At 59.7% G+C, this 115343-nt stretch carries 100 protein-coding genes, 1 CRISPR repeat array and 1 riboswitch (1 of these 102 only partly in view); of the genes, 30 read left to right on the forward strand and 70 right to left on the reverse strand.

What is annotated here, in order from left to right; translation table 11 throughout:
- A protein-coding gene (locus tag ACWJJK_RS02175; RefSeq protein ID WP_454128614.1) for a TolB family protein crosses the window boundary here: on the reverse strand, nt 1-813 show its 5' portion. Its footprint begins 480 nt before the window's first position; only the first 813 of its 1293 coding nucleotides appear in the window; it begins with the start codon at nt 811-813; its stop codon lies beyond the left edge, outside the window.
- A 293-nt stretch (nt 814-1106) separates the two neighbouring features.
- On the opposite strand from ACWJJK_RS02175, the gene ACWJJK_RS02180 reads away from it, so the two are divergent.
- Entirely contained in the window at nt 1107-1631 is a 525-nt protein-coding gene (locus tag ACWJJK_RS02180; RefSeq protein WP_434110308.1) for an REP-associated tyrosine transposase, read from the forward strand.
- A gap of 46 nt (nt 1632-1677) precedes the next feature.
- On the opposite strand, the gene ACWJJK_RS02185 is transcribed toward ACWJJK_RS02180, so the two are convergent.
- Nucleotides 1678-2442: a trypsin-like peptidase domain-containing protein gene (locus ACWJJK_RS02185; RefSeq protein WP_133717850.1), complete on the reverse strand. Its 765-nt coding sequence runs from the start codon at nt 2440-2442 to the stop codon at nt 1678-1680.
- 65 nt (nt 2443-2507) lie between these two features.
- Nucleotides 2508-6200, reverse strand: a complete 3693-nt coding sequence (locus ACWJJK_RS02190) for a hypothetical protein (protein ID WP_454128615.1) — start codon at nt 6198-6200, stop codon at nt 2508-2510.
- Nucleotides 6201-6355: 155 nt separating this feature from the next.
- On the opposite strand from ACWJJK_RS02190, the gene ACWJJK_RS02195 reads away from it, so the two are divergent.
- Together ACWJJK_RS02195 and ACWJJK_RS02200 are read left to right on the forward strand one after the other, a co-directional pair.
- A complete protein-coding gene (locus ACWJJK_RS02195) occupies nt 6356-7828 on the forward strand; it encodes a sensor histidine kinase (RefSeq protein ID WP_240506846.1) in 1473 nt (490 codons plus the stop codon).
- Nucleotides 7829-8440, forward strand: a complete 612-nt coding sequence (locus tag ACWJJK_RS02200; RefSeq protein ID WP_240506844.1) for a hypothetical protein — start codon at nt 7829-7831, stop codon at nt 8438-8440. It abuts the gene before it with no gap.
- 244 nt (nt 8441-8684) lie between these two features.
- On the opposite strand, the gene ACWJJK_RS02205 is transcribed toward ACWJJK_RS02200, so the two are convergent.
- Together ACWJJK_RS02205 and ACWJJK_RS02210 are read right to left on the reverse strand one after the other, a co-directional pair.
- Entirely contained in the window at nt 8685-9134 is a 450-nt protein-coding gene (locus ACWJJK_RS02205) for a VanZ family protein (RefSeq protein ID WP_077731714.1), read from the reverse strand.
- A gap of 186 nt (nt 9135-9320) precedes the next feature.
- Complete coding sequence (locus ACWJJK_RS02210; RefSeq protein ID WP_077731712.1) at nt 9321-10052, reverse strand: TetR/AcrR family transcriptional regulator; 732 nt, start codon at nt 10050-10052, stop codon at nt 9321-9323.
- Nucleotides 10053-10075: 23 nt separating this feature from the next.
- On the opposite strand from ACWJJK_RS02210, the gene ACWJJK_RS02215 reads away from it, so the two are divergent.
- Nucleotides 10076-10756: a DUF3280 domain-containing protein gene (locus ACWJJK_RS02215; RefSeq protein WP_454128616.1), complete on the forward strand. Its 681-nt coding sequence runs from the start codon at nt 10076-10078 to the stop codon at nt 10754-10756.
- 148 nt (nt 10757-10904) lie between these two features.
- Nucleotides 10905-11414 (forward strand): DUF2380 domain-containing protein, encoded by a 510-nt coding sequence (locus tag ACWJJK_RS02220; protein WP_133717856.1) that lies wholly within the window; start codon nt 10905-10907, stop codon nt 11412-11414.
- Nucleotides 11415-11460: 46 nt separating this feature from the next.
- Here ACWJJK_RS02220 and ACWJJK_RS02225 read toward each other — a convergent pair whose 3' ends face one another.
- The 5 genes from ACWJJK_RS02225 to ACWJJK_RS02245 form a co-directional block, all read right to left on the reverse strand.
- A complete protein-coding gene (locus tag ACWJJK_RS02225; protein ID WP_347257849.1) occupies nt 11461-12957 on the reverse strand; it encodes an ABC transporter permease/substrate-binding protein in 1497 nt (498 codons plus the stop codon).
- Nucleotides 12954-13838, reverse strand: a complete 885-nt coding sequence (locus ACWJJK_RS02230) for an ATP-binding cassette domain-containing protein (protein ID WP_347257850.1) — start codon at nt 13836-13838, stop codon at nt 12954-12956. The genes ACWJJK_RS02225 and ACWJJK_RS02230 overlap by 4 nt, the downstream gene beginning before the upstream one ends.
- Nucleotides 13835-14098, reverse strand: coding sequence for a hypothetical protein (locus tag ACWJJK_RS02235; protein WP_077731707.1), 264 nt, complete (start codon nt 14096-14098; stop codon nt 13835-13837). Before ACWJJK_RS02235 ends, ACWJJK_RS02230 begins: the two co-directional genes overlap by 4 nt.
- Nucleotides 14099-14206: 108 nt before the next feature.
- Entirely contained in the window at nt 14207-14476 is a 270-nt protein-coding gene (locus ACWJJK_RS02240) for a hypothetical protein (protein WP_156880796.1), read from the reverse strand.
- A gap of 947 nt (nt 14477-15423) precedes the next feature.
- Nucleotides 15424-16389: an AraC-like ligand-binding domain-containing protein gene (locus ACWJJK_RS02245; RefSeq protein ID WP_156880797.1), complete on the reverse strand. Its 966-nt coding sequence runs from the start codon at nt 16387-16389 to the stop codon at nt 15424-15426.
- A gap of 178 nt (nt 16390-16567) precedes the next feature.
- Here ACWJJK_RS02245 and ACWJJK_RS02250 point away from each other — a divergent pair, with 178 nt between their 5' ends.
- The gene (locus tag ACWJJK_RS02250) at nt 16568-17014 is read left to right on the forward strand and encodes a hypothetical protein (RefSeq protein ID WP_077731761.1); all 447 of its coding nucleotides are present in this window, start codon (nt 16568-16570) and stop codon (nt 17012-17014) included.
- 25 nt (nt 17015-17039) lie between these two features.
- Here ACWJJK_RS02250 and ACWJJK_RS02255 read toward each other — a convergent pair whose 3' ends face one another.
- The 7 genes from ACWJJK_RS02255 to ACWJJK_RS02285 form a co-directional block, all read right to left on the reverse strand.
- Entirely contained in the window at nt 17040-17564 is a 525-nt protein-coding gene (locus tag ACWJJK_RS02255; protein WP_077731704.1) for a DinB family protein, read from the reverse strand.
- A gap of 67 nt (nt 17565-17631) precedes the next feature.
- Nucleotides 17632-18552: an EamA family transporter gene (locus tag ACWJJK_RS02260; protein ID WP_086133635.1), complete on the reverse strand. Its 921-nt coding sequence runs from the start codon at nt 18550-18552 to the stop codon at nt 17632-17634.
- Entirely contained in the window at nt 18549-19199 is a 651-nt protein-coding gene (locus tag ACWJJK_RS02265) for a glutathione S-transferase family protein (protein WP_454128617.1), read from the reverse strand. The genes ACWJJK_RS02260 and ACWJJK_RS02265 overlap by 4 nt, the downstream gene beginning before the upstream one ends.
- A 30-nt stretch (nt 19200-19229) precedes the next feature.
- Nucleotides 19230-20429 (reverse strand): aminotransferase-like domain-containing protein, encoded by a 1200-nt coding sequence (locus tag ACWJJK_RS02270; protein WP_077731700.1) that lies wholly within the window; start codon nt 20427-20429, stop codon nt 19230-19232.
- On the reverse strand, nt 20426-21235 hold the full coding sequence (locus ACWJJK_RS02275) for a PhzF family phenazine biosynthesis isomerase (protein ID WP_434110289.1): 810 nt from the start codon (nt 21233-21235) through the stop codon (nt 20426-20428). The genes ACWJJK_RS02270 and ACWJJK_RS02275 overlap by 4 nt, the downstream gene beginning before the upstream one ends.
- Nucleotides 21236-21515: 280 nt before the next feature.
- The gene (locus tag ACWJJK_RS02280) at nt 21516-22109 is read right to left on the reverse strand and encodes a glutathione S-transferase N-terminal domain-containing protein (protein WP_434110287.1); all 594 of its coding nucleotides are present in this window, start codon (nt 22107-22109) and stop codon (nt 21516-21518) included.
- Nucleotides 22096-23076 (reverse strand): DMT family transporter, encoded by a 981-nt coding sequence (locus tag ACWJJK_RS02285; RefSeq protein ID WP_454128618.1) that lies wholly within the window; start codon nt 23074-23076, stop codon nt 22096-22098. Before ACWJJK_RS02285 ends, ACWJJK_RS02280 begins: the two co-directional genes overlap by 14 nt.
- 128 nt (nt 23077-23204) lie before the next feature.
- On the opposite strand from ACWJJK_RS02285, the gene ACWJJK_RS02290 reads away from it, so the two are divergent.
- Entirely contained in the window at nt 23205-24635 is a 1431-nt protein-coding gene (locus ACWJJK_RS02290) for an aminotransferase-like domain-containing protein (RefSeq protein WP_133717865.1), read from the forward strand.
- Nucleotides 24636-24897: 262 nt separating this feature from the next.
- Here ACWJJK_RS02290 and ACWJJK_RS02295 read toward each other — a convergent pair whose 3' ends face one another.
- Nucleotides 24898-25701 carry a helix-turn-helix domain-containing protein gene (locus ACWJJK_RS02295; RefSeq protein WP_168175555.1) on the reverse strand — a complete coding sequence of 268 codons (804 nt, stop codon included), beginning with the start codon at nt 25699-25701 and terminating at the stop codon, nt 24898-24900.
- A 143-nt stretch (nt 25702-25844) separates the two neighbouring features.
- Between ACWJJK_RS02295 and ACWJJK_RS02300 the strand changes: the two genes are divergently transcribed.
- From ACWJJK_RS02300 to ACWJJK_RS02310, 3 genes are all read left to right on the forward strand, one after another.
- The gene (locus tag ACWJJK_RS02300; RefSeq protein ID WP_156880803.1) at nt 25845-26939 is read left to right on the forward strand and encodes a DUF3047 domain-containing protein; all 1095 of its coding nucleotides are present in this window, start codon (nt 25845-25847) and stop codon (nt 26937-26939) included.
- A 57-nt stretch (nt 26940-26996) separates the two neighbouring features.
- Entirely contained in the window at nt 26997-27887 is an 891-nt protein-coding gene (locus tag ACWJJK_RS02305) for a LysR substrate-binding domain-containing protein (protein ID WP_434110284.1), read from the forward strand.
- A gap of 489 nt (nt 27888-28376) precedes the next feature.
- Entirely contained in the window at nt 28377-29162 is a 786-nt protein-coding gene (locus tag ACWJJK_RS02310; protein ID WP_347258852.1) for a methyltransferase domain-containing protein, read from the forward strand.
- Between the two features lie 460 nt (nt 29163-29622).
- Here ACWJJK_RS02310 and ACWJJK_RS02315 read toward each other — a convergent pair whose 3' ends face one another.
- From ACWJJK_RS02315 to ACWJJK_RS02325, 3 genes are all read right to left on the reverse strand, one after another.
- Nucleotides 29623-30054, reverse strand: coding sequence for a hypothetical protein (locus ACWJJK_RS02315; protein ID WP_454128619.1), 432 nt, complete (start codon nt 30052-30054; stop codon nt 29623-29625).
- A gap of 32 nt (nt 30055-30086) precedes the next feature.
- Nucleotides 30087-30614 carry a GNAT family N-acetyltransferase gene (locus ACWJJK_RS02320; protein WP_347258853.1) on the reverse strand — a complete coding sequence of 176 codons (528 nt, stop codon included), beginning with the start codon at nt 30612-30614 and terminating at the stop codon, nt 30087-30089.
- A gap of 77 nt (nt 30615-30691) precedes the next feature.
- Nucleotides 30692-31660: a LysR family transcriptional regulator gene (locus ACWJJK_RS02325; RefSeq protein WP_086133623.1), complete on the reverse strand. Its 969-nt coding sequence runs from the start codon at nt 31658-31660 to the stop codon at nt 30692-30694.
- A gap of 119 nt (nt 31661-31779) precedes the next feature.
- On the opposite strand from ACWJJK_RS02325, the gene ACWJJK_RS02330 reads away from it, so the two are divergent.
- The gene (locus ACWJJK_RS02330) at nt 31780-32583 is read left to right on the forward strand and encodes an SDR family oxidoreductase (protein ID WP_210023723.1); all 804 of its coding nucleotides are present in this window, start codon (nt 31780-31782) and stop codon (nt 32581-32583) included.
- Nucleotides 32584-33141: 558 nt separating this feature from the next.
- Here the strand turns inward: ACWJJK_RS02330 and ACWJJK_RS02335 are convergent.
- The 6 genes from ACWJJK_RS02335 to ACWJJK_RS02360 all read right to left on the reverse strand — a co-directional run bounded on the left by ACWJJK_RS02335 (nt 33142) and on the right by ACWJJK_RS02360 (nt 40714).
- Entirely contained in the window at nt 33142-33732 is a 591-nt protein-coding gene (locus tag ACWJJK_RS02335) for a hypothetical protein (protein ID WP_086133621.1), read from the reverse strand.
- A gap of 167 nt (nt 33733-33899) precedes the next feature.
- On the reverse strand, nt 33900-35573 hold the full coding sequence (locus ACWJJK_RS02340; protein ID WP_454128620.1) for a hypothetical protein: 1674 nt from the start codon (nt 35571-35573) through the stop codon (nt 33900-33902).
- Nucleotides 35570-36373, reverse strand: coding sequence for a VPLPA-CTERM sorting domain-containing protein (locus tag ACWJJK_RS02345; RefSeq protein WP_139841029.1), 804 nt, complete (start codon nt 36371-36373; stop codon nt 35570-35572). The genes ACWJJK_RS02340 and ACWJJK_RS02345 overlap by 4 nt, the downstream gene beginning before the upstream one ends.
- Before the next feature lie 120 nt (nt 36374-36493).
- Nucleotides 36494-37330 (reverse strand): hypothetical protein, encoded by an 837-nt coding sequence (locus ACWJJK_RS02350; RefSeq protein ID WP_077732765.1) that lies wholly within the window; start codon nt 37328-37330, stop codon nt 36494-36496.
- Nucleotides 37331-37412: 82 nt separating this feature from the next.
- Nucleotides 37413-37491: riboswitch (cyclic di-GMP riboswitch) on the reverse strand.
- A gap of 706 nt (nt 37492-38197) precedes the next feature.
- Complete coding sequence (locus ACWJJK_RS02355; RefSeq protein ID WP_086133618.1) at nt 38198-38953, reverse strand: class I SAM-dependent methyltransferase; 756 nt, start codon at nt 38951-38953, stop codon at nt 38198-38200.
- 48 nt (nt 38954-39001) lie between these two features.
- Entirely contained in the window at nt 39002-40714 is a 1713-nt protein-coding gene (locus tag ACWJJK_RS02360) for a tetratricopeptide repeat protein (RefSeq protein ID WP_086133617.1), read from the reverse strand.
- Nucleotides 40715-41180: 466 nt separating this feature from the next.
- Here ACWJJK_RS02360 and ilvB point away from each other — a divergent pair, with 466 nt between their 5' ends.
- The 3 genes from ilvB to ACWJJK_RS02375 all read left to right on the forward strand — a co-directional run bounded on the left by ilvB (nt 41181) and on the right by ACWJJK_RS02375 (nt 43979).
- Entirely contained in the window at nt 41181-42848 is a 1668-nt protein-coding gene (gene ilvB, locus ACWJJK_RS02365; RefSeq protein ID WP_086133615.1) for an acetolactate synthase large subunit, read from the forward strand.
- A gap of 3 nt (nt 42849-42851) precedes the next feature.
- A complete protein-coding gene (ilvN, locus tag ACWJJK_RS02370) occupies nt 42852-43160 on the forward strand; it encodes an acetolactate synthase small subunit (RefSeq protein WP_077732769.1) in 309 nt (102 codons plus the stop codon).
- 366 nt (nt 43161-43526) lie between these two features.
- The gene (locus tag ACWJJK_RS02375) at nt 43527-43979 is read left to right on the forward strand and encodes a beta/gamma crystallin domain-containing protein (protein ID WP_077732770.1); all 453 of its coding nucleotides are present in this window, start codon (nt 43527-43529) and stop codon (nt 43977-43979) included.
- Nucleotides 43980-44271: 292 nt separating this feature from the next.
- Here the strand turns inward: ACWJJK_RS02375 and ccmI are convergent, their stop codons facing one another.
- The 7 genes from ccmI to ACWJJK_RS02410 all read right to left on the reverse strand — a co-directional run bounded on the left by ccmI (nt 44272) and on the right by ACWJJK_RS02410 (nt 50740).
- Nucleotides 44272-45465, reverse strand: coding sequence for a c-type cytochrome biogenesis protein CcmI (gene ccmI, locus ACWJJK_RS02380; RefSeq protein ID WP_086133614.1), 1194 nt, complete (start codon nt 45463-45465; stop codon nt 44272-44274).
- A 6-nt stretch (nt 45466-45471) separates the two neighbouring features.
- Nucleotides 45472-45924, reverse strand: coding sequence for a cytochrome c-type biogenesis protein (locus tag ACWJJK_RS02385; protein ID WP_086133613.1), 453 nt, complete (start codon nt 45922-45924; stop codon nt 45472-45474).
- Nucleotides 45921-46451, reverse strand: coding sequence for a DsbE family thiol:disulfide interchange protein (locus ACWJJK_RS02390; RefSeq protein WP_210023732.1), 531 nt, complete (start codon nt 46449-46451; stop codon nt 45921-45923). Before ACWJJK_RS02390 ends, ACWJJK_RS02385 begins: the two co-directional genes overlap by 4 nt.
- 325 nt (nt 46452-46776) lie before the next feature.
- Nucleotides 46777-48753 (reverse strand): heme lyase CcmF/NrfE family subunit, encoded by a 1977-nt coding sequence (locus ACWJJK_RS02395; RefSeq protein WP_086133612.1) that lies wholly within the window; start codon nt 48751-48753, stop codon nt 46777-46779.
- Nucleotides 48750-49205, reverse strand: coding sequence for a cytochrome c maturation protein CcmE (gene ccmE, locus ACWJJK_RS02400; RefSeq protein WP_086133611.1), 456 nt, complete (start codon nt 49203-49205; stop codon nt 48750-48752). Before ccmE ends, ACWJJK_RS02395 begins: the two co-directional genes overlap by 4 nt.
- Complete coding sequence (gene ccmD / locus ACWJJK_RS02405) at nt 49202-49372, reverse strand: heme exporter protein CcmD (RefSeq protein WP_077732806.1); 171 nt, start codon at nt 49370-49372, stop codon at nt 49202-49204. The genes ccmE and ccmD overlap by 4 nt, the downstream gene beginning before the upstream one ends.
- 528 nt (nt 49373-49900) lie before the next feature.
- A complete protein-coding gene (locus tag ACWJJK_RS02410) occupies nt 49901-50740 on the reverse strand; it encodes a class I SAM-dependent methyltransferase (RefSeq protein WP_086133610.1) in 840 nt (279 codons plus the stop codon).
- Between the two features lie 221 nt (nt 50741-50961).
- Between ACWJJK_RS02410 and ACWJJK_RS02415 the strand changes: the two genes are divergently transcribed.
- Nucleotides 50962-51978 (forward strand): class I SAM-dependent methyltransferase, encoded by a 1017-nt coding sequence (locus ACWJJK_RS02415; RefSeq protein ID WP_086133609.1) that lies wholly within the window; start codon nt 50962-50964, stop codon nt 51976-51978.
- Here ACWJJK_RS02415 and ACWJJK_RS02420 read toward each other — a convergent pair.
- The 17 genes from ACWJJK_RS02420 to cyoE form a co-directional block, all read right to left on the reverse strand.
- Complete coding sequence (locus ACWJJK_RS02420) at nt 51959-54658, reverse strand: PAS domain-containing protein (protein WP_156880816.1); 2700 nt, start codon at nt 54656-54658, stop codon at nt 51959-51961. The genes ACWJJK_RS02415 and ACWJJK_RS02420 overlap by 20 nt on opposite strands.
- Before the next feature lie 832 nt (nt 54659-55490).
- Nucleotides 55491-60530: direct repeats of the CRISPR family, unit length 29 nt; unit sequence CGGTTCATCCCCACGTACGTGGGGAACAG.
- A gap of 91 nt (nt 60531-60621) precedes the next feature.
- Nucleotides 60622-60933, reverse strand: a complete 312-nt coding sequence (gene cas2e, locus ACWJJK_RS02425) for a type I-E CRISPR-associated endoribonuclease Cas2e (RefSeq protein WP_077732530.1) — start codon at nt 60931-60933, stop codon at nt 60622-60624.
- Nucleotides 60914-61834 carry a type I-E CRISPR-associated endonuclease Cas1e gene (gene cas1e, locus ACWJJK_RS02430; protein WP_077732529.1) on the reverse strand — a complete coding sequence of 307 codons (921 nt, stop codon included), beginning with the start codon at nt 61832-61834 and terminating at the stop codon, nt 60914-60916. Before cas1e ends, cas2e begins: the two co-directional genes overlap by 20 nt.
- Before the next feature lie 12 nt (nt 61835-61846).
- Nucleotides 61847-62335: a DUF3368 domain-containing protein gene (locus ACWJJK_RS02435; RefSeq protein ID WP_156880817.1), complete on the reverse strand. Its 489-nt coding sequence runs from the start codon at nt 62333-62335 to the stop codon at nt 61847-61849.
- The gene (locus tag ACWJJK_RS02440) at nt 62316-62654 is read right to left on the reverse strand and encodes a type II toxin-antitoxin system prevent-host-death family antitoxin (protein ID WP_086135105.1); all 339 of its coding nucleotides are present in this window, start codon (nt 62652-62654) and stop codon (nt 62316-62318) included. Before ACWJJK_RS02440 ends, ACWJJK_RS02435 begins: the two co-directional genes overlap by 20 nt.
- Before the next feature lie 39 nt (nt 62655-62693).
- Nucleotides 62694-63377 (reverse strand): type I-E CRISPR-associated protein Cas6/Cse3/CasE, encoded by a 684-nt coding sequence (gene cas6e, locus ACWJJK_RS02445; RefSeq protein ID WP_156880818.1) that lies wholly within the window; start codon nt 63375-63377, stop codon nt 62694-62696.
- Nucleotides 63374-64108 (reverse strand): type I-E CRISPR-associated protein Cas5/CasD, encoded by a 735-nt coding sequence (gene cas5e, locus ACWJJK_RS02450; RefSeq protein WP_347259221.1) that lies wholly within the window; start codon nt 64106-64108, stop codon nt 63374-63376. Before cas5e ends, cas6e begins: the two co-directional genes overlap by 4 nt.
- 3 nt (nt 64109-64111) lie before the next feature.
- Nucleotides 64112-65230, reverse strand: a complete 1119-nt coding sequence (cas7e, locus tag ACWJJK_RS02455) for a type I-E CRISPR-associated protein Cas7/Cse4/CasC (RefSeq protein WP_156880820.1) — start codon at nt 65228-65230, stop codon at nt 64112-64114.
- 41 nt (nt 65231-65271) lie between these two features.
- The gene (gene casB / locus ACWJJK_RS02460; protein ID WP_156880821.1) at nt 65272-65808 is read right to left on the reverse strand and encodes a type I-E CRISPR-associated protein Cse2/CasB; all 537 of its coding nucleotides are present in this window, start codon (nt 65806-65808) and stop codon (nt 65272-65274) included.
- A 12-nt stretch (nt 65809-65820) separates the two neighbouring features.
- Complete coding sequence (gene casA / locus ACWJJK_RS02465) at nt 65821-67407, reverse strand: type I-E CRISPR-associated protein Cse1/CasA (protein ID WP_156880822.1); 1587 nt, start codon at nt 67405-67407, stop codon at nt 65821-65823.
- Nucleotides 67408-67813: 406 nt separating this feature from the next.
- Nucleotides 67814-70549 (reverse strand): CRISPR-associated helicase Cas3', encoded by a 2736-nt coding sequence (cas3, locus tag ACWJJK_RS02470; protein ID WP_156880823.1) that lies wholly within the window; start codon nt 70547-70549, stop codon nt 67814-67816.
- A gap of 50 nt (nt 70550-70599) precedes the next feature.
- Entirely contained in the window at nt 70600-70833 is a 234-nt protein-coding gene (locus ACWJJK_RS02475) for a type II toxin-antitoxin system RelE/ParE family toxin (protein ID WP_347257991.1), read from the reverse strand.
- Between the two features lie 97 nt (nt 70834-70930).
- Nucleotides 70931-71203, reverse strand: coding sequence for a type II toxin-antitoxin system Phd/YefM family antitoxin (locus tag ACWJJK_RS02480; protein WP_086135112.1), 273 nt, complete (start codon nt 71201-71203; stop codon nt 70931-70933).
- 794 nt (nt 71204-71997) lie between these two features.
- Nucleotides 71998-74361, reverse strand: coding sequence for an endopeptidase La (gene lon / locus ACWJJK_RS02485; RefSeq protein WP_156880824.1), 2364 nt, complete (start codon nt 74359-74361; stop codon nt 71998-72000).
- 8 nt (nt 74362-74369) lie between these two features.
- On the reverse strand, nt 74370-74774 hold the full coding sequence (locus ACWJJK_RS02490; protein WP_086135113.1) for an Hsp20/alpha crystallin family protein: 405 nt from the start codon (nt 74772-74774) through the stop codon (nt 74370-74372).
- A 293-nt stretch (nt 74775-75067) separates the two neighbouring features.
- Nucleotides 75068-76810, reverse strand: coding sequence for a single-stranded-DNA-specific exonuclease RecJ (recJ, locus tag ACWJJK_RS02495; protein WP_156880825.1), 1743 nt, complete (start codon nt 76808-76810; stop codon nt 75068-75070).
- 90 nt (nt 76811-76900) lie between these two features.
- Complete coding sequence (gene cyoE / locus ACWJJK_RS02500; protein ID WP_077732518.1) at nt 76901-77815, reverse strand: heme o synthase; 915 nt, start codon at nt 77813-77815, stop codon at nt 76901-76903.
- A gap of 83 nt (nt 77816-77898) precedes the next feature.
- Here cyoE and ACWJJK_RS02505 point away from each other — a divergent pair, with 83 nt between their 5' ends.
- The 5 genes from ACWJJK_RS02505 to ACWJJK_RS02525 all read left to right on the forward strand — a co-directional run bounded on the left by ACWJJK_RS02505 (nt 77899) and on the right by ACWJJK_RS02525 (nt 82136).
- A complete protein-coding gene (locus ACWJJK_RS02505; RefSeq protein ID WP_086135115.1) occupies nt 77899-79281 on the forward strand; it encodes an insulinase family protein in 1383 nt (460 codons plus the stop codon).
- Nucleotides 79271-80584, forward strand: coding sequence for an insulinase family protein (locus ACWJJK_RS02510; RefSeq protein WP_156880826.1), 1314 nt, complete (start codon nt 79271-79273; stop codon nt 80582-80584). Before ACWJJK_RS02505 ends, ACWJJK_RS02510 begins: the two co-directional genes overlap by 11 nt.
- Nucleotides 80581-81150, forward strand: a complete 570-nt coding sequence (gene rsmD, locus ACWJJK_RS02515) for a 16S rRNA (guanine(966)-N(2))-methyltransferase RsmD (protein WP_077732515.1) — start codon at nt 80581-80583, stop codon at nt 81148-81150. The genes ACWJJK_RS02510 and rsmD overlap by 4 nt, the downstream gene beginning before the upstream one ends.
- The gene (gene coaD / locus ACWJJK_RS02520) at nt 81147-81644 is read left to right on the forward strand and encodes a pantetheine-phosphate adenylyltransferase (RefSeq protein ID WP_077732514.1); all 498 of its coding nucleotides are present in this window, start codon (nt 81147-81149) and stop codon (nt 81642-81644) included. The genes rsmD and coaD overlap by 4 nt, the downstream gene beginning before the upstream one ends.
- A gap of 243 nt (nt 81645-81887) precedes the next feature.
- Complete coding sequence (locus ACWJJK_RS02525) at nt 81888-82136, forward strand: YfhL family 4Fe-4S dicluster ferredoxin (protein WP_077732513.1); 249 nt, start codon at nt 81888-81890, stop codon at nt 82134-82136.
- 278 nt (nt 82137-82414) lie between these two features.
- Here the strand turns inward: ACWJJK_RS02525 and ACWJJK_RS02530 are convergent, their stop codons facing one another.
- Entirely contained in the window at nt 82415-84769 is a 2355-nt protein-coding gene (locus ACWJJK_RS02530; protein WP_240502652.1) for a Lon protease family protein, read from the reverse strand.
- 41 nt (nt 84770-84810) lie between these two features.
- Complete coding sequence (locus ACWJJK_RS02535) at nt 84811-85221, reverse strand: hypothetical protein (protein WP_077732511.1); 411 nt, start codon at nt 85219-85221, stop codon at nt 84811-84813.
- A 305-nt stretch (nt 85222-85526) separates the two neighbouring features.
- Between ACWJJK_RS02535 and gap the strand changes: the two genes are divergently transcribed.
- Genes gap through ACWJJK_RS02550 form a run of 3 tightly spaced genes read left to right on the forward strand, consistent with a single transcriptional unit; the run spans nt 85527 to nt 89053 of the window.
- Nucleotides 85527-86540 carry a type I glyceraldehyde-3-phosphate dehydrogenase gene (gene gap, locus ACWJJK_RS02540; RefSeq protein WP_086135118.1) on the forward strand — a complete coding sequence of 338 codons (1014 nt, stop codon included), beginning with the start codon at nt 85527-85529 and terminating at the stop codon, nt 86538-86540.
- 18 nt (nt 86541-86558) lie between these two features.
- The gene (gene pyk / locus ACWJJK_RS02545) at nt 86559-87995 is read left to right on the forward strand and encodes a pyruvate kinase (protein ID WP_156880827.1); all 1437 of its coding nucleotides are present in this window, start codon (nt 86559-86561) and stop codon (nt 87993-87995) included.
- A gap of 59 nt (nt 87996-88054) precedes the next feature.
- Nucleotides 88055-89053 (forward strand): class 1 fructose-bisphosphatase, encoded by a 999-nt coding sequence (locus tag ACWJJK_RS02550; RefSeq protein ID WP_156880828.1) that lies wholly within the window; start codon nt 88055-88057, stop codon nt 89051-89053.
- Nucleotides 89054-89330: 277 nt separating this feature from the next.
- Here ACWJJK_RS02550 and ACWJJK_RS02555 read toward each other — a convergent pair whose 3' ends face one another.
- Complete coding sequence (locus tag ACWJJK_RS02555; protein WP_077732507.1) at nt 89331-89579, reverse strand: twin transmembrane helix small protein; 249 nt, start codon at nt 89577-89579, stop codon at nt 89331-89333.
- Between the two features lie 63 nt (nt 89580-89642).
- Between ACWJJK_RS02555 and ACWJJK_RS02560 the strand changes: the two genes are divergently transcribed.
- The 3 genes from ACWJJK_RS02560 to ftsY all read left to right on the forward strand — a co-directional run bounded on the left by ACWJJK_RS02560 (nt 89643) and on the right by ftsY (nt 93221).
- Complete coding sequence (locus tag ACWJJK_RS02560) at nt 89643-90368, forward strand: SURF1 family protein (protein ID WP_240507096.1); 726 nt, start codon at nt 89643-89645, stop codon at nt 90366-90368.
- 28 nt (nt 90369-90396) lie between these two features.
- Nucleotides 90397-90999: a hypothetical protein gene (locus ACWJJK_RS02565; protein ID WP_077732506.1), complete on the forward strand. Its 603-nt coding sequence runs from the start codon at nt 90397-90399 to the stop codon at nt 90997-90999.
- Nucleotides 91000-91208: 209 nt separating this feature from the next.
- Nucleotides 91209-93221 carry a signal recognition particle-docking protein FtsY gene (gene ftsY, locus ACWJJK_RS02570; protein WP_454128621.1) on the forward strand — a complete coding sequence of 671 codons (2013 nt, stop codon included), beginning with the start codon at nt 91209-91211 and terminating at the stop codon, nt 93219-93221.
- 46 nt (nt 93222-93267) lie between these two features.
- On the opposite strand, the gene gspD is transcribed toward ftsY, so the two are convergent.
- The 11 genes from gspD to gspE all read right to left on the reverse strand — a co-directional run bounded on the left by gspD (nt 93268) and on the right by gspE (nt 104436).
- On the reverse strand, nt 93268-95589 hold the full coding sequence (gene gspD, locus ACWJJK_RS02575; protein WP_454128622.1) for a type II secretion system secretin GspD: 2322 nt from the start codon (nt 95587-95589) through the stop codon (nt 93268-93270).
- 425 nt (nt 95590-96014) lie between these two features.
- The gene (locus ACWJJK_RS02580) at nt 96015-96695 is read right to left on the reverse strand and encodes a hypothetical protein (protein WP_077732503.1); all 681 of its coding nucleotides are present in this window, start codon (nt 96693-96695) and stop codon (nt 96015-96017) included.
- Nucleotides 96696-96698: 3 nt separating this feature from the next.
- A complete protein-coding gene (gene gspM, locus ACWJJK_RS02585; RefSeq protein ID WP_077732532.1) occupies nt 96699-97331 on the reverse strand; it encodes a type II secretion system protein GspM in 633 nt (210 codons plus the stop codon).
- Nucleotides 97255-98361 (reverse strand): PilN domain-containing protein, encoded by a 1107-nt coding sequence (locus ACWJJK_RS02590; protein ID WP_077732502.1) that lies wholly within the window; start codon nt 98359-98361, stop codon nt 97255-97257. Before ACWJJK_RS02590 ends, gspM begins: the two co-directional genes overlap by 77 nt.
- A gap of 16 nt (nt 98362-98377) precedes the next feature.
- Complete coding sequence (locus tag ACWJJK_RS02595; protein WP_166642577.1) at nt 98378-99292, reverse strand: type II secretion system minor pseudopilin; 915 nt, start codon at nt 99290-99292, stop codon at nt 98378-98380.
- 5 nt (nt 99293-99297) lie between these two features.
- Nucleotides 99298-99942 carry a prepilin-type N-terminal cleavage/methylation domain-containing protein gene (locus ACWJJK_RS02600; RefSeq protein ID WP_077732500.1) on the reverse strand — a complete coding sequence of 215 codons (645 nt, stop codon included), beginning with the start codon at nt 99940-99942 and terminating at the stop codon, nt 99298-99300.
- On the reverse strand, nt 99942-100358 hold the full coding sequence (locus tag ACWJJK_RS02605) for a type IV pilus modification PilV family protein (RefSeq protein ID WP_077732499.1): 417 nt from the start codon (nt 100356-100358) through the stop codon (nt 99942-99944). The genes ACWJJK_RS02600 and ACWJJK_RS02605 overlap by 1 nt, the downstream gene beginning before the upstream one ends.
- Nucleotides 100348-100947, reverse strand: coding sequence for a GspH/FimT family protein (locus ACWJJK_RS02610; RefSeq protein WP_276205421.1), 600 nt, complete (start codon nt 100945-100947; stop codon nt 100348-100350). Before ACWJJK_RS02610 ends, ACWJJK_RS02605 begins: the two co-directional genes overlap by 11 nt.
- 6 nt (nt 100948-100953) lie before the next feature.
- Nucleotides 100954-101391, reverse strand: coding sequence for a type II secretion system major pseudopilin GspG (gspG, locus tag ACWJJK_RS02615; RefSeq protein WP_077732498.1), 438 nt, complete (start codon nt 101389-101391; stop codon nt 100954-100956).
- A gap of 61 nt (nt 101392-101452) precedes the next feature.
- Nucleotides 101453-102670 (reverse strand): type II secretion system F family protein, encoded by a 1218-nt coding sequence (locus ACWJJK_RS02620; RefSeq protein WP_454128623.1) that lies wholly within the window; start codon nt 102668-102670, stop codon nt 101453-101455.
- A gap of 5 nt (nt 102671-102675) precedes the next feature.
- Nucleotides 102676-104436 (reverse strand): type II secretion system ATPase GspE, encoded by a 1761-nt coding sequence (gspE, locus tag ACWJJK_RS02625; RefSeq protein ID WP_077732496.1) that lies wholly within the window; start codon nt 104434-104436, stop codon nt 102676-102678.
- A 657-nt stretch (nt 104437-105093) separates the two neighbouring features.
- On the opposite strand from gspE, the gene lpxD reads away from it, so the two are divergent.
- Together lpxD and xth are read left to right on the forward strand one after the other, a co-directional pair.
- Complete coding sequence (lpxD, locus tag ACWJJK_RS02630; protein ID WP_077732733.1) at nt 105094-106155, forward strand: UDP-3-O-(3-hydroxymyristoyl)glucosamine N-acyltransferase; 1062 nt, start codon at nt 105094-105096, stop codon at nt 106153-106155.
- 1 nt (nt 106156) lies between these two features.
- Nucleotides 106157-106924 (forward strand): exodeoxyribonuclease III, encoded by a 768-nt coding sequence (gene xth, locus ACWJJK_RS02635; protein WP_156880831.1) that lies wholly within the window; start codon nt 106157-106159, stop codon nt 106922-106924.
- 41 nt (nt 106925-106965) lie between these two features.
- Here the strand turns inward: xth and ACWJJK_RS02640 are convergent, their stop codons facing one another.
- The 4 genes from ACWJJK_RS02640 to ACWJJK_RS02655 are packed head-to-tail and all read right to left on the reverse strand — an operon-like array spanning nt 106966 to nt 112785.
- Entirely contained in the window at nt 106966-107286 is a 321-nt protein-coding gene (locus ACWJJK_RS02640; protein WP_077732735.1) for a P-II family nitrogen regulator, read from the reverse strand.
- A gap of 13 nt (nt 107287-107299) precedes the next feature.
- Nucleotides 107300-110401 carry an efflux RND transporter permease subunit gene (locus ACWJJK_RS02645; RefSeq protein ID WP_454128624.1) on the reverse strand — a complete coding sequence of 1034 codons (3102 nt, stop codon included), beginning with the start codon at nt 110399-110401 and terminating at the stop codon, nt 107300-107302.
- A 3-nt stretch (nt 110402-110404) separates the two neighbouring features.
- Nucleotides 110405-111535, reverse strand: coding sequence for an efflux RND transporter periplasmic adaptor subunit (locus ACWJJK_RS02650; protein ID WP_077732737.1), 1131 nt, complete (start codon nt 111533-111535; stop codon nt 110405-110407).
- A complete protein-coding gene (locus ACWJJK_RS02655; RefSeq protein ID WP_454128625.1) occupies nt 111532-112785 on the reverse strand; it encodes a TolC family protein in 1254 nt (417 codons plus the stop codon). Before ACWJJK_RS02655 ends, ACWJJK_RS02650 begins: the two co-directional genes overlap by 4 nt.
- 252 nt (nt 112786-113037) lie before the next feature.
- Between ACWJJK_RS02655 and ACWJJK_RS02660 the strand changes: the two genes are divergently transcribed.
- Nucleotides 113038-113217: a hypothetical protein gene (locus tag ACWJJK_RS02660; RefSeq protein ID WP_139841141.1), complete on the forward strand. Its 180-nt coding sequence runs from the start codon at nt 113038-113040 to the stop codon at nt 113215-113217.
- A gap of 329 nt (nt 113218-113546) precedes the next feature.
- Here the strand turns inward: ACWJJK_RS02660 and ACWJJK_RS02665 are convergent, their stop codons facing one another.
- The gene (locus tag ACWJJK_RS02665) at nt 113547-114239 is read right to left on the reverse strand and encodes a ComF family protein (protein WP_210023751.1); all 693 of its coding nucleotides are present in this window, start codon (nt 114237-114239) and stop codon (nt 113547-113549) included.
- A 74-nt stretch (nt 114240-114313) separates the two neighbouring features.
- Between ACWJJK_RS02665 and bioB the strand changes: the two genes are divergently transcribed.
- On the forward strand, nt 114314-115330 hold the full coding sequence (gene bioB / locus ACWJJK_RS02670; protein ID WP_210023752.1) for a biotin synthase BioB: 1017 nt from the start codon (nt 114314-114316) through the stop codon (nt 115328-115330).
- Nucleotides 115331-115343: the final 13 nt, after the last annotated feature.

A 115343-nucleotide genomic window follows, 5' to 3' on the forward strand; every position in this document is an offset into this window, starting at 1 on the left:
GGAGTGGAAGGCAATGCGGGTACCGTCGGCATTGATGGATGGAGCGAAGTTGCCGATTCCGGCCGCGCTTGCGATGGAGTTGGTGAGCTGCGTCGTGGCGTTGGTCGCCGTATCGAACAGGAATATCTCCCGGTTGAAGTCGGGATTCCCGCCGGTCAGGTCCTCATCGGATTCGAAGGCGATGCGGGTGCCGTTTGCGCTGATCGACGCATTGAAGCTGCCGGCCCTGGCGGGGGAGTTGGTGATCTGAGTGGTGCTATTGGCCGCCGTGTCGACCAGGTCTATTTCGAAGTTGCCGTTGGGGTTCTGACCGGTTGGATTCGCATTGGATTCGAAGGCGATACGGGTGCCGTCGGCGTTGATCGATGGCAGGTAGGCCTGGCCGACCCCGGCGTTTTCGGTGAGCTGCGTGAAGGCGCCCGCCGTGGCGTCGAACACAAAGATCTCTCTGTTCAGCTCCGGGTTCTGCCCGGTCAAATCCGCGGTCGACTCGAAGGCGATGCGGGTACCGTCCGCGTTCAGAGAGGGAGCATGGTTGGCCGGCGCTGATCCGCTCGTCGTATTGGTAATCTGGGTGATGGTGTTCGTATTCGTATCGAACAGGAAGAGCTCGAAATTGCGGTCAGCATTGCCTCCCGTCAGGTCCGCGTCGAGATGAAAGGCGATGCGGCTGCCGTCGGCGCTGATGGATGCATTGTTTTGTTGGATGATGGCTCCGAATGTGTTCCCGTCGGTGAGCTGCGTGATGCCGCAGGTCAATTGGGCGAGCGCCGTCTGCGACCAGATCCCCATCAACGGCAGGGCGACCGACAAGCCTGCACGGAGATGTTTCTTCGCTCTGCCCGTTCCCTGCTCGTTATTCCTTAACGCCTTCATGATTCCCTCCTTCCTCAAAGGTGAATCCTTTCAATTCGAGAACAATTTATTTACGGTAGTTCCTCATTTTTGTGACAAGTTTGGGGCTGGGGTAAGCAAAAGGCGGTTGTCGCTCTCATTGACACGCGGGGACATCCGGCGAGATCGCGTAGGATGGGTAGAGCGTAGCGAAACCCATCATTCCAGAGTTGTGATACACCATAGACGATTCTAAAGACTCCGAGTAAACCATGACCGACTATCGCCGTTTCCGTGTCGAGGGAGGTACATATTTCTTTACGGTTAACCTCGCAGAGCGGCATCGCAAGCTGTTGACGGACCATATTGGTGCCTTGCGCGAAGCTTTTCGTGTGGTCAAAGGAGCGCATCCATTCACGATCGACGCGGTAGTGATTTTGCCGGACCACCTCCATACGATTTGGACCCTGCCAAAGAGCGAACAGGATTTCAGCCTACGCTGGCGGCAACTTAAATCAGCCCTTTCCAGAGAGATTGAAAAGGGAGAACGCATTTCCAAAAGTCGTTCCCGTAAGGGTGAACGCGGAGTATGGCAACGCCGATTTTGGGAACACGTCATCCGCGACGAAGAAGATTTCGCGTGGCACGTCGATTACATTCACCATAATCCCGTGAAACACGGATATGTAAAGGCAGTGTCAAACTGGCCGTATTCTTCATTTCATCGGTATGTCCGATTGGGTATTTACTCGAAGGATTGGGCGGGTCCGGAAATGGGGGATCTGGATTTCGAATAGGCTCTGGGATGATGGGTTTCGCTTCGCTCTACCCATCCTACGAGGGCTATGGGCTACAAGTTGTATTCGCGTAATCAATTAGCTCGGCAATTACGTAGGACTTCCAAACAATGCCAAGATCGGACTCTGGATTTATACGGCCACTATAGATGCCTAACAGCTGACAAACCGGACTGATGACACTGGTAGAGTTCTCGTGGGTAATAATCCCGCCGCCATTCCGATAAAGAATGACAGGAGAACCAGATTGGCCTTTCCGAGTTCGGCAGTCAATTAGAAAGACCGGTAAACCGTTATGATTGATTTCTGGCTCTGATGCGACAAAGCCCGTAGCCCATACTGCGAATGAAGGTCCTGTCCGCATGCCAAAGGGAAAACCTACAACACTGACCATTTGTGCTGGCTCAATATCTAAGTGAGTCTCATAACGCGTTTTATACGGATACAACGCTACGCCGTCTGATTCGGATACCGGAAGGGCAACGACGTCAGCTTTAGCGCCTAGAGTTGGATGTTCGATCCAACGCGGAGTATCGCCATTGTAGAGCGGTTCTTTTACCTTTACGAATTCGCCCAAGCCGGATTTGGAATTGTGTGAGATGACGAGAGTATCAGGTATAGCACCTGTGGTTGAAAGAAGTTCTCCGGAATCTTGGTTTCGGCCTGTGACGTTGTGACGATTCGTAATGAGGAATGGCACTCCAGCAGCACCTATGACTACGAAGCTGCTACCCGATGCAATGGTATTGCCAAGTACCTGCATTTCAATATACAGCGACTGAAACGATGGCTGTGAAATACGGAAAGGCATACTGCATCTTATTTCAAGTTAAGCCCATGTAGGATGGGTAGAGCGAAGCGAAACCCATCAACCAGCTACCGCCCCCGCATCAACCTTTCATAATCCCCCTTGCTCAAAACATACAACGGACTCGCCGACACCCTGACAGCCGCCTTGCCGTCCTTATCGACCGCAAGATTTTCAGCATGTCCCACCACGTCTACCACAACCCAAGCCTTGCCCGGATCGAGCTTTAGCGGCCAATCGCTCGCCTGCTCGTCCGTCCGCCAGATCATGAAGGTTTCGCCGAAATAGGCGGCCTGGATGTTGGCGTCTTGGGTGTCCACGGCCTTGTAGGGCAAGCCGTCGATCAGGGCGCCGGCGGTGTAGAGAGCCGCCTCGGCGGGTTTGTGACCCATGGAGTAGTCCCAGAGGCGGCCGTAGCCCCAGTCGTATTCGTGGCCGAGGCAGAAGGCCAGCCCCAAGTAGTCGCTGCGGCTGTTGGCCCAGGCGATCATCTTCGCGGCCTGTTCCGCCTGCCAGCGGCGGCCGGTGAAACCATGGGCGGTCTTGGCGCCGGCTTCGCCCAGCCAGAACGGCAGGGTGTTCTTGCGTCCGAGACTTTCGTAAGCCGAGAGAACGCCGCGTTCGTCTTCGGTGGAGCCGTTGCCGATAGGATGGCCGAAGCGGGGCGGGCGTTGCGGATAGGCGTGGACGTCCCAGGCGTCCTGGTACTTGTCGAGGCCGAGCTTGAGCACTTCGGCGAACCACTTTCCCGAACTCAAGCCCCCGGCATAGCCTCCGTCATCCGTCGTATCGCCGGGGCGCACCAGGCTGCCGCCGACGTAATGGCCGTCCTTCCGGGGCCCGTGTACCGCTTCGTACTCCCACTTAGCCCGCTCGACCCAATGGGCGGGGGCGCGCAGTTTTTGCCATTCCCCTTCGCGGCGGATGTCGATTTCGTTGGTCGCTTTGAAGAAGCGGGTATAGGCCGAGGCCTTTTCGATGAAGGCGCGCCCGTCTTCCGGTTTGTCGTTGAGCCAGTGGCTGTCGCCCGAGGTGTCGCCGAAGAAGACCAGTCCGCGCGACTTGGCGCGCTCCCACTTCGCCTGGTGTTCCGGCGGGAATCCGGGATAGGAGCCGTAGCTCTTGTAGATGCCCGTGCGCTCCAGCCAGGCGAAGTATCCGCCCTCCTGGCGGAAGCCTTTGTCGCCGTCGAAGAAGGCGTAATAGTCGTTGTTCCAGAGCTTTTTCTTGTCCAGCCGTTCCTTTTGGGCGGCGTTTCCGCGAACCACGGTGAAGCCGTCGGCGGGATAGGCCATGATGAGCCTGCCGTCGGGCGTGTGCAGGGAGGGGTAGACGGCGTAATAACCCGTTTTGGGCGTTTTTCCGAAATCGAGCGTGGCCTCGCCGGGGAAGAGACCATCGATCTCTTTCACGGCGACCTCGTTGCCCCGGTAATCCGTCATCCTGAGGCGCAGCTTGGCGCGGAAGCGGGGCAGGGGGGCCGATAGATCACTTTCCTCCAGAATCGGATGCCAGCGGATATCGGCGCGCAGCTTGAGCGGTTCGCCCGGGCGGGGCAGATTGGCAGGCGCGTCGGCGTAGACGAGCGGCCTGAGTTTCGCGGCTATCGTATTGAGCGCCAAATCGGCGTTCGGATCGGCGAGCTGCGTCTTGATCGAATCGAGCGGACTTCCGGACTCATCGGTAAATCGAGCGGCAAAGAAGAAGCTTTCGCCTTTATCGTGCTGCATCGCCAGCTTGACCAACAGACGATGCCACCCCGGCGCAAGCGCCAAGGGCGCGGCCTGTGAAGGCTCGGCGCGTTCCGGCAGGGCAGTGACCGCAAGACCCTCGGTGGTGAATCCCTGTAGCGCATTCTTGGCGGGTTCGCCCGGAACCGGGAAGTCGGCCGGCGGGTTCGGATCGTCGGCGAAGGAGAGGGGCTGCCCGTCCAGCCATCCGGCGGTTCTGATCCCGGACTGGCGCAATTTCAGCAGCGCCTGGGTCGGCTGGTCGACGTGAAGATAGAGCTGAGCGTAGCCGGTTCCGCGCGACCAGCCGTAGGAGTGATCGGTGGCGGGCTCGATGACGGTGACGCCATTGGCTGCGGCCGGAGCCTTTTGCCAGGTCTTTATCTTGCCGCCCATCATGGCGGTGCTGAGGTAGGGCTGGCCGGGATTCGGACGCAGCACGGTTTCGCTATCGAGGCCGTAAATCGAAACGCCCGCAAGGCCATCCTGCAATCCGCCCACCAGCCAGGCTTCGGGCACGCCGTTATGGAGCGTGGTAGGCGCGTCTGATGTGACGGCCGGGATTGTGAGCATCGTGCCCGCGTGTTCCGGATCGGCGAGAAATTTCGCCACGGCCGCTTCGTTTTTCGGCGAGGCGAGGGCGCTGAGCACGGTGTAGTTGTTGTCGGTTACGAGCGCGGCGGGCAGCGCGGGCAGATTGAGGCGCCGTGCCATGTCCTCGGCTTCGGGCCCGATCGAATAGTTCACCCGGAGCTTTTGAACCCGCTGGCGTGCGGCATCGGCCGCCAATCCCCGGAACAAAATTTCGCCATGATCGCCCTTGCCGTCGAGCACGTAGAGCTGTCCGCTAGGATCGGACACACTCTTCGTCCGCGCCAGAAAGCGGTTTCGGGCTTCCGCCGCCGAGGCGCTCATCCAGTCGCCGAGCGGCGTTTCCATCTTGAGGAGAAAGGCATCGAAAACCTTCGCGCCGTCGGCTTTACCCGCGTTTTCTATTTGCAGCACCTTGTCGCCCGGCAAGATGGCCACGGTGGCAGCGCCTTTCACCCACTGGTATTCCCAGGGCGAGGTGTTGGTCACTACGAATTCGCCGCGAGCGGCCAGTGCATTCGGATCGGCGCCGGCTTTTACGGTGAAGGTCTGGGCGACCTGCGACACTTCGCCGCCGCTCTTGTACCTTGCGAAGAAGCGATAGAGGCCGGGCGGAACGGCGGGATCGAGGCTGAACCTAAAGCTCGCGCCCCAAGCGCCGAAGCCTTGATGAAAAACCTGGACTTCGTCTTTTTCGGTCAGGATCGAGCCCGCGCCTTCGAGTCCCGCAGCGGTTCCGGGATGGACCCGAATCGCGGGATCTTTGCCCGCCGACATCCAAAGCGGCGTTTTGCCCAATTCCAGAAGAACCGCCGGAAGTTCGTTAGTGCCTTGTTCCGGAAGCGCCGTCGGCGACTCTGGGCCGCCGAGCAGAAAAGCGTCGAAAATCTTGGCGTCGTGGCCGGCTCCGCTGTCGCGGATTTCGATTACGGTATCGTCGGCCTTGAGCGTCAGCGGGGTTTCCGCGCCGATCCAGGCGTATTCCCAGCCCTTGGGTTTCAGCTTCACGACCGCGCGTTGTTCGAGCTTCGAGGCATCGGGTCCCGCCCAAATCTCGAAGGTCTGCACGCAAACCTCCGGTTCGCCGCCTTGCCGCCAGCGCGCCCAAAAGGTGTAGGGGCTCGCGTTCGCCCGGGGTTCCAGTTTGAATCGGAAAGCGACACTCCACGAGCCGAATCCCGGATGCAGCGAACTGATATCATCCGGACCGGTTTGAATCGAGGCGTCTCCTTCGTGCGCACTGACATCGCCCTTATAAACACGCGTCGCATTGTCCTGGGCTGCGGCCGACGGCGGCTGGCTGCCGAGTTCGAGCAGCAGAGCAGGATTCTCGGCGCTGCCCGGAACCGGCAATCCCGAGAGTTCGGCGCCGGTAGCCAAAGTCAGCCAGGTTGCCGCCGCAATGGCAAATCCGCCCTTCGAAAAAAAATGCTTTGTCATTCGATTCACCTTGCAGAATACGCCGCTGCGCAGGAAGTCGCTCGTGGGGCGAACACGCCATTCAACACGACCGGACGATAAATCCCTATCATAAGGGAGGTCACAAGAGTGTTACGGCATCGTCGAGGTCGGTTTGCGAACCCAACGATGCGGCAATGATTGATTTGAAGCGGATGAGATTCGAAAAGTTATTCTCGCTGAAATACCTGATCCCCATAGGGTTCGTGGTCGTTCTGGTTCCCTTGCTGTTTGCCGTGATGTATGCGGCCTTCGCCATGCGCGACATCGCGCGGCTGGAGCAAAGAACCTTTTATCAGATCGTCGAGCAGGTGAAAACCGCCCGCTCGGCGCTACAAATGGTTTCCGATATCGAGCGAAAAGCCAAGCTCTTCGTCATTTTGGCGCATCCGGCCTTGCGCCAGCCCTATGAGCGGCAGTCTTACGAAACCGTTCGGAACTCCCTGAGGGAGGCCTTGGGCGAACTGCTGAAAATGGGCGTGGACGAAAAAGTCGCGCTTTCGATCAACCGGTTGTCGGAGCAAGAGCGCTTGGTTTACGAGCAAATCATCAGCTCCGACACCGGCGATCGCGTCGCCCTGCCCGACGACCAGGCATTTCAAGGTTTGCATGCGGCGGCTAATGCTTTGTGGCAGGAAATCTCGGAACAGGTCGACCGGGAGGCGAAACAGCTCTACGCACAGTCGAGATCGGTTCAGCAGGATCTGGTGATCAAGGCAGGATTTCTCTTGCCTACTTCGGTTGCCGTCATCCTGTTCTTGCTGACCTTGCTCAGCCGCTCGGTCCGGCAGTTGGACGAAGCGATCCGAAGGCTGACGGCGCGGGATTTCGGAAAGCCTATCAGCGTGGCGGGGCCGCAAGATCTTCGGTATCTCGGCGATCAATTGGAATTGTTGCGGACGCGCCTGCGCTCGCTCGAAGAGTCGAAACGGCAGTTGATGGATAATGTGTCGATCGAGATCGAGACGCCGCTGGCCCGGATCGTCGAAAGCGCGGAACAGCTCGAGATGATGAGTGACGAAGCCGGTCCTGAACAGCGCGAAATCGGCCGGACGCTGACCACGAACATTCAAAAGCTGCAAGAGTTGTTGGCGGAGCTGACCCGCTACAACCGGCTTCACGAGGAACCGGAACAGAATGTCGCCGAAAGCGTTAAGATGCAGGATCTGTTAAGGTCCGTCATCGCGGATCACCGGCCTCGCCTGCAAGCGAAGTCCTTGACGGTCAAGGAATTGGTCCAGCCGGTCGAGGTGTCCGGCGATCGGGACCAGCTACAAACCATTATTGACAACCTGATTTCCAATGCCGTGAGCTACTCGCCCGTAGGCGGCGAAATTCGAATCATTCTCCGCGCCGTGGGGGGCAACATGGAGCTGGAGGTCGAAGACGACGGGCCCGGTATCGACGAAGAGGAAAGCAAGCATGTATTCGAACCGTTTTACCGGGGCAAGGCCGCGTCCAGCCTCGCCACCGAAGGTACCGGAATGGGATTGGCCATCGCCAGCGAGTGCGTCGCCAATCAGCGCGGAAAGATCGAGGTTCTCGAACCGCGGCAGGACAAACAAGGCGCTCGCATCCGGGTTCAATTACCGCTGGTCGAGGCTGCCTGAATGAACATGCTTGTCCGCAGTACAGTTTTAATGGGGCTCTCGGTGTTGGCCGGCTGCGCGGAATTCTACCCGGACCGCTACCGGGCTTCGTATTACACACCTTCCCACGATGCCTATTCGCGATCGGATATCGACGAACTGCTGGGCTTCGGCGCCGCGTTCGCCAATAAAACCGCCGCATCTCGCGCCGAGGAATGCCGGCGGATGCTCAAGCATTACCGGCAAAATCCGGACGTCGGCGTGCGCTTGCACCTTCTGATTGCGCGAACGCTTTCCGAAGCCTGCGGCGACACGACCAAGATCTTGGCGTCCGTGGGGGCCATACCCCCCGAGCGGATGCCGGACGGAAGGGTACAGAACCTGGTTGCCATTCAAATGGAGACTCTGAAGCGGGCCGGGAGTCTGTCGAGAAAAGCGGTAGCCGCGGAACGAAAACCGGACCGCAAACAGGCGACGGTTTGTGCCCCGGACTCGAAGACGGTCGATAAGACCAATCCCCCGACCGACGAGGCGAAAATTCTTCGGGAGAAACTGGAAGCCATCAGGGCCATCGAGAAGAGCATGGACGCGCCGACGATCGACACCGAGGGTGGCGAGGGGGGAGGGAAGTAGCCAGGGGCTTTGCCGTACCCCTCGGGCACTGCGCTGTTCGCCGGCTCCCTGCTGGCCGGTGCAGCGCCTTGACACCCTTGCGACAAAGGCGTGCGAGAAATGTGGGCTAATAGTAGGTCGGCAACCCCTTGCCGACGAAGCCGTTTTTCCGACGGTTGCGTCGGGAAAGGATTCCCGACCTACTCTCCCTTGGACCGCTAAACCGGACCGGAAAGTATTGTAAGGCCGTAACCCGCCGAGCGGCCTAGCCTTTGCCGCCGACAAGCGCATCGATCTTCGCAAGCAGCCTTCCGAGCGGGGTGCGGCTGAGCGCCAGGCCGAGGCAAACGCCGATGCCGTTGGCGACCATGTCGACCGGATCGAATGTACGCACGTTGCTGAGTCCTTGAAGAAATTCCAGTCCGATCCCCAGGAAAAGGAGAAACAGCGGCCAGCGCCAACGGGGCAGGAAGGCCTGTCGAAACCAGTACGTCAGCGAGGCATACGCCAAGGCATGTTGCGCCTTGTCCCAAGCGAGCAACGGCGTGGGCGGCTGAGGCGGTTCCGGCGTCAGGCTCAGCCAGACCACGACGGCGACCATCAGCCAGCCGATGCCTTGCCAGAGGCGGGGAAGGTGTAAGGGGCGGCGTGCTTCGCCGCTGGCCGGAGGTCTATGTTTGCGACGCCCGACCGTTTTCCGAAGTCCTGTTCCCATGCAGATGAATGCTTTCCTGGAGTTAAACGGCGGATTCTAGCAATTCTGCGGACGCGGAACTTGCTGGACATTTCGAATAGGGACGTCTCCGTCGGCTGGTTGCACAGGCTGAGGTGGAGGCACCGGAGGCGGCGATCGAAGCGCCACCTAGCGAAGCCGCTGCTCTTTCAGAACGATAAAACGATCTCAGCGTGCCGCGATCGCCGCCGCTTCCTCGGGAAAGATTTCGCGCATGATGCGCTCCGCCGAAGCGGTGTAGTCGTGCCGGGTCGAGACCGGTTCCCAGGGAAGCCCGTCCAGCAGGGTCCGCAAAACCAGCCGGACGTTGTTCTCCAGGTCGCCGATCCCCATGTTCCGGTAAGGGAAGTTGAAGGTTTCGAACATGAGTTCGCCGTAATGCAATGCCCAGAAACCGTAGACCAGGTCCTGCGGCGCCATGGTCCCCGGCAGCTTCAAGTCGCCGTTTTCGATGGCTTCGTCGATGACGATGACGACCCGGTCGATCACGTCCTTCATGAGCTCGTTTTGAGCCGCGTGGCTCTCCGGCGAGATTTTTTCCCGGACGCCGGCGGACTTGACCGTGTAAATGCTTTCGTATTCCACCGGGTACAGCTTGGCGTAGAAGTGGTGGGCCAGGTGTATGGCCAGCAGCCGTTCGCGGCTGTTGCCGCGGAGCTTCAGCGCGCGATCGAAAAAGTCGCGCCAGGTTCGGAGTCCGCGTATGCAAAGGTGCATCAGCACCTCCTCCTTGCACTGGAAGTGCTGGTAAATGGTGCCCTTGGAATACTCGGTCAACTCCGCTATCCGGTCCATCCCGAAGTTGCTGAAGCCCTGTTCGGCGATCAGCTTCGCCGATATGTCCAAAATCAATTCCTTCCGGGCGATGATTTCACGTTGCTTTCGGGTTAATTTCGTCATGATTTTGACGGCATGGATAGATTTTGACGAAACGTCAATTGTTATGCTGTAATCTGAGCCGTTGCTTGGGCGAAGAACTCGCTGTGACCCAAGCAGCGTACCCGGTAAGAAGGCTGGATTTCAATGAGGCGATTCCGATGCATCGTTCCCCGTTCGTTCGGCTGATCTCGATTTTTGCAGTTCTGGTGCTAGTCCATTCCCCCGTCTGGTCTCAGAACAGTCCTCCGGCCGAGCGGGCGTCGACGGGTGAAAGTCCTGATCTTAAGACGCTCGCAGTGCTGGACTTGGAACTCACCGGCGATCTCGGCGACAGCACGCGGGAGGCCGAGTGGAGCAGGCGGCTCGCTGTCATGACCGAGGTTTTGCGGGACGATCTGAGCCGCAGCGGGTTGTACCGGGTGGTGGATCATGGGCCGGCTCCCGAACTCGTCGCCGAGCTGAAGTCGGCCCGCTATCTGCATGCCTGCAACGGCTGCGAGCTGGACATCGCCCGGCGGCTCGGCGCCGAGCGGGTTCTCGTCGGATGGGTGTTCCGAATGAGCAATCTGGTCCTCAGCCTGCACATCCAAATCCGCGACGTCGCCACGGGGCAAACCCTGATCAACCGCGCCTTCGATTTCCGGGGTGACAAGGACGAATCCTGGCGCCGGGCCATAGCCTATTTCGTCCAAGACCTGCGGGAAAGGCCGCCAAGAAGGCAATAGCTGTCCGCCTTGGGCTTTCCGGTCCAACTTCCGGAGAAAGCAAGCATGCTCGAAAAGCTGAATGTGACGAAAGCGATCGATGTGCCCGGCCACGAAGTTTGAACGGCGATCAGCGGCATCGAGCAGGATTTACGATAGGAGCATAGTCATGTCTGTCTTAAGCAAGATCATTTCAGTCCTTACTCTCGCGATCCTCGTTTCCCTTCCGGTACGCGCGAATTCCAGTATTGGGGTTCTGGATTTCGAGTTGAACGATGTCACCTCGAATCCGGGCGTTGCCGAAGAAGTGGAAAGAACGGCCTCGCTGAAACGGTTACTGGAGGAACATTTGAGTGGCAAGGGCTATCGCATCGATGCGACCGACCCGGCCGCTCAAGCCGCCGCCACCAAGGGGTTCGGATACCTCTGGGATCATTCGGACGAAGCGGCGGAGCTCGGGAAAAATAGCGGGAGCGAGTTCGTCGTGGTCGGACGGTTGCACAAGCCGAGTTTCCTGTTCGTCTATCTCATGGCGCATTTGATCGATACCAAGACCGGCAATGTCGTCGGCGACTTCATCGTCGAGGTCAAGGGCCAACAGCAGAACTTCACCGCCAAGGGCATCGAGAACCTGGCTCGGCAGATCGATACGAGACTCAAGACGGTTAGCGGGTCGTAAGCCCCGGCGGGCTGCGAAAGGTTGTGCAACGCCGGGAGGTTTCCGGTCACCCGCGCAACCCCTTTGGTACCAGCCGGCGTTCGGCGAGCTCGAAGACGCCCTCGATCAATAGCGCAAGCAGGGCGGCGGGGACAGCCCCTTGGAGGATCAATCCCGTATCGTCCAGGCGAATGCCCGTGAGAATCGGCTGCCCATATCCTCCCGCACCGATCAGCGCGCCAAGAGTCGCCATGCCGACGTTGATCACGGCAGCCGTCCTGACTCCGGAGATGATGGTGCGCAAGGCCAGGGGCAACTCCACCAGTCGCAGCCGGGCGAAGCGGGGGAGGCCGAGCGCATCGGCCGATTCGAGAAGCGGACCGGGAATGTTCTGAAGCCCGGTATAGGTATTGCGCACGATGGGCAGGAGGCTGTACAGGAACAGAGCGGTGACGGCCGGCCAGGCTCCGATTCCGAGCAGCGGGATCATGAACACGAGGAGCGCCAGCGACGGTATCGTTTGAAGAATCCCGGTGGCCCCGAGTACCAGCCTTCCCAGGCGCGGTCTACGCGCGCATAGAATACCCAGCGGAATGGCCACGAGGATGGCGGCGGCCAGCGAGATTGCGACCAGAGAGAGATGTTCGAGCGTGTGACGCCACAGGCTGGCAGCCAGGCCCTCGACCTCGGCTTCGGACGCGATGGCTAGCCGTTTCCGCAGGAAGTCGGCGGCCACCTTGCGCTCCGACACCTTGCCGAGCTTGGCCGCCGCGTTCATGGCGGTCATCTCTTTCTCCGAAATCCGGCCTTCCAGTTGTCGGAGTACCGGAAGGACGGCCGGCAGGCGTTCGGCGAGGTCGGCCCGGTAAAGAAACACGGCGCGATAGTCGGGGAAATAGCCTCGGTCATCCTCGAGCACCCGGAGCGAGTAGTATTGAATCTCCGCATCGGTGGTATAGAGGTCGGTCACATCCAGGCGGCCGCCGGCAAGGCCGCGATAGGCGAGCCCATGATCCAGACCCACGACCGCTTGCTGGGGTAAGCGGTAGGCTCGTTTGAGCCCGGGCCATCCATCCGCCCTAGCCATGAATTCGTTGCTGAAACCGAACTTGAGCTCCGGGTGGTCGCGCAGCTCGGAGATGGTGGTGATTCCCAAGCGGTCCGCGCGAGCGGTCATCATCCCGAGGGCATAGGTGTTGTTGAATCCGAGCGGCTCGGTCATCGACACGCCCTGTTCCGCCAGGACCCTGCGCAGCGTCGCCAGGTCCCGCTTCCCTTGTAGCCGACCGCCCAGAACCTCCTCGATCAGAGTCCCGGTATATTCGGGATAGAGGTCGATCTCGCCATCGATCAAAGCCTGCCAAAGGAACCGGGTCCCGCCGAGCTGCTTTCGGTGTTGCACGTCGATCCTCGCGCTTTCGAGGATCTGGGTCGCGATCTCGCCGAGGATCACCGATTCCGTGAACTCCTTGGAACCCACGGCCACACCCGTCGTCTCCCCGGCTTCAGGAGCCGAGCCGTAACCGATCCACAAGCTCAAGAGCAGGATCAGCCGGTAGATCATGTCGCCCGTTGCACAAGTCCGTCGACCAGGCTGCGCTGCGCCCGCACGAAGCGCGCGACGTACTCGGTGGCCGGCGAATCGATCAAAGCCGTCATCGGCCCTTGCTGTTCGATGGAGCCCTCGCGCAGCAGCACGATCTCGTCGGCAAAATGGCCGGCCTCGCTCAGATCGTGCGTCACCATTAGAACGGTTTTCCCGAGAGCGGTGAACAGCGTCTTGAGATCGGTCTGGAGTTCGTAGCGGATCAGCGGGTCCAGTGCGCCGAGCGGTTCGTCCAGCAGCAGGATCTCGGGGTCCAGCATCAGCGCCCGCATCAGGGCCACTCGTTGCCGTTCGCCTCCGGAGAGTTGGGACGGGTAGCGGTCGAGCGCTCCCGTAGGCAGGCGGACCAGTTCTGCGAGTTCGATCATCCGCGCCTCTGTTCGCGCGGATGACCAGCCGAGCCGGCCCGGCATCAAGGCCACGTTGCCGCGGGCGGTCAAGTGCGGAAACAGTCCGCCCTCCTGGATGACATAGCCCATTCGGCGGCGCAGTGCCAGAGCCGTCGAGGCGGTGACCGGCGTGCCCATCAACTCGACGGTGCCTCGGTCCGGGAGGACCAGGCCGTTCGCCAGCCGGAGCAGAGTGGATTTGCCGCAGCCGCTCGCGCCGATGATCACCGCCACCTGCCCCTCGGGAATCGAGAGATCGATGTCGCGAAGCACGGCAACGCCGTCATAGCTTTTGGTGACCCGTGACAGTTTGAGCATGCGGCGATAATACCGGTTAATAGCCTGAATTTCGTGGACCCGCCCTCTAAATTTGTTCCGCGACAGGACAGGGTCGATTGTCGCCGGCTTCCGATGCGCGACTCGAAACGGTTCGCGGGTCGTGTAGCTCATTTTGGCACTGCGAGTTTGCGCAACGCCTCGCGAGTTCGTTCATCGGCCACGGATAAGCGCAGTTTCCGTTCAGTCGCCGCGGCAAACCGCGGAGAGGCCGCCCCCGAAGCGATAATGTGGAGCGCGGTTCGCAGCTCATCGATCAAAGACCAGTCGGCATCGGTCATGCCGGATGAATCGGGATGTCGCGAGCCCCGAATCCAGCCATCGATGTCGCCGTCGAATCGTTGGTATATCTCGAGCTTTTCAAGGGTAATCATGATCTATGAGAATGCGTTTTGAACTCAGCACCAAAAGTAATATCGCAAATAGATTGATACCAAGCCCTCTCGGGTTTGCGACATCTTGTATGGAACCTTCCAGCATATTCAAAGGTATGGCGAATCCGGGATCCAATTTGAAAACGAAGTTTTCACCATAAATGAAAACCACCTGTAATGAATAAAAACCATTACGAGCTGTCTTCCGATGGAAAGGCGAACCGCGGTTAAAATCCCGCCGGAAAATCCGATAATCCCGAATATAAGACATGGGATATTGAGATGTTGATGATCGCGGATGGAAATAAAGCTGCCGGATAATGCGGATGCGGAAAGCAGGAGCGTGATTGCCGAAAGTGCAAGTTGTTTCTTTTTCATGGATCTCTCTGCAAGGCAGGACGACGCAATAGCGAACTCAATTCCACTTCTCCATTCACCCGATGCCGAATTTTTTCGATGGAACGATCAATCGTGCCGAATCTGCGCGCAGGCATTTAGAGCGTTTTCATCTCGCTCGTACGGCAAAACAGGCCTGGCAGGAGTCGTTGGCGCCTTCAGCCAGGGTAGATCGACTCAAGCTTTCGGAGGTCGGCAATCCTTTCCCAATCGCAAACGGTCGCTTTAGTCGCGACCCTTCCGACGAAGACGCTCGGCCGGGACGTGGCGTCGGGAAAGGATTCCCGATCTACGGGGATGCACGGTCGTAGGTCGGCAATCCCTTGCCGACGAAGACGCTCGGCCGGAGCATGGCGTCGGGAAGGGCGGCTTCGGCGCTCCAATCGCAAACGGTCATCCCAGGAGCGCTGGGATGACCCTTCCAATCGCAAACGGCCTGGCCGGGAGCGCCGGCCACGCCCTTCCCGAAGACGCCGTTTGCGATTGGAAGGGGGACTTTGGTGCTCCCAAAGTTCCCGTTTGCGATTGGAAGGGTCGCGACTAAAGCGACCGTTTGCGATTGGAAGGAATTCCCGACCTACTCGCCAGTGCCCGTACAGTAGGTATGAAAATGCTCTATTAACCCGGCCTATAAATGTAGGTCGGGTTAATCCGGGGCAGGGATGCCCCGGCGCGGCGACAAGCCGCGTGAGCCCAGGCCGGGCGTGTCCCGGCCTGGGCGGCGGCCCGAAATACCAGGAGGGTATTTACGGGCCTGATTAATAAGTACATTCAGGGAAGTCTTGCGGCATAGGCAACCTGCAGGACAACCCCGCCAGTCAAGCCAATCTGTCGAGATCCCGCAAATATTTGCGGAATGTACTTAGGCCTATTCCTGTAGGTCCCAAAAACCCTTCGACTCGGGGCGAACGGTCTACCGAGATAGGCTCTTAGAGTTCCCGCTGTCGATATTCCCGCGGCGAGCAGCCGAAGCGCTGCTTGAAAGCCCGGCTGAAATGCGACAGATCGTTAAACCCCCAGCGGAACGCGATTTCGGACAAGCTGTGGCCTACATGCGCCGAGTCGAGCAGGTTTTTCGCGCAATTTTCCAGCCGGCGCCGCCAGACATGGCGCATCAGGGAGGTCTCCTCGTCCTTGAAAAGATCGTTGATATAGCGGGCCGACAAGCCCACGCCGCTCGCGACCGATTCGACATTCAGGCCGGGGTCGGAAAGGTGCCGCTCGACGAACGCCTTGACCCGGTAGAGGGAGAGCGAACGGCTGCGGGAGAGATGAAAGTTCGCGGGGCGCACCGAATTTATGGCAAGGGTCAGCAGGCCGAGCGACTGTTCGGCAAGGGCGGAGAACTCGTGCGGATTCAAGCGGCCCGCCTGGCTGGCGGACCCGCGAAGGAACATGGACGCCACGGCGCCGATGCCGTCTTTTCCGGGAATCCGGAGCGCCGTGCAGTGCTCGATTCCGGCAATTCTGTCTCTCAGCATCGTGCGTGGAATAGAGACGATCAGTTTCGAAAAAGTCCGCGGGCAGTAGATGCGGTGGGGCCGGGTGGCATCGTAGAGGGTGATGTCGCCGGGTCTTAGAAAAACCTCCCGTCCCTGCTGTTCCAGGGAGTATTGGCCCGAGAGCAACACGACCGCGAAATAGGCGTCCTGATCGGACCGATACGGCTCGCCCGGCAGCCGTTCGATGCCGATGCCGTTGGACCGGATAGCGGAGAGGCGCAGGTCTTCCCACGGATATATCGTCATCTCGTTGAACAATGCGCCGTCGGCGGGTGGGCTGATTTCCACCTTGACGTACTCCCGGCCAATGACTTCCCGCAGCCAGCCCTGCCTCTCGCTTCTGGGCACATCGGCTGTGGATAGCGTTAAGGCCTTGGTATTCGTTGTGTGCATGGATCAGGTTCGCGTTTTTCTCGATGGCTCCGGATAGTAGGCGTGCGGCAAACGGCTGTAAACGGCAAAACCGCCGTTTCAGTCAAGTTTTCTTTCCGTCCCGATCCAGCGGACAAAGGCGGAAATATTCATACTGCGCGGCACCGATTTGTAACCGGAATTCACGATGAGATTGACGATGCAGCAAGATTCAGGACTCGCGGGAAACATGATATTGCTCAGAGGCGCCGCGCTGTGGCTGTTGATGGCTCTGGTTCTGGCCTGGTGCATGGTCGGCCTGGGATTCGGTCTGCCCGTGCTGCCGGCCATTTTTCCGGGCAAGTTCACCCGCCTCTTGCAGGCGCATCTGGATTTCCTGCTCATGAGCGCCCTGATTTTCGGATTCTATGCCGCCAGAGTGCCGCTGCCCTGGCATGTGCGCTGGGCCATGGTGGTCGGTGCCTTCACCAATTCCAGCCTGTTTTTGATGCAGGCGATGTTTCCGGTGCTGGATACTCCCACGCCCTCGGACGGTTTGTTTCCGGCGGCGTTTCGGCTGTTTTTGCTGGCTAGTATCGTCCTCACCAGCTACGGTTTCGGCAAGGGGGCGGTCATCGTATTGCGATCGACATTCAGGAACGATTGAAGCTCGACGGACGCCCTCCGGCGCATCACCCTGACTCGGCCGGATCGAGTTCGCAGAGGCTGGGCAGCCAGGGGAGGTCAGTGACGCCGTAGTCGAGCCCCAGTTGGCTCAGCAAGGTCGTCAGTTGTCCTCGGTGGTGGGTCTGATGGTTGAAGAGATGTGCGACCAGCAGCCAGAAGGGCCGGGTGCGCGTTTTACGGTCCGAAAGGCTGGTATAGGTGAAGGGCTGAGCGAGACGTTCGGGAGAGAGTGTCCGGGTCCAGTCGAGAATCTTCCGGTCCATCGTCTCGCGCTCCCGCCGCAAGTCGTCGAACGCGGAATAAAGTTCCTGGCCCAGGGCTGCCGTTGTCAACGGCAGCCCAGCCAAGCGTCCCATCCAGATGAGGTCGGCATGGAGCAGGTGATTGAGCGTGCCGTGAATCGAGCCGAAAAAAGCGCCGAGATCCTTTTTCCGGAGTTCGTCGGGAATTTCGGCGCACACCCGGTAGAGCTTCTCGTTCATCCAGGCGTTGTATTCGGCCATGGTTTCGTAATAGCTGAGCTCGTACATGAGACTATTGCTCCAATCTGCGTTTTCGTAGCCCGTATGCAGCGCAGCGGAATACGGGGAAAGAGGATTATTCGTTCACCGCGACCACCGCTTCCTTGCGGGCTCTCGACCGGCCGGTGCTATTGATGAACACCACCGATCCGATGATGATCGCCGATGCCGACAGGATGCGCGGGGTCAGCGGTTCCTGCGCGAACCAGTTGCCGAGGAACACCGCCACCAGCGGATTGACGTAGGCATAGGTCGCCACCAGCGGAATCGGCGCGTTTTGCAAGAGCCAGGCGTACGCGACGAAACCGATCATAGACCCGAAGGCGATGAGATACGCCAATGCCAGCCACGAGTCGGTGGAAACCTCCGAAAAGCTGAATCCCTTCAATTCGCCGTTCATGGCGCTCGCGGCCATTAGGGCGCAACCGCCGGCCAGCATTTCCGCGCCCGTCGTCATCAAGGCGGACTTCGGCAGATTCAGGGTTTTGCCGCAGATCGAGCCGAGTGCCCATAGAAATCCGGCGATCAGGAGCGCCGCCACGCCGAGAGCGTCCAAATGCAGGTCGTCCGAGAATTCCGACGGGCCGACCAGCAGGTAAATCCCGGTGAAGCCGATGGCCAGCCCGGCGATCACTCGGGCCGTCGGTCTGACGCCGTTCGGCCTGAGCGCGTCGGCGATCACCATGAACATCGGCACCGCGCCGATAATCAGCGCTGCAATGCCCGATGGAACGGTCTGCTCGGCCCATGAGACCAGCCCGTTGCCGCCGAGGAGGAGCAAGGTGCCGACGATGGCTGCCGATCGCCATTGGCGAAGGGTCGGCATGGCATCTCCGGCCGCGCGTCGCCAGATCAGCAAGATCACGCCTGAAACGAGGAAGCGGAGCCCGCCCGACAGAAACGGCGGAAGCGTTTCCACCGCGAAGCGGATCACCAGATAGGTCGAGCCCCAAACGAAATAAACCGCCAGCAACGCTAGCCAAATCCTCGTTTTCATTCCTCGAACGCCTGGATGACCTCGGTTTCCGATTTGCCGGCCTCGATCCATTCAACCATGGCAGGATGGCCGAGCACCGTATTCACGTAGTCCTGCGCCACGGGACCTGCATCGAGCCGATAGGTCCAAAAACGCAAGGCCACCGGTGCGTACATGGCATCGAGGACGGTGAAGCGGCCGAACAGCCAAGGACCGTCATTCGCGTGCCGCTCCCGGCAGTCCTGCCAGATTTGCCCGATTCGGGCGACGTCCTTTTGAGCGTCCTCGGGCAATTCCTTGGCAACCGGTTGTCGCCGGCAGTTCATGCTGCAATGTATGCGCAAGGCCTGAAAGCCCGCGTGCATTTCCGCCGCGAGCGAGCGGGCCTTTGCCCGGTCGGAAAGAGCTTCAGGCCATCCGCCGGTCTTCGGGAATCTTTCGGCCAGATATTCGAGTATGGCCAGGGAATCCCAGACAGTAACCCCATCGTTCACCAGTACGGGCACTTTTCCGGACGGCGAATAGGCGGCGATGCGGCTTGCCGTGTCTTCTCGATAGAGGGGAATCCGGACCTCTTCGAAGGGAATGCCGTGGTGTTTCAGAAACAGCCAGGGGCGCAGCGACCAGGAGGAATAATTCTTGTTGCCGATGACCAGGGTCAGATTCATGAAAGACAACTCCTTTTCGATGAAAAAAGTTCAGACGGACAAGGACGGGCTGTTCGTGCGGTTTCCACCGCGGTCGGTGATTTCCCCCAGAATTTCCGCGATCAGGCCGATGCCCCGCTCGATGTTTTCCGGAGCCGCATGGCTAAAGTTCAGGCGCAAGGCCGGGTAACGCTGGTCTCTTGCGGGAAAGAACGGTTCGCCCGGCATGAACGCCACGTCGCGCGTGAGGGCCGCCTGGAGCGCCGCCAGGGTATCGCACTCGCGGGTCAGACGCAGCCAGAAGAACAGGCCGCCGGCAGGCGCCCGCCACTCGGCGAGCCCCTCGAAATGGCGCAGGAGGGCGGCCTGCATGGCGTCGCGCCGTTCCCCGTAGACCCGGATCATCCGCGCCATGTGTTCGTCGAACCCGGCCGAGCTCAGAAACCGCGTGAGCCAGGCCTGGCCGATGCGGTTGGTATGCAGATCGCTCGACTGCTTCAGCCGCACCAGTCCGGAGAAGAGTTCCGGCGACGAAGCGAGATAGCCCACCCTGAGGCCCGGCGCGGTGATCTTGGAAAAGCTCCCGAGATAAACCCAGGGCGCCCGTTCCAGATAGGCGCAGATCGGGGTACGGTCGACCGTCTGGTAGACCAGGTCCCGGTACGGATCGTCTTCGATCAGGGGCACGCCGGTTTCGTCCAGAACCTGGGCTACCGCGCGCCGGACTTCGTCCGAGTAGCAATACCCGGAAGGGTTCTGGAAAGTCGGGATCAAATAGACGAAAGCCGGTCGGCGACGGTCTATGGCCAGGCGCAACGTATCCGGATCGACGCCGTCGGCGGACAGCGGAAGTCCTTCGAATTCCGCGCCGTACACGCCGAGCGCCTGGATCGTGGCGAGATAGGTGGGCGCTTCCAGCAAGACCTGCGAGCCTTCGTCGACGAACAGCTTCCCGACCAGGTCGATGCCCTGCTGCGAGCCGGATGTCACCAGCACCCGATCCGCGTTGCAATCCACCCCCAATGTGGACAGGTTCTGCGCGATCAGGCTCCGCAAGGCAGGTTCGCCTTCGCTGGGGCCGTACTGGCGGTAGTCGTCGGCGAGGCCTTCGAAATCCAGGGGCGGCATCAGTTCGTCCGCGGGCAATCCGCCGGCGAAGGAAATCACGCCGGGCCGCTGGGTGACTTGCAGGATGTCGCGGATCAGGGAACTGGTGAGCCGCTCGGCACGGCGGGACAATCGAAGCGTCATGGGATCGTTGATTCCTCGGTAAAGGATTGAAGCAGTATTTCGCCTTGCAGGTATTTTACGGCCCGGCCCGAGATGAGAACGCGTTCCCCCCGCAGTTCGCATTCCAGTTCGCCGCCCCGGCTGGACAGTTGTCTCGCGGAGAAGCGGGTTTTCCCGGTGCGCTCCGCCCAGTAGGTCGTCAGCAGGCAGTGGGCCGCGCCGGTCACCGGATCTTCCGGAATGCCGACCTTGGGTGCGAACATGCGCGAAACGAAATCCACCGAGCGGCCCGGCGCCGTGACGATGACGCCCATGAGGTCGAGCTTGGCCAAAGCCGAGAAGTCGGGCTGCAAGGAGCGTATGTCCTCTTCGTCGGCAAAAACGCAAAGGTACATGGCGCCGCGCAGGACTTCCAGGGGATTGCGTCCCAACCCTTCGGCCAGGAGGTCCGGGCAATCGCAAATCATGCCGTGACTCGCCGGAAAATCCAGCGTCATGAACTCGTTCTCGCGGCGAACCCGGAGCTCGCCGCTGCGGCTGTCGAAGATCACTTCCCGCAAGGCCGGCTCCATTTCCCGGAACACCACATGGGCCGCGGCCAGAGTCGCGTGGCCGCACAGGTCCACCTCGACCGTGGGCGTGAACCAGCGCAAGCTGTAACGCCCGTTCCCGCCGACCAGGAAAACGGTCTCGGAAAGATTGTTTTCCGCGGCAATCGATTGCAGCGCGGAATCGTCGAGCCAGCGACCGAGCACGCACACGGCGGCCGGGTTGCCGCCGAACAGGCGATCGGTGAATGCATCGATCTGATAGATGGGAATACGCATGGATTTTTTTACCTTCCTAGAGCGTTTTTTATTGCGGCTTGGCGGCGAGCATCGGAGATGCGTGGGTCGGCAATCCTTTGCCGACAGAGCTCCCGCCGACGGGCTGCGTCGGCAAAGGATTGCCGACCTACTTCGTGCGCTACGCCAAACCGAAAAATGTTGGTTTAGTAGGCCGGGAATCCTTTCCCGGCGTAACGGCTCGACCAAGCCACCTTGAGTCGGTGGGTTACGTTCCGCTAAGCCACCACAATAAATGTTCATTCAAATGCCGAATGGACTATCAGAGACCGGACATGCCCACGTAACCGGGCAAGGACCGGATGCGTGCGATCCATTGCCCGATGTGTGGAAATTCGTCCAGTACGACGCCGCCTTCCGGAGCGAGAGCGACGTACGGATAACAGGCGATATCCGCTATGGTTGGGTGGTCGGCGGCGAGCCATCGATTTTTTTCGAGATGATTCTCCATGACGCCCAATCCGGATCTTCCCAGATCCTGGCATTGCGCCAGATCCCAGGGACGGTTGAATTTGGTTACCGCCCGAGCCCGTGCAAGCCCGTACAGGATTTCGTTTTCCGACAAGGCCAGCCACTGCATGACCCTGGCCATCGTTTCCGCCTCGGTAGGGAGCCACCGTTCGCCCCCGTATTTTCTGGCCAGGTACACCAGAATCGCCATGGAGTCCCATACGACGGTGCCGGCATCGTCCAGCACCGGAACCTGGCCGCGCGGATTTAAGGCCAGGAAGGCCGCCTGCTTGTGTTCCCCCTTCATCAGGTCGACGGGTATGGATTCGTAGTTCACCCCTGACAATGAACAAAACAGCCTTATCTTGTAGCAGTTACCCGATAATTCCATGTCATAAAGCTTCATGATCGTTCCTCATTAAGATTTGATTTTTCTCGGTCCGTAATGTCATTGAATGGCGAATTCGGCGGCCTTCGCGCTTGATTTCCGCCGACTGCCGCATCGGAGAGTGCTGACTGACCCAAAGGCTTGTCACTACGACGGCAGCCACGCCGAGCAGCGAACCGCTCAACGCCTCCCCCAGCCATAACGCGGAGGCGCCCAAGGTCAGGAATGGCTGCAGCAGTTGTATCTGGCCGATCTTTGCGATACCGCCCACGGCCAGACCGCGATACCACAATATGAATGCCAGGAACTGGCTGACCACGGCGACATAAGCGAACCCGGCCCAAGCGTCGAACGGCGCCGAGAGATCGGTATGCGCCATGATCCAGCACAGCGGTCCCAGCAACCAAGGCACCGACAGCACCAGGGCCCAGCTGATCACCTGCCAGCCCCCCAGAATGCGGGTCAGCCTGGCGCCCTCGGCATAACCGAGCGCGGCCAGCAAAGACGCCGCGAACAGCCAGAGATCGTCCGAGCGAAGGCTGCCGCCCCCGGCTTCGAAGGCGAACGCGAACACCGCGGCCGCACCGATCAGCGCCGCGATCCAAAAGCGTCCGGGCAGCCGCTCGCCCGCCAACCACGCGCCGAAACAGGCCGTGGCCAAGGGCGTGACCGAAAGCGCGATGCCGCCGTGGGACGCCGGCAGTTCGCGCATGGCCCAGGCCGAAAGCACCGGGAAGCCGATGATGACCCCCAATGCGACCAAGGCTAAGCCTCGAAGCTGATGACGCTTCGGCCAAGGTTGCCGGGTGACCAGCAAAGCGATTGCCGCCAGTCCAGACGCAAGCACGCCGCGTCCAAAGGCAACGAACCAGGGATCGAGATGCAGGACGGCGACGCGCGTTGCGGGCAAGGTCAGACTGAAGCCGGCAATTCCTAAAATAGCGAGAAGCCAACCCCGGCGTATCTTCGACGTGTTCGACTGCATGACAACCGATTCCCCGAGCGTGTTTTCGTAGCGTGGTGGCCGTACAATAAATTGCCGCCGGCGGACAATACAGATACAGTTGACGATCCGTTCGGCCATCCTGTACCGGTCGCGGAGCCATAACAATCATGAATTCCCTCAACCTCGATCCCCACGACAGCCGGCCCTTGATCGAACAGATCGTGGCGGGCATCAAGCAGCGCGTCGACGAGCGCGCCTTGCGGCCCGGCGCGCGCCTGCCGTCGATCCGGCATTTCGCGAACGAGCACCGGGTCAGCAAGTTCACCGTGGTCCAGGCCTTCGACCGGCTGGTGGCGATGGGCTATCTGAAATCCCGGCAGGGGTCGGGTTTTTACGTGGCTCAACGCTCGGAATCCGGCGCTGCGGTGAATCAGTCCTGCCGGCTCGAGCGGGCCATGGACGTGCTCTGGCTGCTCCGCAACGCCTTGCAGGAACAGCCGCACATCGCCATGCCCGGCGCCGGCTGGCTGCCCGGCGAATGGATGGACGGCGAGGGCATTCAGCGCAGCCTCCGCACCCTCGCCCGCAAGAGCGGCACCTATCTGACCGGATACGGTCTGCCGGCCGGCTACGAACCGCTGCGGTCCCTGCTGGCGCGGCGGCTCGACGATCAGGGCATCGGCTGCTCTCCCCGGCAGATCGTCACCACCCGCGGGGCCACTCATGCCCTGGACCTGATCAGCCGGCTGTTCGTCAAACCGGGCGACGCCGTGCTGGTGGACGATCCCGGCTATTACACCCTGTTCGGTTACCTGAAGCTTTCGGGGGCGCGGCTGGTCGGCGTACCCTGGACTACTCAGGGGCCGGATACCGCCGCGATGGAAAGCCTCATCGAGGAGCACCGGCCCAAGGTATTTTTCACCAACACGCTGCTCCACAACCCGACCGGCGTCAGCATTACCCAGGCGGTGGCCTACCGGGTTTTGCAACTGGCCGAGCGCTACGATCTGATGATCGTGGAGGACGATATCTACGGCGATTTGTTGACCGGACAGGCGACGCGCCTTGCGACGCTCGACCAGCTGGAGCGGGTGCTGTTCGTCAGCAGTTTTTCGAAAACCGTTTCCGCAAGTCTCCGGGTCGGTTTTCTGGCCTGCAAGTACGAAATCGCCGAGAGTCTCACCGATCTCAAGCTCCTGACCAGCCTGACCACCTCGGAAATCGACGAGCGGCTGGTCTACGAACTCCTTACCGACGGCTATTACCGGAAACACCTGGAAAAACTGCGCTCACGCCTCCGCAAGGCGCGCGGCGAGGCGGTCAGAAACCTCGAAAGCAGCGGGCTGGAAATTTACCAGGACGCGGAGGACGGACTGTTCATCTGGGCTCGCCGCGATGCGTCCGAGAATGCCACGTCGCTGGCCGCGGCGGCGGCCAAGCAGGGCATCATGCTGGCACCGGGCGCTCTGTTCAGACCTCAGCAGGAAGCCTCGCCCTGGCTGCGCTTCAATGCCGCGGGTTGCGGGAATCCGGCCATTTTCCGGTTTCTGGATGAGGGGCTTGCCGGCCGGGATTCCGGAACGGATTTCGACGACTGAAACGTGCCCGGCGGAAGTCGTTGGCGCCTACAGTCAGGATAGATCGACTCAAACCTTCGTAGGTCGGCAACCCTTTGCCGACGAAGACGCTCGGTCGGGATGCGGCGTCGGGAAAGGATTCCCGACCTACCGGGCGGCACGGTTGTAGGTCGGCAACCCTTTGCCGACGAAGACGCTCGGTCGGGATGCGGCGTCGGGAAAGGATTCCCGACCTACCGGGCGGCACGGTTGTAGGTCGGCAATCCCTTGCCGACGAAGACGCTTATCGTTTATCCACCATTTCGGGGCTCACTTCGAAGCGGCCGATATTCCTGAAAACGGGCGCGGGGTTCACGCCGAAGGTATCGCGAAAGCTGTGGCTGAAATGCGTCGCGTCGGCGAAACCCGCGTCCAGCGCGGCGCGGGTCAGAGTGTCGCTGGCATGCAGCAGTTCCAAGGCCGACACCATCCGCTTCCACAGACGGAATCGACGGTAAGGCAGGCCGGTGCACTGGCGGAACAGATGAAGGAAGCGGGAGGGTGAAAGGTCGACCAGCTTCGCCAACTCCTCTTGCGAGAAATTCCGGTCCGGCTCGCGGCAAATTCGCTCGATGACCTGCCGAATGCGTTCATCCAACTCGATCGGCGGCTGATCGCGGGTATTCAGCAGCCGATCCAGGCGCTGTTCGACGGCGATACGGTTCGGGTCTTCCTCGTGGACCCAGCGAAAGCATTCGATCGTTTCCGCATCCTCGAAAAACCTTACTGTCGTTTCCGAATACGGAAAACGCTTCCGGAATCCTGTCGCGTCGGGGCCGTTTCGCTCCACGAACAGCTTTCCGTGCACGCCGCCGGCCATATCCAGGGCATGCCGAATCCCCGCGGGCACCACCGCGCAACGGCAACTCCGCCATTCGCCGTCTGCCAGCCTGATCCGAAACGGGCGATAGATGCCCACGTGCAGCATGTTGGCGCCATAGACGTGGGTTTCCAGATGCTGGATCGGACCGCAATAGAGTACCCGTCCGTGTCCCATGTAAAGCTGCGAAGTCCCGGGATAAAGCGCGCGCATAGCCAGTTTATGCAAGTCCTGTCGGCGAGACGTGAGTACAATCCCGAGCGCCGGCCATAGGCGGAGACGGTCTGGCGGCTCGGCAATCCATAGTGATACGCCGTCCATCATAATGAACCGGAACCGGCGTTTTCCAGAACTTTTCCGGGAGGATTTCCATGAACGACACATTGACACGCACGGACTTTCAAGCGCGCTTCGAGGCTTTGCTGAGCCAGCTCTCAAAGGACAATATGATCGATTACGCCTTCATCGATATTCCCTCGGATCGAAAACCCTGGCTGGATACCGGCATCGACTTGTCCGCGGGCGAGCGGGTGACCACCTTTGCCGTGGGCAAGACCTGCCTCAAGGGCACCGATCTCTGGTTCGGCGCCGATTTCCAGCTATGGTGCCGAATCGGTCCGGACGGCGAAATCTTCCGCGGCACCCGAGCGAGCAATACCTTCGCCGTAGAAAAGCCGGATCGGCTGTATCTCGCCAGCTATTTTCCCGGCGAATGGGCCACCCGAACCGGCGAGTTGGCGACGCCGGACGAAGTCTACGAGCAGGCGAGCGGTTGCCTGGCGGCCTTGATCGTACGCTGGCGGGTCGAACCGATCGAAGGGCTGAAAAGGCTGGCGGCGCTCGGCGACGTGGACGGCCTAGTCGCGTCCGAAATCGACCGTTTGACCGATCCGGTCGTCCCGCCGCCAGGTTGGAACTATCTGTGGTTCGTGGGGCCTGCGGAAATCTACCGATCCTGTCGGACTCCGGAAAAGGAACCGGCCATCTGCTGCCACACCCATCGCGATGTGGGTTTGTTGCAGAAGGACGTTTCCCTGCCATTCGAGCCGAACACGCGCTTGCGCTGGGCCTGGCGCATGGATCGCCTGCCCTCGGAGGTGCGCGAGGACACGCTCGCGACCCACGATTACATGAGCATCGCCGTGGAATTCGACAACGGCCAGGACATCACCTATTACTGGAGCGCCGAGCTGCCCGTGGGCACCGCCTACCGCTGCCCGATTCCCACCTGGACCGCGCGCGAAACCCATGTGGCGATCCGTTCCGGCCGCGAGGGTCTGGGCGATTGGTTCAACGAGGAGCGCGATGTCCACCGCGATTACCTGGACTTCATCGGCGGCCCGCCGCCGGCTCGCATCGTGCGGGTGTGGCTGATCGCAGTGAGCTTCTTTCAGGGGCGGGAAGGAGAATGCCGGTATTCCGGCATCGAGTTCGTGACGAGGGAAGGGGTGACGTCGATACAATAAGCCCGGCTGCGTCGTGGCGGCTTAACGCAACGGCGTTATCGTTGACGGGACCAATCCATGCATTTCGATTTACGCGATCTCGAACTGTTTGTCGCCGTGGCCGAGGCCGGCAGTATCGCCAAGGCGGCCGAGCACTGTCATACGGTCGCTTCGGCCGTCAGCAAGCGGCTGTCGGATCTCGAAGCGGGGTACGGTACGGCGCTGCTGGTGCGGAGCAGCAAGGGCGTCGCGCCGACGCCGGCCGGCCTTGCATTGCTCGTACGCGCCCGCGCCGTCCTGCATCAGGCCGGGCAACTGGACCGGGAGCTGCGCGGCTATTCGGCGGGAGTTCGAGGGCAGGTGCGGGTATTCGCCAACATCTCGGCCATCGTGGAATTCCTGCCTTCGGCGCTCGCCTCGTTTCTGTCGGCCCATCCGGAGATTCAGGTACACCTGGAAGAGCACGTGAGCGGCGTCGTCGTCCGGGCCGTAGCCGACAATCTTGCCGATTTGGGCATCGTGAGCGAGATAGCCGCCGAGGACGGGCTCATGATGATTCCGTTCCGCGAAGACGAACTGGTCCTGATCGTTCAGCCGGACCATCCGCTGGCTTCGCGCGAGCGCGTCGATTTTTGCGAGACGCTGGACTCGGATTTCGTCGGGCTCCACAGCGACAGCTCGCTGCACTACCGGCTACTCCGCGCCGCCGCCGATGCGGGCCGGCCGCTCAATCTCAAGATACGGGTTACCAGCTTCGACGCCGTCTGCGCCATGGTGGCGGCGGGGCTCGGCATCGGCGTGGTGCCGCGGGCCGCCACGACGCCTTATACCGCATCGCTGGGACTGGTGCCGGTCGTTTTGAACGATGACTGGGCAAAGCGCCGGCTTCATCTCTGCGTCCGTTCGCTGGAGGGGTTGTCAGGGGCGGCAAGGCTGCTGCTGGATCATCTCGCCGGAGGAGCGGCTTAGAGCATCCACGGTCCTATGGGGCGGCCGGCTGCCGCAGGTCGGAAATTCCTTTCGGACACAGCTCTCGCCGGAGGAGCGGCTTAGAGCATCCACGGTCCTATGGTGCGGCCGGCTGCCGCAGGTCGGAAATTCCTTTCGGACACAGCTCAGTCGGCAAAGGATTGCCGACCTACGATCGTGCCGCTGTGGCATCTACGGTTCTGTGCGGCGCCACAGCTGCCATAGGTCGGAAATTCCTTTCCGACACAGCTCAGTCGGCAAAGGGTTGCCGATCTACGACCGTGTCGCTCTAGGTCGCGAATCCCTTCGCGACATTAGGCCGCTCGGCTTGATTTCCAAGGCGGTATCCGCGACCGGATCATCTCGCCGGCGGGGCGGTTTGATTCGGGCCATCGCGAGACGCGATGGCGACATCGCCAAACATCGTTTTTCCTCCATGCGTTCTTTCGGCATTCTTGCTTGCGACCATTCACCATGAGGAGAAAAACGATGTATCGCTGGAACCCGGAAGACTATGCCCGCCATTCGGCCGGTCAGGAAGCTTGGGCGCGCGAACTGTTGAGCGGCCTGAACCTGCGCCCGGACGACCGGGTGCTCGACATCGGCTGCGGCGACGGGCGAATCACGGCGGAACTGGCGCAGCGGGTGCCGTTCGGCGGCGTGGTCGGCGTCGATCTTTCGGAAGACATGATCGGCTATGCAGCAAGACGGTTTCCGGCGTCGGATTACCCTAACCTCGAGTTCCGGCAGGCGGATGCCCGGACGCTGCCTTTCGACGAGGAATTCACCGTGGTCTATTCCAATGCCGCTTTGCACTGGGTCCGGGATCATGAGCCGGTATTGGCCGGCATCGCCCGTGCGCTGAAGCCGGGCGGCCGCTGCCGGATGGAGATGGGCGGCCGGGGCTCTGCCGCCGCGCTGATCGCGGCGTTCGAGGCCGTGGCGGACGGTCCCGTGTGGCGGGAGAATTTCGAGAACTTCGAATCGACCTTCGGTTTCCACGATGCGGAGAGCTATCGCCGCTGGCTAGGGGAGGCGGGGCTCGACGCCGAGCGGGTCCGGCTGACCGACAAGGACATGGTGCATGCCGGCCGCCAAGCCTTCATCGGTTGGCTGCGCACCGCCTGGCATCCCTACACGTCGAGAGTCCCGGCGGAGCGGCGGGGGCTCTTCATCGACGCTGTCGCCGAGCGCTACCTGGCCGGAAATCCTCCCGACACCGCGGGACGGGTCCATGTCGCCATGGTGCGGCTCCAGGTGGAAGCGAAAAAATGAGCCGCTTTTGGCTGAAGGGCAAAGGTAGATGGAAATTAGAGCTGCGACTCTGAAGGATGCGCCGTTTATCAGCTCAGCGCACTTCTTCGCGAGCTTGAGCGTTTTCATCTCGCTCGTACGGCAAAACAGGCTTGGCGGAAGTCGTTGGCGCCTTCGGCTCGGGTGAATTGCTTCAAGCATTCGTAGGTCGGCAATCCTTTGCCGACGAACCCGTTAGCCCAACTTCACCGTCGGGAAGGGATTCCCGACCTACTCGCGAGTTCCCGTACAGTAGGTATGAAAATGCTCTTACCGGCAGGTTCATCGCGCATGAGCCGTCCGAAGAGGCGGCGGGCCGTTTGCTCGAATCGATGGATGAATGGGCAATCCGCAGCGGTCGACGTTTCAGGGGTGATTTGTATACCCATGAAGCTGGAGCTGGCGGCCAGACGCTTCGGAAGTGAGGAAACCCGTGGGCAGCCTACGATATTTTCGGGTAAAGCCAGCCGGCCAGAATCCCATAAACGGCAAACTCGACCACGCCGAACAGAAACCATTGTGCCGCCAGGCTTCCCGGAACGGGGTACAGCAGGTATTGATTGAGATCCACCAAGAGTCCGGCGAGAACGGCGAAGGACAGGCCGTGAACCAGCCCTTCCTTGATGCCGCCGTTCCGTGCGCAGCGAATGTAGCTCAGGACGAAGAGCAATGCGATGCCGGCCGTGAGCAGCAGCGACAGCCACAAGCTCCTTTCCGCCTCCGGCCTGGCGATACCGGCCAACGCGGCATCGGCGTCGCGGAGAATCACCATGTGGACCAGACCGTTCCAGAGCAATGCGAATACGAAGATGGCGGCGGTCGCGAGAAGAAGACGTCTTGGGTTCAGGTTCATGTCTTGGTTCGGTTTGAGCATGATGGATTCGGGAGAAGGAAACGGCAGGCCGATTATACGTCGATGTTTTCCTCGACATAGGCGTAGAGGACCTGGTCGATAAGGACGCCGTCCTTGAAGGCGGCACGCCGCATTACCCCTTCCCGTTTGAACCCGGCTTTCTCCAGCACCCGCATGGAGGCCGGATTCCACGCAAACACGCGGGCTTCCAGGCGAATCAGGCCGAATCGCGACATAATTTCCGGCACGAGCGCGCGGGCCGCGGCCGTAGCAATCCCCCGTCCCCAATACGGCTCGCCGAGCCAATAGCCGAATTCGGCGGATTTGGCATAAATGCCCTCCCGCGGGTCGATGCCGATTCCGCCGATGGCGCGGCTGTCCACTTCGATGGCCCATGAGGTGCGGACGGGCATCCCGGCGACATGAGCTATCCACCAGTTCGCGTCTCTTTCCGTGTAGGGATGGGGGAATCGGTCGGTCAGATTCCGCCATATCTTGCGATTATTGGCAAGCGCCACGAGATCGGCCTTGTCGTGCTCCGACCAATCGCGGATCACGCCATGCTCGAATTCGGTCCGCATGGGTTTTCTCCTGGGTAAAAACCAACAATATCTATTCACTGCATAGGGGAGCGTCGGTGTTGGTTCTCAAACCGGCTTTACGTGCCCTGAACTCGATGGGTGTCGTCTATCGACGGATTCGCCTCGACCCGCACGATGCGTTTCACCGCCTCGCGCAGCCAGATGTGGCCGGGGTCCCGGTCGTGGCGGGCGTGCCAGAGCATCGAAACCGTGAAGGTCTCGATCTCGATCGGCGCGGGGCTCAGGGTGAGCTTGAACGCTTCTGCGCAGCGCCGCGCCATGGACGCCGGCAGGGTGGCGATGGCGTCGGCCTCCTTGAGGATGAAGGGCAGGGCGGAGAAGCGCGTGGTTGAAAGTAAAACCCGCCGTCGCAAATTTCGGCGCGCGAGCGCTTCGTCCACGACGCCTTCGAAGCCTCCGGAGAAGGACATCAGGAGATGGGGCAGGGCGAGATAGTCTTCCAGGCCGATGGGCGAGGGTATGCCCAGCCGCGCGCCGTCGAACAGGCACACATAGCCTTCCCGGTAAAGGTTCTCCTGGCGGTGCCAGCTCGCCACGTCCGTGAATCGCGAGACGCCGAGGTCTATTTCCTGGTTGTCCAGTAGTTTCGCTCCCTGTTCATGCCCCGCGAGACGGATCGCGACACGCACACCGGGCGCCTCGCGCTGGATGCGCTCGATCAGGCTCGGGGAGAGCGCCACCTCGATGCTATCCGGCATGCCGAGGCGGAAGCTGCGCTCGGCGGTGGCCGGATCGAAGCGCGGAGTCCCGTACATTTCCCGATGGATGATTTCGAGCGCCGGACCGAGCTGTTCCGCAAGTTCCAAGGCCCTGGCAGTCGGCTCCATGCCTTTCGCCGTTCTCAGGAAAAGCTCGTCCTTGAACATTTCCCGTAGTCTCATCAGCGCCGCGCTCACCGCAGGCTGGCCGAGATATAGGCGGCCGGCCGCCCGCGTCACGCTCCGTTCCTTCAGGAGAGCGCTGAATACCGGCAGCAGGTTCAGGTCCGCCTTTCTAAAATCGATTTCGTTGATGTTTTCAATCATAACAATCGATTTGAATAATAGAAAAACGATCCTCAGAATTCAAACCGCGGCGGAAAGCTCTAAGAGCTCTAAACAGTGCTTTTAGAGCGACCCGCAGTCTCTATCGTTCGGAGGTCACCATGTCTTATCGCAAAAAAGCCCTGATTACGGGCAGTTCCCGTGGCATCGGGAAGGGTATCGCTCTCAAACTCGCCGCTCAGGGCGCCGATGTCGCCATTCATTATTACCGCAACCGGAAGGCTGCCGATGACACCCTGGCCGAAGTACGCCTGCGTGGCGCGGACGGATTCATCGTCCAGGCAGACATTTCGAACCCGGCCGAAATCGCCCGGATGTTCGATGAAGTCGGCGAGCGATTCGAGGGGCTCGACATATTTGTAGCCAACGCCCGGCCCGAAGCCGCCGAATTCTTCTATCCGCCCCTCGAAATCACTCCCGTACAGTGGGATTCGGCCTTCGATTCCCAGGTCAAAGCCTTTCTCGTCGCAGTGCGGCAGGCAGTGCAGCTCATGCGCGACGGCGGCCGAATCGTCGCCATAACCCACTCGCCCGGTGGCCGCACCGGGAGCCTGCAACCCTGGGTTGCCATGGGTTCGGCCAAGGCGGCGCTGGAGTCGCTCGTCCGCTACTTTGCCGTGGCTTTGGCCAAGCGAGGCATCACGGTGAATGCGGTCAGTCCCGGCTGGATCGAGGACAGCGTGCTGAACAGCCTGCCCGAACCGGCACAGGACGCCATCCGGCGCTGGCATACCCGCGGCTGGACCCCCATGGGCCGGCTCGGCACGCCGGCCGACATCGGCAATGCCGTGGCTTTGCTCTGCTCGGAGGACGCCGGCTGGATTACAGGCCAAATACTTTTCGCCGACGGCGGCGCATCCCTGATGGACGCCGGACATCCGCCCGAGCTGCAGCTCGGCTGGTGACCATAGCCCTGCGATTCGTTTCTCCGGCGTGAGCCGAGCGAACTCGGTATGGCGGAGCTTCGCCGATAATATCCCGGCGAAACGAGCTTGCAGGCTGCCGACGCATCTCCGCGGGAGCGGTCACGACGACGCCGGATTTTCCTATCCGCCTTTGGGCGGGGAGTTCCGGCGTTCTCGCCGTCAGGCCGGCCGTTCATAACTCCAGGCGCACGCCGGCTACGGGATTCATGCCCCGCGCATCCGCTCCGGAGCCGGGTTCCCGGTAGTTCTTGTCCAGCCTGTTCTCCAGGTCCATCTGTGACGCCCGGTGCCGATTCGGCTACCGGCGGGCGCGCAGATTCAGGGTTGCCCGGCTGGCTCGGAAACAAACCGTGCGGTCCTTTATTGATCAGGCCCGTAAATACCCTCCTGGTATTTCGGGCCGCCGCCCAGGCCGGTACACGCCCGGCCTGGGCTCACGCGGCTTGTCGCCGCGCCGGGGCATCCCTGCCCCGGATTAACCCGACCTATATTTATAGGCCGGGTTAATAAACACCTATCTTCGGTGCTGAGAGCCGATCAATTCGTTGTATGCGCCCGGCCGCGAAAAACCGCGGCCAAACCGATGGCCATCAGCCATAACGCGGAGGGCAGCGGGACCGGAGCGACGGTCGCGGACGACACGTTGGCCGTCAACGCATTTCCGTCCGCGTCGCCGAGTGCGTTGACGGCCAGTCTCAATGGGCTGCTGCCGGCTTGCCGGAAATTAAAATTAACTACCGCCAGGGTAAAACTGTCGGCCTGCAGGGTATTCAAGTCCTCCGGCGAATCAAAGGACAGTTCGAACAGGTTCAGCACCCCGCTACCGCTTGACCCGACCGAAGTGACGTTTGCCCCGAAATCGAGAACATCCAGTTCGTCCCCTAGCACCGGATCGCCGAAACTGGTACCGACATATTCCAAATGGCTGCTATCGAAATTGAGATCCAGATCGTAGCTGCCTAGCGAGGGCGCTTCGCCGGCGCCTAGTCCGGATATCGTGATGCCGACCGCGACCGACCACCCGGTTCGGCCCACCGGCATGACCCCCAGTGTGATCGCGGACTCGGCGAGTCCCGATGCGGACAGCAACAGCGCAGCTATTAAAGGCTTACAGTAACGGTCGAGCATCTTGATAGTTTCCTGTTAACGAGTTCCTTGAGGGAAAGATTTCGGGAAACTCCGATCCGGTTCTTGGCCAAGTTCAGGACGAACGATCGCTCGTCGACGACGCGAACCATGGGCAGAAACCGGGTTTTCCGAGTTTCCGTCGATGGATAGGGCGAGGTATCCATGCCTCACTCGGCTGCGCACCGAGGACGGGTACACGACAAGGTCAGCTTGCGGGCATCGAGCGCGTCGATCGTACCGTTCTTGTCGATATCGCGGGGATCGTCCGGACCGGACGCGGATTGATTCCGCACGGCGAGGATCAGGTCGATATCCAGGCGATCGATATCCCCGTCGCCGTCCAGATCGCCGGCCAGCGGGGTCGTTTCGCACGAATCGGGAATATGATCGGCATCGGCGTCACCGGCCCGGCCTTGTTCGATATCCAGAACGTCCGACACGCCGTTTTCGTTGCAGTCCGGAAACACGTTCAGATAGTACACGTCCTGCTCGCCGTTGAAGGTTGCGGTATAGGCAACGCTTGCGCCGTCCCTCCTGGAAACCAGGGTCGAATAGTCCCCTATCTTTTGGGAAGCGTGCGGATAGCCGATCGTGGTATCGAAAGGCTGGCTGACCGGAACGTTTTTGCTCCACGTTGCGCCGCCGTCCCATGAATACGCGTAATACAACCGCGAAACGTTATAGCTGCCGCTATCGCGCGTGTCGTACCAAACGGCGTCGATGCGCGAGTTCGGAGCTACCCCCATCATGCCGAACCATTGCCACGAATCTTTATTGGGTTCGTCGTCGTTGACCCTGATCGGCGCCGACCAGGTCTCGCCGCCGTCGCTGCTTCGGACGAATTTGATGTCCAGATTGTCTTCGCCGGGCGGATCCACCGTCGCCAACACATAGACCTTGCCGCGCAACGGCCCGTTGGATCGGTCGACGTCGACTTGAACGTCGCCTATGGGACCGTACCGATTCGGATTGTTTCGAAAATTGAATAAAGGAGCGGGACCGCCGATATCCAGGATCTGCGTCGTAAAGGTGGGTATCGAATCCGGATCTCGCGCGTCCAAGGACTTCGAGAAAATGTGCTGGTAGTGGTTTCGATTCTGGGTCTCTTCGTCCCATTCACTGGGTTCGAGCCGTCCGGCGATATACAACTCGCCTTCCGGCCCCACCGCCATGGTGCCGAAACTCGGGTTACCGGGAATCCCCACCGGCAGTTCGAAGCTCGCTCCGCCGTCGATGGAACGGGTGAAACAGTAGTCATCGCCGGTTTCGCGCCAGTTGACGTAGACATGGCCATCGCCGATTCCGCCGCTACGGTCTACCGCGAGCTGGCCTTTGTCGCCGCCTCGTCCGTGGGCGAATACCGGTTCTTGCCAACTGCGCCCGCCGTCGGTCGACTTGATGACTTGAATGTCTTCGATATAGATGCCTTGCTCGTCGAAACGCAGACTCTGAAAGTAAAAGTTCCCCTGAGCATCCACATCGATGACCGGATTGCTTCGGCCTTGTCCAGGCGTCAACGATCCCGGAAAGGTCCAGCTGGAACCGCCATCCTGGCTATGCGCCCAGCCGCCTTGGCGAAAGGAGGACTGCACGGAGTCGAACTGACGCCAGGCGATGACGATGTTGCCGGGGTCCAGCGGATTGATCGCCATGGTGGGCTCGTTGGCCGCATCGCCGGTAATGTTTTGACCGGCCGCGTCGACGTTGACCTGGATGCTGATGTAAGGACCAAAAGCGGAATGCGTCGCTGCGGCGTCGGCGCATGCGAACGCCAGTATCCATCCGGACCACACCGCGGCATGCCGTCCCGGATGTGGATTGCGTAAACCGGACCGTATCATGCGCGGTAACTCCGGGATCTGCCGAACAGGCCGAATCCGGCGAGACCCGATACGAACAGCCACACCGCGGCCGGAACCGGTACCACGGTGGTTTGAAAACTGAAATCGCCGACGATCGCGCCCACGGTGCCGCCAAAATGCTCCCATCCCGGCCCGACCCCGAGTTCGCCCGACAGGGTGAACGAATTCGGGTCGAGCCCCATCGCCACGTTGAACAAGTTGAAGGATTCCGACCGGAAAGAATAATGGTTATAGAGCGTCCAGCCGGAGCGTCCGGTCTCGGCATCGATGTTGGCCGCGTCGAATTCCAGGGTGTAGTCTCCGGAGACGATGCGGTTGCTCGGCGATCCGGTATCGATCCGGAAACGGCTGACGCCGCCAAGACCGATCGCGCCGGTGACGCTGCCCGCGAAATCGCCCGGATCGAACGTCAACGTGGTCGGCTTGGTTCTCCGGCCGACCGGGACGTCGACGGTAGCGCCGTTGACGGCGAATTCGAGACCCGTGGCCGGGATTTCGCCGACGCCCGGCACTATATGATCTTCCAAAATTTGCGCGTTGTTGCGCACCGCCGCGGCTTGTGCATCGAAAAATTCCTCCAGATATATGGAAGGCGCATCGGTCGCGTCCAAGGAGACGGCGGCGGCCAGCGCATCCCGGTCCAGGTTCATGATCAATGCGCCGCCGGAAACGGTGGCGGCGGTCGCCGTTGCCGGAAGGAATGCCAACCATGCGGCTAGAAATGTCAAACAGGGTGCAAGAGTTTTGCCGAATCGCGAGAGTCGGTGGCGTGTAGTCATGAGGATAAGTCCGTAACAGGTCGAAGGTGGGAGCGTTTATCCGGCCGATTGGCCGGATAAACGCGATAGACGGCTCCCCGGGCGGCTCGGCAGCCCGGGTCGACGGCCTCTATTCGGCGATCAAGCGGATAAAGCCGCCTGGACCGACTTTCGGCGGGCGCCGGCCAGCAGGCTTAACAAGCCGCTGCCGAACAGCCAGACCGCTGCCGGCACCGGAACCACGGCAGGCGAAACCAGAGTGAAGGTAGCGGCTTTACCGGCGGAGTTCGAGCCGTCGCCGCCGAACAGGAAAGCGGTCATATTGGGTGACCACCAGAGTTCCCCGGTCATGAGCAATTCATCGCCATTGGTGGTAACGCTGATGTTGCGGGCATCGTAAGTGGACGTTCTGAAGCTCGTGTTGTTCCACAAGGTCCAGCCGCTGTTGACGCCGTCATTTCGACTCGCGTTGTATTCGAAGGTGTAATCTCCGGACGTCAATGTACCCGTGAAACTGCCACGGGTCATCACGACACCGTTCAACCCGATCTGGCCGTTGGCGATAAAGGCGGACGAGTCGACCAAAGCATCCTGACTGGCGTCCCAGGTCAACGTGGTGGGCTTGTTGGCGCGGCCGCCGGCGCCCGTTGGAATTCCGGTGCCGGTCAGATCGGCGGGATTGACGACGTATTCGAGCGTTGACGGCGCGGGGTAGGTGTTGGTGGGCACCGTTATGATATCCGCAATGGTCGAGTAAGTATCGGCCACCGCCTTGGGAAAGAAGTTCGCGACATAATATTCGGTTAGCCCGCCAGGACCGATGGTTAGTCCTTCCAACAGGTTGTTCGGGTTGTCATAGGTAACGCTAAAAGTTCCCCCGTGCAACACACCGGCATCGGCCGAATTGGCCATGATCAGGGCAGCCGCTGCGAGAATGGTCTGTCGGATCTGCATTTTCTTGACCCCAAATTTTTGCATGGATTTTTTCCTGTGATTTGAAACATCGAGAGGTTGTGCGGCAGGCTCGAGAAATCCATAGCCCTTGAATAACTCTCACAGGAGAGGCGGCCCGGCCGTCTTGAATACCAAGACCCGCGGCTTTCCGAGTCCGCCTCGCGGCGGAGGTGGCGAAGGCGTCTCGTCCCTGAGACCGATATCATCCTGGGCCAACGGACAGGCATGCGCCCAACCGCCAGTCGTCGCTGATAAGAACCGCCGAAATGACAATGACAATAAGGCTCGAAAACTGGCGTTCTTATCGGGCAAGTCAAGCTGCTAAAGCAGATACCGTGCCAGTGAGCAGGGGTATTCCGAGACTAACAAGCTGTAATTTGAAAATACCGGGGAACGGTGGAAGCAAAGCGTAATTTACCTGGGAACACATGCCAATTTACAGGCATGTCACGGGAAAGAGGCAGCGAGTATCAGTGCATTAACAAATGTATCGTTAATGCGTAGGTATCCGGGTGCCCATGGCGGATATCAATGCGCGACATACCGCATTATGTGGGGAGCAGGTTAAATGCCGCAATTCAATGCGCATGACATCATCATAATCTGTTGTCTTATTTGACATTAATCGTCTGTCCTGTGAAATCCCGCAAGGCTTAAGGCATACAACGTAATTATTCGATGGCAATCGACAAATACACCAGGGATATTCGGGACAAACTGCGTGATTCATGCTTTTGCGGGAATATTTCCCGATATTTGTAATCCATGGACTACGTTCAGCGGACCATGGATTATTGGACTTCGTCTGGGCCGCCAAATCAGCATCATTTGCCGGCCGCACAAACGGTCGCTGCGTGCTTGAAGATACCTTGGTTTCTTCGGTTCTCGTGCCTATCCTTCAGGACGCAGTCCTTCATCCGATCTCTTGTAGGCGATGTATGCCAAGCGTCGTTGAGCCAGAGGATGGCGGCCGTAATGGGGTGAGACGGTCACCTCGAAACCGGCGCCGGCGAGAAGACGTTCGATTTGGGCGCCGTCCAAAACGCCGATCCGGTGCCGCTCCTCGGAACGGCGGTAGCCGTGGCCGCCTTTCCTGAACACGGTAATGTCCCGAATCAACAGGTTTTCTTGCGGCTGTTCGGATACTTCCACCAACACCGCCCAATCCGGCCCTTTGCGCCAGGAGCGATAGTGCATGGGTTCGCCGTCCGAGCGGACAAGGATGTCGAATGCGAAAACGCCGCCTTTCGGCAGACAGGAAGCGATGTTCCGGAACAAGCGGTCAAGGCGCGCTTCCGACGGCGCTCCGTCGGCACAATAGTTCAGGGCTTCGCCCAGGGCCGTGACCGCGGCGCAAGGGCGGAAGTCCACATCGTACAGCGATGCGGTCAGAAACTCTGCTTCGGGCGCTGTACGTCGGGCCAGTTCGATCATCGGCGCGGAAACATCGACGCCCAAAACCGAATATCCGTGCTCCAGCAGTTTCTTTGCCCAGGTTCCGCTTCCGCAACCCAGATCGATGATCAGGCCGGAATCGAGACCCGCGGCGCGGAACAGCGCCAGCAACTCATCGCCGGCGCCATCCACCAGATCGGGGAAGCCGACGTGATGAACATAGGCGAGATCTTCCTCATAGAACGGCATCATCGTTTCGAAGCATTTTTTCGACTGGAATTCCGCCAGCCCATGGGGCGGTCAAAGCCGGTCCATCCCGATGGGTTCGCCATTATCGGCACGGGTTTTGGTCAATCGCCGTTCCGCATCCGCTGCGGCGCTGTCCTTGCCCTGCTTTCGATACACCTCGGTCAGTGCCCAGAGCGCCCAGGCGTCATTCGGCGCTTCTCGGAGCGAAATATCGAGCTCCCGCTCCGCCCCCGCCAGATCGCCCTGGAGAAACCGCAGCGCGCCTACCGAACGGCGTACCGGGTAGTACCAGTAGGGCGGTTCCATGTAGGTCAGCTTTTCCTGAAGCGCCGCCGCCCTCTCGAAGGCGGCGACGGCGTTTCCGAGATCGCCTTCGGCCTGGGCGATGCGCGCCGAAAGCACGTCCTGGGCAATCCGAACGATGTCCGCCGCCGGGACGCCGGCTTCCGTCAATCCGGAAAAATCCGCCGTTTTGGCGATCCCGGTCAAGGCGTCGAGTTCGAGTCGTGCGTCCTGCGGCGCTCCCTTGGCCGCCGCCGCAACGCCACGGGTATAGCGCCACATGGCTTGTACGTACGGGAACTCCGAGCCCGGATCGGCCATTTTCAGGACCGTTTCGGGCGGACTGAACTGGGCGTGGGCGAAGTATGGCGCGGCCTTGACCGGTTGTACCCACGGCACCGCACGGACCGTCTCGTCGGACAGCACGCCGGCGAGTTTCTCCGCCGCCGCGAGAGCGGTTTTGCCGTCGCCCGCCATCTGCGCCGAAACCATCAGGAAATGAACGTTGTGCGGATAATAGCCTTGCGCGTAGATGCCCTTTGCGCCGGTCTCCTTCAAATATGCCTCGTCGACTTCGATGGCGGCGCGATTGGCTTCGAGAGCGTCCCGATAGCGGCCCAGCCGGTAGTAAAGGTGTCCCGGCATGTGGACCAGATGTCCCGCGCCCGGCATCAGACCGGCGAGGCGTTTCGCATAAGGTTCCGCCCGTTCGGGCCGGTCGGAAGCCTCCATCATATGGATGTAATAATGAATCGCGCCGGGATGGTCGGGGTTGTTCGCCAGCACCCGCTCCAGGACCTCTACGATTTCCGCCGTGCGCCCCTTGGGTTTGCGGCCTTGGTCAGCCCAGTAGTCCCAGGGCGCGAGATCCATCAGGCTTTCCGCGTACAACACGGCGATCTCGTCATCCTCGGGGAAACGCTGGGCGAGTTTGCCCATCGCCGTGGCGTAGGCTTGGTCCAGGCGCTTCCGGTCGGTCTTCGGATTCTTGTCGTAGCGTTTCGCGAGCGCCTCGATCAAGGCTTGCTCCTTGGGGCTCGCGTGCTTGGCAAGGGCTTTCGCCCGCTCGATCGCGGCCCAGGCCGGGCCGACCGCGGAAGGCTCCATCGGCGCATTGATATTCGGTCCCAACACCAAGGCTTCGCCCCAGAAACACATGGCGCACTGGGGATCGAGTTTCTGCGCCATGCGGAAGGCCCGTTGCGCCTCCAGATGGTTGAAGGCATAGGCCAATCTCAAACCCTGATCGAAATATTGCTGGGCGCGGGTGTTGCTCGTGGTGATCTTGTAGCTCAGCGTGCCGAGGTTGTCCCACAGGGGCGGTTCGCTATCGACGTAGACAGCCTGGGCGGCAGCCGTGTCCTTGGGATAATGCCCCGCTTCGGTGTGAACATGGCCCGTCGTTTCGGCGGCAAGTGCCGGTTGCGTGCCGATCAGCAGCGAGGCCAGCAGGCCGATGCCGATGGTATCGGAAAATTTCATGATCCCCTCCTCGTTAAGCTTAGGCTTGAATGCGTTCCGTCGAACGGGAAACGCGATTATCGTAAAAACGACCGTTCATTGCTTAGGCGTAAAAACCAAACTCTCGGGTTCCGGTTTGGTGATTTCCGCTCACTTTTGTTTGCCGTTATACCGAAGCGGTCACATTGTGGCAGTGAAATTGTAACAACGGCTTGCGCGAAAAGGCCTCGCTGAGCCAGAATAACCTTTCGACACGCTCTGAATATTTACTCGTACCCGATCCGATCCATGAATCTCCGTCACTTCGCCATTCGTCGCATCGTCGCCCTCGTGGTGGTCGTCGTCGTGCAAGTGGTGATGCGCGCGCCGTCGTGGGTTGGAGATGAGTAAGTAAACGACCTGATTCAACAACCCCCGCCGGCGCAAGCCGACGGGGGTTTCTTTTTTGGGGCCTCCGCCGGACTCCGGCTCTACCAAGGAGAACCCCATGACGATACTATCCGGCGCCCAACTCACCGTTCGCCTCCTCGAGCGGCAGGGCGTGCGCGTCGTTGCCGGCATTCCGGGCGGCGCGAATCTGCCGATCTACGATGCCTTGTCGAAATCCGCGCAAATCCGCCACGTCCTCGCCCGGCACGAACAGGGCGCGGGCTTCATTGCCCAAGGCATGGCGAGGGTCACCGGCGTTCCCGCGGTGTGCATGGCCTCGTCCGGACCCGGAGCGACCAATCTGCTGACCGCTATCGCCGATGCCAAGCTCGACTCGATCCCGCTGGTGGCGATCACCGGCCAGGTGCCGCGCGGGATGATCGGCACCGACGCCTTTCAGGAGGTCGACACCTACGGCCTGACGATTCCGATCACCAAGCACAATTTTCTGGTGGACTCGGCGGCGGAACTGCTCGAGGTGATGCCGAACGCCTTCCGCATCGCGGCTTCGGGACGTCCGGGGCCGGTGTTGATCGATATTCCCAAAGACGTGCAGACGGAGTCGATCGACGTGAACGCATGGCCCGAACCCGGCGCGCCGGACCCGGCTCCGCCGGTCGATATCGCGCTCGTCCAGCGGGCGGCGGATCTGATCGAGGCGGCGGAGCGGCCGATTCTGTACCTCGGCGGGGGCATCATGCACGCGGGGGCGTCGGAAACGGCGTCGGCCCTGGCCGAAAAATCGTCGCTGCCGACCGTGATGACTTTGATGGCGTTGGGCGCATTGCCGGTGGACCATCCGCTGTCGCTGGGCATGCTCGGCATGCATGGGGCGCGCTGTACTAACCTGGCGCTGGACGAATGCGATCTGCTGATCGCCGTCGGTGCCCGTTTCGACGACCGGGCGACGGGCAAGGTCGCGGCGTTCTGTCCGCGCGCGAAGGTCATTCACATCGACATCGATTCGGCCGAACTGAACAAGATCAAGACGGCCCACGTCGGCATTCGGGGCGACGCGGCGGCCGTGTTGCAAGAATTGCTGCCGAGAGTGCGGGGGCAAGACCGGGACTCGTGGCTGGCCCGCGTCGCCGAATTGAAGCGGATGTTTCCCCTCGTCACGCCCGGCATAGCCGACCCGCGAACCCATTACGGCTTGATACGCGCCGTGGCCGAGAACCTCGACGACGAGGCGATTGTCGCAACCGACGTCGGCCAGCACCAGATGTGGGTGGCACAAAGCTATCCTCTGCGCCGCCCGCGCCGCTGGCTGACCTCGGGCGGCCTGGGCACCATGGGCTTCGGCCTCCCGGCCGCGATCGGCGCGGCGCTCGCCGAGCCGGACGCGGCCGTGGTCTGTTTCTCCGGCGACGGCAGCATTCTGATGAACGTGCAGGAGCTGGCAACCGCCGCCGAGGAGGACGTCAACATCAAGGTGGTGCTGATGAACAACAACGCTCTCGGTTTGGTGCACCAGCAGCAGACGCTGTTTTATGGCAAGCGCATCTATGCGTCGCGGTTTCGTGCCGCGCCGGATTTCGTCCGGATCGCCGAAGGCTTCGGCCTGCGCGCCGTCGATCTCGATACGGCGGAGAACCCGAAGGAGGTCCTGCACCAAGCGCTGACCACTCGCGGCCCATGCCTGATCCACGCCGGCATCGACGTCGAGGATCAGGTATTGCCCATGGTGCCGCCCGGTGCTGCCAACATAGAGATGATCGGAGGCTGAATCATGGACGGACAGTCTTTATTCGAACAACGGACGTCGGCGCGGACCGTGCTGGAGCTCGACGTCGTCAACCATCCCGGCGTCATGTCCCACGTGGTCGGCCTGTTTTCGCGCCGCGCCTACAATGTCGAGGGCATCCTCTGCATGCCTGTGGGTGCCGGCGCGACCAGCCGAATCTGGCTGCTGGTCAATGAAGACGCGCGCCTCGCGCAGATGGTCAAGCAATTGGAAAAGCTGGAAGATGTCCTGAGCGTACGGCGTCATGGCGCGGATCACGAAGTGTTCGAGCGGTTGGAGGAATTCTTCCGTTGAAGCGTTTGGTGGCGACTGCTTGTGAGCCACCGTCTTGCGCGTCGATCCCGTTTGTCGGCAAAGGATTGCGGACCTACGACCTCCACCTTTCAGGCAGGCGTTCTCTAGTTCGGGAGTTCCGGCCAGTCTTATGCCCACACCGCGAACGATGTGACTGATTATCGAATCTTGCCGACCGGGGTTCTCAAGCGTAATCTGGACCTGAGCCGCAGATCCAAGTTGACGGACCGAGGTTTGGCAAAGATTTAGGAACTCGTAACATTCAGAAGGACTCCAAGTTTGCGGGGCTGCATGCCAAGGAAGGGCGCAAACGACGGTCCGTTGCGGCTGTTTGCAGACCAACCTTCGAAATATAGGGAGTTTGCCATGTATACCAAGTTCGCTCCTAGGCTTGGCAGGTTCACATCTTTTCTTTTCGCGGCTGTTTTGTTGTGGTCCGCGAGTTGGGCGGCAGCTGCGAAGGAATGCTGGCTGGATCTCTATGATAAGGCGGATTACCAAGGTTCCCACGTTCGCTTGAAAGGACCCGTCGAACTGTCCAACCTCAAGTCACTGAGCGGCGAGGACTGGAGCAATCGCATCGAAAGCCTGGTTGTTGGTCCGGATGCGGAGATTTATGCCTTTCGGCAGGAAAATTTCGAGGATACACCCCAGGGACCGATCTATCACCAGAAAGAGCTTCAAGCTTTGGGAGAAAAGGACATCGGGAGTGCCCAGGATTTGAAGATCAGTTTCGGGCCCGGAACCAAGGAACACCATCTGGGCGACCTGAATTTCCACCGCAATATCAATTCGCTAAAGGTCCAGTGCCGGCGGTGAGACCGGGGTGTGCGGTTTGAAGAGACCCATTGTCGGCAAAGGATTGCCGACCTACAACTACGATTTCTGCGACCTGCCCCAAAGTAGGTCGGGAATCCTTTCCCGACGCCGACGGGCGGCCAACGGCTTACGTCGGCAAGGGATTGCCGACCTACAACAGTGGGAGCTGGGTTTAGCCCGCGACTCAATGCCATTCGATATCGCGGGCTAAAGCCCGCTCCACAAGATCCTCCATGATCCGCCGTTCAGAACTGGATGCGGTGTCGCAACCGGGAGCAGGTTAGCGCCCAGTCTATTCGCCGACGATCCGGTCGACGACGATCTTGTAGCTGCCGTTATCCTCGGGCGCCACGGCTTCACTCAAGCCTTGCAGGTCGCCGGCCTCGGCCTTCGGCTGTCCGCTCTTCGAAATGCGCGCCCCGATCACGATGCGGTCGGCGGTAGAGAGCGTCATGCCCTGCATCATGGACATGGAGTCGTCCAGCACGACTTTTACCGGCAGGTCTTTTGCCTGCTTGCGGACGACCGCCAAAGGCATGGGGGGGCCTTCGGCCGCACGGGCGAAGACGAAAAGGGCATCGTCCGGCGCAACCCGGCTTTTCAGATTTTCCGCCAGGGTCACCGTAACGCGGATCTGTTTGCCCGCGCCCTTTGCGGCGGCGGGTTCCGACGGCGTTGTTTGGGCGGGGAGTCCTTGGACCTGGGCGATGTATCCCTCAATCTGCTTGGCCTCTTCGCTGCCAGGCCCGAATTGCTTTTTCAGTCTTTCCCAATACTCCACGGTCTTGGCCGCGTCCTTCCGTTCGGCGGCGGCGATTCCCGCCATCCAGAGCGCGGTTTGGTGATCGGGATTCTTCTTCAGGATTTCGTCGACGATTTCGGTCGGCTTGCCGGCCATGCTGCCCTGATGGGTTTCGGCCAATGCCTGGGCATACAAAGCCTTGACGTCCAGATCCTCGGGGGCGAGCTTGAGGGCGAATTCATAGGCCGTTACCGCCTTGTCCGGCTGATCGGTCGCTTGCAGCGAGCGGGCCAGCAATACCCAGCCCTCCAGATCGTTCGGCTGCTTGGCCAGCCTTTCCGCCAGCTGGCGTATGCTGTCCTGGACATCGGCCATGTCGTTCGGCGCACGTGCGCCGATCAGGTCGATGCGGCCCAGCGCGAGGTAAAGCGTCAAGGCCAGTACCGGAACGATCGCGAGCGTGGCCAGGACGGCCGAGCGGCCGCGGGTGCTCGACTGAGCTTTCGTCTCTTCGGCAGCCTCGAGATCCCCGAGCAGATTCCGTTCGGATTCCGCGGTCAGGCGCTCCAGATCCTCGGGGCTTGCCGCTTCCTGGGCGAGTTCGGTTTGCCGCTGCCGGTGCAGAAGGAGATTGAGCCGCGCCCGGTTTATCCGCCCGCTGCCGGTCTTGCCGAGGAGCGCGGGAAGGAAAAAGACGTAGCCCACTATCAAAAGCAGTACGGCCGAAAGCCAGAAACCCGTCATCGATATTTACCCTTCGAGATTGTTTCGAAGCCGCTCCAGGCGCTTCTTTTCTTCATCGGTAAGCGTCAGGTCCTCGCCCGTGTTGCGGCGTCTCACCTGTCGCCATAGAAAAGCGCCTCCGCCGGCCAGAAGCAGGAACGGCCCGACCCACAGAAGAGCCGTCGTCATTTTGAAAGGCGGGCGATAGAGCACGAAATCGCCGTAGCGATCGGTCAGGAATTTGACCGCTTCCTCTTCGTTCTTGCCGCTTTGGATGATGGTGTAGACCTCGTCCCGCAGGTCCTTTGCCAGATCGGCATCGGAATCGGCCAGGGACTGGTTCTGGCAGACCAGGCAGCGAAGCTCTTCGATCAGGCGCTCGTAGCGCTGTTGCTTGGCCGGATCGTCGAACTCGCGGATTTCGATGGCTTGAACGGTAAAGGGAAGAATCAGCAGGAACGGCAGTAACCGATGCATCATGAAGACTTGGCCTGTAATTGGCGGATCAGGGGGAGTAGTTTCTTTTCCAGGATTTCGGGCGTGATCGGTCCGGTCTGCTTGTGGCGGATGATGCCGTCGCGATCGACGACGAAGGTTTCCGGCACGCCGTACACGCCCCAGTCGATGCCGGTCTTGCCTTCGGGATCGAAGGCGCTCGCGGTATAGGGATCGCCGAAGCGCTGCAGCCAGGTTAGGGCGTTATCCCGCTCGTCCTTGTAGTTGAGGCCGTAGATGGGAACGATGTTCTGCTTGGCGAGTTGCAGCAGCACCGGGTGCTCTTCCCGGCAGGACGTGCACCAGGACGCCCAAACATTCACCAGACTGACCTGACCCTTGAGATCGTCGCTGCTCAGGGTCTTGCCGGCATCCGCCACCTGGGGCAGGGCGAACATGGGCGCCGGCTTGCCGATGAAGGGCGAAGGCACTTCCTTGGGATTCAGAGTCAGACCGATGCCGAGAAAGATCACCATGACGGCGAACACGGCCAATGGAATGAGATAGCGCATGATGGGTTATGAATATGCCGTTACGGAAAGAGACGTACTATAAATCAAGTGCTATGTAGCCCGGGATAAGCCTGTCCTAAGTAAAGTAGGTCGGCAATCCTTTGGCGACAAACTGTCGGGAAGGGTCGTCCTGGCGCTCCAATCGCAAACGGTCATCCCAGGAGCGCTGGGATGACCCTTCCAATCGCAAACGGCCTGGCCGGGAGCGCCGGCCAGCCCCTTCCCAGGACGACCGTTTGCGATTGGGATGGGATTCCCGACCTACGATTCTATTTCGGCCCACAAAGGATAGAGTCCGCATGCTCGACGCTAGTGATCTTTACTGTCACGCCGGCTTGCTTTCCGCCGACTCGCTCCAGGCTTCCGCCTGGCGGGTCGCCAAACGGTAGCGGCGGTCCGCGGCGGAGAACAGGCCGCCGGTCATCATCAATAATCCGCCCAGCCAGATCCAGCGGATGAACGGCTTGTAATAGAGCCGCACGCTCCAGGCACCGGCATCCATCCGCTCGCCGAGAGCGACATACAGATCGCGGGTGAGGCCTGGATCGATGGCCGCTTCGGTCATGGTATTGCGCTGCACGCGGTAAATGCGCTTTTGCGGCCGGAGTTCGGCCGCCTCCCGGTCGCCCCGCTGCACGCGGAAATCGCCTTGCTGAGCGATGAAATTGGGGCCTTGCACCTCGGTCACGCCCTTGAACGTAAACGTGTAATCGCCCAGTGTCGAAGACTCGCCCGGTGCGAGCCGCACGATCTTTTCCTCGCTGTAGCGGTCGGACAGGACGACGCCGGTGAGAAATACCGCGATGCCGATATGGGCCAGGGTCATGCCGTACACGCTGCGGGACTGCGTCTTGAGGCCCTGAATCGCGGTTCCGCGCAGACGGACCCGGTTCCAGAGGCTTAACAGCGCGCTGGCCGCGAGCCAGAACGCCATGCCGAGTCCCGCCATGGTCTTGATGTCCTTGGCGTCCCAGAAAACCGCGGTGGAAACCACGCCCAGCACCAGGCTTCCGAGAAACACGTGGCGCACGCGCCGCCCGATCTTGCCGAGGTCGGCCTCGCGCCAGGCGAACATCGGTGCGATGCCGGCCAAAAGAAAAATGGGCGCCATCAACGGGCCGAACACGCTGGCGAAATACGGCGAACCGACCGAAATCTTGCCCAGCTGCAAGGCGTCAAGAATCAGGGGATAAAGCGTTCCCAGCAGAATACTCGCGGCGGCCGTGACCAGCAGGACATTGTTCAGCAGCAGAAGATTTTCCTTGGACACGAAGCCGTAGCGGACCCGGTCCTTGACCGTCGGCGCCCGGACCGCGTAAAGCAGCAACGAACTTCCGACCACGATGGCCAGGAAGACCAGGATGAACAGTCCTCGCGCCGGGTCCGAGGCGAAGGCGTGCACCGAGGTCAGGACGCCGGAACGGACCAGGAAGGTTCCGAGAAGGCTCAGCGAAAAGGCGAAGATGGCGAGCAGCACGGTCCAGGCCTTGAAAGCGCCGCGCTTTTCGGTGACCGCCAGCGAGTGGAGCAGGGCGGTCGCGACCAGCCAGGGCATGAACGAGGCGTTTTCCACCGGGTCCCAGAACCACCAGCCGCCCCAGCCGAGTTCGTAATAGGCCCACCAGGAACCGAGCACGATGCCGAAGGTCAGGAACACCCAGGCGATCAGGGTCCAGGGCCGCGACCAGCGTGCCCAGGCCGAATCCAGGGAACCGCCGAGCAGGGCCGCGATGGCGAAGCTGAACGCTACCGAGAGCCCGACGTAGCCCATGTACAGCATCGGCGGATGAACCGTCATGCCGATGTCCTGCAGCAAAGGATTGAGATCGTTGCCGTCGGCGGGCGGCGGGAAGTGGCGCTCGAAGGGATTGGAGGTCAGCAGAATGAACAGCAGGATGCCGACGCTGACCAGGCCCATGACACCTAAGACGCGCGCCAGGAATTCCTCGGACAGGCTGCGGCTGAAGATCGTCACCATCACCGTCCACAGCCCCATGATCAAAGCCCAGAGCAGCATCGAGCCCTCGTGGGCGCCCCAGGCGGCCGAAATGCGGTAATAAAGGGGCAGGGCGGTATTGGAGTTCCGCGCCACGTAGAGCACGGAAAAATCGTGGCTTACGAAACTCCCGATCAGGCAGAGGAAGGCCACGGCCAGAAAGAAGAACTGGGCGCGCCCGGCGGCGCGCCCCACCGCCATCCAGACCGGCACGCCACGGGCCGAGCCCAGCAGCGGAAACACGGACTGCAACAGCGCCATGAACAGCGCCATGATCAAGGCGATATGCCCCAGTTCCGCGATCATTTCTGGTAATCCTTATAACTGGTGGACACCTGCCCGCTTTGCTTCAGCGCGTCGGCGACTTCCGGCGGCATGTAGTTCTCGTCGTGCTTGGCGAGCACTTCGCTGGCCTCGAACACGCCTTCCGCGTTGATCTGCCCGACCGAGATGATGCCCTGACCCTCACGGAACAAATCGGGCAGGATTCCGGTGTAATGGATGGGAACCGTCGAGGTTCCGTCGGTGACCGAGAAGCGTACGGTCAAGCTGTCGGGTTCGCGCTGAACGCTGCCCTGAACCACCAGTCCGCCCACACGGAACGGGTAACCCTTGGGCGCTTCGCCGGCGGCGACCTGCGAAGGGGTATAGAAGTACAGCAGATTCTTCTGGAATGCGGTGAGCGCGAGAAAAGTCGCGATGCTGACCCCGATCAGAATCAGCCCGACCACGATCATGCGGCGGCGGCGCGGGGTCATGACCGTCTACCCTCCTGCTTCGCCCGGCGCGCGATGCTCTTCATCACCTCGGATTTCCGGCGTACCGCCCAGAAGAGATTGAGGCCCAAAACGACAAACATCAAACCGTAGGACGTCCACACATAAAAGCCGTAGCCGCCCATGGAAAAAAACTGTTGCCAATTCATGGAATCGATTGAAGCTCGTTAAGACTGTTAACCCGTTATTAAACCATATCGAGCCGATAATAAATGCTCGATTGAACCAAATCGTGAAAAACTAATGGAGCCGGACAGTTCTCAAGATGTCGATCGCTCGATCGGACCGCCTGAGGTCGGAACAGTTCCTTGGGAGTCGTTCGCCAAGGACATTCCGTTCTGCTTGAAAACGACCGCAGATTGTAGGGTGGGTTAGGCATGCACTGCCACAAACTATTTTATGCCGCGGGACTCTCCGCACGCCGTAACCCACCAGGCGAGGCCGCGGAACCGGTGGGTTACGGCGCGCCGAAACACCAGCGAACATTGCTGGCTCGGTGTAATTCCAAATCGCTTTCAATCAGGCATTAATTTTTGTAGGGTGGGTTAGGCCGCGAGGCCGTAACCCACCGAGCGACCTCGGACCTGTCCTGAGCCAAGTCGAAGGGTCGGTGGGTTACGCTCCGCTAACCCACCCTACGCCGGAATCGGAACTTGACGCCTCGACTGAATAGTTCCTTAGCCGGGTTTCTCGAAAGCCAGCACCAGATAGCGCAGCAGCCCCAGGTGGCTCGCCCATTCGGCGAACAGGGTCTCGATGATCGCCGACACCGTTTTCACCGACATGTCCTTGGCCAGCTTCCGCACGAAATCGTAGGTGGGCAGGGTGTTGGACGTAATGTCTTGTTCGTGCCGAACGATGAATCCGGTTTCCTCGGCCAGGCGGCGATAGTCCCGCAAGGTGCTGTGAAACTTGCAGCGCCCGTAAAAACCGGCCGAGGCCGGCCAGCGGGAAGCGACAGTCATGGCGGGGCGCAATAACGGTGTCGGGACGAAGTCCGACAAGGCCAACCGCCCGCCGGGTTTCAGCACCCGATACGCTTCCTCGAAAAACCTTTTCCGGCTCGGGAAATGGAAAATGCATTCAACTGCCAAAACGGTGTCGAAACTTTGGTCCGCAAACGGCAGGGTGCAGGCGTCGGCCTGAACCCAGTTCAAGACGTTCCCGGACCCGGCTGAGACGCGTTCGCTCGCGCGCCGCAGCTGCCGCCGATCGATATTCAGACCGGAAACGTCGATGTCCCGGAATCGCCCGTTGAGGCTTGCGACCGTGCCGCCGAAGCCGCAGCCCGCATCCAATATCCGCTGGCCGTCATCGACCTCGGCCGCCGTATAGACCAATTCGGTAAGCCGTTCGGCCGCTAGCGCGAAATCTTCCGGCGAGACATCCGCCTGCTTGGGGTCTGGCCAGTATCCCCAGTGGACATGACGTCCGAAAGCTTGATCGACGGCCGGATGGCCTCGATCCAGGAGATTCAAAAGGGCGTCGAAATAAGGGAGTTTGACCGGGCTGGACATGAGTTCTTGTGGAAACGGGATGGGACCGTATGCCTGTATACTACCAATCGGGCGGGCAAAAATGAAAAATCCGTCGTCGACACAGCTGTCGGCAAGGATTGCCGACCTACTTGTTCTAGCGATGCGGGCTTGGTAGGTCGGCAATCCTTTGCCGACACATGCGCTAGTTCCCAAGCTCCGGCTTGGGAACTAGCGGAAAGTTCTCTCTCACACCGACACCCATGAATCCCCAAGCTTCGGCCCTGGACAAATTTCTCGAGCAACACGCCGTCGAAAGCAAAGGCGATGTTCTGATTTTTCGCGCCATACCGGGAGACTATCTCCGGCGCTTGGACGGACACTCGATACTGTGCCAGCAAACTTACAAGCCGGAAGCAGATGCGCTAGTCAAGCTCGGCTTTAAAGTCGTCGCCGATCCCGATGCGCCGTCCGGTCTCTGCATCGTTTTTGCGACCAAGCACAAGGAAGAGACCCTTTACCACATGGCGCGGGCGGTTTCCCTGCTGAGCGAGGGCGGGACCCTCGTGGTTGCCGCCGCCAATGACCTGGGCGCGTCCTCGCTGGAAAAACGCTGCGCGGAACTGCTCGGCGTCGTTCGATCGTTCAGCAAGCATAAATGCCGGGTATTCTGCGGAACAAAGGAAACGGCCCGGCTCGACCAAGCGCTGCTGGCATCCTGGCTTGGCGCCGGCGAACTTCAGCCGATTCCGGGAACGGATCTGGTGAGCCGCCCCGGCGTATTCAGCTGGAACCGCATCGACCCCGGCTCGCGCCTGCTCGCCGAGTATCTGCCGGATGATCTGACGGGACGTGGCGCCGACCTCGGCGCCGGTTACGGCTATTTGAGCCGGATGCTGCTCGCTCGTTCTCGCTCCGTCGCCGAGCTGCACCTGTTCGAGGCCGAATGGAAAGCGCTGGAAGCTGCCCGGCGCAACCTCGCCGCGTTTGCCCACGGTGTTCAGCTACATTTCCATTGGCACGACGTCACTGCGGGGTTGCCCATCGACCGGCTCGATTTCGTCGTCATGAACCCGCCGTTTCACTCCGGCCGGGAGGCGGAGCCCGGCCTGGGCCAGGCATTCATCCGCGCGGCTCTGGCTTCCCTCAAGCCCGGCGGCCGTCTCTACGTCGTCGCCAATCGGCATTTGCCTTACGAAAAACTGGTTCGGACGTACGCCGAGCATGAAAAAACGCTAGCCGAAGCCGGCGGCTATAAAGTCATGGAAGTGCGGAAATAAGGGGGAGATGGACAATAAACTCGCTGCCTTTGCCGGGGCCTTCGCTTTTCGCCTCGATCCTTCCCTCATGCAGTTCCACGATTTTCCGAACGATGGTCAAGCCTAGGCCCAGCCCGCCTTGCGCGCGGTCCAGGGTACGTTGGCCTTGGGTGAAAATATCGAATAGATAGGGCAATAAGGTGCCGGGAATACCTTCTCCCGTATCGCGCACCGAGATCACCGCGTCGCCGTCGTCGCGGGTAACCGTCAGCCAGATTCGCCCTCCCTGCCGGGTGTACTTGGCCGCGTTGTTGAGCAGATTGGACACCACTTGGGTCAGGCGCACGGGATCGCCCTCGAGCGGCATCGGTTCATCGGGCATCGAAACGGACAATGTATGATGCTGGGCGTCGATATACGATTGGCTGGTCTCGATCGCCTGTCGTACGACCGTGGCGATATCCAGCGGAGTCTTGTGCAGGGTCAGCTTGCCCTGAACGATCCGCGACACATCCAGGAGGTCGTCGACCAGCCGAGCCAGGTGGTCCACCTGCCGGTCCACCATGTCGCGAGCCCAGAGTATCTTTGGATTGTCCAAGTCGAGCCTGCGCATGATCTGCACGGCATTGCGGATCGGAGCCAGAGGGTTCCTAAGCTCATGGCCGAGCATGGCGAGGAATTCGGTTTTCCGCTGGTCGGCTTCGCGGAGCATTTGCTCCGCTTTTTTGCGCTCGGTGATGTTCGTATGCGAAATCACCGCCGCTCCGGGCGGCGCTCCGAGCGGGGTGACTTGCATGACGAACCAGCGTTCCCGATCCGGGGCATGGCAGGGATACTCGATCGCGAAACTTTCCCGCTCGCCTTTCAGCACGCTCAGAATGCCGGTGTATGCCGTTAGGGCATCGTCCGAAACTCCGCCGGAACTGGTGCGGCACACCTTCAGATAATTCGCTCCGATATCCGTATTCGGGACCGGTGTTCCGGGTTGCGGACCGTTTTCGCGCGCGAAGCGCTGCCAGGCTTGGTTGACTGCCAGGATGTTTCCCTCCCGGTCGACTACGGCTACGTGCTCGAGCAGCGAGTCGAGTATGGCGCGATTCAGAGCTTCGCTGGCTTGCAGCGCTTCCTCGACGCGCCGGCGCTCGGTAATGTCGATGCCGATGCCGCCGACGAATTGGGTCCCCGCGGGATCTTCGAACGGAAACTTGAAAACCCACCAGCAGCGGCGTTCCCCGGTGGGATCGGGGGTTGTTTCAGTGGTCTCGACCGTCTTGCCGCTGATCAAGGCCTCCCTGTCGTTCTTTTGGAACTGCTCTGCAATCTCTCGCGGCCAAAGTTCGAAATCCGTTTTTCCGAGCCAATCCTGCGGTCGCACTCCGAGGCGGTCGTCACGAACCTTGCTCATGTACACATATCGTCCTTGCGTATCTTTCATCCAGGCTACGGCCGGACTATTGTCCATGAAAGCATGAAACCGCGTTTCGCTTTGCACGAAGTCCCGCACCAGCGGCGTAATATCGGCCAAGGCCGCGACAGCGCCGCGCGGGGAGCCGCCACTATCGAACAGCGGCGTTGCCCGGCCGGCGAGGTAGTGACGTTCGCCCGTGGGAAAAACGAACTCCAGCGAGGTTTCCTCGACCGGCTGATCTGCCGCGATCGCCCGGCGCAAGGTCGATTCGACGGGCGTGAGCGGAGCCTCGGTGCTGCGGATGGTTGATTCGGATGGGCGCCCTGCCGTCTCGCCGACATTCGATTCGGCAGCGACACCGGTGAAAGCCGCTGCGGCAGGATTGCCTCTTACAGTGCCGCAAGCGACGTCGTCGGCAATCCATACGGGTATCGGAACCGCATCGAACAGGACGGACAGTTCTTCGTTGCTTTGGCGCAGCGCCTCTTCGGCTTTCTTGCGCTCGGTGATGTCGCGGATGAAGCCGTGCGCGAGGATGCTGCCATCCGGTTCGAGTTTGGGCACGGCGCTTCCTTCGATCCAGATTTCGCCCCTGATCGGGTGTCGCACGCGCCATTCGGCTTGCCAATCGGACAGGGCGCGCGCCGATCCGGCGATCGTAGCGCGCAAGTATTCGAGATCGTCGGGATGAACCAGGGCGAAGGCGGGTTCCGCATCATCCGCTAAGTTCTCGGGCGGAATGCCGTAAATTTCCGTCCATCTGGGGCTGGCGTAGGGAAGGCAAATGGTGCCGTCGGGTTTGAATCGAAAGGAGCAAATGGCCAGCGGCACCGTGGCCACGATGTTGGCCAACTTTTCCTCCAGTTCGGATCGCCGTTTTTCGGTTTGCCGATGTTCGGCGATTTCGGTCCTGAGCTGAGCCTTTCGTTCAAGTACCTCATGCAGCGCCCGCCGTTCCATCGTTCGCAAACGCGCGACCACCAGACTCATCAGCGTGCCAACCGCCAACAACAACACTACGCGGAGTCTCTCCCTTTCTTCGACGATGAACAGCGAATCGACAGGTTCTTCCAAAAAGTAGGCCCCTACGGCGGCGCTTAACACGGTGGCAAGGAACCCGGCTCGAAACCCGCCTAGCCAAGTCGCGAACAGAACCGCGACCAGAAAAAGAAGCAGGGGAGGCGCCCCCCAGAAGATCGGCTGAAGAGTCTTTAATATCAGCATTACGGCGAACGTCGCCAATACCGCCAATACATAGCCGTTCAAAAAAAGGCGTTTAAGGTGACGCACCATCTTTCTACCGCTTTTCCTGCGGAATTTAACAAATTTATGAATCTTACCGCTCCGGGTTTCGAGTTGCCGGGAAATCCGACAGAAATTTCTCGACAATTATCTCGTCCGCATCCAGACATTCGTGGAGCGTACCCGTGCGTTCAACCTAGAAATGGCTGTTGGACGTGCCCGAGTGTGCGGCGGGCTGGCCGGATGGCGAGCCTGTCCAGAGCCCGAGTCGAAGGGTATGCCCAGAGCCCCGTCGAAGAAGCGCGAGACGGGGAGCGGTGCCGGCGCACAGCCGCGACCGGGTAGTCTCCCGCAACCAGGATCGGGTGCGTAGCGGCTCCCCTCAAACGTTGAGGAAGCTGAAAGCCGGAACACTCGGGATTCATGAGACTTTTTGAGTCGATCCGAGCGGTGAAAGGCGGTTTCCAAGTTCAAGAGTTTGAACAAAGGCGAAATCGCGTCTGAATATGGGCGTGCACTCTTTGCTCTGAGCGAACATGAGTGGAGACGCGTCGGGCAAATATATGAAGATCAACCGAAAACAGCAGGCTGTAGGCATATTGAAACGAATATTATCAAGGACAGCGCGCAGCGCTTGAACTGGTAGAACAACGTACGTGGAGGCGAGCCGCGCGCATAGGAGCCGCGGACGCCCGCCCCGGACGGGCGGGCTGGCTGAGGCCACAGGGAAGTGTACTTGCGGTGCCCTGGAACGGACTACCCGGTTCATCCCCCATGCGTGGGGGTGAGCGGCGGGCGTAGGAGCCGCGAACGCCCGCCCCGGATGGGCGGGCTGGCTGAGGCCACAGGGAAGTGTACTTGCGGTGCCCTGGAACGGACTACCAGGTTCATCCCCACGTATGTGGGGAACAGGGTTGTCGGCGGCGGGGCCTTTGCGGTGTCGTCGGTTCATCCCCACGTATGTGGGGAACAGCCGAAAACGGCCACGCCGATAGATTTTGGGCGCGGTTCATCCCCACGTATGTGGGGAACAGGCGGAGGTGTGACATGGGCGGCATCCTTGGCGCGGTTCATCCCCACGTATGTGGGGAACAGGTGATAAACATCCATGGGGGAAACGGATTGGACGGTTCATCCCCACGTATGTGGGGAACAGCGGAATATCCGGCATGCGGACACGTTGCCCCCCGGTTCATCCCCACGTATGTGGGGAACAGCACCTCGCGCCCGGCCAGCGGAGACCAATCGGCGGTTCATCCCCACGTACGTGGGGAACAGAGGACAATTAAGCGTAGTCTGCGCAGCCAGCGCGGTTCATCCCCACGTACGTGGGGAACAGGACCACGAAGAGGGGATGTCTATCCGCGACTACGGTTCATCCCCACGTACGTGGGGAACAGCCCCCCCTAACTTCTAGCCCGTTTCCACCTAACGGTTCATCCCCACGTACGTGGGGAACAGTCAAGGATCGGTGGTTTTGGGCCGACGCTCTTCGGTTCATCCCCACGTACGTGGGGAACAGGGCCGACCTTTGCAAGCTGGCGCAATACAATCCGGTTCATCCCCACGTACGTGGGGAACAGTTGGTATTCGAGATGAGAGCCCTTGGAATACGCCGGTTCATCCCCACGTACGTGGGGAACAGCCCTTTTGCGGTCCATCCTCCGTCTAGCGCTTCGGTTCATCCCCACGTACGTGGGGAACAGGTACTCAATACGCCACTCCACGTGAACCGTGCGCGGTTCATCCCCACGTACGTGGGGAACAGGTTTACAGCGAAGCTGTCAGGATTCGGTATTGCGGTTCATCCCCACGTACGTGGGGAACAGGGGTGCGCCGTAATCGTCGACGATACCCTTGCTGGTTCATCCCCACGTACGTGGGGAACAGTGGTGGGTCGCCCGGCCGGAGCTTCGGGAACGCGGTTCATCCCCACGTACGTGGGGAACAGTTGCGGCTGTTGCGGTAGCGCAACCAGCCGAGCGGTTCATCCCCACGTACGTGGGGAACAGAGCTAAAAACTGTTCTGGCCTCCCCTTGCCGTGCGGTTCATCCCCACGTACGTGGGGAACAGGCCGAACACATCCGGCGAGCCATTGACGAGTACGGTTCATCCCCACGTACGTGGGGAACAGCGTTGCAATCACGTAGGTCAGCGAGTCATAGCCGGTTCATCCCCACGTACGTGGGGAACAGAATTCCTCGAAAACGTCGGTGATTTCTCCCGCCGGTTCATCCCCACGTACGTGGGGAACAGGTGTCCTGGACATAGTTGATCGTTGCGAATGCCGGTTCATCCCCACGTACGTGGGGAACAGGTGCGTGGTGGACGACACAACGCCGGGGTTAGCGGTTCATCCCCACGTACGTGGGGAACAGGTTCCACCGCCAAACAGCCCCTCAAACAGCGGCGGTTCATCCCCACGTACGTGGGGAACAGACGGTTGATCTCTTCCAAGGCGAATACATGGGCGGTTCATCCCCACGTACGTGGGGAACAGCGTAATGTTCCTGATGGGTGACCACGTGAGCCCGGTTCATCCCCACGTACGTGGGGAACAGGCTCCACTGCGACGGATCGGAACGGTCCAGCGCGGTTCATCCCCACGTACGTGGGGAACAGTCGTGGCTCGCACCGTCACGGTATCGTTTGCGCGGTTCATCCCCACGTACGTGGGGAACAGCGGCGTTCCGTACAGGGCGATGATCCGGCCGTCCGGTTCATCCCCACGTACGTGGGGAACAGATTACGAAAAGGCCCACGATATTAGGTCCAAGCGGTTCATCCCCACGTACGTGGGGAACAGAACTATACGCCAGACGGCGCTGGTGGCTGTCGGGGTTCATCCCCACGTACGTGGGGAACAGGAAACTAAATTCGCAAAAAAATTTCTTTCGCGCCGGTTCATCCCCACGTACGTGGGGAACAGAACGAAAGCATAAAGGACATTCCGCTAGAGGTCGGTTCATCCCCACGTACGTGGGGAACAGGAGGCGATGATAAATGAACCAGAATTTACGCCCGGTTCATCCCCACGTACGTGGGGAACAGTTCGGCGACCAGCGCCGGCGCAATCGCCCAGGCGGTTCATCCCCACGTACGTGGGGAACAGGTGCGCCAGGTTCGATACGCTCCCGGCAGTGTCGGTTCATCCCCACGTACGTGGGGAACAGGGTCTTTCTGGCTTGGTCGCGCGGGCCAGCAACGGTTCATCCCCACGTACGTGGGGAACAGAGCGTGCAGCGCGACAGGGGTGCGCGGAGATACGGTTCATCCCCACGTACGTGGGGAACAGAAAACGAAATGCCGTGGTATCGGTCCATGCGCCGGTTCATCCCCACGTACGTGGGGAACAGGCCGAGGATGATTTGTTCTATGTCGAATGCGTTCGGTTCATCCCCACGTACGTGGGGAACAGGTTCCGGATTCTGAAATCCGGTTCTTTGATGGCGGTTCATCCCCACGTACGTGGGGAACAGAGGGGTTACTCCACGGATTACTTTATCTTTTTCGGTTCATCCCCACGTACGTGGGGAACAGTCGGCGAATATGCGGGCGATCAGCTCAATACGCGGTTCATCCCCACGTACGTGGGGAACAGCCCCCCCCCGCTTTACCGAGCCGCTAGCGGCCGGTTCATCCCCACGTACGTGGGGAACAGTTTACGACTGTGAACATTTCTAAGGGGAAACGCGGTTCATCCCCACGTACGTGGGGAACAGTACGTTTCTCTTTCCGGTTTTGGGTGTTACGGCGGTTCATCCCCACGTACGTGGGGAACAGGGGCTTTTTCTGCAATTCGAATATCAAGCCCGCGGTTCATCCCCACGTACGTGGGGAACAGATCAAACACCCCGGCACGAGGCCGCGCCCGTTCGGTTCATCCCCACGTACGTGGGGAACAGTTGCACGTGCTCTTTCGTCGGGTAGATATTGTCGGTTCATCCCCACGTACGTGGGGAACAGATGCAGCCATGACCGACAAGCAGTATTTCGTCCGGTTCATCCCCACGTACGTGGGGAACAGTTTGAAACGGGCGCGGCTCAGGGAAACTATCGCGGTTCATCCCCACGTACGTGGGGAACAGGGGCTTGAGCACTATTTGACCATCCTCACCGCCGGTTCATCCCCACGTACGTGGGGAACAGGGAATCCATCCGATGGATGCGGACTCTTCGCTGGGTTCATCCCCACGTACGTGGGGAACAGGGCATAAATGACCGGGAATTTCCGAGAGATAACGGTTCATCCCCACGTACGTGGGGAACAGATCTGGCCTGTATAAGGGTCCGCAAATGAATACGGTTCATCCCCACGTACGTGGGGAACAGCCCGCCGTGGTCCTCATCAAAGGCGCGTCGCGCGGTTCATCCCCACGTACGTGGGGAACAGGCCCGCAAATCCCGGCGGGTGGTGTAGGGTTTCGGTTCATCCCCACGTACGTGGGGAACAGCATTTCAGAACTTTGGGCCGAAACTCGGCGGTCGGTTCATCCCCACGTACGTGGGGAACAGCCCGGCGCCGGTGCGGTCCGTTTATCGAGCGCCGGTTCATCCCCACGTACGTGGGGAACAGCAGCGCCCGCGGCGTAAGGGGTATTGTTCGGGCGGTTCATCCCCACGTACGTGGGGAACAGAAAATTGACGTTCTCGTAATACTCAATCGTCTCGGTTCATCCCCACGTACGTGGGGAACAGTTGTTGGCCTTCGCTTTTTCCAGTCGCTTATGCGGTTCATCCCCACGTACGTGGGGAACAGTCCTACGGTTTTGTCCACAAAACTGTCTCTATCCGGTTCATCCCCACGTACGTGGGGAACAGCTCGGGCCAACCCCGAGGCTAGATTAGTTAAACGGTTCATCCCCACGTACGTGGGGAACAGACGTGCCGCCATGTTGCGCCCCGCCATATCGCCCGGTTCATCCCCACGTACGTGGGGAACAGCCTGTGCGGGACTGGCTGCCCCCTCCACGGGCCGGTTCATCCCCACGTACGTGGGGAACAGATGCAACCTGGGAATACAAATGGTTCGGCGATCGGTTCATCCCCACGTACGTGGGGAACAGTTCCCGAACCGTAGCCTGTCCTCAAGAATCCCCGGTTCATCCCCACGTACGTGGGGAACAGCGTGTCTAGCCAAAGGGCACACTCTTGTCACACGGTTCATCCCCACGTACGTGGGGAACAGGTTCTGAGGGAGCATTAAGGTACTTCAGAGGACGGTTCATCCCCACGTACGTGGGGAACAGAATACGCTAAGCAGAAAATACCTGAAGAATGGCGGTTCATCCCCACGTACGTGGGGAACAGCCGCATGGAGATCCGCGCCCTGGTCGAGCACGCCGGTTCATCCCCACGTACGTGGGGAACAGGAGGGCCACGGCGGGCAGTACAAGGGTGACAACGGTTCATCCCCACGTACGTGGGGAACAGCCCTGGAGGCTTCGAGCAGCTCGATCATCATGCGGTTCATCCCCACGTACGTGGGGAACAGAGCGCGGCCTCCAGCCCGATCAGGGCGACGATCGGTTCATCCCCACGTACGTGGGGAACAGGCAAGCAGAAAGAAAATCACCGATACCTGTTGCGGTTCATCCCCACGTACGTGGGGAACAGCGCGTGCCGTTCGGCATCGGCGGACAGGATGCCGGTTCATCCCCACGTACGTGGGGAACAGTGTCCGTACACCGTGCCTGCCGTGACCGTGGCCGGTTCATCCCCACGTACGTGGGGAACAGTAGCGGTTCGGGCTGCGGATGAGATTCGCAGGCGGTTCATCCCCACGTACGTGGGGAACAGCACGATTTCAGGCATGAGGGTATCTCGCGTTTCGGTTCATCCCCACGTACGTGGGGAACAGGAAGGCGGGAAAGGAAAGTCTTCAATCTACGTTCGGTTCATCCCCACGTACGTGGGGAACAGACCATTTCTAACCTATTGTTAGGACTGGCAAAAAATACCGGTCGAAATTCTACCGGCGATTCGCCGCTTTGAAAATGAAAAATCCGGGTTGTTAAAGAGCATTATTTCCCTCCCCGTCGGCCGGTTCGGGCGGATAGAAGGACACCAGTTTCAGGCCGTCCAATTCGACCGGCATGCGCCGGTTCTTGCCGAGGGTTACGAAGTCGAAGCCCGATTCCGTATTGGTGGACCATACCATCACGGCGTTGCCGTCTCCGAGGCCGGCTTCGACTTGCGCCCAGAGCATTTCGCGCACGCGCTTCGACAAATCGCCGACGTAGACGCCGGCGCGCACTTCCACCAGCCACACGCCCAAACGGCCGCGCAGCCGGGGCGGAACGTTTTCAACCACGATGACCAGCATCGCCGAGACTCTTGGGGTTGGGGATGGCGGGGCCGACGGCGTCTTCCGGGGTTTCCGGCGGTTCCAGGCCGCCCGCGGCGAGCACGTCTTCGATGGCGGGAATGATCTGCTGCAGGAGCTTGGTTTGCCGGAACACGTCCCGGCAGGCGAGACGGACGGCGCGTTCCGGTTCGCCCGGCTGCTGGGAGGCGATCTTGAAGGCGACCGGCACGACGGTGTCGAATTTGAAAAGGTCGGCGATGTCGTAGACGAATGACAAGGGTTTTCCGGTGTGGATGAAACCCACCGCCGGCGCGTAACCCGCTGCCAGCACTGCGGCTTCGGTGATGCCGTACAGACAGGCGGTGGCGGAGCTGACGCAACGGTTGGGCAGATCGCCGGAGCCCCATTCGTCGGCGTCGTAGTTGCGGTGCTTCCAGGTGACGCCATAGCGCTTGGCAAGCAGTTCGTACAACTTTCGCACCCGCGCCCCCTCGATGCCGCGGAGCTGCTGGACGCTGCGCCGCTCCGGCGGCTTTTCCTTGAAGCGAATCTCGTACATCTTGCGCACCACCTTGAGCCGGGCGTCCTCGTCCAGGGCGAGCTTGGCCTGATACAGAAGACGGTCGGAGCGCGCGCCGCCCGGCTGCCCCGAGGCGTAGAGCCGAACCCCGGCTTCGCCCACCCAGACCAGCAAGGTTCCGACCCGCGCCGCCAGCGCCGCCGCCCGGTGCGACACCCGCGTTCCGGGTTCCAGCATGATGCAGGCGATGGAGCCCACCGGAATGTGGGTGCGCACGCCGGTCTTGTCGATCACCACGAACGAGCCGTCGAGCACGTCGATTTCGCCGTATTCGATGAAAATGAGCGAAATGCGCTCTTTCATGGCGATGGGTTTGAGGGGAGGGAGAAGGTCTGTCATGGCGTATCAGCCTCAGTCTTCGCCCGCAGCGGCGAGTACGGCCGCGCGCAGATCGGGGGCGATAAAGTAGCCCTGGGCGCGCAGCACGTCCATCGGTACCGCAACGGTGTCGATATACCCTTGCCGCTTCGCCAGCAGCAGTAAACCGCAGACCCCCACGATCGGCACACCCAACCGCCGCGCAGCACGGAGTCCACGCAATTCGTCCACAAGCAGGTGGGCTTTTAACTGATGCGCAAGCACCAAGGCGGCGGTTTCACCGGCATCCAGGCGCGGAACCGCAATTCCTTCGGGCCAGGCCGCATCGTCCACCACGTCGAGTTGCCCTCCCTCGACGAATGTTTTTATCGCCTGTGCGTCGGGCCGCCGTGCTTGGGCAAGGCATTCAGCGAATACCGTGGACGGCAACACCGCGCGCGTGAACAATCGAACGGGCAAATCCAAAAGACCGAGTTTGGCGAGCGCGATGAGCGGACCGCTATCAGCGACGAGACACGTCATCCATGTCCGCCAATTCCTGACGCAGGTCTTCCGGCGAATAACGCACCACCGGTATTTCACGCGCCGAACATTCTTCCATGAATTCGGCCAGCGTCATGCCAGCCAGCTTGGCGGCCTCACGGAGCGACAGTGCTTCCTCATCGAACAGTTTCACCGCCAAGGCCACATTCACACCCTCGCGCAACAGGAAGTCATCGAAGGGTACGGCTACGAAGATCGGCTGCCCATGTTTGGTGACGACGGAAAGCTTGCCCGCTTCGGCATCGCGTACCAGTTCGCCGGTCCGGTCGCGCAAGTCGCGGATCGTAAAGGTGTGCATGATGTCTTCTCCAAATATGCCCACAAGTAGGGGAACAATTTATCCCAAGCGCCGTACTAACAGCAAACCGCAACCGAAGGCTTTGGCGGGGCCGATGCCTCGAAACAGCCTTTCCACGAATTGCCCAGCGTCCAGAATCCGCAAAGTTCCGGTGAATTCCACAGTGCTCAGGATGATCGGTTTTCCCGCGCTAGGTTTGTACAGGCGCTGCTGGCGATAGCCATCCGCATGCACGGACTCGACCTCGAATCCGAATTTTGCCCCCCGCTCGGCAAGCCAGGGTTCCCCCGCCTCCTGGACGATTTCAGCCATCGGTGGGCGTTGCCTCCGGTCGGCGTAGCGGCGTTTTTTCAGGTCCGCCACGACATCATCCCGGTGACGGGTCTTAATGATGGGATCATCGCTGATTTTGCGAACCCGCACGGGATTGGCACGCAACACAAACGCCAGCCGCTCGCCGAAGGTGAGTTTAGGTGCAAACGGTCTGGTTTCGATATCCCACAGATTTTTCTTGTCGATCGGCTCGCGTCGAGACAACACATAAAAGAAAGGCCAATGGCCTTGCTGCTCGCGCCGGAACAGGAAATCGCGAGTATCGGCGCCTTCACCGAACCATTGCCAGATCAGTCTGTGTTCCGCATAGGCATCGGACGGAAGAACTTTCGCCAGTTGAGCAAGGTCAAGGCCCGGTTTTAAACGGATGCGGCTTAGATAGCCCATCATGACCTCCCGTAGTGCTCGTTACGCTTGCCGAACTGCCAGCGCCGTCGGCTCAGGGGTACATCCTGACGCGGCGTGGTATGCAGCGGCACCTTGTTGGTAGGTGCGTTGTCCTCCCAGTAATAATCGGGCGATGTCGCTCCCAATGATTGCAGCCGGTTCTGGAGAAATTGCCTCTGCGTATCGGAATATTCGGCATCGTAACTCTCGAACGCCGCCTCGAAGGTTTCCGCTGTAATGCACTTCGCCAATAACGGCAACGCCAGCGGACAAGACTTGCGGCCGAGGTAGAGCGGAAGGCGTGGTCGGCTCAGTGCTTCGGCGAGAGACTCCGGGGAGGGAGCCGCATCGCCACGCTGCCACAGACAGACGGTATACAACCCGTCGCAGCGATAATCGCGGGTCGAAAGCACAGTGTAGAGATTCCAGCGATCACTGGTTTCATCACGGCGCGTGCGAAGATGCCTGAGCCGGCTGGTCGATTCGGGAATCTGCGTGGTGTGATAATCCCGAAGCAAGACACCTCCGGCATCGACCCGTACCGCATAGCTGTATCCGTCCGTCAAGGACTGATGTTTATCGTCCTCGTGCCGGCGGATGCCCAGCGCCGCCGCCAGTAATCCCAGAATGGCAGACTTCGACGGGTGTGGCGTGCTCGGGCGCTGCTCGCCCACGGCGATATCACCCCAGGCCGCCATCGGGCCGTACAGCCGAAATACCAGAAATCGGTGCATGGCTCACTCCTTCACGAAGTCGATGACGGCTTGGAGACTGCCTACCGGTTTTGTGGCGTCCATTACGACACAGGCATCGGCACAGGCGCCGTAAACCATGTCCATCTTGTCCCGCGTAGAAATCAGCGCCTGGATGGCGTTGGTCAGCATGTCCTCTTGGTAACCGTTCACCGGTCTGAGGAAAGCGACCGAGAGAGAACGGGGTTGCTGGCTGCCGTGCTCAGCCAGAATGAAGGAAGCACGTGCCCGCGAACCGAAGCTGTTTTGCTTGCCGGTCGGGGCAACGGTGGCGGCGGCTTCTACAAGCGCGGCGAGCGCGCGGTTCGCCAGGGCCTTGTCACCTCCGAGGTTTTCGATGAGCAGATCCTTGTCGATGCAGATGTACAGGTAGAAAAGACCCGCCGCGAATTCGGTTTCTCCCATGTGTCCGGCACCGACATCCTCAACACCCTTGTTGAGGTCGTCCACGGCGGTGAAGAAATCGTCCTCGATGGCGACTTTGTGAACGCTGATGGCATGAGCGACTTGGGCGGCGGCTTCCATGTTGTAACGTGGGTTGTCGGCCAGCATTCGGCCGAACAGAGCGATATCGGCGGCGGTGTGCTTTTCGCGTAAAAGCTGCAATTCCTCGGCGGTGGGCTCGGTGCCGCATTCGGCGATTGCGGCTACTAAGGCATCGATGGCGGAACGTTCTTCCGGACTGATGTGGGCCAATTGGCGGATTGCGAGGGTTTTGGCCAAGGCTTTAGGCACGCTGCTGCCATCCGCTAAGACGACTTCTTCCTGTTCTTCTTCGCTCGCTTTTTTGTCAGAGCCTTCCAACTTGCCGAAAACCCCGGCGATTTTCTGCGCCCAATCCTGTGCTTGCTTCTCCTTTACACCTTTCTCCTTTAACGCCTTATAGATTTCGACGCCCATCAACTTGGTGCGGACTCCCTTGTGTTCCTTAAGTGCGCTTTCCATGACATCCGAGGTGCGCCACGCGCGCTTGAGGCTTTGCGAGGAAATCCGAAGCCGCGTTTCGCCGCCCATCACGGCGGTTTTCGGTCGGCCCAGATCGTCGCGGTTGAGGTTGGACGGGGGATATGAGGTTAGGAGGTGCAGTTGGATGAAGCGGGTCATGATCGGAGTCTCCTGATTGTTTTTGTCGTGTTGGGGCGTGTTTATTCTGGGTATTCTTCGCCGCCGGCGAGGGTGTCGTAGTACTTGAAGACCCAGTTGCGCCGGGTCTGGTCGTTCCAGAGGTAAATGTCGCGTGCCAGTGCTTTGACCGGAGCCGTATCCGCTGCCAGAGGCAGAATCCGGATCAGATCGGCGAACAGTTCGTCATGGGACTTGACCCGCACCAAGCGGCGGAAGCGCAATTCGCTGAGCCGCGGCCCGCTGCCCTCGGCTTTGGGCTTGGCTAACCACTCCGCGAAAGCCTGTTTCGTATCGTCGGTTTTAACGTGAGCCAATATGCCGGCAATAGCCGCGCAGGCCGGAATATGGTTGTAACCGGCAGCCTGCAATTTCCATCGCAACGTTTGAAACCGGGGCACCAGCAGCACTTCCGCCAGGGTTTTGCAGCGTCTGAGTGCGGCCAGTTCGCCCCGCCGGTTGGGTTGGTCTTGGTGCTCGCTGGCGGGCTGCATTTCCCACCACCAGGTCAAAATCTCTTCGGCAGGGAAACCATCCGCTTTTTTATTCGTGTTTTCCATTCAACGGCTCCTTCAGATTGTTTTCGGTTGTTTTAAAGGCATGTCCAACAGGGTCTTGATTTCCTTTTTGTGATTGAACCGTTTCAAGTTCCGGTACGCCCTCGCAATCCGTTTCGGGTTCTGCTCGGTGATCTGGCCGGTATTGGCGTAGCGGTGGAACGTGTCTTGTGTATAACGGTGCAGGAGTCTGTGCCAATCCAGGAAAGCCTGTTTACGCACGGTTTCGTTGCCGGGTTCGGCATGCAGGGCGTTTAGCAAATTGTAAAATCCGTTCTCGGTATCCGGCCAGAAGGCCGCGTCCAGAAAACCCATGTCGGCGTTATTCCGGCGCGGATCTTCCGGGTCGAACCAGGCGTCCTTGAGGCAGGAGCGCAGATTGCCGAGAAATTCACCCGCGGCCCGAATCAGGTTTTCGACCGTCGCTTCGAAGCGTTCGCGTTGTGCGGGATCGTCGAGGTGGAACAGCGGCATGGTGCCCTCGTACCAGCAGCGTGGTTTCATGTTGTCCATGTCGTAGCCGAAAGCCCACAGGCGGAATTGGAATCCTTCGTCCGGAAGATGTTCGCGCCAAAAGCGCTGTACGGTTCTCGCAGGGACCCGTTGCTTTTCCCCTTTCTTCTTTTTCGGCTCCTGGACCAGTCCGAGCCAATGCCGGTAGTGGATTGAGCCGCGCGGGTGCATGGGGATGATTTCCGACGTTTCCCGGTTGTGCGGGTTTAGGCTGTGTTCCCAGGCACCACCGTAGTTGATGCCATAATTCCTGGTCCGGTATTGCTTGACCAGAAGCTCGCACGGCTCACCGGACAGCCCGCATTCGCCGCTGCCTACATTCTCGAAATCCAGACGGATGCGCCGCGGCATGCCCCAGAACATCTGCAACGGGTGCACGTCGTCCGGCGCAGTGACGGGCGTCTTGCTGCTTTTCTCGCTGGTCCGGGTAGGCGCCAGCCAGGGAAAGATGTCCTCGTCCCGGTTATTGCGGCTGTGGAATTCGGACTCCACCAGCACGTTGAGCCATAGCGTCTGCCACAGGGGGATCGGTTTTCTGGATTCCACCGGGGAGGATACGACCAGAGTGGTCAACGGTCCGCCGCCCCTGATCGAAGTGCGATGGCCGACGCCACCCGAGGGGGCATTGGTTTGCAGGGCAAATAAAGCCATCGCCGCAAGTGCGGGGGAAAAACCCTGGTCGGGCAGATTCTTGACGAAATGGGTTTCGCTGCCGGCGGTGTCGATGAGCAATGCCGTTACGGGAATGGGCTTTTGCTCGGCGAGCGGGTCCAGGTCCTGCATGAAGCGGGGACCGTCGCCATTCAGGTCGAAAGCGTGCCGATAATGCTCGAAGGCTTGTTGCAATTCCTCCGGCGCGGGCGGTTGTTCGAATCGCTTAAACCACAGCGGAGCGTTCTTGGGAGCATAGGCCGTTTGCAGCAAGCCGATGAGGAATTGAATCAGTACGCCGTTGAAATCGGGACGGGGAGCGGCTAGGGCGACGACCGGATTTTCGGTTTCCGCGATCTGCCAAGGCGCGATGCGGTCCTGGGTCAGATCGGCCCGAATCACGGGGAGAAAACGCTCTATGAGGAGGTTGTATGCCATGGTTAGGTTCTCGTAGTGTCCGAATACGGATATCCATCATGATTAGGATCGGCAAGTTGCTCTAACTCGATTACTCGCTCTTGAGCATTCAGTAAGCGGTTCTGATCGTCCCAGGCGCACCGTTCGGCCTCTTCCAATAAGCACATGAGCGAATTGTGTAACTCCTTTGCCTTCAGTTGGGGCATGGTGGCTTTCCTCCGAAATGACGAGTGCAAAGGATAAGCCTGGTTCCCCCTTCTATCAAATAAATTTTAAGCAGGTTGGAAAGTATGAAAACTATAAGTGCCATATGGTAGACTGCCTCTCGTTCCCGCACATCTCTGCGGGATGAACCGCAGGTAGGAAATCCTGCAATGTCGTTCCCGACTTTTTGTTGGGTTTATCGGAGGGACAGTGCAACTGTCCCTCATGCCTTTCGCAAACCTTTTTCAGAGTCATAGCAAAGTCTCACCGTCTCGCCCTTGCCATTCTTCGCCCGCCCTACCCAAATTCCGTTCTCGCGTTCCAGCACCAGCAGTCGGCTCCATTTACCCCGGTCGGGCATGTTGGTCCGGCAGGTCTCCACCGCCGTTTCGAGCGTCGGGTCGTGTTCTTCGTCCGCAAACAAAGAGTAGCGCACGCTGACTTGACTCAGTTCCCAGTCGTAGCGGCTGCTCGAGTCGCGCCAAGGCCGCAGCGCGCCATTCTCGCGACAGGTCAGCCGCACCGTGACGGAGGGTTGATCTTCCAGGCGAGTCGGAATCCGGGTTTCGTCCCATAGGTCGAATCCTTCGTCCCGGTAACCTTTTTCCAGGGTAATGGTATTGGCGGATGCCATGCTTTGCTTGGCCGAGTCGTCGCCCATCACCTTGGTCACGCTGCTTTGCAGGGCAGGCGGGACATCCGCCTCGGCATCTTCGCCGTAAACGTTCTCGATCAAATCGCGCGCGCCTTCGGGCATGGCGATCGCTCCCGTTTGTTGCAGAAAGCGGGCGGTCAGCCAAATGTGTCCATGGTTCGGGTAGACTGCCGCCGCGCCGGGCAGAAAGGCTCTGAACCAGTCGGCGGAGGGCGTTTCCGTGAATTCCGGGCCGAAGATCCATAAGCGCGGCGTACTCCGTCCTTCCTTATCGGCCTTATTTCCGGCCATGTCGCGGCAATGGCGGCGCAAGCGGCCGGCTCGTTGAATGAGCAGGTCGATGGGCGCCAGATCGGACAGCATCACGTCGAAATCCAGGTCCAGCGACTGCTCGATGACCTGAGTCGCCACCAGGATTTTTCCCCGCCGCTGTTCTCCGCCGCTGTCCGGGCCAAAGCAATTCAGAACCTTGTTTTCGATCTCCATTCGATCGGCGAGCACAAAACGGGCATGAAACAGAATCAGGTCATCTTCAGGCACGCCGGCTTGGCATAGAAGTTCATGGGCGGCGATGGCATCGTCGACCGTGTTCCGTATCCAGCAGGCACAACGGTTTTCGGCCCGCGCTGTCAGAAGAATCTCTCTCGCGGTTTCGGTGGCATGAACCGTATCGACCCGGACTAGACGGGCTACTTCCGGGCGCGTGTCCAAATCGATTTCATCGTGATGATCCGGCGCGATCCAGGTGAGCAAGGGATAATCGGTGCGCTGCAAAGTCGGTCCGCGCCGTTCTAGGCCTTCGCAGTAGGCATCCACCAGCTTTTGGCGGATTCTTCGGGGCAAAGTGGCGGAAAGCAGAATGGCGCAGCCGCCTCCGGCGGCATGGAAAGCAAGCAGCACTTCCAGCAGCCTGAGCATGTAAGCATCGCAGGCGTGGACTTCATCCACGATCAGCACTTTGCGGACGAGTCCCAGAAGGCGCAGAGCTTGATGGCGGCTGTACAGCACCGCCAGCAAGGCTTGATCCAGCGTGCCCACGCCCATGTCGGCCAGAAGCGCTTTCTTGCGGCTATCGGCAAACCAGGCGCTCCGTTCACTCCCGGAAGACGATTCGTCGCGGTCATAATCGCCGTCCGCGGCAGAACCGTTGGCCGATAACGTTTCCAACACCGGTTCGAGGCGGCTGGCGCTGTGCGCCAAAACCAGGTTCGGCTTTTCCCGGAAAAATTTGTCGTTCAGGCCGTTGTCGCGTATACGGCGAAACATAGCGTTGGAGGTCGCCATGGTCGGCAGGCCGAGATAGAAACCCTCGGCTCGGCCTGCGGCGATCAGACGGTACGCGAGCATCAATGCCGCTTCCGTCTTGCCGGCTCCGGTGACGTCTTCGAGGATGAACAGTTGCGGCGCGGCGGCAAGCGTAAGGTTCGCCGCCGTTCGTTGCAGCGGAGTCGGCTCTGCGGGCGGTTCGAGATGTTTAAACAATCCGGTCAGCGTTTGCGGCCGCACGCTACGCGGCAGCAAGTTGGCGCCACGCAAAGCCTTTTCGGCTCGCGGCTGGGCGTGCTGTGTCCAGTATTCGGACAGAGGCAGCGGTTCGGTTCGATAGCGGAAGAACTCCTCGTTCGAACCCACCCAGTCGCACAGTACCGAAAGACCGGCCAGCCACCAGGATAAGCGGTTCAAGGTCTCGTAGAACGGTTCTCCGTCCGGCAGTTCGCCTGGTTTTTTGGGCAGAAGCAGGTCGGCGCATTCGCTTGCGAATTGCACCGATGCGTCCAGATCGCGCTCGGAAAAATGGTCTTCCAGGCCGGGTTGACGTTCCGCGGTTTTCGGCGGCTGACCGTGATGTCCGGTGACGGTTCCGGCCCAGATTTCCAGGTTCATGCGCCAATTCCGCCGAGCGTAGCGGGTACCGCAGATTTCGAACCGGCCTTGCTCCAGAAGCCATGGGCCGATTTTCTGCCGGTACAACAGGTGGCCCAGGGTGTCGTGCCGGACCGTGTAGTCCTTGCGGGGCTGCTCGTTTTTCAAAGCCTGGCAAAGATCCAGGCGCAGCCCTTGAAAGCGGTAGCTGAATTTCCCCAAATCGTGCTGTGAAAGAAAGAAGACGAACCAGTCGGCGAACGTTTCTTCCGCGATTTGCAGCCGCGCCGCCCAGTCGGCGCGCAGAGCCGTGTGTTGCTCCAGATAAATTTTTCCGACTGCCGCCACGTCTAGGCTGTGATACGGCAAGAGGTGATAAGGCGTTCCCGCTTCGCCTTCTTTACGGGCCTTCCCCCAATATTTCCAATACCCATTTTCCATTTCCTATCCCCCAATAACCAAAAACGGCGAAATCGCTTCTTATGTTTCTCTTACAATCGCTTCCCCAATAACCGTCGCGCCAGCAAAGTCTGCATGTCGCGCCGTCCGTCCGCGATCAGCATGACATAGACGGTATCGTCGATGGTTCGATAAACAATTCGGTAAGGCTTGAAGAATAATTCGCGGTATTCATGAATGCCGAGGGCCGATAGCTCTCTCGGGTAGACGCCCTGCTTGGGAAATTCCGCGAGGCTATCGAAAACATGCTGGATTTCGTCCAGCACGTGAGCGGCGCGTCCGGTGAATCCTGTGTGCAGATGTAGTCGAACGGATCTTCGAGGTCATCGGCGGCATCAGCGGTCAAAAGAACGCGATGAACCATCACTCTCGTCCCTTGTTGCGTAATCGGCCGATAACATCGGCCGGTTCCTGCACGTTGCCGGCTTCGATCTGCCGGGTTCCGAGCGCCAAAATTTTCAGCAGCGCCAAGGTTTCCTGCGTTTCCTCATAGGTTTTGACGTCCTGGATAACCGGCTTGGCTTCGCCGTTCTGGGTAATTACCAGGGGTTCGCGTTCTTCGGTGAGTTGGCGTATGACCTCGGCGGCGTGGGCCTTGAGATGGCTAATGGGCTTGATCTGTTTGGAATATTTCATTGGTGGGTTCCGGATTAAAGCAGTTTCCATTCGTACGTAAGGATTGATTGCAAATGGGCTTAGTGTGGGAGCGGGCTTCAGCCCGCGATCAGGCGATTATCGCGGGCTAAAGCCCGCTCCCACGAGCCGTAAACCACTCCGACAGCCGCTCTAAAGAGGAGGACTGGATTTAGTCTTAATTTGGTTCCTTATCAATCCGAAGCGGAGTGGCGTATAGGGTTCCAACTGCCGCTACATCGATGCAGTGATATGGCAAAAGGTGATAATTCGCCCGATCACCGGATTCGCGTCGAATTACTGCCCAATATTTCCAATAAGCACGATCAGCGGCCATCTCTTATCTCCCATGCAATGTAAACCTTATAGCATGGGTAGTGGCTCACTAGGTGAGCCTGTGCGGATGCCTGTATGTCAGAAAAGGCTGAAATCTTTGTAAGCGGATGCTTACGTCATGTATCGGAACGAGACTCGGGGGCAGGGGTTTGGGAGGTGAGTGTTTGAAATACCAATGGGATGTCGGTTTGCTCACTTGGTTTATGGACGAGTTGCCCTCACCCGGCCTGCCGGCCACCCTCTCCGAGAGACGAGGGTTTCTACACAAATCGTCGTCTCGGCATTGCGAACGATGCGCTTCACTGCGTTCAGCACATCCTACGAGCTCTGATTAAGTCCTTCGCCAGGCTCAGGACGAACGGTAACGTATTGATTCCGTTCGTGGTGAGCTTGTCGAACCATGAACGGAATCCACTTGTTCATAGCTTCCTTTACTTGGGCGATCGCATGGATCGGTATGCTCAGCCATTCAACCCGCCCAGCGTTTCCTTCAGGGCATCCTCCACCTGTTCCAGCCAGATGAATTGCAGTTTCTCCTTTGCTTCGGCGGGGATTTCCTCCAGTTCCTTTTGATTGCGGGCCGGCAGGAGGACACGGGTGATGCCGGCGGCGAGGGCGGCGAGCACCTTTTCTTTGATGCCGCCGACCGGCAGCACCAGGCCGCGCAGGCTGATTTCGCCGGTCATGGCGGTGTCGTTGCGTACCGCCTTTTGGGTGAGCAGGGAGACCAGGGCGACGAAGATGGCGACCCCGGCGCTGGGGCCGTCTTTGGGCGTGGCTCCCGCGGGGACGTGGATGTGGATGTCGCTTTTTTCGAATACTTCGGGCTGGATGCCGAGATCGGCGCAGCGGGCCTTGGCGAGACTCAGGGCGGCTTGGGCGCTTTCCTTCATGACATCGCCCAGTTGTCCGGTCAGCGTCAGTTTGCCGGTGCCGGGAGCGCGGCTGGCTTCGATGAAGAGAATGTCGCCGCCCACTGGGGTCCAGGCGAGGCCGGTGGCGACGCCGGGCACGCTGGTGCGCATCGCGACTTCGCTTTCGAAGCGCCGCGGGCCCAGAATGGTCGGCAGAAGCTCGGGGGTCACCGTCAGGCGCTCGATTTCGCCTTCGGCGATGCGGACGGCGGCATGGCGGAACACGGCGCCGATTTCCCGTTCCAGGTTTCTTACGCCGGCTTCGCGGGTATAGTCGCGGATGATGGCGGTGAGCGCCTCGTCGGTGATCTCGCATTGATCGGGGTCCAGGCCGCAAGCTTCGGCCTGCTTGGAAACGAGATAACGCCGGGCGATCTGAAGCTTTTCTTCGGCCGTGTAGCCGGGCAGGTGGATCACTTCCATGCGGTCGCGCAAGGGACCGGGAATCGTGTCGAGCATGTTCGCCGTGCTGATGAACATGACGTGGCTGAGGTCGAACGGAACCGCGAGATAGTTGTCGCGGAAGGTGCTGTTCTGCTCGGGATCGAGCACTTCCAGCAGGGCCGCGGAGGGATCTCCGTGGAAGCTGGCGCCGAGCTTGTCGATTTCGTCCAGCATCATGATGCAATTGCGCGCGCCGGCCTTACGGATGGCCTGGATGATGTTGCCGGGCAAGGCGCCGATATAGGTTCGCCTGTGTCCCCGGATTTCGGCCTCGTCGTGAACCCCGCCCAGGCTGACCCGTACGAATTTGCGGCCGGTGGCGCGGGCGATGCTTTGTCCCAGGGAGGTTTTGCCGACGCCGGGCGGCCCGACGAAACAGAGGATCGGGCTTTTTCCCGCAGGATTCAGTTTGCGTACCGCGAGATATTCGAGAATCCGCTTTTTGATCTTTTCGAGGCCGTAGTGATCTTCATCCAGGACCTGCCGCGCCTCGGCGACATCCAGGCGGTCCTCGGTCTCCACCGACCAGGGCAGTTCGACCAGCCATTCCAGATAGCTGCGCACCATGGAGTGCTCGGCGCTCGCCTCGGGCATCCGTTCCAGCCGCTTCAGCTCCTTCATCGCCTGATTTTCGGCCTCTTCGGGCATTTTCGCCTTGGCAATGGCTTCGTACAGTTCGCCGATTTCCTCGGTGCGTTCGTCGGTTTCGCCCAGTTGCTTTTGAATCGTCTTGAGCTGTTCGCGAAGCAGGAATTCGCGCTGGCGCTCATCCATGGTTTGTTTGGTCTGGTCGCTGATTTCCTTGGAGATGCGGAGGACCTGAATGCGATGGCGAAGAAGGTTCGAGATTTTGTCGAGCCGTGTCTGAGCGTCCAACGTCTCAAGGATTTCCTGCTTTTCGGCGATCGCCAAATCCATGAATGAAGCCACCAGGTCGGCCAGCGTGTGTGCCGAGGATACCTGTTGAACGGCGTTCAACAATTCCGGCGGGGCCTGAGGGAGCAGCGCCAGTACTTCGGCCACTTGGTTCTTCAATTGCAGCAGACGGGCCTCGATGGCGGGCGTTTCGATCTCTTGTTCCTTGATCGGCTCGATGCGGGCTGCGAGAAACGGATACCCGTCCAGGAATTCGAGGATACGAAAGCGTTGCTCTCCCTGGCAGACAATGTTGTGCGAGCCTTCCGGCCCGGTCACGTAGCGCAGGATGGCGGCCTGGGTGCCGACCGTATAAAGTTCGTCCGGCTCGGGTACGTCTACTTTGGGGTCCCGCTGCAGCAGGATTCCGACCGAGGTGTCCCGGCGAAGCGCATACTGGGCCGCGGCAATGGAGGGTTCCCGCCCGACGCTGATGGGAACGATGACGCCCGGGAAAAGCACGATATTCCGCACCGGAATGATCGCGATGGTATCCGGAGGTAGGATTACAGCGGACTCGGAGTGTTTGTCTGATCGTTGTTCGGTTTTCATGGCGGCAATCAATCCGTCTTAAAAAGAGGAATGGTCAGACAGCCGTTTGCGTAAATCGGGTCACCGGGACGCAATCGCCAAGGCGGCAATTGGATGCGCCGCTCGAAGCGGCCGTAAGGTATTTCCAGGCGATGGATGACGGCGCTATCCGGGGCGATCTTCAAGGACCTTTCGCCGGATATGACGACTAGGTCCTCGGTTACGGCGACATCGATGGCTTCCGGAGGCACACCCGGCAATACGACCGTGATGGTGATCGCATCGCGGGTTTCGATGATGTCGACGGGCGGTTCCCACGTCGGCCGGGAGGCGATAAGTCTATGGACTTGAAAGAAGCGCCGATGGAGCCGCTCCGCCTGTTCCAGCAGTTCGCAGGCTTGCGCCCACATCCAGGTTGTCGGACCGTGCGACATGACAATAATCTCGCAAAAGCGGGCTTGAAGCCGTACATGGCGAAAGCCGACGCGAAGCCGAGAATTCGGCCGCGGATATCCGTATCCGACTCATGAACTCCCTTGAAAGACTCCCGTTTCGGTGAACCCGTGGGAGAGGCTGTGCCGTACTCAGGTTTCGCCGCTTCCCAATCGCAAACGGGCCTTTAATCGGCCCCTTCCAATCGCAAACGGTTGCTTTAATCGCAACCCTTCCAATCGCAAACGGTTGCTTCGGGAGCACCGACGCGACCCTTCCAATCGCAAACGTCGCTTTAGTCGCGACCTTCCATGTACTCCATACGTAATTGGACGTTTCGGCCGTCGCGAAATTCATTGATATCGAGCCGATAGACGGCTCGAAGGCGTCGGCAGGCCAGCCAATCGGCAGGTTCGTCGACGAAAAAGGCAATACCGTCGATCAGCTTGTCCGAGTTCGGGATCTTGAGGAGAAATTTGAGATGGCGGTCTCCGACGATGCGGCTTTGCGCCACGTCGAATTCGCCGTCGAACAAGGGTTCGGGAAAGCCTTGGCCCCAGGGGCCCGCTTGGCGCAGCAGTTCGGCAACTTCCAGCGCCATTTCGTGGGCTTCGAGCGGCCCGTCGCTGTGTATCGCGTGGTCGAGGTCCAGGTCGGCCAAATGGCGAGCCACTTCTTCCTCGAACAACTCGGTGAAGTGCGCCAGGTCGTCCCGGTGGAGACTCAGGCCCGCGGCCATCGCGTGTCCGCCGAATTTCCGCAGCAGGTTCGGGCAGCGCGTCGCGATATCGCTCAGGACGTCGCGGATGTGCACGCCCGGAATCGAGCGCGCGGAGCCTTTGATCTCGTCGCCGTCGGTACGGGCGAAAGCAATCACCGGCCGATTCACGCGGTCCTTGATCCGGGATGCCAGTATGCCGACCACGCCCTGATGCCAGGAATCGTCGAACAAGCAAAGTCCCGGCTTAGTCGCCAAGGAGGTATCGAGGTCTTCGAGATGAGCGAGCGCGTCGAGCTTCATCTGTTCCTCGATCTCGCGCCGATCCCGGTTCAGCTGGTCGAGCCGGACGGCCATGGCGCGGGCGGCATCGGCATCGTCGGTCAGCAGGCACTCGATGCCGAGAGTCATGTCTTCGAGCCGGCCGGCGGCGTTGAGCCGGGGCGCGACGGCGAAGCCGAGGTCGGCTGCCGTGATGATGCGTGAATTGCGCCCGGAAACCTCCAGCAGCGCCAGCAATCCTGCGTGGGCTTGTCCCGAGCGGATGCGCTGAAGTCCCTGATGAACCAGGATGCGGTTGACGTGATCCAGCGTCACCACGTCGGCGACCGTGCCCAGAGCCACCAAGTCCAGCAGTTGCGCGAGGTTCGGCTCTTCGGCACCGGTTCGAGCGAAATGGCCGGCGGCTCGAAGTCGGATTCGCACCGCGGAAAGGACATAAAACATCACGCCGACGCCGGCCAGATATTTGCTCGGGAAAGGATCGCGGGCCAGATTCGGGTTGACGATGGCGTCCGCGCCGGGAAGCTCCGACCCCGGCAGGTGATGATCGGTGATGAAGACCCGCATGCCGCGGGCTTTCGCCGCCGCCGTGCCTTCCAGGCTGGAGATGCCGTTGTCGACGGTCAGGAGAACGTCCGGAGTACTTTGGGCGGCCATCGCGACGATCTCCGGCGTCAGACCGTAGCCGTATTCGAAACGATTGGGTACGAGATAAGAGACTCGCTCCGCGCCGAGCAACCTGAGTCCCCGGACGGCCACCGCGCAGCCGGTGGCGCCGTCGGTGTCGTAATCGGCGATGACGAGAATGCTCTGATTTTTTCGAATCGCCTCCGCCAGTTGATCGGCCATGGCTTCCATGCCGCTCAACAGCCAGGGCGAGGGGAGTTTTGCCAGCGAGCGGTCCAGTTCCTCGGCGACGATCAGCCGGCGCGCGGTGTAAATGCGTTGCAGCAGCGGCGGGAGATGGGAAAAGGCTCGATCGGGAAGTTGATCCGATCCGCGGGGGACGATTTTCTTTTTAACCGGGTAGTAAGGCATTGGGCGGTAAATGGGTCTGTGGAGAGCTGTCGTAGGTCGGAAATCCCTTTCCGACACGCCGTCGGCAAAGGATTGCCGACCTACACAATACTACCGAGTCAAGCCCGCAATGAGCGGAACGTAATGATCGATCAACAAGGCCGAAAATATCCCGACCAGATAGACCAGCGAATAGCCGAAAGTTTTCATGGCCAGCTTGTTGTCTGCCTCTTTCTTGAGGCGAATCGCGTAGTATAAAAATCCGATTCCGAGCCCCACGGCCGCTCCCAGATAAAGAAAACCGCTCATGCCGGTGAGATACGGGAACAGGCTTACGATCACCAGCAATATGGTGTAGAGCAGGATGTGCAGCTGCGTTACCTCCACGCCGTGGGTCACGGGCAGCATGGGGATGTTCACCTTGGCGTAATCGTCGCGCTTCGCGATGGCATAGGCCCAAAAATGGGGCGGGGTCCAGGTGAAGATCAGCAGGAACAGCAGCAGGGCGTAAGGGTGCACCCCGCCGGTCACGGCGCACCAGCCGAGCACCGGCGGAGCCGCGCCGGCCGCGCCGCCGATCACGATGTTCTGCGGAGTCGCGCGCTTCAGATAGACGGTGTAGATGAAGGCGTAGCCGATCAGCGAAAGAAAGGTCAAAAACGCGGTTAGCGCGTTTACGAACAGGATCAGAATCGCCATCGAGAGCGTGCCCAGAGTGGCGGCGAAGATCACCACCTGGTTCGGCTGAACGTGCCCTGAGGGCAGGGGGCGGTTCTGGGTGCGCGCCATTTCGGCGTCCGCACGGCGGTCCAGGAAGTGGTTGAGAGCGGCTGCGGACGCGGCGGCGAGACCGATGCCGAGGCTTGCCCACAACGAAACCGCCAGAGGAGGGAGTTCCGGAACGGCCAAAAACATGCCGATCACGGCGGTGAACACGATGTGGCCGACTACCTTGAGTTTGCACAGGGCGAGATAGGTTCGCCAGGAAACGGCATTCGTGGATTCGATATCAGTCGTCGAGTTCATCGTTTCGCTACGGTCTTCGTTTACAATACCGGCTGGTTCGGCAACCTGCCGTTCAATCCTCAACACATTCAGGAGAGCGTCAAATGCAGTTTCGCGGACTCCGTCTGGCCTTGCTGGTATTACCGTTGTCGCTTCACGCTGCTGAGCCTGCGGTTCACGAGTTCCGGCTGGATAACGGGTTGAAGCTTTTGGTCCAGGAAGACCACCGTGCGCCGGCAGTCGTTACGCAGGTTTGGTACAAAGTGGGCGCAAGCTATGAATACGGCGGTATCACCGGCATCTCGCACATGCTCGAGCATATGATGTTCAAGGGTACCGAGAAACACCCGCCGGGCGAATTCTCCCGTATTATCGCAGCAAACGGAGGTCGAGAAAACGCCTTCACCGGGCAAGATTACACGGCCTATTTTCAGACCCTGGAAAAAACCAGGCTGCCCGTGAGCTTCGAACTGGAAGCGGACCGCATGCGGAATCTGCTCCTGTCCGACAAGGAATTCAAGAAGGAACAACAAGTCGTCCTGGAGGAGCGGCGGCTGCGCACCGACGATCAGCCGCGCGCCAAAATGGAGGAGCATTTTCAGGCGGTTGCCTACACCAACAGCCCTTACAAGAATCCGGTCATCGGCTGGCCGGACGACGTCAGCGGATTGACGGTGGGCGATCTCAAGCATTGGTACGGACTTTGGTACGCGCCGAACAACGCCATCCTCGTCATCGTCGGCGACGTGAATCCGCAGGAGGTTTACGCACTCGCCAAGAAATACTTCGGTCCGTTGAAACCCAGCAAACTGCCGGAAATCAAGCCGCGAGGCGAAGTCGAGCAACTCGGGGCGCGGCGTATGACGGTTCGTCTGCCGGCCAAGCTGCCGTATCTCGTGATGGGCTACAAGACCCCCGCCTTGCGAACGATAGGCGAAGAGGATTGGGAGGCTTACGCGCTCGAAGTCGCCGCCGGGATTCTGGATGGCGGCAACAGCGCGCGGCTGTCCAGCCGCTTGGTGCGCGGGCAGCAGGTGGCGGCATCCGCCGGAGCCGGCTATAACCTTTATTCGCGCTTGTCCAATCTTTTTACCCTGGAGGGGACGCCCGCCCAAGGCAAGACCTTGCAGGCACTGGAGAAAGCATTGGGCGAGGAAATCCGTCGCCTTCAGGACGAACCGGTTTCCGCCGCGGAACTGGAGCGGGTCAAGGCGCAGGTTCTGGCCCATCATATTTATCAGAGGGATTCCATGTTTTATCAGGCGATGCAGCTTGGCATGACCGAAACCGTCGGGCTCGGTTGGAAAACCGTCCAGGAGTATGTGGACAAGGTCAACGCCGTGACGGCCGAGCAGGTTCAAAAGGTTGCCCGGAAATACCTGATCGACGATCGGCTGAGCGTGGCCTATCTGGAGCCGTTGCCCATGCCCGAAGGCGCGAAGGCGCCGGAAGAAGCCGCACCGATGGGAGGTGATCATGTTCGTTAAGCGCATGTCCCGATGGATCGTGTTTCTGTTCTTGTTGATCAGCGCGCCGGTTTACGCCGTGCCGGAAATCCAGCATTGGGTCTCGCCGCAGGGCGGTCGGATCTATTTCGTGCCGACCGAAGGCTTGCCGCTGCTCGACGTTCAGGTCGTGTTCGACGCGGGCAGTGCCCGCGACGGTGAAAAATTCGGCCTTGCCGCTCTCACGTCCGGCATGCTCGACACCGGCGCGGGAGACTGGGATGCCGATGCCATCGCCCAGCGGCTCGAGAGCGTCGGAGCATCAATGGGAACCGGTGTTTCGCGCGATTCGGCCTATTTGTCGCTGCGCAGCCTGACCCATCCCGAGAAGCTCGGTGTCGCCTTGGATACGGCCCGGGAAGTCTTGGCTCACCCCCGTTTCGAGCAGAAAGACTTCGAGCGGGAGAAAAACCGGACGCTGCTCGCGATCAAGCAGCGCGGCGAGGAACCGGACGAACTCGTCGAGATCGCGTTTTTCCAAGTACTGTACGGTAACCATCCTTATGCCCATCCGCAGGAGGGTTTCGCCGAAACAGTGGCGCCATTGACCCGCGAGGATCTGGTCGATTTCCATAAACGCCACTATGTGGCGAGCAATGCCATCGTCGTGATCGTGGGCGATGTGAAACGGGCCGAGGCTGAAGCTGTCGCCGAAAAACTGCTGTCGGGCCTCGAAAAAGGCTCGGCTCCGCCAGCGTTGCCTGCGCCCGCGCCGCTGCAGTCGGCCGAAATCATCAAACAGCAGTTCCCGTCGGAGCAGACTCATGTGCGTGCCGGAGTTCTAGGGATGACGGCGACCGATCCCGACTATTTTCCGCTTTACGTGGGTAACCACATTCTCGGCGGCAGCGGCCTGGTTTCCCGCGTTAGCACGGAAGTCCGCGAAAAACGAGGGCTTTCCTACAGCGCCTACAGCTATTTCATGCCGCTTCGGGAACTCGGGCCTTTCCAGATGGGGCTCCAGACCCGCAACGATAAGGCCGAGGAAGCCTTGCGCGTCGCTCTCGACACCATCAAGGATTTCGCCGCGAACGGACCGACCGATAAGGAACTGGAAGCCGCCAAGAAAAATATCATCGGCGGTTTCGTTTTGCGCCTGGACAGCAATCAGAAACTCACCTTGCAGGTGGCTAACGTCGCGTTTTACAACCGTCCTCTTGATTACCTCGCCACGTTTACCGAGAAGGTGGAGGCGGTGACCCGTGAGGATATCAAGCGCGCTTTCCGGTCCCGGATCGATCCGGGCAAGATGCGGACCGTGCTGGTCGGCGGCGGGGCGAAGTGAAGAATGAGCTCCGCATCATCGCCGGCCGTTTCCGCAGCCGCAAGCTCAAGTTTCCCGATGCTCCCGGACTCCGGCCGACGCCGGACCGGGTCCGGGAAACGCTGTTCAATTGGTTGCGGAACGACATCGAAGGCGCTCGCTGTCTCGATCTATACGCGGGTAGCGGCGCGCTGGGATTCGAAGCCGCTTCGCGCGGCGCCGCCAAGGTCGTGCAAGTGGAACGGGATGCGTTAGTGTGCGGAGCTCTCGAACGGAATCGTGCGCTATTGAACGCCGAGGCGGTGGAAATCGTCCAAGCGGAAGTCGGGCGTTTCTTAGAGGGTGCGGGGCAGCCGTTCGATGTGGTTTTTCTCGACCCGCCTTTCCACCAGGGCTTGGTCATTCCGTGCTGCCGGGCGCTGGAAGGGAACGGTTGGCTCTCATCCCACGCTAAAATCTATGTGGAAACCGAGAGCAGTTTTCGGCTCGAGAGTCTTCCGGAAAACTGGCGGACTTTGCGCGACGGCAGGGCGGGAGAAGTCGGCTACCATTTGTGCGAACGCATCTCTTCCGGTCACTTCCCATGATCATTACCGCGATCTATCCCGGAACATTCGATCCCATCACCAATGGCCATGTCGACCTGGTGACGCGCGCCGCCCGCATCTTCGATCGAGTGGTCGTCGCCGTGGCGGAGAATAAGAACAAGACGCCGTTGTTCAACCTGGACGAGCGAGTGGAATTGGCGCGAGCTTCGTTGCAGGCGGTGGGAAACGTCGAAGTTCTGGGCTTCGATACCCTGCTGGTGAACTGCGCGAAAAAGTGTGGCGCCACCGTGATTCTGCGCGGATTACGTGCAGTGTCGGACTTCGAGTTCGAATTTCAATTGGCCGGCATGAACCGCCATCTTTGCGCGGAATTGGAGACGATGTTTTTGACGCCCAGCGAAAAGTACGCGTTCATTTCGTCTTCGGTGATTCGCGAAATCGCGAAGCTAGGCGGGGACGTGTCGAGTTTCGTGCCGGAACTGGTGCGGGAAGCATTAGTCGCAAAGTACGCTAGTTTCCCAGACGCGCCTTAAAAGCTACTACGCGGTTCGAGAGCGGCGTTGCGAAGGTGTGGGACCAAATCCGCCGGGAGCGGATTGGGACGTGCGGAGCACAAGGCGTAGCCCGAGCCGGCAGGAAGCGGCGAGCACTCGTCATGTACTCAATGCACACTCCGGGCCTTGTGTTGCGGCTCCCATCAGTGGGAGCCGCCCCGAACGGGGCCTGCCTTCGGACCGCTCGCGACGCTTTTGGAACACGTTTTTAGTGAGATTGTTATGGCTCTGATTATTACCGACGAATGTATCAACTGCGATGTGTGCGAGCCGGAGTGCCCGAACGGCGCCATTTCGCAGGGCGAAGAAATTTATGAAATCAATCCGGCGCTCTGTACCGAGTGCGTCGGGCATTTCGATAAGCCGCAATGCATGGAAGTGTGCCCCGTGGACTGCATTCAAAAGGATCCGGATTACTCGGAAGACCGCGATTCCCTATACGAAAAATATTTGGCTTTGACCAAGGGGTAAGGCGCTACACGAAGCGATGCAGGTCCGGATAAGGCCGACCGTTGTTCCAAAATTGAGTTGGTCTGGAACCCCTTTCGATGTCTTTGTCGGCAAAGGATTGCCGACCTACGACTCTCCCGATCCGCATCACTAAACCGCGGTGAAAAATGCACTAGCGGCTTATCCCGGTCCACATCAGACTTAGCGTAGGTCGGCAATCCTTTGCCGACGAATGTGCCCGCTACACTGAGTCGTGTCGAAGGGGCGGCAGCCCTCGCCGGCTCTCGACTTGAAACTCTTTAGAATTTCCGCTCCGCGTGCCTGGCCATCTGCCGCAGCTTGGCCACGGCGAGTCGATTGATGTCCTCGGCCTTTTGCCCGGTCAGCAGTTCCAGGGCCTGATCCACCGAGTTCACCGCATGAACCGCGAACTCGCGGCGGCGGACGGCGTCGACGACGTCATCCTTCAACATCAAGTTGCGGATGTTGACTTTCGGGATGACGACGCCTTGTCTGCCGGTAAGCCCCCGTGCTTCACACAGGCGAAAGAAGCCCTCGATTTTTTCGTTGATGCCGCCCACCGTTTGTACCTCGCCGTATTGGTTGATGGAGCCGGTGACGGCGAAGGCCTGTGCGAGCGGTATCCCGGTGAGAGCGGAAATCAAGGCGCAAACTTCGGCGAGGGCCGCGCTGTCGCCGTCGACATAGCCATAGGATTGTTCCAGGGCGATGTTGGCGGAGATGGCCAAGGGGAATTCCGTGGCATATTTGTGGCCCAGATACCCGGAAAGAATCATGATGCCTTTGGAATGTATGGCCTGCCCCAGTTCGGCCTCGCGTTCGATGTCCACTACGCCGCGGCTGCCGGGATAAATGGTGGCGGTGATGCGCGCCGGCATGCCGAACCGCACGTCCCCGATTTCCAGTATGGTCAGGCCGTTGATCCTGCCGACCGAGTCGCCGTCGGTGTTGATCAGAATGGTGTCGTTCATCATGTCTTCCAGCAGAATCCGGCTGATGCGTCCGAGCCGTTCTTCCTTGGCGGCCAAGGCTTTTTGGATATGCCGTTCGGCGATTGTCTCCGCGCCTTCCTGCCCACGGAATTGCTCCGCCTCGGCGACCAGTTCGAACACATCGTGCACGCGCGCGGAAAAGCGCTCCTGGTGTTCCGCCTCCCGTGCGCTGAACTCGATCAGCCGGGCGACGGCATCGGCCGTTATGGGCTTGAACCCGTCGGCTTCGGCATGGGTTTTGATGAGCCGCGCAAAATCCAGCACCGATGCGGACGTCAGCGGGATATCGTCGTCGAACTCCGCGAGAACCCGGAACAGTTCGTTGAACTCCGGGTCCATGGACTGGAGCAGGTAGTAAAGTTCGCGAGAGCCGACCAGAACGAGCTTGACGGACAGCGGGATCACGTCCGGATCGAGTGTCGGAGCGACGGAGGGTTGCTCTTCGGCGGGAAGCTCGATCTTGATTTGCCGGGTCTTGAGCGTTCGCTTCAAGGTCGGCCAGACGTGGGGCTCGGCGAGCAACTTTTCGGCCTCGATGATCAAATAGCCTCCGTTGGCCTGGTGCATCGCGCCCGGATAAATCAGGCGGTAATGCGTGGTCAGGGTGCCTTGCTCGCTGATGTATTCGAGGCGTCCGAACAGGTTGGGGTGATTGGGATTTGCCTCGTAGATCACGGGCGCCCCGATATCGGGGCCGTGGCTGACCAGCAGCCGCGGGGCGTATTGGGTGATCAGAACGGCTCGTCGTGTTGATTCTTCATGCGCCTCATGGCCTCGGTCTTCGGCCAAGTGTTCCGCGACCACGCGAGGCAGGTTGCGGCGTATGTCGGCCAGATACTGGAGTATCGCCGGCAGGTCGGCATACTTTTGATGCAGGCCGGCCAATAGGGGCTCTATGGCTTCGTCGATGGTGGAGGCATCGAGCTGTCGCTGCCGGTTGATGCTTTCGCGCTTCCATTGCGGCATTTCCGAGAGGAGTTCGTTGAGATAGTCCTCCAAATCCCGGACGTGGCTGTGAAAGCTGGACTTTTCGGTATCCGGCAAGGCGGCGAAGTCGTCTTCGTCGGCGGGCTTGCCGTTAACCAAGGGACTGAACACTACGGTGTCGCCGTCGCGGAAAAGGGCGATCTTAAGGTCTTTCGCGCGCCGTTCGACTTTGTCGACCGCTTGGTTGTAACGTTGCTTGACCTCCCGATCTATGGCCGTTTTGCGCCTTTGATAAGCCGGATTCTCGAAGGCAGCCGGAAAGGTTGCGAGCAGATTGTCGACCAGCATTTCGATATCGGCGAGCAAGGATTTTCCCTGGCCCGGCGGAAGTTGCAGGGCGAAAGGCTTGCGCGGGTCGTCGAAATTGTTGATATAGGCCCAGTCGCTCGAAGACGGCCGCTCCTTGGCTCGCGCTTTGAGGTAATGGGTCACCAGCGAAAGCCGTCCGGTTCCGGCTTCGCCCATCACGTAGATGTCGTAGCCCGGTCTTTGCATGGCGACGCCGAAGGCGATGGCGGTCTGCGCCCGGCTCTGTCCCAGCATGCCGCGAAAGGATTCCAGGTCCTCGGTTGTGGCGAAGGGCAGTTCCTCCGGTCGAATGCGAGCTTTGAGAGCTGCGGGAGGAAGCCCGGACATTCCGTAAGAGTTCGTCATCGGGGATATGCTGGCAGCGGTATTTTTTGGCGGTCGGAAAGCTATTTCAACGGAACGATCTTGGCTTCCGATGTGGAGGCACTCCGCATTTTCCGGTCCATCTGCTGTAGTGCGCGCGGAAATTCGCTTTGGATGCGCGGCATGATCTTCAGTGAGTCTTCGGTGTAATAAACCGCGTCGTAAGGGACCGGCTGGTCCAGGGCGCTGCGCTCCGAAGATCGAAAATTCTGCCAGGCGAGCACGATATTGCTGCGGGAAACGGCGCCATCCAGAAAGACGGTTTCCTCCGGATCGATCACGGCCAGATACTGCATGCTGCGGATAGGGACGAACAAAGCCTTTTCGCCGCTTCGATAAAGCAGGGTTCTCGACCGGTTGTAAACGACGGCGGCCAGATTGCGCCTTTCCCGCTTGAGCTCTCGGGTACGATAAAAGATTTCTTTCGTGTACATCTCGCCGCCCTTGCAATAGGTTCCAGCTTACGCTAACGCTTAGCCCGGCCAGTTTCAACCATCTGGAATACAAAGTGTGAGTTTGCTATATTCGAAAGGCAGACTTGTCAAGAAAGCCGGGATGTAAGCACTGCTGGCGTCCCACTTCTGGTATGAATTTAGTGGAAAGCCCCGGCATGTCGAGTCAGTTCTCACTCTCCGTTCCAAGTGCCAGCGTGAACGCGTCCGGACGAGGTCAGTCCAATTCAAGAATCATAAAAGACCATCTCATCAGCACCGTTACCCTTTGAGTTTGGAGAAAAACTATGACGATAAAAGTTGCTATCAACGGATATGGCCGTATTGGGCGAAATATCCTGCGGGCGTTGTACGAGTCGCGACGGACCGGGGAAATTCAAATCGTAGCGATTAACGATCTGGGCGACGCCAATACCAACGCGCACTTGACCAAATACGATACGGTACACGGACGCTTTCCGGGAGAAATTTCGGTGGATGGCGACTACATGATCGTCAACGGCGACCGGATACGCGTGTTTGCCGAGCGGGATCCGGCCAAGTTGCCCTGGCGCGATCTGGGCATAGATGTCGTCCACGAGTGCACCGGCATATTCACCTCCAAGGCCAAGGCATCGGTCCATCTCGAAGCGGGGGCGAAGAAAGTGATCATCTCGGCACCGGGGGGAGAAGACGTGGACGCTACCGTCGTTTACGGCGTCAACCATCAGACTCTGAAGGCAACCGATACGGTGATTTCAAACGCCTCCTGCACGACTAACTGCTTGGCGCCGCTGGTCAAGCCTTTGCACGAGGCGATCGGCGTTCAGCACGGTCTGATGACTACGATCCATTCCTACACCAATGATCAGGTGCTGACCGACGTTTACCACAAGGATCTGCGTCGCGCTCGGGCCGCCACGCAATCGATGATCCCCACCAAGACCGGCGCCGCGGCGGCGGTCGGATTGGTATTGCCCGAATTGGCCGGCCGGCTGGACGGTTTCGCGATTCGAGTCCCGACCATCAACGTTTCGCTGGTCGATCTCACTTTCGTCGCGTCGCGCAAGACCAGCAAGGACGAGGTTCACGACATCATGCGCAAGGCCTCGGAAGGTTCGTTGAAGGGGATTCTCGGTTACAACGATCTGCCCTTGGTATCCATGGATTTCAATCACGATGCCCGCTCCTCTATTTACGAGGCGACCCTCACCAAGGTCATGCAGGGCAACATGGTCAAAGTACTGGCCTGGTACGACAACGAGTGGGGCTTCTCCAACCGTATGTTGGATGCCACGGTGGCTTTGATGGAAGCTAGCTAGACACGAACGATTAATTCAATGAGACGAACGAAGATCGTAGCGACTTTGGGACCGGCGACCGACGATCCGGCCATTTTGGAGCGGGCCATAAGAGCGGGCATCGATGTCGTCCGGCTCAATTTTTCCCATGGCGACGCCGAAACCCACAAGAAGCGCGCCGAAGCGGTGAAGGCGATCAGCCGCAAGCTGAATCGGCATGTCGGCATTTTGGTCGATTTGCAGGGACCCAAAATCCGGATCGCGCGTTTCCAAGGGGACGGCAAGGTTCATCTTCGGGAAGGCGCGCGCTTCGATCTCGACACGGCTCTCCCCCCGGACCAAGGCGACGAACGTCAGGTCGGGTGCCTGTATTCCGATCTTCCCAGGGACGTGAAGCCTGGCGACGTTCTGTTGCTGGACGACGGTCGCATCGAATTGGGCGTCGACAGGATAGAAGGTTCGCGGATCGTCTGCCGGGTGGTCCTCGGGGGCGAGTTGTCCAACCACAAGGGCATCAACAAGCAGGGCGGCGGTTTATCCGCCGCCGCGTTGACCGACAAGGATAGGGAGGATATCAGGACGGCCGCCGAAATCGATGCCGATTACCTCGCCGTATCCTTTCCGCGATCCGCCTCGGATATCCGTGAAGCGCGGGACTTGCTGCGCGCCGCCGGGGGAGAGGCGGGGATCGTGGCCAAGATCGAGCGCGCCGAGGCCCTGGAGCCGGGCGTGATCGAATCCATCGTCGATGCATCCGACGCCATCATGGTGGCACGCGGCGATCTCGGGGTGGAAATCGGCGATGCCCAGTTGCCGTGGGTCCAGAAAGATCTGATCAAGCTGGCGCGAAGCCGGGACCGTGCGGTCATAACGGCCACGCAAATGATGGAATCCATGATCCACAGCCCGATGCCGACTCGTGCGGAGGTGTTCGATGTGGCCAATGCGGTGATCGATGGCACCGATGCGGTCATGCTTTCCGCCGAAACGGCCAGCGGCAAATATCCGGACAAGGCGATCGCGGCGATGGTCCGGATATGCAAGGAGGCCGAACTGCACCCGCGGGTTCGGCAGTCCACCCATCGTATCGACGAGACGTTCGACTACATCGACGAAGCCATCGCGATGGCGTCCATGTATATCGCCAATCACTTGCCGGTTAAGGCGATCGGCGCGCAGACGGAATCGGGATCGACGCCGCTGTGGATGTCGCGCATCAGTTCCGGCATCCCGATTTACGCATTGACCCAGCACGAAAAGACCTGCCGCAAAGTGACTCTCTATCGCGGCGTTTATCCCATCAGCTTTTACAGCACGACATCCGACCACGCGGTGCTGAACCGGGAGATCATCAACGAATTCCTGAGCCGCGATCTGGTCAAGCCGGGCGACCTGGTCATCCTGACCAAAGGTGATCTTACCGGCGTGCGCGGCGGTACCAACGCCTTGAAGATTGCCCGAGTCGGAACCGTATAACGTGCGGGCCGCCGTTCGGGGCTGTCGATTCCTGCTTTTTTCGTCATGAGGGAGAAAACATGAACGGCGACTATCTGACGCGATTTCTCATCCACGAGCAGCGCAAGAATCCGAACGCCACGGGCGAGTTCACCATGCTGCTCAGCGATATCGCGACCGCCTGCAAAGCGATTGCGCACGAGGTGAATCGCGGCGGTCTGGCCGGCAATCTCGGTATCGCGGGTTCGGAAAACATCCAGGGCGAAGCGCAGAAGAAACTGGACGTGATCTCCAATGAGATTTTCATCCGATCGCTGGAGTGGACCGGCCATCTTGCGGCGATGGCGTCGGAGGAAAACGACGAAATCATCCAGATTCCGCCGAGTTATTCGAGGGGCAAATATCTGATTTGCTTCGATCCTCTGGACGGGTCGTCCAATATCGATATCAACCTGACGGTCGGTACGATCTTTTCCATCCTTCGGGCGCCCGAAGGCCGGGACAACCCCACCGAGGCGGATTTCCTCCAGCCGGGGACCAAGCAGGTCGCCGCAGGTTTCTGTACCTACGGTCCGACCACCCTGATGGTGCTGACGACCGGCAATGGCGTGAACGGCTTTACCTTGGACCGGGATGTGGGGGAATTCGTTTTGACGCATCCCAAGATGCGGATTCCCGAGGAAACCTCCGAGTTTGCCATCAACATGTCCAATCAGCGCTATTGGGAAGAACCGGTCAGGCGTTATATCGAGGAATGTCTCAAAGGCAAGGACGGCGGCCGGGAGAAGAATTTCAACATGCGCTGGGTGGCGTCTATGGTCGCGGAGGTTTACCGCATTTTGACCCGGGGCGGCATCTTCATGTATCCCTACGACACCCGCGACGCCAGCAAGCCAGGCAGGCTGCGCTTGATGTACGAGGCCAATCCGATGAGCTTCATCGTCGAGCAGGCGGGAGGGGCCAGTTCGACCGGGCGCCAGCGGATCATGGACATCGAGCCTGCCGGCATCCATCAGCGCGTCCCCGTGATTTTGGGATCAAAAGCGGAAGTCGAGCGGGTGGTGTCTTATCACCTGTAATCTATCGGTAGGCATTCATCTCTCCCTCTGGGACGTGGCAGAAACAAGGTTCCGATTCATGTTTCTGGCGTAGGGTGGGTTAGGCCGTGAGGCCGTAACCCACCGAGCGACCTCGAATCGGTGGGTTACGCTCCGCTAATCCACCCTACAGTCTACGGCCAGCCAAAATCCATAGACTGCGAAATCCCTAATTCATGCCTGCGCCGGGTATCATAGTGTTGTTGAGACGATGCGAGAATGCGCGCGGCGAACACGCGTTGCGCATCCGCTCCGGCGATTAAGGCTGCCGCAAACCTTCGGTTTGCCCTTGGTTTCCCTGCTGGACTTTAGGAAGGCCGTGGGGATGCAGAAGGCCGAAGCGGTAAGCCAATAGCAATAAGATGAACAGGCCGATGGATAAGCCGATGCGCACCGTCAAGGCTTTGACCGTTCGGGGAGAACGGGTGCGGTCCTTGACGAGATAAACCAGGGCCGTGCCTAGGCTTCCGACGATGACCAGGAGGAGCAGAATGATGAGAACTTTCACAACTAGATTGTCTTTTAGTTTGAGGTGGTGCGGGCACCGGATGTTTTCACCCGGAGGTGGCGATTGCGCGATTATAGCTTCAAACCGGGGCTGACCGCTTCGCTGATAGCGATCATGGTCCTTCCCCTGTTCATTTCCTTAGGCGTTTGGCAGTTGCATCGAGCCGACGAAAAAAAAAGCTTGATCGCATTGCATCAGCAGCGGATGCAAGATGAACCGCTGACTTTGGGTGCCGAAGAACCGAACTTGGAGGATGTGCGATACCGGCGAGTCATCGTTTCCGGGGAGTACGACGTGGAACATCAATTCCTATTGGATAACCAGGTCCACCAGCAGAGCCCCGGATATCACGTATTGACTCCTCTGCGCATTGCCGGAACGGACTCGGCGGTCTTGGTGAACCGCGGCTGGATACCCATGGGTGCAAGCCGAGCCGAACTGCCCGATGTGGATATTCGTCAGGCTAGCGTACAAATCGCCGGCTCGGTGGACCGCTTTCCGGGCGTTGGTTTAAGGCTCGAAGGCGCTGAAATACCCGCGGCTGGCTGGCCGGCCGTGGTCCAGGTCGTCGATCCTGAACGCATCGGCGAGCGGTTGGGCTACACGGTCCTTCCCTATCAGGTTCTGGCGGATGAAACGGTGGACGAAGCTTACATCCGGGCTCGGAAGGAAACCCACCTCGATCCCGGAAAGAACCTGGGATACGCGCTTCAATGGTTTCTGTTCGCGTTAATCGGCCTGGTGTTATATGTTCGCCACGGCGTCAAATTACAGCCTCGAAGGCAATAATTTCCCTAATTTTTCACCCATTCTTCCCATGTCTACCGCAAAGAACTCTCTGTGGCGAAATCGCGCCCTGATCATTTTTATCGCCCTAATATCCATTATTCCTTTCGGGCTGGCTTGGTACTACGCCAAGAATCCGCAGCTGATCACCAAGCGCAGCAACTACGGCAGCCTGATCCAGCCGCCGAGCCCTATCGATTACGGCGAATTGCTCGCGCACCCCGTCCGTGGAAGCGAGCTATTGTCGGAGATCAAAGGTCGCTGGGTGATGCTCCACGTGATTCCGGATAGGTGCGGCGACCCTTGCGCGGAAACGATTCATAAGACCAAGCAGATCCGGCTCATGCTGAACAAGGAAATTCCGAGGGTGCGCCGTTTGCTGCTGCTCGGAAACGATTCCGCCGCCGCCGATCTCGCTCCCGTGCTCAATGACGATGAAACCTTGCTGGTGGCGGTGACGAGCGGGGCGTTATCGCAGAAATTGGCCGCCGTCGTCGGAAAGCCTTTGACCGAGGACATGGTGATTCTGATCGATCCGTTCGGGAATGCCGCGCTATGGTACGACTCCGGGTTCGATCCTTACGGCATGCTCAAGGATTTAAAGCATTTGCTTCGCGCATCCCAGATCGGCTGAATCGGATGCCCAAGCCTTCGAAACATTCTCCGATGCGGTTTAGCGCCCTGGTAGGTCGGGAATCCTTTTCCGACGCCGCGGGTTGACAAACCGTTTTCGTCGGCAAGGGATTGCCGACCTACGGTGGTGAAAAATGCTCTAAAGCAGAACCTTTAATCGTTCCGGATCGTCGTGCTGGAACCTCGAAACGACAATAACAAAGTGGGACTATGTTCAGAAATCTAACGCTTTTTTCCCTGGTTCTCGCCTTCTTTGTCATGGCGATGGGAGCCTATGTCCGCATTTCGGATGCCGGGCTAGGGTGTCCGGATTGGCCCGGCTGCTACGGAAAGATGATCGTCGAAGAGCCGCAAATCGCCGAGGCGTTGCGGCAGACGCCGTTCGACGCGGCCAAAGCCTGGAAAGAAATGATTCATCGCTATCTTGCCGGAGCCTTGGGCGTTTCGGTTTTGATACTGGCGGGACTCGTATTCCGGGTGCGGGAAAACCGGGGCAAGGCGATCGCATTGACTTACGCAAGCCTTGCCCTGGTGGTCGGACAAGCGCTACTCGGCATGTGGACGGTGAAATTCCTGGTCATGCCAGCGATCGTCACGGCCCATCTGATGGCGGGGTTCGTGACGCTTGCCCTGTTGTATTGGTTATACCGCACGGTGAGTCCGCAGATTCTGCCGGTCGGGGACACCCGTTGGCTGCGCCGCTTGAGCGGTTTTTCTTTGCTGTTGTTGTTCGCGCAGATTTTTCTGGGCGGATGGACATCGTCCAATTACGCTGCGCTGTCCTGCCCCGATTTCCCCACGTGCATGGGTTCGCTGTGGCCGGATGCCGATTACGTCGACGGCTTTACGCTTTGGCGGGGTACCGGTCCCGAGTATCAGAGAGGCGGATTGCCGCTGGACGCCCGCATCGCCATCCATTGGGCGCACCGTATCGGAGCCGTCGCGGTATTTCTGGTCCTCAGCCTGTTGGCCATGGGCATTACCTCGAATCGTAAGGTGCCCCACCTGAGCAAGGCCGGTGTGCTCCTCAGCTTTTTGCTGCTGGCGGAGATCAGCTTGGGGATCGCAGCGGTGCTGCTGCGCCTGCCGGTCGCCGTGGCGGTCGCGCACCATGCCGTGGCCGCGCTGCTTTGGCTGAATGTGCTCCATGCCTATCTTTATCTCCGCCTGCCGCGCCGAGTCGAAGCCGAAGAGCCCGCGCGCGAGGAAGCCGTCGAGCGCATCGGTGTCGCGCCGCCTGCCGAGGTCTTGCCGCCGGTCGTCCCGCCGGTTCCCGTCGAAAAGGTGCCTGCGCGGCCCACGCCGGAGGGCATGTTCGTTCGGCTCAAAAGCCAGCTCGGGAAAACCCGCAGCGGTCTGACCGGATTTCTGGGTACGCTGGCGCTCGGCAAGAAGGCCATCGATCGCGACGTCTTGGAAGACATCGAGTCCCAGTTGCTTATGGCCGACGTCGGCGTGACGGCGACTCAGGACATTATTCGCCATCTGACGGAAAGTCTGGAGCGGGATCAGCTAGCCGATGTCGGCACCTTGGCGGCCAGCCTCCGCGAGTATTTATACGATGTCCTGCGGCCCGTCAGCGTTCCGCTCGACATTCCGGTCGAGACGCGGCCGTTCGTGATCCTGGTCGTGGGCGTGAACGGCGTGGGCAAGACCACGACCATCGGCAAACTCGCCAAGCGTCTTCAAAACCAAGGCCACAGCGTCATGCTGGCGGCCGGCGATACTTTCCGCGCTGCGGCGGTAGAGCAGTTGCAGACCTGGGGCGAGCGGAACAACGTCCAGGTGATCGCCCAACATACCGGGGCCGATTCGGCTTCGGTCATCTACGACGCGGTGCAGGCGGCCCAGGCGCGGGGCGTCGACGTGCTCATCGCCGATACCGCGGGACGTCTCCACACGAAATCGAATCTCATGGAGGAACTCAGCAAGATCAAGCGCATCATGGGCAGGCTGGACGAGACCGCGCCGCATGAGGTGCTCTTGGTGCTCGATGCGAGCACCGGCCAGAATGCGATTTCCCAAGCCAAGCTGTTCAACGAAGCGGTCGGGCTGACGGGCATCGCGCTCACCAAGCTCGACGGTACCGCCAAAGGCGGCGTTATTTTCGCCTTGGCCAAGCAGTTCGGGCTGCCCATCCGGTTCATCGGGATCGGCGAGGGCATCGATGATTTGCAGGATTTCGATGCGCGGAAATTTGTGGATGCTCTTTTTGCAGAGTAAGGCGGCGTAACCGCGCCGGAGCGTTTACCGCCGCCGATTACTCCGATCAGCGCGCGGGACGAGGAGGTTCTGCCGGTGCAGGCTTGGCCTCGTACAAGCCGGTCAGTTTGCGGCGAAACTCGTTGGTGATGTTCCTGATCTTGTCCCGGTTTTCGACGACGCGCGGGGTGAGCAGTATCACGAGTTCGGTGCGCCGCTTCGTTTTGCTGGTCGACCCGAATAAGGGGCCAATCCAGGGAAGCTTGTACAGTATCGGGATGCCGGTTCTATTCTGCTCCGCATTTTCGCTGATCAATCCTCCCAACGCGATGGTGTCTTCGCTCCTGACTGCGATGCTGCTCTTGATCTGCCTTTGGAAGAACGAGGGCGATCGGGTGTCTCCGAATGAGGCTTCACCTACGTCATCCACACTCTGCTCGACGTCCAGAGTGACCAGTCCGCCCGCGTTGGCCCGAGGCCTGATGTTCAAGTTGACGCCCGTGTCGCGATACTGAATTTGGCTCGTGACGATGGGGTTGGTCGCGGCGCCGGCAGTAGTCGGGACGGATGAGGCGGTCAGGATCGGTACCTGGGTGCCCACCTTGATGGTTGCTTCTTGATTGTTGAGAACCATCAACGAAGGCGAGGACAGGACGTTCAGTTTGCGATCTCTCGCCAAGAGATCGAGCATGACCCGGATATCTCTGGAGGCGGCTACCAAGGAATAAGTAAATCCCCCTGCCAATGCCGCCTCCTGCAGCACTTCGGCGAGTGGATTGCGGAGTACGGCCGCTCCCGAGCCGTGCTGGATGAACCATCTGAGTCCGTACCGTAACTCGTCATCCAGAGTCACCTCGACGATAGACGCATCGATCAGAACCTGCAAAGGAGTCACGTCCAAAGCTTTGATGACTGCCTCGATCTCCTGGTATTCCTGGGCTTTGGCGATGATGATCAGGGCATTGTTCGAGGGATCGGCAACGATGCGCATTTCGCCGAACTCGGCGACGGCGGAGCGGCGTGCTTGTCGGGTGCCGTTGGCGCCTCGCCTGCCGGTGACCCCGCTTATTCCCGTGCCCGTGCCGATACCGGTGCCTGTTCCCAATCCGCCGGTTCGGCGAGTACCGCCCGTCGTTGTGCCGCCGATCGTATCGCTTCCGGTCGTGGAGCCGAAGCCACGGGTAGGTTGCGATGTCCCGGTAGTACCGAACGAAGATCCGTCCTGATCGCCAATGCCGCCCGCCGCACCGGCGCCGAACGCACCGATTTCCGTACCTGTCATTCCCGGGCTTATAGAAGGTCTGGGCGCTCTCCGCTGCGCAACTCCCTCGCCGAAAATACCGCTGAGGGTTTCGGCCAATTCCACGGCATCCACGTTCTGCACCCGATAAACGTGAATTCCACCCACTCGCGTGGTGCTATAGCGGTCGAGTCTTTCCACCCAGGTTTCCACTTCGTCCAAATAATGCGGTTGGGGAGTCACCGCCAAGATGGCGTTGAGCCGTTCGATGGGCAATAAGCGGACTACACCGGCCAGAGGTCCTTTGGCCGTGTCGCCCAACACTTTGTCCAGCTCTTGCGCTATCGTCGAAGGTTCGACGTTTCGAAGCGGATAAAAGCCGACCGACATGCCGCGCATGAAATCCACGTCGAAGAGGCGGATCGTATCGAGCACGCCTTCCAATTCCTCTCCGGTGCCGGCGAGTACCAGGATATTTCGGGTCTCATCGGCGCGGATGATGGACTTGGGCGGCATCATCGGTTCGATGACCTTTTGCATTTCCTGCACGCCCACGTAGCGCAATGGTACGACCCGCAACTGATAGCCGGAGGGGAGCGCCTGGCTGGGTACGCCGAGCCGGGCACCGGGAGCGTTGATCGTCGCCGTGGCGTCCGGTTCGATGCGGTACAGGTTTTGGTCGCGAATCAGTACTGCGCCGTTCATTTTGAGCAGCATTTCCAGCGTGGGGATCAGCTCCGCATCGGTAAGGGGACGCGCTGTCTGGAGGCTTACTTTGCCTGCTACCTTGGGGCTAAGCACGTAATTGACTCTCAGCATATCGCCCAGTATGACCTTGGCCACCTCGCCCAAGTCGGCATCGTCGAAATTAAGCGTGTATTTTCCCTCTTTAGCGGGCCGCCTTTCGGCAGGCGCTCCGGGGCCGATCAAACCGCCGGTGGCAGGGTAGTACTCGGGAGGCCTGACGGGCTGCGCCTCCAGGGGTTCGGTTTGGATAGGCGTAATCTCCGCTTCGGTCTTTTCGGTATCGATGGCGAGATTTGCCGGCAATTCAGGCTTTGTCGCAGCAGGTCCCATGTATTCGCATCCGGAGAACCCCAAGGCAACCACCAGCGGTGCAACTATGAATCGATTTGTTGTTTTGCGCATGGACTCTTTTCGTTTTTGATGTCTGGTCGTCAGTCTATCTAAAGCATTGTTTTGCAGGATGCGGTGAATACCCGAACCGCATTCTACGATTTATCACCATGATTCAACACGAATGACTACTCGGTAAAATCTCGAAAAATCGCCATTCCGGCATCTTTCGAGCAGAAAAGTGAAAGCAAAGGTTTCTTTCTCTCCCCGGATAAGACGCAGCACGTCGACCACTTGCAACGACTCCGCCCTCCATGAAGGCAGCTGAAGCAGAGCATACCGGATGCGCTCCAGGAAAGAACCGCCATCTGATCATGGCTACAGCCATTGGTGACACCGGAACGGGAAGCTTTCCTCTTTGCATCAAAAAAGCCTCATGAGTGGATTTTTCACGCCCTCATGAGACTCGGTATTCCTAATCGCTGAAGATATTGTTACTACTCTACGCCTTCGGCTTCTTCCTCAGCCGTTTCCTCTTCCTCTATGACTTCGGGTTCTTCCTCTGTTTCTTCAACCGCCGGAGGAGGCGGAGGCGCAGGCGGACGTGTCGCCGGCCTCGGAGGTGATGGCTGCTGCGGGACTTGCTGAGGCTGTCCTGGTGTCGCCTGAGCGGGTGCAGTCTTGGGTTTGGGTTTGAGCAGCATCAGCTCTCGTTGTTCGTCGTCACGTTGCAGCGTTACTTTATCCGGGGCGAACTCGACCAATGTCCAACCTTCGATCGAACCGTTTTTCTTCAAGCGTTTGTACTTGCCTTTGGCGTCTACCAGGAGGGCAGTCTTGTCGGTCGGAGTGAAAGCGATCCCCATCAGCTTCACGGTCAGAGGCATATCCGGTGTCGCCGTAGCCGTTGTTTCCCCTCCTTCCGCTCCGGGGCGGCGGCCTTCCATGAATAACGGGCGCTCGACGATCGTTTCGTATTCCTGAATGTCGGGCAGTTCGAAATCTTCGGCGTCGACCGGCTCGGTTGCTTCCTGACTCGCGGCTTTTTCCGAAGGTGTCGCCGCGATCGATCGCTTGTTTTTCAACACCGCCGATTCGACGGCGACGCCGATGAGCAGCACACTTGCAATGCCGGCCAAAATCAAACTGAGTAAATTGTCGCGGGCCCACTTGGTCATGGCTTAATTGCCCTGCATGTAACCGATAACGTCAAAGTCCACGCTCAGCTTATCGACCGGCTGGGACTGCTTGGTCGCCGGATTGCGCGGCATCCGAATCGGCCGGATATTGATGTTCTCCACGAACAGCATGGGCTTCGAGGTCTCGATGCTGTGCAGAACATCCCGCAATACGTCAGTGCTGCCGTTGACACGTATCTTGACGGCGATTCGCGTGAAATTTTCTTCCTTCCGCTCGGGGATCACCTGGGTGCTGGTCAGCTCGCCGCCGGCTTGGCTTACGATCTCTTTGACCATCGACTGCAAATCGGCGGAAGCCAAGGCCGCAGTATCGCGCGCAATAAAGCGCTCGTCCTGCTGTCCCGCGGCTTTGATCTGTTCCAGCTTGGCGAGCAGCTCGTCCTTTTCCGCGGCGACTTTTTGATAGCGTTGCAGACGAAACCGTAAATCGTCGACGGTTTCGCCGTACTCCCGGGCAAGATCGACCAGCGGGGCAATCGCCACCACATAAAGCAGGGCGATGGCACCGACTAGGATTCCTAGGGCCAGGAGCTGCGGTTTACTCAGTTGCAGCCGGTTTTTCAGAAAACCTCCCGTTGACGACTTCGCTGGCGATTTGAAAACGTTCCAATCCACTGGCCATGTCTTTTGTCACCGGCGACACAAAACTGGTATTTTGAAAGAACGGCGATGCTTCTATCAGCCCGATCAAGGCCGAAGCGGATGGTGACTGTCCTTGTACGACCAGCCGGTGATCCCGGTACTGCAAGCCGTTGAGCCAGGTTTGATCGGGCATGACGTCGGTCAGCTCCTTGAGCATGTCCACCATGGCCGGCTCGGTACGCTTCTTCTGCTGAAGAAATCTCGTCTGGTGCACCAAATCCTCTACTTGTTGGCGCAAGGATTCGACTTCCTTGGCGGTCTTGCTGGCCTTTTTCACTTCCTGTTCCAGGTCCAGTGCGATCGATCGATTGGTCCAGATCGGCAGAACTCCCAGCGTGATCAAGAGCGATGCGATCAAAGCGGCAAGTGCCAAATTGATTCTGTATGGCCAAGGATTGCGTGGCGGCCGGTACTGCTCGGGCAATAAATCGTACGCCCCGATCGGGGAGTCGCCCGCCGCATCGACGACGTCCGGTCGCCATCCCCAAACCGCCAATTCTTCCAGCAAGGCATCCAATTTGTTGCGGGGCGCCAATACCAGTTCCGCCTTGATCTGCCGATTCGTCGGCGACCGCTCCAGCAGGCGCGCCGAGTAATAAACTTGATCGCTCTTGAATGGCGTCAGGCGATCCATTTCAAATGCCGCCACCTGATTCAGGTTTTCTTCGGCCGCCAACGGAAGCTTTAACGATTTCCGCAAGCACTGGCCTGGCGTCAAGCGCAGGATTGTTTTTGCCTCGGCCAGCGTCGGCATGCTTTCTATGAGGCGTTCCCGTTTTTGGCTGCCGCTCTCGTCCAAGCTGAAATAGCCGAGCGGGCGGTCCTCTTCATCGTTGTGGTAGACCGCATTCACGCCATCGTCATCCTTGGTCAATATCAGATATTCACTGGATGCACCGAGAAGTTTTCTCAATTTCGCCGGCACGAGAAAGGACAATTCGCCGCTCCACCAGCGGAAGAATCTTGCGGCATCGAGATTGATCGGCGTATCGAGTTTCAGCATGTGTACTGCATGTGTGCTATTGGTCGAGCGCTACGCCGACTGTCTGCGGTTTCCATCTCAGGAAAACGAAAGGGCTTCCCCCAGGGCGTCTCGCTTCCCGTCGGATGACGGCCATAGCCGGCGGATCGGAATGGTTTCGCGATATCGGGCGGGCGAGAATCGTGTAAACCGAATCCCCGGTCGAGTGGAACCGAATTCCGGGAATGGCGGGAAGCGGAGGAGGTGGTGTATTCCCGGTTCCGCTCTCACGGGCGGCGAGAAAGCTGTCCACCGCCTGGCTGTTTCCGTCGGTCAGGGCCAGTAAAACAGTTATCGAGGCCTTTGCCGGGTTGACGCCATCGACGTTATTGTAGACTGTGAAAAAGGGCTCCAATTTTTGGTATAGCGACGGTGTAATTCCCAAAACGCCGCGGAGTTCTTCCAGCACGAGAAAATTACGGTTTTGCGGCATCTGATCCAGCCCGGCGGCGCGGTATTCGGCGGACTCGGCCCCACTGAGACGCTTTAGGTCATCGCTGTCGCGCCAGTCGAAAATGGCATCGGCCAATTTTACCGCCTGATCTTCGTCTTGGGTCACTTTGGTCAATATAGTCCGTAGTGTCGATTCTCGGGCGGCGTTGAGATCGATTTTTCCTGCCTCGTCGTAAATGCGTACTTCGATGGGAACGCCGCCCAATGCCAGTCGATAAGGAGTGCCGTCCGCGCGCCATCGCTGCGCCGCATTCGGCAAACTCAGCATGAACATGGCGTAATGTATGCCGCCGTCGGATAAGGCAACCGCCTTGGCGCGTTCCCGGGAATTGGTCACCAATGAGGTTTCCCGCTGGGTCGACAGCGCGAAACTGCCCGCCATGATGGTCATCAAAGCCAGTATCCAGAGCACCAAAATCAGGGCTACGCCTTGCTGTCCCGTTCGTGCGTGAAACGCCATAGGCATTATCGGTGAGTTCGCAGCGCGATCACTAAAGGAGGCCAGGGTTCTTCATGCTCCGGTTCGATTTGCACTTGAATCAGCATCGGCAACTGAGACTGCTGCCATTCCGGCAGCCAAGTCGAATTGCTTGTTTGAGCGGTCTGAAGATTTTCCGGCAGGTAGGACAATTTGATTTGATCCAGATTTTCCAGCAGCAATACATCTTCGATCGGCTCGGCCGCTACGGTGGCTTCGCGCGAATTCGGGTTCGAGACGTACGGCCGCATGGCGACCTTCAGATCGTTATGTTGCCCGTCCCTAGCGACATATAATCTGAATCGATATAGACCGCCGGCCTTGACCTGCGGCGGCATTGTCGAAACATATTCGAGCCAATCCTCTCCGCCTCTCAAGGAAATGGCGACGCCTTCGGACTCTTCCATCTCGACCAGAGGCAAAGCGCTTCCGATGTGGTTGCGCAAAAAATTCTCCACGAGGAAAAGCCGGCTTGCCCGCGCCATTTTGTCCTCGCCGCTGTCCCAACTGGTTACCCCGATACGCAAACTGCCGAATAACAAAAGCATCATGACGCCGAGCAGAGTCGTGGCGATGAGTACCTCGATCAGAGTGAAGCCGGCGCTGGTCCGGTGCTTATGCGCGGTCATCATCAAAAACTGCTGATTCCTGCTGCTTTGTTAGGCAGCAGCCTGAGTGTCGTAAGCTCGAAGAAGCGGGGTTCATCGCCTTCCTCCCATTCTATGCTGAGATCCACCTGATAGGGCGCGACAGGCAAGTTCTCGGCAAACGGGATCTGTTCCTCCCCTTGATAGGGGGTTACGCGCATAGTCCAACGAAAAATCGCGTCGATTTCGCCGCTCGTTTCGCCCGGCTGCAAAGGGGTCTCCAAGTCGGCAGCCGCAAGCAGCGATTCGGAGATCACGACCGCGCGAGCGTACTTGTCGGCGAGTCCCGAGATTCGTCCGGCGCCGCCGAAAATACGGAGCAGCACGCCCAAAGCCAGAGCCAGGATGGCGAAAGCGACCAGGATTTCGAGCAAGGAGAATCCGCGTTGTTTAGTCTTCACGGATTACGACCTCCCCGGTGAGCCAATTCACGTCCACCAGGCGCTTTTTCCCGGCCGCCTCCAAGGTCACCCGCCCGCCGGTCGAGGAGCCGTCCGGGAAGAAACGGATATTGCCGATTCCTTCGTCTCCGGCTTCCCTCTCGGCGGTGTAAAGGCTGAGGCGGACGCTGTCGGGCAGTGAAAAATGTTTTCGGCGACCGCTGACCCGGTAGGCTTTGCGGTTCACGTCGAGCTCGAATGTTGCCTCGCGCGCTCCGCTGAGCGCCTGTCCGCGTGCATAGCGCAGGCCGGACGCGATATCCCGCGTGGCAGCCGTCAGCTGGGCACGGTTCAGAAGCGGCGTGACGTTCGGTACCGCCACCGCCGTCAGTGCGGCGGCTATAGCCAGCGCCAACAGCATCTCCAGCAACGTGAATCCGCCCGACCGTGAGGGGCCGCGGGCTTCGGCTCGGAACCTTGCGTGCGGACGCCGAACCTTGTGTTTGACCGCGCGAACGGGGTACCTCAGGCTATCGAGTTTTCGGTGCGCAAATGGATTTCTCGCCTGCTGCAGCGTCTTTTTTTCAAGCCCGAGGCATTCGAAGAACACGCCTTTCTATTCCCAGCTTACGATATCCTGGTCCTCGCCTTCGCCGCCCTCGGCGTTGTCGGCCCCCAGGGTGAAAAGATCGAATTTTCCGTGCTGGCCGGGCGAAGCGTAATGATAAGGATTGTTCCAGGGATCGACCGGGACCCTTTTCTTGCGGAGGTAAGGGCCGTTCCAGATTTTGGCGTTGCTCGGTTGCTCGATGAGCGCTGCGAGTCCCTCGTCGGTGGCCGGGTAGCGGCCCACATCCAACCGGTACATGTCGAGCGCGGAAGAGAGTTCCTCGATTTGCAGCTTGGCGGTTTTGGTCTTGGATTCTCCCAGGTGCTTGACGACCTGAGGCCCGACCAAGCCGGCCAGCATGCCGATGATGGCCAGTACGACCAAGAGTTCGATCAGGGTAAAACCGCGCTGAGCGCGGCCATGATGATGTCGATGTTTTTGCATAAGAGTACGAATCATAAGTAAAACGGAATCAGGTAAACGGGTGGATGGTATAAAAACCGTGTTAAAAAGCGAGGTCATTGACGCTCAGGATCGCCATCAAAATCGAGATGATGATTCCGGCGATCATGAGACCTAGGCCAACGATTAACACGGGTTCCAGCAGAGCCAGCATACGCTGTACGGAAATCTTGATCTCCTTGTCGTAAGTGACCGCGACCCGTTCCAGCATCTCGGCCAAATGGCCGGATTCCTCGCCCAGCTTGATCATCTGCATGGCCAAGGTCGGAAACAGACCGCTCTCGATCAGGGGCGCCGACAGGCTTCCGCCTCTTTTGAGGCTTTCCACGGCTACTCCGACTCCGTCGACGATCACTCGATTTCCGAGCGTCTCCCTGACGATGGTCAGGGCCGCCAGCATGGAGACACCGTTGGCGAGCAAGGTCGCCAAAGTGCGGCTGAAACTGGCGACTTCCAGTTTGCGGATCAGGTCTCCTACCAAAGGCAGGTTCAACAACCGGGCATCCCACACCTGGCGACGCTCCTGGTCCGCGAACTGATACCGAAAATAGCTGGCGATGCCCGCGATCAGCATCAGAAGCACCCACCAGTAGGATTGCAGTCCCTCTGCCACGCCGATTACGATTTGAGTCGGCACCGGAAGTTCCTTGCCGGCGGATTCGAACATTTCGGTGAACTGCGGAACCACGAAGGTCAACAGGAGCAACAACGACAAAACCGCCATGGTGACCAGGATGGCGGGATAAATCAGCGCGGTGGTGACCGTATCGCGGAGCTCCTTGGATCGTTCCAGATAATCCGACAAGCGCTCCAACACCAGTTCCAGCGCGCCGCCCGCTTCGCCGGCACGGATCAAATTGATATAGAACCGCGAGAAAACGCCGCCCTGTGCTTCCAGAGCGTCGGACAGCTGCGCGCCGCCCTTGACCGAATCCAGCACTTTGGCGATCAGACCGTTCAAAGCCGGTTCGTTCGCGGTCAGTTCGAGCAGCACGGTCAGCGCACGATCGAGCGGCAGCCCGGCGTGCAGCAGGGTCAGCAGTTCGCGCGTGAACAAGGCGATCTGTTTCTGGGAAATCCGGTTCTTGCTGCGCTTGAGGCTCAACCAGGCGAACGGCCGCGATTTCGCCGGCACTACCCGAATCGGCAGGAATCCTTCGTTTTGCAGGGCCAGGATCAAGGTGGCTTCGTCGGCGGCTTCGCGCTCCGCTTCCACCGTTTCTCCATCCCGATCCACGGCCTTGTAGACGTAAAGAGCCATAATCCTCAGCTATCCGAAGTGACGCGCAAAACTTCCTCGATCGTGGTCAGGCCCATGACGGCCTTGCGCAAGCCGTCTTCGTACATGGTGTACATACCCTCCTGCAGGGCAAGTTCCTCGATCTGCCGCGACTGGGCATGGCTCATCACCAGACGGCGGATACCGTCGCTCATGACCAAGAATTCCTGGATTGCAAGGCGTCCGCGATAGCCGGTTCCGTCGCACTGCTCGCAGCCTTTGGGGTGATGGAGGACCACCGGACCATCGGCGAACCTCGCCAGCCTCATTTCTTCCACCATCTCGGCCATGGCGGGATAGGGCTCGCGACAATTCGGGCAGAGGCGGCGCACCAGGCGTTGACCCAGGATGCCGTTCACGGTGGAGGTGATGAGATAGTCCTCCAAGCCCATGTCCATGAGGCGGGTTACGCCGCCCGCGGCGTCGTTGGTATGCAGCGTCGACAACACCAAATGGCCGGTAAGCGCCGATTGCACGGCGATGCGAGCCGTTTCCAAATCGCGCATTTCGCCGATCATGATGACATCCGGGTCTTGCCGGACGATCGAGCGCAGGGCGTTGGCGAAAGTCAGTCCGATCTGGGGCTTGGTCTGGATTTGGTTGACGCCCTCCAGCTGATACTCCACCGGATCTTCGACCGTGATGATCTTGCGCTCGGGCGTATTGAGCTTGTGCAGCGCCGTGTACAGCGTGGTGCTTTTGCCGCTGCCGGTGGGGCCCGTTATCAGGATGATGCCGTGGGGAAGCGCCAGCACGTTCAGGAATCGCTCGAGCATGGCTCCCTCGAAGCCGAGGGACGAAAAATCGAAGACGATGCTTTCCTTGTGCAGGAGACGAATGACGACGCTTTCGCCGTACATGGTCGGTACGGTGGAGACGCGCAAATCCAGCTCCTTGCCCTGCACCTGGAGCTTGATGCGTCCGTCCTGGGGCAGGCGGCGCTCGGCGATGTTGAGCTTGGCCATGATCTTGATGCGCGAAATTACGGCCGCGGTGGATCTGACCGGCGGAGCTTCCACCTCGCGCAGCACGCCGTCGACCCGGAAGCGGACCTTGAGCCGCTGTTCGAACGGTTCGACGTGAATATCGGAGGCGCGCGACTCCACCGCCCGCTGCATGATCAGATTGACCATGCGGATTACCGGCGCTTCGGAGGCCAGGTCCTTGAGGTGCTCCACATCGGCCTCGTCGATTTCCTCGTCGCTGCCGAGGTCCTCGACAATCTGGCCCATCAGGGTCTTTCCGGAACCGAGTTGCTGTTCGAGCGCTCGGTCGATTTCGGACGGCAGTCCCACATACGGCCGCACGGGTTTTTCGCAGGCCAGGGCGAGGGCGGCCAATAGATCGCGATCGAACGGATCCGCCACCGCAACGATGAATTCATTATCTTGGGCGGCTATGCCGACTACGTGATTTTCCTTGAGAAAACGGATGGCTACGGTATCGGGAAGCGGCGAGGTATCGGGATAGTCCGCGGGCGACACCAGGGGCAATGACCCGACCTCGGCCAATATTTCCGCGGTATCGCGCTCGGACACGATGCCGAGCCTGGCCAGAAGCGCGGGCAGCTTCTGCTCGTCGGCTTGCGCCGCCAAGCGTTTTGCGCGGTGGATCTCCGCCTCGCGCACCTTCCCGCGCCTGACGAGTTCATCGGCAAAACGCTCGTACGGGTGTTCCTCAATGGATTCCGCGTAGGTTGCCGGCGGATTTAGCTGTTGCGGTGCAATGGCCAAAGTCTTTTCTCGCATAAAGCAAAGCGCCTTAGACCTAAAAAGATCTAAAAGTGCCGGATCGGAACCGAAATATTTAATTTCTCAGCAGAAATCGAAGGGAATATTACACTAAATCGCCAATAATAATCGGTTTGCCGATATCCTTGGGCGAAATCCCAGCCGTTTTCGGCTTGCTCGGCGACAGTTGGTCCGAGTTTTTTCATTGATTTGACCAGGTGCGGTAAGAGTCGTTGCATGCCGGACCCTCTATGGCCGTGCCATAGGTCTTTTATCGGCGAAGGATGAAAAGCGGCGTTGCCCGGCAATCCGGGCGACGCGATATCGGATCGGCGGAGAAACGTACTCGTCCCACTTGAGCCGTGACCTCGACTGGGTTCGGCGCAGGCGGCCGATACCACGCGATGCCGGTTAGTGAAGATGACTAAGATCACCCCGGCAGGGAATGACGGCTTAACTTAAGTGCATTGCGATACCACGAAAGGGGTTGCCCGCCTTTTTCCGGCTTCATATTATCCTAGAAAGGGCAATTGACCGCTTCGATGGGCTCGAAGAACTTCATGAGTCCCGGCTATTCCGGCTTTTATCCGCTTCGCCGCTTGGGTGAAGCTGCGGCTCACCCGATTGCCGTTTCTAGGATTATTCCCGTTCAATCTTAAATACTTGGATTTATCTATGAATTTACTCGCCTCGGAAGTATTTGAGCGTTTCAGGACTCAGGGTCTGATCGTCGACCACCGCGGACCTGATCAAGTCATCCGCCGCCTCGCGCCTGTCGACGATTGCGCGCCCGGGGACTTGGTGTTCGTAGATCATGTGAAATATCTGCCCCAAGTCCGTGAACTGAAGCCCGCCGCAGTAGTGACTACCGAGGCGATCGCCGCAGAATTGAGCGATGCCGGGGCGTCTCTGCTGATCGCACCGAATGTGCGCCTGGCCATCGCGCTGCTCAAGCAGACTTACGGCGACCGCGACGTGCGGGATGTCGAATGGCCCCGGATTCACCCTTCCGCGGTGATTCACGAGAGCGTCGCGGTGCCCGAGGATGCGGTGATCGGTCCCGGCGTGGTGCTAGGCGCCGAGGTCAGTCTCGGCCCCGGCGTAGTGATCATGGCGAATACGGTGGTGGAAAAGAAGGCGAAAATCGGGCGGGAGACGGTGATCCATCCGCGCTGCACCGTCGGCTACGAGTGCGAGATCGGTGCCAACGTCATCCTGAAGGCCGGCTGCGTGATCGGCTCGGAAGGTTTCGGGTTCGCCCAGGACGAGCGCCGTCGCAATTACCGCATTCCGCACACCGGCAAGGTTATCGTCGAGGACCGGGTAGTGATCGGCGCCAATACCAATATCGATCGCGCCACCTACGGAGCCACCATCATACGCTCAGGAGCCGTAATCGATGCCCTGTGCCATATCGGCCACAACGTCGAAATCGGCGAAGACTGCATTCTCTGCGCTCATACCGGCATTTCCGGGTCGACCCGGTTCGGGAAAAGGGTCATCGCTTCCGGCCAGACCGGAACCCTGGACCATATTACCGTGGCCGACGACGTCGTGCTGCTCCACCGCGCCGGGCTCCACAACAGCATCAAGCAGCCCGGCATGTACGCCGGCGGGCCCGCCCAGCCGTTACAGCAATATCTGAAAAACATGGCGGTTTTTCCGCGCTTGCACGAGATGTGGACGCGGTTGAAGAATCTGGAGAAAAAAATGGCTGACTTGGCGAAGGCTGAGTGATATGAAAATCGCCACTTGGAACGTCAACTCCCTGCGCGTACGTCTGCCCCACGTTTTGAACTGGCTCGGGCGGGAACAGCCCGATGTGCTTGCCGTTCAAGAAACCAAGATGATCGATCCGGAGTTCCCGGTCGCGGAACTGGCCGAGGCCGGCTATCTCTCGGTTTACAGCGGACAGAAAACCTATAACGGCGTTGCGGTGTTCAGCAAGCTCGATTGTTGCGATCCGGTCACCGATCCGACAGGCTTCGACGATCCTCAGCGGCGCATTCTTGCGGTTACTATCGGCGACTACCGGATCGTCAATCTTTACGTGCCGAACGGCGGGGAGGTGGGTTCGGACAAGTACGCCTACAAGCTGGACTGGCTGTCCAAGATGCGCGATTACCTGCGCCTCGAATTCGAGCGTCACCCGCGCTTGGTCGTTCTGGGCGATTTCAACATCGCGCCCGAGGATCGGGACGTCTATGATCCCGAGTCCTGGCGCGAGAGGATTCTCTGCAGCACGCCGGAGCGGGAGGCGTTTCGCGCCTTGCTCGATTTAGGCTTAATCGACGTTTTCCGGCGCTTCGATCAGGCCGAAAAGAGCTATACGTGGTGGGATTACCGTCTCAATGCGTTCCGTCGCAACATGGGGCTGCGGATCGATCATATTCTGGTCAGTGCCCTGCTGGCCGACGATTGCTTGGGCTGCCGCATCGATGTCGAGCCCAGAAAGCTCGAACGGCCGTCCGATCATGCCCCGGTGGTGGTAGAATTCCGGGCCTGACCGGAGGCGGCTCACTTAACGGGTGAAAACGTCGCCGGATTCTACTCGATCCGAATTCGCTCAAAGCTTCCGGTCTCCGTGATCCACAGAATCCCGTCGCCGCGTTTTCCGGTGCGGCAGTTTTCACGGATGATTTGGACGATCTCATCCACCTTGTCGTCCGGGGCGACGATTTCCACCCGAACCTTGGGCGAAAAATCGGTCAATTCTTCCCGAATGCCGTGGCTGACTTCCGGTTCCTCGTGCTGGCTGCAACCTTCCACCCGGCTCACAGTCATTCCCGGAAAGCCGCGCATCTGGCGGAATGCGTTTCTGAGCTTGCTCAGCCGCTGGGGCTGGATGATGGCTTTGATCTCTTTCATGGACTCTCCTCTTTCAAGCTTCGATGCGTTTTTCTTCGAACCATCGGTACAGGGTCGGCAGCACCACCAGGGTGAGCAGGGTCGAGGTGATCAATCCGCCGATCACCACGATCGCCAGCGGGCGCTGGACTTCGGAGCCGGGACCTGTGGCGAACAGGAAGGGCACCAGGCCGAGCATCGCGACCGTCGCGGTCATCATCACCGGCCGGAAGCGCTGCCTGCAGCCTTCGACGATAGCGTCCGCCTGGCACAGCCCATCTTCCCTCAGTCCTCGAATATAAGACACCAGCACCACCCCGTTCAGCACCGCAATGCCCCATAAGGTGATGAAGCCGACCGAGGCCGGGACCGAGAGGTACTCCCCGGTGAGAAACAGCGAGAAGATGCCGCCCATCGACGCGAACGGCAGCACCAGAATGATGAGGGCGGCGAAGCGTAAGGAGTTGAACAGCAAAAACAACAGAAAGAAGATCGCCGCGATGGTGATGGGGATAATCACCATCAGGCGGTGCATGGCTCGCTCCAGGTTCTCGAATTGTCCGCCCCAGGTGACGTAATAGCCTTCCGGAAGCTTCACTTGCTCGGCGACGGCCTTTTGCAGTTCCGCGACGAAGCCGCCCAAATCGCGGCCCCTGACGTTCGCGCCGATCACCAGACGGCGCCGGGCAGTTTCGCGGCTGATCTGCGCCGGTCCGTCCACGACCTCGATGATGGCCAAATCTTCCAGCGGCACCAGGGCGCCATTGGGGGATTTCAGCAGTATTTGTCCGATGGCCTGCGGATTGTTTCTGAATTTTTCAGGAAACCGGACTACCGCCGAAAACCGCCGCTCGCCCTCGTAGATTTCGGTACTGACGCGGCCGCCGATGGCGGTCTCGATGATGTCGTTGATGTCGGCCACGTTGATGCCGTGGCGGGCGATGGCCTGGCGGTCGATATCGATGGTGAGATACTGCTGGCCGCTCACGCGTTCGACGCGGATGTCGGCGGCGCCTTCGATCGAGTTGAGCACCCTGATGATTTCATCGGCCTTTTGCTTCAGCACTTCCAGTTCGTCGCCGAACAGCTTGATGGCGATATCGGAGCGCACCCCGGTCACCATTTCGTCCACCCGGTCCGAGATCGGCTGCGCCATCACGATATTCACGCCCGGCAGCACCTTGAGCTTTTCGCGGATGGCGTCCATGACATCGTTCTGATCCCAGCCGTCCGGAAGCTGATCCTGGGGCTTGAGCGTCACGATAGGCGTGGATTCGTTTTCCGGCTGCGGATCGGTCGGGCTTTCGCTCCGTCCCAATTGTGAAACGGCTTTAGCCACCCCGGGCACTTCCATTGCCAGGCGCATGGCTTCGCTTTCGAGGCGGATCGACTCGTCCAGCGACATGCTCGGCACCCGATTGATGCCGGGTACGATGGAGCCTTCTTTCATCTCGGGAATGAAGGACGTTCCCAGGAACGGAAACAGCAAGAGGCTGCAGGCCAGTAAAGCTAGGGCGCTCGCCACTACCTTCAAAGGATTGCCCAGGGCAAAGTGCAGCAGCTTGAGGTAGGGTCGCTTCATGAATGCGATGATGCGCGTGTCGTGATCCGCCCCGCCTTTGAGAAGGTAGGAGCACAGCACCGGCGACAGGGTGAGCGACACGATCAGCGAGATGAACAGGGCGATGGCGATGGTGTAGGCGAGCGGCGCGAACATCTTGCCTTCGAGCCCGGTCATCGTCATGAGCGGCAGGAACACCAGGCAGATGATGCCCACCCCGAACAGCACGGGCGTGCCCACCTCGGCGGCGGCGCGCAGAACGATCAAGCTGCGGCTTTCGCCGGTTTCTTTAGCCTCGCCCAAATGGTGAAAGGCGTTTTCCACGACTACCACCGAGCCGTCCACCATGATGCCGATGGCGATGGCGAGCCCGCCGAGGGACATCAAGTTGGCCGAGATTCCGTAGTGGTTCATCGCCATGAAGGTAACCAGCGGCGTGATGATCAGCGTCGCCACCACGATCAGGCTGGAGCGGATGTCGCCCAAGTACAGGAACAGCACGATCACCACCAGGAAAATGCCTTCCATCAGTACCTTGGTCACGGTGTGGATCGCCGCATCCACCAGGTCGGTGCGATCGTAGAACGGCACGATTTTAAGACCGTCCGGCAGCATCCCTTGTTCGTTGATTTCGTTGATCCGTTCCTTGACCCGGCCGACGATCTCCTTGGCGTTGCCGCCGCGTAGCTGCAGAACGATCCCGCCCACGGCTTCCGTGTAGCCGTTTTTGATCACGGCGCCGGAACGTACCGCATGACCGATGCGAACCTCGCTGACATCGTGGATATAGATAGGCGTGCCCTCGATTTCCTTGAGGACGATGTTGCCGATATCCTCGACATCGTGAATCAAGCCGATGCCGCGGATGAGGTATTGTTCGGCGTATTGCGGCAATTTGCCGCCGCCGCTGTTGGCGTTGTTCAGGGCCAGTGCCGTATAGACGTCTTTTAGCGTCAGGCCGTAATGGCGCAAGCGGTCGGGATTGGGAAGGACCTGATACTGACGCTCCAAGCCGCCGATCGAGTTGATTTCGGCGACGCCGGGGATGCCGCGGAGCAGTGGGCGGACTACCCAATCCTGTATGGTCCTGCGCTCGGTCAGTTCCTCCTCGGTCAGGGCGCGTTCGCCGTCGTCGGGCCGCTCCAGGGTGTATTGGTAGACTTCGCCCAGTCCTGAGGAAACCGGTCCGAGAACGGGCGTGACGCCTTCCGGCAAGCGTTCCGCCGCTTCGATCAGCCGTTCGAGCACCAGTTGCCGGGCGAAATAGACATCGGTTTCGTCGTTGAAGACCAGGACGATCTGCGACAGAGCATTGCGGTTCACCGAGCGCATCTCGACCAGGCCTGGAAGCCCCGTCATGGCGATTTCCAAAGGAACGGTCACGAATCGCTCGACTTCTTCCGCAGAGCTGCCGGGCACTTCGGCGGCCACTTGGACTTGGACGTTGGTCACGTCGGGAAAGGCGTCGATGGATAGGTTCTGCATGGCGTTGAAGCCGAACGCGACCAGGCACAACGCGATGATGACGACTACCAGTCGCTGCTTCAGGGCGGCGCGGATCAAGTTTTCGATCATGGCCTACTCCAGCTCTTTGCGGATACGCTCGTTGTTCAGATGGAACGCGCCATCGACGACTATCCGCTGTCCTTCGGTCAATCCCGCGATGACCCGGCGGAGTCCGCCCAGATCCGGGCCCAAGGATACCGGTGTCAATACGAACTGGTCTTCGGTCGCATGCACGAACACATAGTCCCGGTCGCCGGTTCTCACGACGGCTTTGGCCGGGATATTGAGCGAGGTGATTCGGGGCCGATGAATGACCATGGTCGCCAGCATTTCCGGTTTGATCTTGCGTTCCGGGTTTTCGAGCTCCATGCGCACGGTCACCGTGCGAGTCGATGGATTGACGATATCCGCCACGTAGATCACCTTGCCGGTGATTTTCTGTCCGGGCAGCGCCGGAATCTGCACCTCGGCCCGGCCTCCTATTTCGACCAGATAGGCTTTCTGCTCCGGTGCTTCGGCTACGACCCAGACTTCGGACAGATCGGCGATCGTGAACAAGTCATCGGCGGGCTGGACGATTTGGCCTATGGAAATCTCCCGCTCGATGACCGTTCCCGACAGCGTAGCCGTGACCGGGATCACCGAATCGATCTGGCCGCTGTTCGACAGGCGTTGAATGGCGTTCTCGCTCATGCCCATTACCGCCAGTTGGTCCGCGCTGGCGCGGACTTCCACCTCGACTTCCGTCAATTCGCTTTCCCGCTCGGTGAGCTCCGCACGGCTGATCACGTCGGCTTTCAGCAGCCGGCGCGCCCGGTCGACCGCCAGCCGGTGCAGGTTCATTTGCGTCTTGGCTTTCAAATATGCGGCCTGAGCGATGCTCAGCTCGGTGCTGTTGATGGTCGCCAAGCGCTCACCTTGGCGCACGTTTTGTCCAATGAAGGCCATTACGTTGGTCACCCGGCCGGTGACGCTCGGCCCGACGCGAGCCACTCGGTGCTCGTTCAATGTGACCCGGCCCGGCAAATGAAGGGTTTCGCCGATTTCCGTCGATGTGACAGGTTCGATTTTGAGTCGTTCAAGTAATGATGGGGGCGCCTTGACGGCAATCTCGGCGGTCGTCTCCGCATTTTGGAGCTCCTGCTGTCCGAAGACGGGCCAGACGCCAAGTGCAAGCAACGCAAAAAATATGGGTTTTTTCATAACGGCTGATCCTGATAGTCCTGAGCCCGAAGCCGCTCGATTTCGAGCAGCGCGGCGTTCTTATCGAACAAGGCGTTGATGTAGTCGACGCGTACCGCTTGAAAGGTGCGCTGGGCATCCAAATAATCGAGAATGCCTCTTTCGCCGAGGCGGTAGGCGGCTTCGGCGACTTTCAGTGCCGATTCGGCTTCGCGCAGCAGGCCGGATTCGAAGGTCTCGATTTGCTGACTGGCGATGCGGAAGGCGGTAATCGCGGTGTCCAGTTCGTATACGAGGCTCAGTTGCTGCTGATTCGCTAGGGCGTCCGCCCGCGCCCGGTCGGCGGCGGCGCGGGCGATGGGGCCTTGCCGCTGATTCCACAGAGGAAGCGGCACGATGAGGTCCACCCGCCATTGCTCCAGGTGGGGCTCACGATAGACGCCGGCTTTTATGGTGGGTTGGGGATAGCGCAGAGCCTGTTCCAGTTCGAGCTGGGACTTGGCCCGGTCGACTTCCGCGCGCGCCTGAACTAGGGCCGGGTGATTTTGCAAGACGCTATCCCGGAGTTTATCGAGGTCGGGGGGAGGAATTTCGGACGGCAGTTCGCCGACGATTTCTATCTTGGGAGGCAATGCGCCGCCGACAAAGGCGCGCAGGGCGGTTTTTGCCTGTTCTACGCGCAAGGCGGCGCTTTCCCGGTTTTTGGTGGCCCCCAGCAGTTCCGCTTCCGCCTTGACCAGTTCGTAGCGGGAGGATTCACCGACCTCGACGCGCAACCTGATCTTATCGCGTATGGATTCGAGGAGCTCCCGATTGGCTTCCGTCATACGAAGCAGCTCCTGCTGCCGCAGCACGTTATAGAACGCCTGCTTGACCCGGGTCAGCACATTGAGGCTGACAACGCGGTAGGATGCGCTGGCCGCTTCCACACCGGCTTCGCCGGCTTCCCGGCGAGGGCGGCGGACATACGGGAGTTCGATGGGTTGAGCGATATCGACGCCGCCCAGAGCTCCCCTCAAGACCCCCGCATCCCGCGCTACCGATTCTCCGGCTCCCATTTGAATCTCGGGGTTGGGATAAGCCTTGGCGGTGATCAGATCGCCTTCCGCTCCCTGGACTTGGGCGCGGGCAGCGACGAGTTCGGGATTGTTTTTGAGGGTCAGGTCAAGTATTTGGCTCAGAGTCAGTGGCTCGCTGGCCACAGCCGGACCGAGCATGGCCAAGGCCAGCGATCCCCATAGACAAAGCGATTGCCGTCGGTGCAGAAACATTCATGTCCTCAAGCTTCTAAGTTTGGAACAGGCGCGATCACACGGCGGATCGGAGCCGCTGTGCTCGCTTCGGCGGCCGATCAATGCCTGCCGCCGATCAAAACAGAAGATGATGAATCAGAGTCGGCGCGGAGGTGGGACTGTCGGTTTGGAAATCCAGCCCGTCGTTACGTTCTCGCTGGCCGCGAGAATCTTCGCAAGAGGACGCGACAACGGATAACAGTAAAAAGGGAGCAGGTAACGGTCGGGGTCATGATCGTCGTCGTCGTCGGCGCACGTCTGATGTTTGGCGGATGGTACGCGATCTTTATGAGGATCGGACTTATTGCTTTCCTGTGCGACGGATTCTGCGGCAGCGGGTGCCAAATGAGGAAAATCGACAAGGAATTGGAAGCGGGAAATCAGAATGAGCGCGCAGAAAAAGGCGATTAGTACGACTAAGCCGATACGTTCCTTGGGAAAGGATGAATCGATTGTTGTGGATACCCAAGGCTGCATTATTTCTCGAACAAAATGACAGATCGGCCAGTGCAAAAGCGGATGTTATAACTCCGGAATTCTACCCATCGTTCCCATGGTTTACAAACCAAGAGCTTTTAATAATGTGTTCCACAAAACGGTGAAGCCTTGTAAGCACCAAGAATTTGGGGAAGCGTATCGGCTCATGCCAAAACCTCAATCCAAGAGAGCGAAGCGCAGCATGTTTGTGGTGCTTCAAACTAAGGAGATTGTTTTTTAAGGAAAATTATTCAAACCTCAGGTCAAGCCCGCGCACACGCCCAAACATCGACTCTAGCAACACCTGCCCGGCGTAACGCCCCGGCAAGCTCCTTCGCCGTTGCACCGGTGGTGATGACATCATCCAAAATGGCTACGTGCCGATGCTCGATCGGCGTTTCAACCGCGAAGGCGTTGCGCAGGTTCTTGCGGCGCTGTTTGGCGGGAAGTTCTGCTTGGGCGGCGGTCGCGCAGATGCGGCGGCAGCTGTGGAGATCGAGCGGAATGTCCAAGCGGCGCGAAACCGTACGTGCGATCTCGATGGCCTGGTTGAATCCCCGTTGGCGGTACCGGCTAGGATGGAGCGGAACCGGCATGATGGCGCAGGGCGTTTCTTTCAGTGCCGCCAGTTTTTCCGCCATTAGAATGCCCAAGAGCCGCCCGCAAGGATAACGGGCGCCGAATTTCAGCGAATGAATCAGGTGGCGGACGGGCTCCTCGTAACGAAACACGGCGAATGCCGAGTGGAAAACCGGGGGCTTTTTCTGACAGCTTCCGCAGACCTGCGGCACGGGGGACTCGATGGGAATGGCGCAGCGCGGGCATGCCATGGTGTTATAAGGCAAAGATTGCCGGCAGCCCCGGCAAAGATCGATGCCATTGCCGCCCGGATCGCCGCATAACAAACAGGTGGGTGGATACAGCCAATTCTGTATAATGTTTGGCCACTTGTTCACGTTTTTCCGTTTTTGAAGTTGACAGCGTTCAGTCGCCGGTTCCGGCCATAGTTTAAGTCTTTCCCGGAGTAGCCATGAAAATAGCAGAAGAGTTCCAGTTGAATGCAGCGGCCCAAGCGTATTTTTCGGGTAGTCCGCTGCGTCACGACTGGCGATTGGATGAGGTCGAGGCATTGTTTGCTTTGCCGTTCAACGATCTCGTCTATCGGGCGCAAACCGTTCACCGGCAACATTTTAATCCGAACGAGGTTCAGGTCAGCAGTCTCCTGAGCATCAAAACCGGCGCTTGTTCGGAGGACTGCGCCTACTGTCCGCAGAGCGCCCGTTACGACACGGATTTGAAGCGCGAAGATTTGATGCCTTTGGACGAGGTGCTGAACGCGGCGCGCGTGGCCAAAGACCAGGGCGCAACCCGGTTTTGCATGGGGGCGGCCTGGCGCAGTCCGAAAGACCGCGACGTCGAGCGGGTTTGCGAGATGATCGAGGGCGTGAAAGCTTTGGGACTGGAAACCTGCGTCACTCTGGGCATGCTCACGGACGGCCAGACGCAGCGGCTGAAAGAGTCCGGGCTCGACTATTACAACCACAATCTGGACACCTCGGAAGAGTATTACTCCAAGATCATTACAACCCGCACCTATCAGGACCGTCTCGATACGCTGGAGCGCGTACGCGATGCCGGGATCAACGTGTGCTGCGGCGGAATCGTCGGAATGGGGGAGAGCGACCGGGACCGCGCAGGGCTGCTTCTCGAATTGGCGAATCTGCCGAAACATCCCGAGAGCGTGCCCATCAACATGCTGGTTCAGGTGGAGGGCACGCCCTTGGCCGGGGCGTCCAGGCTGGATTCTTTCGTTTTCGTGAGGACGGTCGCCGTGGCGCGCATCCTAATGCCGAAATCGCGGGTGCGTTTGTCCGCCGGACGTACGGATATGAGCGATGAAATCCAAGCGCTGTGTTTCCTCGCCGGCGCCAACTCCATTTTCTACGGCGAAAAGCTTTTGACGACGGAAAATCCGACCGTCGAGAACGATAAGCGGCTTTTCCGGCGCCTCGGGATTCGGATGTCCGGATGCGTCGATCACGCTTGAGCGTTTTTCCGAA

It is taken from the genome of Methylocaldum gracile, assembly GCF_053646815.1.

Excerpts from the sequence above, each read along its gene's own strand:
- ACWJJK_RS02305 (WP_434110284.1), top strand. The coding sequence starts at position 26,997 with ATGCATTTCGATTTACGCGATCTCGAACTGTTTGTCGCCGTGGCCGAG.
- ccmE (WP_086133611.1), bottom strand. The coding sequence starts at position 49,205 with ATGACCCCGCGCCGCCGCCGCATGATCGTGGTCGGGCTGATTCTGATC.
- ACWJJK_RS02525 (WP_077732513.1), top strand. The coding sequence starts at position 81,888 with ATGGCTCTGATTATTACCGACGAATGTATCAACTGCGATGTGTGCGAG.
- ACWJJK_RS02565 (WP_077732506.1), top strand. The coding sequence starts at position 90,397 with ATGTCTACCGCAAAGAACTCTCTGTGGCGAAATCGCGCCCTGATCATT.
- ACWJJK_RS02235 (WP_077731707.1), bottom strand. The coding sequence starts at position 14,098 with ATGATTACCCTTGAAAAGCTCGAGATATACCAACGATTCGACGGCGAC.
- ACWJJK_RS02205 (WP_077731714.1), bottom strand. The coding sequence starts at position 9,134 with ATGGGAACAGGACTTCGGAAAACGGTCGGGCGTCGCAAACATAGACCT.
- ACWJJK_RS02340 (WP_454128620.1), bottom strand. The coding sequence starts at position 35,573 with ATGATACGGTCCGGTTTACGCAATCCACATCCGGGACGGCATGCCGCG.
- ACWJJK_RS02390 (WP_210023732.1), bottom strand. The coding sequence starts at position 46,451 with ATGCGCTATCTCATTCCATTGGCCGTGTTCGCCGTCATGGTGATCTTT.
- ftsY (WP_454128621.1), top strand. The coding sequence starts at position 91,209 with ATGTTCAGAAATCTAACGCTTTTTTCCCTGGTTCTCGCCTTCTTTGTC.
- ACWJJK_RS02240 (WP_156880796.1), bottom strand. The coding sequence starts at position 14,476 with ATGAAAAAGAAACAACTTGCACTTTCGGCAATCACGCTCCTGCTTTCC.
- ACWJJK_RS02640 (WP_077732735.1), bottom strand. The coding sequence starts at position 107,286 with ATGAAAGAGATCAAAGCCATCATCCAGCCCCAGCGGCTGAGCAAGCTC.
- ACWJJK_RS02210 (WP_077731712.1), bottom strand. The coding sequence starts at position 10,052 with ATGACGAAATTAACCCGAAAGCAACGTGAAATCATCGCCCGGAAGGAA.
- ACWJJK_RS02285 (WP_454128618.1), bottom strand. The coding sequence starts at position 23,076 with ATGCAGTCGAACACGTCGAAGATACGCCGGGGTTGGCTTCTCGCTATT.
- ACWJJK_RS02230 (WP_347257850.1), bottom strand. The coding sequence starts at position 13,838 with ATGAGCTACACGACCCGCGAACCGTTTCGAGTCGCGCATCGGAAGCCG.
- ACWJJK_RS02325 (WP_086133623.1), bottom strand. The coding sequence starts at position 31,660 with ATGATTGAAAACATCAACGAAATCGATTTTAGAAAGGCGGACCTGAAC.
- ACWJJK_RS02330 (WP_210023723.1), top strand. The coding sequence starts at position 31,780 with ATGTCTTATCGCAAAAAAGCCCTGATTACGGGCAGTTCCCGTGGCATC.
- ACWJJK_RS02255 (WP_077731704.1), bottom strand. The coding sequence starts at position 17,564 with ATGTACGAGCTCAGCTATTACGAAACCATGGCCGAATACAACGCCTGG.
- ACWJJK_RS02275 (WP_434110289.1), bottom strand. The coding sequence starts at position 21,235 with ATGCGTATTCCCATCTATCAGATCGATGCATTCACCGATCGCCTGTTC.
- ACWJJK_RS02265 (WP_454128617.1), bottom strand. The coding sequence starts at position 19,199 with ATGAATCTGACCCTGGTCATCGGCAACAAGAATTATTCCTCCTGGTCG.
- ACWJJK_RS02250 (WP_077731761.1), top strand. The coding sequence starts at position 16,568 with ATGCAGCAAGATTCAGGACTCGCGGGAAACATGATATTGCTCAGAGGC.
- ACWJJK_RS02505 (WP_086135115.1), top strand. The coding sequence starts at position 77,899 with ATGCAGTTTCGCGGACTCCGTCTGGCCTTGCTGGTATTACCGTTGTCG.
- cas5e (WP_347259221.1), bottom strand. The coding sequence starts at position 64,108 with ATGCACCGATTTCTGGTATTTCGGCTGTACGGCCCGATGGCGGCCTGG.
- ACWJJK_RS02650 (WP_077732737.1), bottom strand. The coding sequence starts at position 111,535 with ATGAAAAAACCCATATTTTTTGCGTTGCTTGCACTTGGCGTCTGGCCC.
- ACWJJK_RS02335 (WP_086133621.1), bottom strand. The coding sequence starts at position 33,732 with ATGCTCGACCGTTACTGTAAGCCTTTAATAGCTGCGCTGTTGCTGTCC.
- recJ (WP_156880825.1), bottom strand. The coding sequence starts at position 76,810 with ATGCCTTACTACCCGGTTAAAAAGAAAATCGTCCCCCGCGGATCGGAT.
- ACWJJK_RS02200 (WP_240506844.1), top strand. The coding sequence starts at position 7,829 with ATGAACATGCTTGTCCGCAGTACAGTTTTAATGGGGCTCTCGGTGTTG.
- ACWJJK_RS02195 (WP_240506846.1), top strand. The coding sequence starts at position 6,356 with ATGATTGATTTGAAGCGGATGAGATTCGAAAAGTTATTCTCGCTGAAA.
- ccmI (WP_086133614.1), bottom strand. The coding sequence starts at position 45,465 with ATGACGGGTTTCTGGCTTTCGGCCGTACTGCTTTTGATAGTGGGCTAC.
- cas3 (WP_156880823.1), bottom strand. The coding sequence starts at position 70,549 with ATGGAAAATGGGTATTGGAAATATTGGGGGAAGGCCCGTAAAGAAGGC.
- ACWJJK_RS02355 (WP_086133618.1), bottom strand. The coding sequence starts at position 38,953 with ATGATGCCGTTCTATGAGGAAGATCTCGCCTATGTTCATCACGTCGGC.
- gspD (WP_454128622.1), bottom strand. The coding sequence starts at position 95,589 with ATGCGCAAAACAACAAATCGATTCATAGTTGCACCGCTGGTGGTTGCC.
- bioB (WP_210023752.1), top strand. The coding sequence starts at position 114,314 with ATGAAAATAGCAGAAGAGTTCCAGTTGAATGCAGCGGCCCAAGCGTAT.
- ACWJJK_RS02580 (WP_077732503.1), bottom strand. The coding sequence starts at position 96,695 with ATGACCAAGTGGGCCCGCGACAATTTACTCAGTTTGATTTTGGCCGGC.
- ACWJJK_RS02185 (WP_133717850.1), bottom strand. The coding sequence starts at position 2,442 with ATGCCTTTCCGTATTTCACAGCCATCGTTTCAGTCGCTGTATATTGAA.
- cas7e (WP_156880820.1), bottom strand. The coding sequence starts at position 65,230 with ATGACCCGCTTCATCCAACTGCACCTCCTAACCTCATATCCCCCGTCC.
- ACWJJK_RS02345 (WP_139841029.1), bottom strand. The coding sequence starts at position 36,373 with ATGACTACACGCCACCGACTCTCGCGATTCGGCAAAACTCTTGCACCC.
- ACWJJK_RS02440 (WP_086135105.1), bottom strand. The coding sequence starts at position 62,654 with ATGCACACCTTTACGATCCGCGACTTGCGCGACCGGACCGGCGAACTG.
- cas6e (WP_156880818.1), bottom strand. The coding sequence starts at position 63,377 with ATGATGGGCTATCTAAGCCGCATCCGTTTAAAACCGGGCCTTGACCTT.
- gap (WP_086135118.1), top strand. The coding sequence starts at position 85,527 with ATGACGATAAAAGTTGCTATCAACGGATATGGCCGTATTGGGCGAAAT.
- casA (WP_156880822.1), bottom strand. The coding sequence starts at position 67,407 with ATGGCATACAACCTCCTCATAGAGCGTTTTCTCCCCGTGATTCGGGCC.
- ACWJJK_RS02420 (WP_156880816.1), bottom strand. The coding sequence starts at position 54,658 with ATGGTGCGTCACCTTAAACGCCTTTTTTTGAACGGCTATGTATTGGCG.
- ACWJJK_RS02595 (WP_166642577.1), bottom strand. The coding sequence starts at position 99,292 with ATGGCGTTTCACGCACGAACGGGACAGCAAGGCGTAGCCCTGATTTTG.
- gspE (WP_077732496.1), bottom strand. The coding sequence starts at position 104,436 with ATGCGAGAAAAGACTTTGGCCATTGCACCGCAACAGCTAAATCCGCCG.
- lon (WP_156880824.1), bottom strand. The coding sequence starts at position 74,361 with ATGAAAACCGAACAACGATCAGACAAACACTCCGAGTCCGCTGTAATC.
- ACWJJK_RS02655 (WP_454128625.1), bottom strand. The coding sequence starts at position 112,785 with ATGTTTCTGCACCGACGGCAATCGCTTTGTCTATGGGGATCGCTGGCC.
- ACWJJK_RS02590 (WP_077732502.1), bottom strand. The coding sequence starts at position 98,361 with ATGCTGAAACTCGATACGCCGATCAATCTCGATGCCGCAAGATTCTTC.
- ilvN (WP_077732769.1), top strand. The coding sequence starts at position 42,852 with ATGGACGGACAGTCTTTATTCGAACAACGGACGTCGGCGCGGACCGTG.
- ACWJJK_RS02530 (WP_240502652.1), bottom strand. The coding sequence starts at position 84,769 with ATGACGAACTCTTACGGAATGTCCGGGCTTCCTCCCGCAGCTCTCAAA.
- ACWJJK_RS02360 (WP_086133617.1), bottom strand. The coding sequence starts at position 40,714 with ATGAAATTTTCCGATACCATCGGCATCGGCCTGCTGGCCTCGCTGCTG.
- ACWJJK_RS02550 (WP_156880828.1), top strand. The coding sequence starts at position 88,055 with ATGAACGGCGACTATCTGACGCGATTTCTCATCCACGAGCAGCGCAAG.
- ACWJJK_RS02280 (WP_434110287.1), bottom strand. The coding sequence starts at position 22,109 with ATGAAGCTTTATGACATGGAATTATCGGGTAACTGCTACAAGATAAGG.
- ACWJJK_RS02245 (WP_156880797.1), bottom strand. The coding sequence starts at position 16,389 with ATGCACACAACGAATACCAAGGCCTTAACGCTATCCACAGCCGATGTG.
- ACWJJK_RS02300 (WP_156880803.1), top strand. The coding sequence starts at position 25,845 with ATGAACGACACATTGACACGCACGGACTTTCAAGCGCGCTTCGAGGCT.
- ACWJJK_RS02395 (WP_086133612.1), bottom strand. The coding sequence starts at position 48,753 with ATGATCGCGGAACTGGGGCATATCGCCTTGATCATGGCGCTGTTCATG.
- gspG (WP_077732498.1), bottom strand. The coding sequence starts at position 101,391 with ATGCAAAAACATCGACATCATCATGGCCGCGCTCAGCGCGGTTTTACC.
- ACWJJK_RS02260 (WP_086133635.1), bottom strand. The coding sequence starts at position 18,552 with ATGAAAACGAGGATTTGGCTAGCGTTGCTGGCGGTTTATTTCGTTTGG.
- ACWJJK_RS02350 (WP_077732765.1), bottom strand. The coding sequence starts at position 37,330 with ATGCAAAAATTTGGGGTCAAGAAAATGCAGATCCGACAGACCATTCTC.
- ACWJJK_RS02320 (WP_347258853.1), bottom strand. The coding sequence starts at position 30,614 with ATGCGGACCGAATTCGAGCATGGCGTGATCCGCGATTGGTCGGAGCAC.
- casB (WP_156880821.1), bottom strand. The coding sequence starts at position 65,808 with ATGGAAAACACGAATAAAAAAGCGGATGGTTTCCCTGCCGAAGAGATT.
- ACWJJK_RS02375 (WP_077732770.1), top strand. The coding sequence starts at position 43,527 with ATGTATACCAAGTTCGCTCCTAGGCTTGGCAGGTTCACATCTTTTCTT.
- ACWJJK_RS02190 (WP_454128615.1), bottom strand. The coding sequence starts at position 6,200 with ATGACAAAGCATTTTTTTTCGAAGGGCGGATTTGCCATTGCGGCGGCA.
- lpxD (WP_077732733.1), top strand. The coding sequence starts at position 105,094 with ATGAATTTACTCGCCTCGGAAGTATTTGAGCGTTTCAGGACTCAGGGT.
- cas1e (WP_077732529.1), bottom strand. The coding sequence starts at position 61,834 with ATGACAGACCTTCTCCCTCCCCTCAAACCCATCGCCATGAAAGAGCGC.
- ACWJJK_RS02410 (WP_086133610.1), bottom strand. The coding sequence starts at position 50,740 with ATGTCCAGCCCGGTCAAACTCCCTTATTTCGACGCCCTTTTGAATCTC.
- ACWJJK_RS02480 (WP_086135112.1), bottom strand. The coding sequence starts at position 71,203 with ATGAAATATTCCAAACAGATCAAGCCCATTAGCCATCTCAAGGCCCAC.
- ccmD (WP_077732806.1), bottom strand. The coding sequence starts at position 49,372 with ATGAATTGGCAACAGTTTTTTTCCATGGGCGGCTACGGCTTTTATGTG.
- ACWJJK_RS02290 (WP_133717865.1), top strand. The coding sequence starts at position 23,205 with ATGAATTCCCTCAACCTCGATCCCCACGACAGCCGGCCCTTGATCGAA.
- cyoE (WP_077732518.1), bottom strand. The coding sequence starts at position 77,815 with ATGAACTCGACGACTGATATCGAATCCACGAATGCCGTTTCCTGGCGA.
- ACWJJK_RS02225 (WP_347257849.1), bottom strand. The coding sequence starts at position 12,957 with ATGATCTACCGGCTGATCCTGCTCTTGAGCTTGTGGATCGGTTACGGC.
- ACWJJK_RS02600 (WP_077732500.1), bottom strand. The coding sequence starts at position 99,942 with ATGATGACCGCGCATAAGCACCGGACCAGCGCCGGCTTCACTCTGATC.
- coaD (WP_077732514.1), top strand. The coding sequence starts at position 81,147 with ATGATCATTACCGCGATCTATCCCGGAACATTCGATCCCATCACCAAT.
- ACWJJK_RS02385 (WP_086133613.1), bottom strand. The coding sequence starts at position 45,924 with ATGATGCATCGGTTACTGCCGTTCCTGCTGATTCTTCCCTTTACCGTT.
- xth (WP_156880831.1), top strand. The coding sequence starts at position 106,157 with ATGAAAATCGCCACTTGGAACGTCAACTCCCTGCGCGTACGTCTGCCC.
- ACWJJK_RS02620 (WP_454128623.1), bottom strand. The coding sequence starts at position 102,670 with ATGGCTCTTTACGTCTACAAGGCCGTGGATCGGGATGGAGAAACGGTG.
- ACWJJK_RS02310 (WP_347258852.1), top strand. The coding sequence starts at position 28,377 with ATGTATCGCTGGAACCCGGAAGACTATGCCCGCCATTCGGCCGGTCAG.
- ACWJJK_RS02510 (WP_156880826.1), top strand. The coding sequence starts at position 79,271 with ATGTTCGTTAAGCGCATGTCCCGATGGATCGTGTTTCTGTTCTTGTTG.
- ACWJJK_RS02315 (WP_454128619.1), bottom strand. The coding sequence starts at position 30,054 with ATGCTCAAACCGAACCAAGACATGAACCTGAACCCAAGACGTCTTCTT.
- ACWJJK_RS02535 (WP_077732511.1), bottom strand. The coding sequence starts at position 85,221 with ATGTACACGAAAGAAATCTTTTATCGTACCCGAGAGCTCAAGCGGGAA.
- cas2e (WP_077732530.1), bottom strand. The coding sequence starts at position 60,933 with ATGCTGGTCATCGTGGTTGAAAACGTTCCGCCCCGGCTGCGCGGCCGT.
- ACWJJK_RS02435 (WP_156880817.1), bottom strand. The coding sequence starts at position 62,335 with ATGACGTGTCTCGTCGCTGATAGCGGTCCGCTCATCGCGCTCGCCAAA.
- ACWJJK_RS02490 (WP_086135113.1), bottom strand. The coding sequence starts at position 74,774 with ATGTCGCACGGTCCGACAACCTGGATGTGGGCGCAAGCCTGCGAACTG.
- ACWJJK_RS02180 (WP_434110308.1), top strand. The coding sequence starts at position 1,107 with ATGACCGACTATCGCCGTTTCCGTGTCGAGGGAGGTACATATTTCTTT.
- ilvB (WP_086133615.1), top strand. The coding sequence starts at position 41,181 with ATGACGATACTATCCGGCGCCCAACTCACCGTTCGCCTCCTCGAGCGG.
- ACWJJK_RS02415 (WP_086133609.1), top strand. The coding sequence starts at position 50,962 with ATGAATCCCCAAGCTTCGGCCCTGGACAAATTTCTCGAGCAACACGCC.
- ACWJJK_RS02645 (WP_454128624.1), bottom strand. The coding sequence starts at position 110,401 with ATGATCGAAAACTTGATCCGCGCCGCCCTGAAGCAGCGACTGGTAGTC.
- ACWJJK_RS02270 (WP_077731700.1), bottom strand. The coding sequence starts at position 20,429 with ATGACGCTTCGATTGTCCCGCCGTGCCGAGCGGCTCACCAGTTCCCTG.
- ACWJJK_RS02660 (WP_139841141.1), top strand. The coding sequence starts at position 113,038 with ATGATCGTCGTCGTCGTCGGCGCACGTCTGATGTTTGGCGGATGGTAC.
- ACWJJK_RS02220 (WP_133717856.1), top strand. The coding sequence starts at position 10,905 with ATGTCTGTCTTAAGCAAGATCATTTCAGTCCTTACTCTCGCGATCCTC.
- pyk (WP_156880827.1), top strand. The coding sequence starts at position 86,559 with ATGAGACGAACGAAGATCGTAGCGACTTTGGGACCGGCGACCGACGAT.